The sequence below is a fragment of the Ureibacillus massiliensis 4400831 = CIP 108448 = CCUG 49529 genome, from assembly GCF_000772965.1.
In the GTDB taxonomy this organism is placed as follows: Bacteria; Bacillota; Bacilli; order Bacillales_A; family Planococcaceae; genus Ureibacillus; species Ureibacillus massiliensis.
On record NZ_JPVQ01000001.1, the window covers coordinates 1 to 115,343 of the forward strand.

At 34.8% G+C, this 115,343-nt stretch carries 124 protein-coding genes and 3 riboswitches (1 of these 127 running past the window's edge); of the genes, 75 read left to right on the forward strand and 49 right to left on the reverse strand.

The annotated features are described in order from the left end of the window. The first annotated feature begins 206 nt into the window (after positions 1-206). From CD30_RS00005 to CD30_RS00030, 6 genes are all read left to right on the forward strand, one after another. Positions 207-644, forward strand: a complete 438-nt coding sequence (locus tag CD30_RS00005) for a cell wall hydrolase (RefSeq protein ID WP_036170648.1) — start codon at positions 207-209, stop codon at positions 642-644. A 145-nt stretch (positions 645-789) separates the two neighbouring features. Next, positions 790-1,497 (forward strand): DNA alkylation repair protein, encoded by a 708-nt coding sequence (locus tag CD30_RS00010; RefSeq protein WP_036170651.1) that lies wholly within the window; start codon positions 790-792, stop codon positions 1,495-1,497. Positions 1,498-1,702: 205 nt separating this feature from the next. Next, positions 1,703-2,185: a DUF2975 domain-containing protein gene (locus CD30_RS00015; protein ID WP_036170654.1), complete on the forward strand. Its 483-nt coding sequence runs from the start codon at positions 1,703-1,705 to the stop codon at positions 2,183-2,185. A gap of 10 nt (positions 2,186-2,195) precedes the next feature. Further along, positions 2,196-2,414, forward strand: coding sequence for a helix-turn-helix domain-containing protein (locus tag CD30_RS00020; RefSeq protein ID WP_036170658.1), 219 nt, complete (start codon positions 2,196-2,198; stop codon positions 2,412-2,414). 60 nt (positions 2,415-2,474) lie between these two features. Beyond that, a complete protein-coding gene (locus tag CD30_RS00025; RefSeq protein ID WP_036170661.1) occupies positions 2,475-2,678 on the forward strand; it encodes a hypothetical protein in 204 nt (67 codons plus the stop codon). Between the two features lie 145 nt (positions 2,679-2,823). Then, the gene (locus CD30_RS00030; RefSeq protein WP_036170664.1) at positions 2,824-3,000 is read left to right on the forward strand and encodes a hypothetical protein; all 177 of its coding nucleotides are present in this window, start codon (positions 2,824-2,826) and stop codon (positions 2,998-3,000) included. A gap of 52 nt (positions 3,001-3,052) precedes the next feature. Here the strand turns inward: CD30_RS00030 and CD30_RS00035 are convergent, their stop codons facing one another. The 4 genes from CD30_RS00035 to CD30_RS00050 all read right to left on the reverse strand — a co-directional run bounded on the left by CD30_RS00035 (position 3,053) and on the right by CD30_RS00050 (position 8,320). Continuing rightward, the gene (locus CD30_RS00035) at positions 3,053-3,964 is read right to left on the reverse strand and encodes a glycine betaine ABC transporter substrate-binding protein (RefSeq protein ID WP_036170667.1); all 912 of its coding nucleotides are present in this window, start codon (positions 3,962-3,964) and stop codon (positions 3,053-3,055) included. A gap of 499 nt (positions 3,965-4,463) precedes the next feature. Continuing rightward, positions 4,464-5,618 (reverse strand): iron-containing alcohol dehydrogenase family protein, encoded by a 1,155-nt coding sequence (locus CD30_RS00040; protein WP_036170670.1) that lies wholly within the window; start codon positions 5,616-5,618, stop codon positions 4,464-4,466. A 14-nt stretch (positions 5,619-5,632) separates the two neighbouring features. Further along, positions 5,633-6,991 carry an aminotransferase class III-fold pyridoxal phosphate-dependent enzyme gene (locus tag CD30_RS00045; RefSeq protein WP_036170673.1) on the reverse strand — a complete coding sequence of 453 codons (1,359 nt, stop codon included), beginning with the start codon at positions 6,989-6,991 and terminating at the stop codon, positions 5,633-5,635. A 141-nt stretch (positions 6,992-7,132) separates the two neighbouring features. Further along, the gene (locus tag CD30_RS00050; RefSeq protein ID WP_036170676.1) at positions 7,133-8,320 is read right to left on the reverse strand and encodes a PucR family transcriptional regulator; all 1,188 of its coding nucleotides are present in this window, start codon (positions 8,318-8,320) and stop codon (positions 7,133-7,135) included. A 172-nt stretch (positions 8,321-8,492) separates the two neighbouring features. Here CD30_RS00050 and CD30_RS00055 point away from each other — a divergent pair, with 172 nt between their 5' ends. The 6 genes from CD30_RS00055 (at position 8,493) to CD30_RS00080 (ending at position 14,748) form a co-directional block, all read left to right on the forward strand. Continuing rightward, positions 8,493-9,731 carry a Zn-dependent hydrolase gene (locus tag CD30_RS00055; protein ID WP_036170679.1) on the forward strand — a complete coding sequence of 413 codons (1,239 nt, stop codon included), beginning with the start codon at positions 8,493-8,495 and terminating at the stop codon, positions 9,729-9,731. Positions 9,732-9,837: 106 nt separating this feature from the next. Then, complete coding sequence (gene hydA / locus CD30_RS00060; RefSeq protein WP_036170683.1) at positions 9,838-11,256, forward strand: dihydropyrimidinase; 1,419 nt, start codon at positions 9,838-9,840, stop codon at positions 11,254-11,256. Between the two features lie 26 nt (positions 11,257-11,282). Next, entirely contained in the window at positions 11,283-12,644 is a 1,362-nt protein-coding gene (locus CD30_RS00065) for an NAD(P)-dependent oxidoreductase (protein WP_036170685.1), read from the forward strand. A gap of 17 nt (positions 12,645-12,661) precedes the next feature. Beyond that, positions 12,662-13,942: an NAD-dependent dihydropyrimidine dehydrogenase subunit PreA gene (gene preA / locus CD30_RS00070; RefSeq protein WP_036170688.1), complete on the forward strand. Its 1,281-nt coding sequence runs from the start codon at positions 12,662-12,664 to the stop codon at positions 13,940-13,942. A 22-nt stretch (positions 13,943-13,964) separates the two neighbouring features. Beyond that, positions 13,965-14,174, forward strand: a complete 210-nt coding sequence (locus CD30_RS00075) for a hypothetical protein (protein ID WP_036170691.1) — start codon at positions 13,965-13,967, stop codon at positions 14,172-14,174. A 232-nt stretch (positions 14,175-14,406) separates the two neighbouring features. Next, complete coding sequence (locus tag CD30_RS00080) at positions 14,407-14,748, forward strand: hypothetical protein (protein WP_036170695.1); 342 nt, start codon at positions 14,407-14,409, stop codon at positions 14,746-14,748. Positions 14,749-14,789: 41 nt separating this feature from the next. Here the strand turns inward: CD30_RS00080 and CD30_RS00085 are convergent, their stop codons facing one another. Further along, a complete protein-coding gene (locus tag CD30_RS00085) occupies positions 14,790-16,781 on the reverse strand; it encodes a methyl-accepting chemotaxis protein (RefSeq protein WP_036170698.1) in 1,992 nt (663 codons plus the stop codon). A 666-nt stretch (positions 16,782-17,447) separates the two neighbouring features. Here CD30_RS00085 and CD30_RS00090 point away from each other — a divergent pair. Continuing rightward, on the forward strand, positions 17,448-18,557 hold the full coding sequence (locus tag CD30_RS00090) for an alcohol dehydrogenase catalytic domain-containing protein (RefSeq protein WP_036170701.1): 1,110 nt from the start codon (positions 17,448-17,450) through the stop codon (positions 18,555-18,557). Between the two features lie 122 nt (positions 18,558-18,679). Here CD30_RS00090 and CD30_RS00095 read toward each other — a convergent pair whose 3' ends face one another. Further along, entirely contained in the window at positions 18,680-19,279 is a 600-nt protein-coding gene (locus tag CD30_RS00095) for a YitT family protein (protein WP_052125983.1), read from the reverse strand. A gap of 281 nt (positions 19,280-19,560) precedes the next feature. Between CD30_RS00095 and CD30_RS00100 the strand changes: the two genes are divergently transcribed. Both CD30_RS00100 and CD30_RS00105 read left to right on the forward strand, forming a co-directional pair. Continuing rightward, on the forward strand, positions 19,561-19,992 hold the full coding sequence (locus CD30_RS00100; protein ID WP_036170704.1) for a MarR family winged helix-turn-helix transcriptional regulator: 432 nt from the start codon (positions 19,561-19,563) through the stop codon (positions 19,990-19,992). Next, on the forward strand, positions 19,985-21,172 hold the full coding sequence (locus CD30_RS00105; protein WP_036170708.1) for an MFS transporter: 1,188 nt from the start codon (positions 19,985-19,987) through the stop codon (positions 21,170-21,172). Before CD30_RS00100 ends, CD30_RS00105 begins: the two co-directional genes overlap by 8 nt. Before the next feature lie 67 nt (positions 21,173-21,239). On the opposite strand, the gene CD30_RS00110 is transcribed toward CD30_RS00105, so the two are convergent. Both CD30_RS00110 and CD30_RS00115 read right to left on the reverse strand, forming a co-directional pair. Then, positions 21,240-21,836, reverse strand: coding sequence for a hypothetical protein (locus tag CD30_RS00110; RefSeq protein ID WP_036170711.1), 597 nt, complete (start codon positions 21,834-21,836; stop codon positions 21,240-21,242). Further along, positions 21,836-22,801: a hypothetical protein gene (locus tag CD30_RS00115; protein ID WP_036170714.1), complete on the reverse strand. Its 966-nt coding sequence runs from the start codon at positions 22,799-22,801 to the stop codon at positions 21,836-21,838. Before CD30_RS00115 ends, CD30_RS00110 begins: the two co-directional genes overlap by 1 nt. Positions 22,802-23,389: 588 nt before the next feature. Here CD30_RS00115 and CD30_RS00120 point away from each other — a divergent pair. Continuing rightward, positions 23,390-24,583 (forward strand): MFS transporter, encoded by a 1,194-nt coding sequence (locus CD30_RS00120; protein WP_036170717.1) that lies wholly within the window; start codon positions 23,390-23,392, stop codon positions 24,581-24,583. A 66-nt stretch (positions 24,584-24,649) separates the two neighbouring features. Here the strand turns inward: CD30_RS00120 and CD30_RS00125 are convergent, their stop codons facing one another. Then, the gene (locus tag CD30_RS00125) at positions 24,650-25,564 is read right to left on the reverse strand and encodes a manganese catalase (protein ID WP_084077557.1); all 915 of its coding nucleotides are present in this window, start codon (positions 25,562-25,564) and stop codon (positions 24,650-24,652) included. 182 nt (positions 25,565-25,746) lie between these two features. Next, positions 25,747-27,168: an aminotransferase-like domain-containing protein gene (locus CD30_RS00130; protein ID WP_408056706.1), complete on the reverse strand. Its 1,422-nt coding sequence runs from the start codon at positions 27,166-27,168 to the stop codon at positions 25,747-25,749. 133 nt (positions 27,169-27,301) lie between these two features. On the opposite strand from CD30_RS00130, the gene CD30_RS00135 reads away from it, so the two are divergent. Next, on the forward strand, positions 27,302-27,916 hold the full coding sequence (locus CD30_RS00135; protein WP_036170720.1) for a LysE/ArgO family amino acid transporter: 615 nt from the start codon (positions 27,302-27,304) through the stop codon (positions 27,914-27,916). Positions 27,917-28,031: 115 nt separating this feature from the next. Here CD30_RS00135 and CD30_RS00140 read toward each other — a convergent pair whose 3' ends face one another. From CD30_RS00140 to CD30_RS00150, 3 genes are all read right to left on the reverse strand, one after another. After that, entirely contained in the window at positions 28,032-28,232 is a 201-nt protein-coding gene (locus CD30_RS00140) for a hypothetical protein (RefSeq protein ID WP_036170724.1), read from the reverse strand. 162 nt (positions 28,233-28,394) lie between these two features. Further along, positions 28,395-28,586, reverse strand: a complete 192-nt coding sequence (locus CD30_RS00145) for a hypothetical protein (RefSeq protein ID WP_036170727.1) — start codon at positions 28,584-28,586, stop codon at positions 28,395-28,397. A gap of 144 nt (positions 28,587-28,730) precedes the next feature. Beyond that, entirely contained in the window at positions 28,731-30,065 is a 1,335-nt protein-coding gene (locus CD30_RS00150) for a sodium-dependent transporter (RefSeq protein ID WP_036170730.1), read from the reverse strand. 438 nt (positions 30,066-30,503) lie between these two features. Here CD30_RS00150 and CD30_RS00155 point away from each other — a divergent pair, with 438 nt between their 5' ends. Both CD30_RS00155 and epsC read left to right on the forward strand, forming a co-directional pair. Then, positions 30,504-30,845, forward strand: a complete 342-nt coding sequence (locus tag CD30_RS00155; protein ID WP_036170733.1) for a rhodanese-like domain-containing protein — start codon at positions 30,504-30,506, stop codon at positions 30,843-30,845. A 499-nt stretch (positions 30,846-31,344) separates the two neighbouring features. Further along, positions 31,345-32,247 carry a serine O-acetyltransferase EpsC gene (epsC, locus tag CD30_RS00160; RefSeq protein ID WP_036170738.1) on the forward strand — a complete coding sequence of 301 codons (903 nt, stop codon included), beginning with the start codon at positions 31,345-31,347 and terminating at the stop codon, positions 32,245-32,247. Between the two features lie 71 nt (positions 32,248-32,318). Here epsC and CD30_RS00165 read toward each other — a convergent pair whose 3' ends face one another. Both CD30_RS00165 and CD30_RS00170 read right to left on the reverse strand, forming a co-directional pair. Beyond that, positions 32,319-33,008, reverse strand: a complete 690-nt coding sequence (locus tag CD30_RS00165) for a YetF domain-containing protein (RefSeq protein WP_036171368.1) — start codon at positions 33,006-33,008, stop codon at positions 32,319-32,321. 155 nt (positions 33,009-33,163) lie between these two features. Further along, positions 33,164-34,645, reverse strand: coding sequence for an L-lactate permease (locus CD30_RS00170; protein ID WP_036170741.1), 1,482 nt, complete (start codon positions 34,643-34,645; stop codon positions 33,164-33,166). A gap of 149 nt (positions 34,646-34,794) precedes the next feature. Between CD30_RS00170 and CD30_RS00175 the strand changes: the two genes are divergently transcribed. The 8 genes from CD30_RS00175 to CD30_RS00210 all read left to right on the forward strand — a co-directional run bounded on the left by CD30_RS00175 (position 34,795) and on the right by CD30_RS00210 (position 39,451). Continuing rightward, a complete protein-coding gene (locus CD30_RS00175; RefSeq protein ID WP_036170744.1) occupies positions 34,795-35,352 on the forward strand; it encodes a helix-turn-helix domain-containing protein in 558 nt (185 codons plus the stop codon). Positions 35,353-35,507: 155 nt separating this feature from the next. After that, entirely contained in the window at positions 35,508-36,050 is a 543-nt protein-coding gene (locus CD30_RS00180; protein WP_036170747.1) for a hypothetical protein, read from the forward strand. Between the two features lie 329 nt (positions 36,051-36,379). Further along, a complete protein-coding gene (locus tag CD30_RS00185; protein ID WP_036171371.1) occupies positions 36,380-36,763 on the forward strand; it encodes a PilZ domain-containing protein in 384 nt (127 codons plus the stop codon). 132 nt (positions 36,764-36,895) lie between these two features. Then, positions 36,896-37,099 (forward strand): helix-turn-helix transcriptional regulator, encoded by a 204-nt coding sequence (locus tag CD30_RS00190; RefSeq protein WP_036170751.1) that lies wholly within the window; start codon positions 36,896-36,898, stop codon positions 37,097-37,099. Then, the gene (locus tag CD30_RS00195) at positions 37,100-37,780 is read left to right on the forward strand and encodes a DUF3169 family protein (RefSeq protein ID WP_052125985.1); all 681 of its coding nucleotides are present in this window, start codon (positions 37,100-37,102) and stop codon (positions 37,778-37,780) included. A 143-nt stretch (positions 37,781-37,923) separates the two neighbouring features. Then, a complete protein-coding gene (locus CD30_RS00200; protein ID WP_036170754.1) occupies positions 37,924-38,469 on the forward strand; it encodes an NADPH-dependent FMN reductase in 546 nt (181 codons plus the stop codon). A 72-nt stretch (positions 38,470-38,541) separates the two neighbouring features. Next, the gene (locus CD30_RS19350; protein ID WP_052125986.1) at positions 38,542-39,000 is read left to right on the forward strand and encodes a DUF4362 domain-containing protein; all 459 of its coding nucleotides are present in this window, start codon (positions 38,542-38,544) and stop codon (positions 38,998-39,000) included. A 178-nt stretch (positions 39,001-39,178) separates the two neighbouring features. Next, positions 39,179-39,451: a hypothetical protein gene (locus tag CD30_RS00210; protein ID WP_036170757.1), complete on the forward strand. Its 273-nt coding sequence runs from the start codon at positions 39,179-39,181 to the stop codon at positions 39,449-39,451. A 30-nt stretch (positions 39,452-39,481) separates the two neighbouring features. Here the strand turns inward: CD30_RS00210 and CD30_RS00215 are convergent, their stop codons facing one another. Together CD30_RS00215 and CD30_RS00220 are read right to left on the reverse strand one after the other, a co-directional pair. After that, positions 39,482-40,495, reverse strand: a complete 1,014-nt coding sequence (locus tag CD30_RS00215; protein WP_036170760.1) for an LLM class flavin-dependent oxidoreductase — start codon at positions 40,493-40,495, stop codon at positions 39,482-39,484. A 12-nt stretch (positions 40,496-40,507) separates the two neighbouring features. Then, entirely contained in the window at positions 40,508-40,792 is a 285-nt protein-coding gene (locus CD30_RS00220; protein ID WP_036170763.1) for a DUF3219 family protein, read from the reverse strand. 289 nt (positions 40,793-41,081) lie between these two features. Between CD30_RS00220 and CD30_RS00225 the strand changes: the two genes are divergently transcribed. Further along, entirely contained in the window at positions 41,082-41,723 is a 642-nt protein-coding gene (locus CD30_RS00225) for an FMN-dependent NADH-azoreductase (RefSeq protein WP_036170765.1), read from the forward strand. A gap of 101 nt (positions 41,724-41,824) precedes the next feature. Here CD30_RS00225 and trhO read toward each other — a convergent pair whose 3' ends face one another. The 8 genes from trhO to CD30_RS00265 form a co-directional block, all read right to left on the reverse strand. Next, positions 41,825-42,781: an oxygen-dependent tRNA uridine(34) hydroxylase TrhO gene (trhO, locus tag CD30_RS00230; protein WP_036170767.1), complete on the reverse strand. Its 957-nt coding sequence runs from the start codon at positions 42,779-42,781 to the stop codon at positions 41,825-41,827. A gap of 467 nt (positions 42,782-43,248) precedes the next feature. Then, positions 43,249-43,803 (reverse strand): helix-turn-helix domain-containing protein, encoded by a 555-nt coding sequence (locus tag CD30_RS00235; RefSeq protein ID WP_052125987.1) that lies wholly within the window; start codon positions 43,801-43,803, stop codon positions 43,249-43,251. Next, positions 43,790-45,448 (reverse strand): M20/M25/M40 family metallo-hydrolase, encoded by a 1,659-nt coding sequence (locus CD30_RS00240; protein WP_036170769.1) that lies wholly within the window; start codon positions 45,446-45,448, stop codon positions 43,790-43,792. The genes CD30_RS00235 and CD30_RS00240 overlap by 14 nt, the downstream gene beginning before the upstream one ends. Before the next feature lie 18 nt (positions 45,449-45,466). Beyond that, entirely contained in the window at positions 45,467-46,336 is an 870-nt protein-coding gene (locus CD30_RS00245) for an arginase family protein (protein WP_036170770.1), read from the reverse strand. Positions 46,337-46,349: 13 nt separating this feature from the next. Then, a complete protein-coding gene (locus CD30_RS00250; RefSeq protein ID WP_036170772.1) occupies positions 46,350-47,126 on the reverse strand; it encodes an ABC transporter permease in 777 nt (258 codons plus the stop codon). Further along, positions 47,119-47,937, reverse strand: coding sequence for an ABC transporter permease (locus tag CD30_RS00255; protein WP_036170775.1), 819 nt, complete (start codon positions 47,935-47,937; stop codon positions 47,119-47,121). Before CD30_RS00255 ends, CD30_RS00250 begins: the two co-directional genes overlap by 8 nt. After that, positions 47,934-48,941: an ABC transporter ATP-binding protein gene (locus CD30_RS00260; protein ID WP_052125988.1), complete on the reverse strand. Its 1,008-nt coding sequence runs from the start codon at positions 48,939-48,941 to the stop codon at positions 47,934-47,936. The genes CD30_RS00255 and CD30_RS00260 overlap by 4 nt, the downstream gene beginning before the upstream one ends. A 56-nt stretch (positions 48,942-48,997) precedes the next feature. Further along, positions 48,998-50,047, reverse strand: a complete 1,050-nt coding sequence (locus CD30_RS00265) for an extracellular solute-binding protein (RefSeq protein ID WP_036170778.1) — start codon at positions 50,045-50,047, stop codon at positions 48,998-49,000. Between the two features lie 278 nt (positions 50,048-50,325). Between CD30_RS00265 and CD30_RS00270 the strand changes: the two genes are divergently transcribed. The 10 genes from CD30_RS00270 to CD30_RS00315 all read left to right on the forward strand — a co-directional run bounded on the left by CD30_RS00270 (position 50,326) and on the right by CD30_RS00315 (position 62,152). Next, positions 50,326-50,613 carry a MerR family transcriptional regulator gene (locus CD30_RS00270; RefSeq protein WP_052125989.1) on the forward strand — a complete coding sequence of 96 codons (288 nt, stop codon included), beginning with the start codon at positions 50,326-50,328 and terminating at the stop codon, positions 50,611-50,613. A 161-nt stretch (positions 50,614-50,774) separates the two neighbouring features. Further along, positions 50,775-51,410 carry a LysE family transporter gene (locus tag CD30_RS00275; RefSeq protein ID WP_036170781.1) on the forward strand — a complete coding sequence of 212 codons (636 nt, stop codon included), beginning with the start codon at positions 50,775-50,777 and terminating at the stop codon, positions 51,408-51,410. Between the two features lie 283 nt (positions 51,411-51,693). Further along, complete coding sequence (locus tag CD30_RS00280; protein WP_036170784.1) at positions 51,694-53,820, forward strand: sensor domain-containing protein; 2,127 nt, start codon at positions 51,694-51,696, stop codon at positions 53,818-53,820. 113 nt (positions 53,821-53,933) lie between these two features. After that, a riboswitch (cobalamin riboswitch) is annotated at positions 53,934-54,141 on the forward strand. Between the two features lie 175 nt (positions 54,142-54,316). After that, positions 54,317-55,312 carry an ABC transporter substrate-binding protein gene (locus CD30_RS00285; RefSeq protein WP_036170787.1) on the forward strand — a complete coding sequence of 332 codons (996 nt, stop codon included), beginning with the start codon at positions 54,317-54,319 and terminating at the stop codon, positions 55,310-55,312. Continuing rightward, on the forward strand, positions 55,275-56,345 hold the full coding sequence (locus tag CD30_RS00290) for a FecCD family ABC transporter permease (protein ID WP_036170790.1): 1,071 nt from the start codon (positions 55,275-55,277) through the stop codon (positions 56,343-56,345). Before CD30_RS00285 ends, CD30_RS00290 begins: the two co-directional genes overlap by 38 nt. Next, positions 56,342-57,739, forward strand: a complete 1,398-nt coding sequence (locus CD30_RS00295) for an ABC transporter ATP-binding protein (protein WP_036170794.1) — start codon at positions 56,342-56,344, stop codon at positions 57,737-57,739. The genes CD30_RS00290 and CD30_RS00295 overlap by 4 nt, the downstream gene beginning before the upstream one ends. A 27-nt stretch (positions 57,740-57,766) precedes the next feature. Then, a complete protein-coding gene (locus tag CD30_RS00300; RefSeq protein WP_036170797.1) occupies positions 57,767-59,158 on the forward strand; it encodes a cobyrinate a,c-diamide synthase in 1,392 nt (463 codons plus the stop codon). Continuing rightward, a complete protein-coding gene (locus CD30_RS00305; protein ID WP_268871074.1) occupies positions 59,151-59,735 on the forward strand; it encodes a cob(I)yrinic acid a,c-diamide adenosyltransferase in 585 nt (194 codons plus the stop codon). The genes CD30_RS00300 and CD30_RS00305 overlap by 8 nt, the downstream gene beginning before the upstream one ends. Positions 59,736-59,817: 82 nt before the next feature. Beyond that, positions 59,818-61,323 (forward strand): cobyric acid synthase, encoded by a 1,506-nt coding sequence (locus tag CD30_RS00310; RefSeq protein ID WP_036170801.1) that lies wholly within the window; start codon positions 59,818-59,820, stop codon positions 61,321-61,323. Positions 61,324-61,327: 4 nt separating this feature from the next. Continuing rightward, a complete protein-coding gene (locus CD30_RS00315) occupies positions 61,328-62,152 on the forward strand; it encodes a cobalamin-binding protein (protein WP_036170803.1) in 825 nt (274 codons plus the stop codon). Between the two features lie 136 nt (positions 62,153-62,288). Here CD30_RS00315 and CD30_RS00320 read toward each other — a convergent pair whose 3' ends face one another. Genes CD30_RS00320 through CD30_RS00340 form a run of 5 tightly spaced genes read right to left on the reverse strand, consistent with a single transcriptional unit; the run spans position 62,289 to position 65,874 of the window. After that, positions 62,289-63,059 (reverse strand): TatD family hydrolase, encoded by a 771-nt coding sequence (locus CD30_RS00320; protein ID WP_036170805.1) that lies wholly within the window; start codon positions 63,057-63,059, stop codon positions 62,289-62,291. Beyond that, entirely contained in the window at positions 63,056-63,796 is a 741-nt protein-coding gene (locus CD30_RS00325) for an ABC transporter ATP-binding protein (RefSeq protein ID WP_170933624.1), read from the reverse strand. Before CD30_RS00325 ends, CD30_RS00320 begins: the two co-directional genes overlap by 4 nt. 1 nt (position 63,797) lies before the next feature. Beyond that, positions 63,798-64,556 (reverse strand): ABC transporter permease, encoded by a 759-nt coding sequence (locus CD30_RS00330; protein ID WP_036170807.1) that lies wholly within the window; start codon positions 64,554-64,556, stop codon positions 63,798-63,800. Next, entirely contained in the window at positions 64,556-64,846 is a 291-nt protein-coding gene (locus tag CD30_RS00335) for a thiamine-binding protein (RefSeq protein ID WP_036170809.1), read from the reverse strand. The genes CD30_RS00330 and CD30_RS00335 overlap by 1 nt, the downstream gene beginning before the upstream one ends. A gap of 14 nt (positions 64,847-64,860) precedes the next feature. Further along, positions 64,861-65,874, reverse strand: a complete 1,014-nt coding sequence (locus CD30_RS00340; RefSeq protein WP_036170812.1) for an ABC transporter substrate-binding protein — start codon at positions 65,872-65,874, stop codon at positions 64,861-64,863. 141 nt (positions 65,875-66,015) lie between these two features. Continuing rightward, positions 66,016-66,126, reverse strand: a riboswitch (TPP riboswitch). 219 nt (positions 66,127-66,345) lie between these two features. Here CD30_RS00340 and CD30_RS00345 point away from each other — a divergent pair. Then, positions 66,346-66,819: a copper resistance CopC family protein gene (locus CD30_RS00345; RefSeq protein WP_052125990.1), complete on the forward strand. Its 474-nt coding sequence runs from the start codon at positions 66,346-66,348 to the stop codon at positions 66,817-66,819. A 52-nt stretch (positions 66,820-66,871) separates the two neighbouring features. On the opposite strand, the gene CD30_RS00350 is transcribed toward CD30_RS00345, so the two are convergent. The 4 genes from CD30_RS00350 to CD30_RS00365 are packed head-to-tail and all read right to left on the reverse strand — an operon-like array spanning position 66,872 to position 69,947. Beyond that, the gene (locus CD30_RS00350; protein WP_036170815.1) at positions 66,872-67,384 is read right to left on the reverse strand and encodes a thioredoxin domain-containing protein; all 513 of its coding nucleotides are present in this window, start codon (positions 67,382-67,384) and stop codon (positions 66,872-66,874) included. A gap of 15 nt (positions 67,385-67,399) precedes the next feature. After that, complete coding sequence (locus CD30_RS00355; protein WP_036170818.1) at positions 67,400-68,434, reverse strand: aliphatic sulfonate ABC transporter substrate-binding protein; 1,035 nt, start codon at positions 68,432-68,434, stop codon at positions 67,400-67,402. Position 68,435: 1 nt separating this feature from the next. Next, complete coding sequence (locus tag CD30_RS00360; RefSeq protein ID WP_036170821.1) at positions 68,436-69,134, reverse strand: ABC transporter ATP-binding protein; 699 nt, start codon at positions 69,132-69,134, stop codon at positions 68,436-68,438. Positions 69,135-69,158: 24 nt separating this feature from the next. Further along, positions 69,159-69,947 (reverse strand): ABC transporter permease subunit, encoded by a 789-nt coding sequence (locus CD30_RS00365; RefSeq protein ID WP_235801974.1) that lies wholly within the window; start codon positions 69,945-69,947, stop codon positions 69,159-69,161. Positions 69,948-70,535: 588 nt separating this feature from the next. Between CD30_RS00365 and CD30_RS00370 the strand changes: the two genes are divergently transcribed. After that, complete coding sequence (locus CD30_RS00370; RefSeq protein WP_036171398.1) at positions 70,536-70,742, forward strand: zinc ribbon domain-containing protein; 207 nt, start codon at positions 70,536-70,538, stop codon at positions 70,740-70,742. 143 nt (positions 70,743-70,885) lie between these two features. Then, complete coding sequence (locus CD30_RS00375; RefSeq protein ID WP_036170824.1) at positions 70,886-71,401, forward strand: ClbS/DfsB family four-helix bundle protein; 516 nt, start codon at positions 70,886-70,888, stop codon at positions 71,399-71,401. Between the two features lie 30 nt (positions 71,402-71,431). Here the strand turns inward: CD30_RS00375 and CD30_RS00380 are convergent, their stop codons facing one another. Continuing rightward, positions 71,432-71,932: a GNAT family N-acetyltransferase gene (locus tag CD30_RS00380; RefSeq protein WP_036170826.1), complete on the reverse strand. Its 501-nt coding sequence runs from the start codon at positions 71,930-71,932 to the stop codon at positions 71,432-71,434. A 100-nt stretch (positions 71,933-72,032) separates the two neighbouring features. Here CD30_RS00380 and CD30_RS00385 point away from each other — a divergent pair, with 100 nt between their 5' ends. The 3 genes from CD30_RS00385 (at position 72,033) to CD30_RS00395 (ending at position 74,479) form a co-directional block, all read left to right on the forward strand. After that, a complete protein-coding gene (locus CD30_RS00385) occupies positions 72,033-72,479 on the forward strand; it encodes a MarR family winged helix-turn-helix transcriptional regulator (RefSeq protein ID WP_036170828.1) in 447 nt (148 codons plus the stop codon). 73 nt (positions 72,480-72,552) lie between these two features. After that, positions 72,553-73,953, forward strand: coding sequence for an NAD(P)-binding domain-containing protein (locus CD30_RS00390; protein WP_084077565.1), 1,401 nt, complete (start codon positions 72,553-72,555; stop codon positions 73,951-73,953). A gap of 151 nt (positions 73,954-74,104) precedes the next feature. Further along, on the forward strand, positions 74,105-74,479 hold the full coding sequence (locus CD30_RS00395) for a DUF423 domain-containing protein (protein WP_036170830.1): 375 nt from the start codon (positions 74,105-74,107) through the stop codon (positions 74,477-74,479). 77 nt (positions 74,480-74,556) lie between these two features. Here CD30_RS00395 and CD30_RS00400 read toward each other — a convergent pair whose 3' ends face one another. Beyond that, entirely contained in the window at positions 74,557-74,742 is a 186-nt protein-coding gene (locus CD30_RS00400; RefSeq protein ID WP_036170832.1) for a small acid-soluble spore protein H, read from the reverse strand. Between the two features lie 176 nt (positions 74,743-74,918). On the opposite strand from CD30_RS00400, the gene CD30_RS00405 reads away from it, so the two are divergent. From CD30_RS00405 to CD30_RS00415, 3 genes are all read left to right on the forward strand, one after another. Next, positions 74,919-75,677 carry a YqjF family protein gene (locus tag CD30_RS00405; RefSeq protein ID WP_036170834.1) on the forward strand — a complete coding sequence of 253 codons (759 nt, stop codon included), beginning with the start codon at positions 74,919-74,921 and terminating at the stop codon, positions 75,675-75,677. Between the two features lie 108 nt (positions 75,678-75,785). Next, complete coding sequence (locus CD30_RS00410; RefSeq protein WP_036170836.1) at positions 75,786-76,283, forward strand: hypothetical protein; 498 nt, start codon at positions 75,786-75,788, stop codon at positions 76,281-76,283. 145 nt (positions 76,284-76,428) lie between these two features. Next, positions 76,429-76,674, forward strand: a complete 246-nt coding sequence (locus CD30_RS00415) for a hypothetical protein (protein WP_036170838.1) — start codon at positions 76,429-76,431, stop codon at positions 76,672-76,674. A 71-nt stretch (positions 76,675-76,745) separates the two neighbouring features. On the opposite strand, the gene CD30_RS19975 is transcribed toward CD30_RS00415, so the two are convergent. From CD30_RS19975 to CD30_RS19980, 4 genes are all read right to left on the reverse strand, one after another. After that, the gene (locus tag CD30_RS19975) at positions 76,746-76,904 is read right to left on the reverse strand and encodes a hypothetical protein (protein ID WP_156962290.1); all 159 of its coding nucleotides are present in this window, start codon (positions 76,902-76,904) and stop codon (positions 76,746-76,748) included. Positions 76,905-76,994: 90 nt separating this feature from the next. After that, positions 76,995-77,987: an NADPH:quinone oxidoreductase family protein gene (locus tag CD30_RS00420; protein ID WP_036170841.1), complete on the reverse strand. Its 993-nt coding sequence runs from the start codon at positions 77,985-77,987 to the stop codon at positions 76,995-76,997. A 161-nt stretch (positions 77,988-78,148) separates the two neighbouring features. Next, positions 78,149-78,490, reverse strand: a complete 342-nt coding sequence (locus CD30_RS00425) for a DUF4064 domain-containing protein (protein WP_036170844.1) — start codon at positions 78,488-78,490, stop codon at positions 78,149-78,151. Positions 78,491-78,687: 197 nt separating this feature from the next. Beyond that, entirely contained in the window at positions 78,688-78,828 is a 141-nt protein-coding gene (locus tag CD30_RS19980; RefSeq protein ID WP_156962291.1) for a hypothetical protein, read from the reverse strand. 147 nt (positions 78,829-78,975) lie between these two features. Between CD30_RS19980 and CD30_RS00430 the strand changes: the two genes are divergently transcribed. From CD30_RS00430 to CD30_RS20255, 5 genes are all read left to right on the forward strand, one after another. Continuing rightward, positions 78,976-80,232, forward strand: a complete 1,257-nt coding sequence (locus CD30_RS00430) for a serpin family protein (protein WP_052125991.1) — start codon at positions 78,976-78,978, stop codon at positions 80,230-80,232. A gap of 36 nt (positions 80,233-80,268) precedes the next feature. Further along, a complete protein-coding gene (locus CD30_RS00435; protein ID WP_036170847.1) occupies positions 80,269-81,516 on the forward strand; it encodes a serpin family protein in 1,248 nt (415 codons plus the stop codon). A gap of 218 nt (positions 81,517-81,734) precedes the next feature. Beyond that, positions 81,735-82,007: a DUF1292 domain-containing protein gene (locus CD30_RS00440; RefSeq protein WP_036170849.1), complete on the forward strand. Its 273-nt coding sequence runs from the start codon at positions 81,735-81,737 to the stop codon at positions 82,005-82,007. A gap of 142 nt (positions 82,008-82,149) precedes the next feature. Next, entirely contained in the window at positions 82,150-82,686 is a 537-nt protein-coding gene (locus CD30_RS00445) for a D-glycero-alpha-D-manno-heptose-1,7-bisphosphate 7-phosphatase (protein WP_036170853.1), read from the forward strand. A 215-nt stretch (positions 82,687-82,901) separates the two neighbouring features. Then, positions 82,902-83,075, forward strand: a complete 174-nt coding sequence (locus CD30_RS20255) for a hypothetical protein (RefSeq protein ID WP_088350678.1) — start codon at positions 82,902-82,904, stop codon at positions 83,073-83,075. A gap of 93 nt (positions 83,076-83,168) precedes the next feature. Here CD30_RS20255 and CD30_RS00450 read toward each other — a convergent pair whose 3' ends face one another. The 3 genes from CD30_RS00450 to CD30_RS00460 all read right to left on the reverse strand — a co-directional run bounded on the left by CD30_RS00450 (position 83,169) and on the right by CD30_RS00460 (position 85,276). Continuing rightward, the gene (locus tag CD30_RS00450) at positions 83,169-83,666 is read right to left on the reverse strand and encodes a hypothetical protein (protein ID WP_036170855.1); all 498 of its coding nucleotides are present in this window, start codon (positions 83,664-83,666) and stop codon (positions 83,169-83,171) included. Positions 83,667-83,862: 196 nt separating this feature from the next. Then, the gene (locus CD30_RS00455; protein ID WP_036170858.1) at positions 83,863-84,066 is read right to left on the reverse strand and encodes a 2-hydroxymuconate tautomerase family protein; all 204 of its coding nucleotides are present in this window, start codon (positions 84,064-84,066) and stop codon (positions 83,863-83,865) included. A 40-nt stretch (positions 84,067-84,106) separates the two neighbouring features. Continuing rightward, positions 84,107-85,276 carry a YbfB/YjiJ family MFS transporter gene (locus CD30_RS00460; protein ID WP_036170861.1) on the reverse strand — a complete coding sequence of 390 codons (1,170 nt, stop codon included), beginning with the start codon at positions 85,274-85,276 and terminating at the stop codon, positions 84,107-84,109. A gap of 128 nt (positions 85,277-85,404) precedes the next feature. Here CD30_RS00460 and CD30_RS00465 point away from each other — a divergent pair, with 128 nt between their 5' ends. The 11 genes from CD30_RS00465 (at position 85,405) to dut (ending at position 96,219) form a co-directional block, all read left to right on the forward strand. Beyond that, positions 85,405-86,283 (forward strand): LysR family transcriptional regulator, encoded by an 879-nt coding sequence (locus CD30_RS00465; protein WP_036170865.1) that lies wholly within the window; start codon positions 85,405-85,407, stop codon positions 86,281-86,283. Between the two features lie 189 nt (positions 86,284-86,472). Beyond that, entirely contained in the window at positions 86,473-87,930 is a 1,458-nt protein-coding gene (locus CD30_RS00470; RefSeq protein WP_036170868.1) for a protein adenylyltransferase SelO, read from the forward strand. Between the two features lie 620 nt (positions 87,931-88,550). After that, a complete protein-coding gene (locus CD30_RS00475) occupies positions 88,551-90,005 on the forward strand; it encodes an Msr family ABC-F type ribosomal protection protein (protein ID WP_036170871.1) in 1,455 nt (484 codons plus the stop codon). Between the two features lie 194 nt (positions 90,006-90,199). Continuing rightward, a riboswitch (cobalamin riboswitch) is annotated at positions 90,200-90,381 on the forward strand. A gap of 125 nt (positions 90,382-90,506) precedes the next feature. Continuing rightward, on the forward strand, positions 90,507-90,731 hold the full coding sequence (locus CD30_RS00480) for a glutaredoxin family protein (RefSeq protein WP_036170874.1): 225 nt from the start codon (positions 90,507-90,509) through the stop codon (positions 90,729-90,731). Then, positions 90,728-91,105, forward strand: a complete 378-nt coding sequence (gene nrdI, locus CD30_RS00485; protein WP_036170877.1) for a class Ib ribonucleoside-diphosphate reductase assembly flavoprotein NrdI — start codon at positions 90,728-90,730, stop codon at positions 91,103-91,105. Before CD30_RS00480 ends, nrdI begins: the two co-directional genes overlap by 4 nt. Beyond that, positions 91,083-92,795 (forward strand): class 1b ribonucleoside-diphosphate reductase subunit alpha, encoded by a 1,713-nt coding sequence (gene nrdE, locus CD30_RS00490; RefSeq protein ID WP_036170881.1) that lies wholly within the window; start codon positions 91,083-91,085, stop codon positions 92,793-92,795. Before nrdI ends, nrdE begins: the two co-directional genes overlap by 23 nt. Positions 92,796-93,073: 278 nt before the next feature. Continuing rightward, on the forward strand, positions 93,074-94,057 hold the full coding sequence (locus CD30_RS00495; protein WP_235801975.1) for an HNH endonuclease signature motif containing protein: 984 nt from the start codon (positions 93,074-93,076) through the stop codon (positions 94,055-94,057). Between the two features lie 5 nt (positions 94,058-94,062). Further along, positions 94,063-94,509: a hypothetical protein gene (locus CD30_RS00500; RefSeq protein WP_235801976.1), complete on the forward strand. Its 447-nt coding sequence runs from the start codon at positions 94,063-94,065 to the stop codon at positions 94,507-94,509. Then, positions 94,497-95,081 carry a ribonucleotide-diphosphate reductase subunit beta gene (locus tag CD30_RS00505; protein ID WP_036171412.1) on the forward strand — a complete coding sequence of 195 codons (585 nt, stop codon included), beginning with the start codon at positions 94,497-94,499 and terminating at the stop codon, positions 95,079-95,081. Before CD30_RS00500 ends, CD30_RS00505 begins: the two co-directional genes overlap by 13 nt. Before the next feature lie 301 nt (positions 95,082-95,382). Beyond that, positions 95,383-95,772: a ribonucleotide-diphosphate reductase subunit beta gene (locus CD30_RS00510; protein ID WP_235801977.1), complete on the forward strand. Its 390-nt coding sequence runs from the start codon at positions 95,383-95,385 to the stop codon at positions 95,770-95,772. A 9-nt stretch (positions 95,773-95,781) separates the two neighbouring features. Beyond that, positions 95,782-96,219, forward strand: coding sequence for a dUTP diphosphatase (dut, locus tag CD30_RS00515; RefSeq protein WP_036170888.1), 438 nt, complete (start codon positions 95,782-95,784; stop codon positions 96,217-96,219). Positions 96,220-96,279: 60 nt separating this feature from the next. On the opposite strand, the gene CD30_RS00520 is transcribed toward dut, so the two are convergent. After that, a complete protein-coding gene (locus tag CD30_RS00520) occupies positions 96,280-96,474 on the reverse strand; it encodes a hypothetical protein (RefSeq protein WP_036170891.1) in 195 nt (64 codons plus the stop codon). 114 nt (positions 96,475-96,588) lie between these two features. Between CD30_RS00520 and CD30_RS00525 the strand changes: the two genes are divergently transcribed. Beyond that, positions 96,589-97,326 carry an AAA family ATPase gene (locus tag CD30_RS00525; RefSeq protein WP_036170896.1) on the forward strand — a complete coding sequence of 246 codons (738 nt, stop codon included), beginning with the start codon at positions 96,589-96,591 and terminating at the stop codon, positions 97,324-97,326. 87 nt (positions 97,327-97,413) lie between these two features. Continuing rightward, a complete protein-coding gene (locus tag CD30_RS19355) occupies positions 97,414-98,217 on the forward strand; it encodes an alpha/beta hydrolase family protein (protein WP_052125992.1) in 804 nt (267 codons plus the stop codon). A 79-nt stretch (positions 98,218-98,296) separates the two neighbouring features. On the opposite strand, the gene CD30_RS00535 is transcribed toward CD30_RS19355, so the two are convergent. Beyond that, positions 98,297-98,506, reverse strand: a complete 210-nt coding sequence (locus CD30_RS00535; protein WP_036170899.1) for a hypothetical protein — start codon at positions 98,504-98,506, stop codon at positions 98,297-98,299. 226 nt (positions 98,507-98,732) lie between these two features. Between CD30_RS00535 and CD30_RS00540 the strand changes: the two genes are divergently transcribed. The 8 genes from CD30_RS00540 (at position 98,733) to cyoE (ending at position 109,238) form a co-directional block, all read left to right on the forward strand. Continuing rightward, positions 98,733-99,923, forward strand: a complete 1,191-nt coding sequence (locus CD30_RS00540) for an MFS transporter (RefSeq protein ID WP_036171417.1) — start codon at positions 98,733-98,735, stop codon at positions 99,921-99,923. Between the two features lie 157 nt (positions 99,924-100,080). Next, positions 100,081-100,236: a hypothetical protein gene (locus CD30_RS19985; RefSeq protein WP_156962292.1), complete on the forward strand. Its 156-nt coding sequence runs from the start codon at positions 100,081-100,083 to the stop codon at positions 100,234-100,236. A gap of 201 nt (positions 100,237-100,437) precedes the next feature. After that, positions 100,438-101,307 carry a 1-acyl-sn-glycerol-3-phosphate acyltransferase gene (locus CD30_RS00545; RefSeq protein WP_036170903.1) on the forward strand — a complete coding sequence of 290 codons (870 nt, stop codon included), beginning with the start codon at positions 100,438-100,440 and terminating at the stop codon, positions 101,305-101,307. A 15-nt stretch (positions 101,308-101,322) separates the two neighbouring features. Then, a complete protein-coding gene (locus CD30_RS00550; protein WP_036170907.1) occupies positions 101,323-103,593 on the forward strand; it encodes a PEP/pyruvate-binding domain-containing protein in 2,271 nt (756 codons plus the stop codon). Positions 103,594-103,668: 75 nt separating this feature from the next. Next, positions 103,669-104,745: an AbrB family transcriptional regulator gene (locus CD30_RS00555; protein WP_052125993.1), complete on the forward strand. Its 1,077-nt coding sequence runs from the start codon at positions 103,669-103,671 to the stop codon at positions 104,743-104,745. Positions 104,746-104,842: 97 nt separating this feature from the next. Next, a complete protein-coding gene (locus CD30_RS00560) occupies positions 104,843-106,267 on the forward strand; it encodes a M14 family metallopeptidase (protein WP_052125994.1) in 1,425 nt (474 codons plus the stop codon). A gap of 227 nt (positions 106,268-106,494) precedes the next feature. Further along, positions 106,495-108,117 carry a M14 family zinc carboxypeptidase gene (locus CD30_RS00565; protein ID WP_052125995.1) on the forward strand — a complete coding sequence of 541 codons (1,623 nt, stop codon included), beginning with the start codon at positions 106,495-106,497 and terminating at the stop codon, positions 108,115-108,117. A 236-nt stretch (positions 108,118-108,353) separates the two neighbouring features. Continuing rightward, the gene (gene cyoE, locus CD30_RS00570; protein ID WP_036170910.1) at positions 108,354-109,238 is read left to right on the forward strand and encodes a heme o synthase; all 885 of its coding nucleotides are present in this window, start codon (positions 108,354-108,356) and stop codon (positions 109,236-109,238) included. A 653-nt stretch (positions 109,239-109,891) separates the two neighbouring features. On the opposite strand, the gene CD30_RS00575 is transcribed toward cyoE, so the two are convergent. Further along, positions 109,892-111,334, reverse strand: coding sequence for a tetratricopeptide repeat-containing diguanylate cyclase (locus tag CD30_RS00575; protein WP_036170912.1), 1,443 nt, complete (start codon positions 111,332-111,334; stop codon positions 109,892-109,894). Positions 111,335-111,600: 266 nt separating this feature from the next. Beyond that, a complete protein-coding gene (locus tag CD30_RS00580; protein WP_036170915.1) occupies positions 111,601-112,983 on the reverse strand; it encodes a dipeptidase in 1,383 nt (460 codons plus the stop codon). 262 nt (positions 112,984-113,245) lie between these two features. On the opposite strand from CD30_RS00580, the gene CD30_RS00585 reads away from it, so the two are divergent. Continuing rightward, on the forward strand, positions 113,246-113,794 hold the full coding sequence (locus CD30_RS00585) for an RNA polymerase sigma factor (RefSeq protein WP_036170918.1): 549 nt from the start codon (positions 113,246-113,248) through the stop codon (positions 113,792-113,794). A gap of 178 nt (positions 113,795-113,972) precedes the next feature. On the opposite strand, the gene CD30_RS00590 is transcribed toward CD30_RS00585, so the two are convergent. Continuing rightward, complete coding sequence (locus CD30_RS00590) at positions 113,973-114,401, reverse strand: MarR family winged helix-turn-helix transcriptional regulator (protein WP_036170922.1); 429 nt, start codon at positions 114,399-114,401, stop codon at positions 113,973-113,975. A gap of 81 nt (positions 114,402-114,482) precedes the next feature. Further along, positions 114,483-114,887, reverse strand: a complete 405-nt coding sequence (gene spx / locus CD30_RS00595; protein ID WP_036170925.1) for a transcriptional regulator Spx — start codon at positions 114,885-114,887, stop codon at positions 114,483-114,485. Positions 114,888-115,221: 334 nt separating this feature from the next. Here spx and CD30_RS00600 point away from each other — a divergent pair, with 334 nt between their 5' ends. Next, positions 115,222-115,343, forward strand: partial view of a nuclease-related domain-containing protein gene (locus CD30_RS00600; protein ID WP_036170928.1) — the beginning only. Its footprint extends 847 nt past the window's final position; only the first 122 of its 969 coding nucleotides appear in the window; its start codon is at positions 115,222-115,224; its stop codon lies beyond the right edge, outside the window.

A 115,343-nucleotide genomic window follows, 5' to 3' on the forward strand; every position in this document is an offset into this window, starting at 1 on the left:
TTTGGTTCATTTCACCCAGAAAAATTGTTATTTATTCCGAGACTCTATTAATGTGTCATATAAGAATGGTAATTATTCAATTTACAAGGGAAACTGAGAAAGAAAAATTAAAAATTGTATCGAACATTAAATGGAACTCATCAACATTCGCTAAATTATGACATCAAAAAAGGATTTTTTTCATAACATAAAGTTGAGGTGAAAAAATGCCAAGAGTTAAGTACCGAGATAAGGATGTTGACCTAATTGCAAGAATGATGCGAGCGGAAGCAGAAGGTGAAGGAAACCAAGGAATGCTTTATGTTGGTAATGTCATTGTCAATCGTCTCGTAGCAAATTGTTTAGACTTTAGAGATTTAAGATCGATTGAAGATGTTATTTACCAGGTGCAAGGAGGAAATTATTCGTTCGAAGCAGTTCAAAAAGGAAATCTTTTTTATAGCCCTGCAAGAGCGAATGAACAAAGATTAGCAAGGCAAGTGTTGGATTATTGGAGAGACCACCCTGGGAAATATGCCCTTTGGTATTTCAATCCATATGCTCCATGCCCTCCAACATGGTACAATCAACCTTTTGCTGGCCAATTTAAAAATCATTGTTATTATGAACCAGCAGCAGGAACTTGCGAAAGTGTTTACCGTTAACATTGTGAAAATTCTTTAACTAAGAGCGTTGATCCAAAAGGGTTGACGCTTTTTTTAATTTCAATAAATAAGAATAAATCAATATATTTGGAATGAAATACTTGGTTATAATAAAATTAAGATGGATAAAAGGGAAGTGTGAGTAATGGATTTCGAAACGGTAATGGAGGAGCTTGAAGCCCTTGGCAAAGAACGAACGAAAAAAATGTATATGTCAAATGGTGCAAGAGAACCTCTATTTGGTGTAGCGACAGGCGCGATGAAGCCAATCGCAAAGAAAATCAAAATCAATCAACCTTTAGCCGAACAGCTTTATGCGACAGGGAACTACGATGCCATGTACTTTGCGGGAATTATTGCAGATCCAAAAGGCATGACAGGGAAAGATTATGATCGTTGGATGGACCAAGCCTATTTTTATATGATATCTGATTATGTGGTAGCAGTAACATTATCCGAATCAGATATTGCGCAAGAGGTGGCGGACAAATGGATTGCTAGTGGTGAAGAGCTTCCAATGTCAGGAGGGTGGAGTTGTTATTGTTGGCTTTTAGGAAGTCGTTCAGATGCTGAATTTTCCGAAAGCAAACTTTCCGATATGCTTGACCTTGTAGAAAAAACGATTCATGATGCACCGGAACGTACCAAAGCTTCGATGAATAATTTCATATATACAGTAGCGGTATCCTTTGTACCGCTTCATGAAAAAGCACTCGAAACGGCAAAAAATGTTGGGATTGTAGAAGTGAAACGGGAGAACAAAAAAAACAGTCTCCTAAATCCTTATGAAAGCATTATGAAAGAAGTAGACAAAGGGAGAATTGGTTTTAAACGTAATTATGTAAGATGTTAATAAGAGTCAGCTCCTAGGATTCCCACACAATAACATAGTAGGAAGTAAAAAAGTGTTTCTTTGTTTTAAGAAATGCTTTTTATTTTTGCTTAAAAAAGGAATTGTCAACAAAAAAAATATAATTTTATTCAATAATTATTTATTGAAAAACGATAAAAATCGGTTTATTATCAATAACATAATCAAAACGTGAGGTGTAATTTAAATGAAAAAAGGCTCAACATGGTTTTTAAAGTTAGCTGTTTTTATTATTGGAGCTCCAATTCTTGCAGCTTGTATCTTTCTGTTACCTTGGATTGCAAAAGATGTTGCACAAGATGGCTTAGAGTGGGCTTGGGTAATCTATAGTATCCTAATAATTATGTATGTGTCTGCGATTCCATTTTTCATCGCGCTTTATCAGGCATTTCAGCTTTTAATCTATATCGATAAAAACAAAGCGTTCTCGGAAATATCCGTGACTGCATTAAAAAAGATTAAATACTGTGCTACTACGATCGCAGGCTTGTATGTCGTTGCCTTACCATTTTTCTATATTTTTGCTGATATAGATGACGCCCCTGGAGTAGTTATCATTGGGATGATGCTTGTTTTTGCTCCGTTAGTAATCGCAGTCTTTGCTGCAGTCCTACAGAAGCTTTTAAATGAAGCGATTGATATTAAATCTGAAAATGATTTAACGGTCTGAGGTGAAAACAATGGCGATAATAGTAAACATTGATGTCATGCTGGCAAAAAGAAAAATGAGTGTAACAGAATTAACTGAGAAAGTTGGAATTACAATGGCGAACCTTTCAATATTAAAGAATGGCAAAGCAAAGGCAATTCGATTTTCCACTTTGGAGGCAATTTGTAAGGCGTTAGAATGTCAACCAGGAGATATTTTAGAATACCGAAATGATGATACACAAGAGTAATTGTGAATTTCTCTAGATTAAAAGTGAAAACAAAAAATAAAACGAATAGGAGAGGTTTGTGTGGGATTCTATTACTTATTATTACTACTGATAGGAATTGTACTTCTTGTAGTAGGAGGAGGAGCACTTTGGAAAGGTGTATCTTGGTCAGTTAAAACAATCCTCCTTTTGTTTATTGTAGGTATTCTTTGTATTGGATTGGCTATCTTTCTGTTAACGCCAGGTAGTTCTGATTTAATTGCTGAATTATTGAAATGGAATTAATTTGGCTTTTGTATAAGCGATTTCTAAAGATGATGAGGGAATCCACGCTTTTATGTGCGGCTTCCTGAAAATTATAAACTAAATCGAAAATTCACTAGTTCGTAATTAAATCAAATCAAGCACTTTCAAATTGGAGGTCATATAATTGAGTTTAATTATTCCTAAATGTATGAAATGTGGTAAGGAAATTAAAGATGATGAGGAAGTATTGGTTCAAATAAGATATCCAAAACGAAAAGGTTTTACCGAAATCAAAGCCTTTTTAAGTTTAGAGGGGAAATTTATCTGTAAAGAATGTTCGACTAAAATGAATCTTAACTAACACCAGAAAAAAGGAGAATTCGATCTGAATTCTCCTAATTTATTATCTCCAATTATTCTTTTGGTTGTAAGTCTTCAATTGAATCGATGTCCATATATGCAGGGACAACAAGTCCATTTTTCCCGCCAGTTAAATTAGGTCCTAAATCAACAATTTCTTCCTTGTACTCTTCATAGAAAGATCCGTGTGTTGTAGGTAACCATGGTGCAAGGGAAGCATCGCCTTTGCCAGTTGCAATAGCTTGGAACATAATAACTGGATCTACAGGTGTTAGTGTAACATTGTAGCCTTGTTGTACTAATACTTCATACATTACTTGCGCTGTAGCACGTTCTGTATCCCATGGAGTTAAAACTAATTCGATATCTTTTCCATCCACCTTTTCAGTACCTTCAATCCATTCATTTACTTTTTCTGGATTCGCTTCAACCCAATTTTTTGCGGCTTCTTCCATTGAGATTTCTTGAGCGGCTAACACAATAGATTCGATATCTTCCAATTCCCAATGAAAAGTATCAAGTATTTTATAAGCGTTCGGCATGTCTTCCTCTAATCCTTTTCTTGCAATGGTTTGAATGTTTTCCACTCCACCAAAAGCGCCTTTTGGGTCTTCAAGGAATTTCAAATCATATGCGGCGAATTTCCAGTGAGGGCTCCAACCAGATATAATAATAGGTTCCTCGTTCTTAATAGCGTCATCTAGTGCGGCAAGCATACCTACAGTAGAGCTTTCTTCAAGCTCCCAGCCTTCTAAATTATCATAGGCTTCTAATGTGTCTTTTGTAAGTTGGGTTAATCCTGCACCTGGTTCAACACCAGTAATCGTATAGTCCAAAGCTTCACTTAAACTAGGCTTTTCATCCTCTTGAACGTTTTGTTGAGCACTTTCGTCGTTACCGCAACCAGCTAGTAGTAAAGAAATGGACAGACCAAGTGTTATCCCTTTTAATTTTAAATTATTCAAGCTTTCATCCCCTTAAAATAAAGAGCAATCCACAAAACCCTTTACAAATTTATTACTCTATCGAACAACAGTAATATATTATTAAGGTTAACATCATACTTTAATGTATTTCAAATTAGGTATTTAGTCATGGGGATGAAAAGTTTTATAAATATGTGCTACAGAAAGGACCTTTAATTAATACTGTATTAATTTAGAAGAAATGGTTGACCGCGTACCAATGTAGGTGACATTAGAATACTATTAATGGGAGTGATAAATTTATATTAAATAAAAGATATTAAAAGTCAAAAAAACATTAAAAATAATACGATTTATAGATATAAATACATTGATTCGCAACTTTAAAATGAATCGATTTACATATACCTATCGAGTGGGATATAAAGCTTCTATGATGATTTATTTCCCCTTAATTTTTAAATGAATCGAAAAATCAACCAACAAAACAAGAAAACAGAGTCGCTTAATCAAGGATTAAAACAACTCTGGATACTCTTTATGAAACTGCTGAAGATTTTGAAAGGGATTGGTAAAATACTTTTAATGAAGAGGGGGTCATTTCAATCGGATTGTTTTGCATATTTGGTGCGAAACTATTTGCGACAAGATTATCAAGCAGCTCTTCTGAAGTAACACCTGCATCCTCTAATGTCATACATAAGTCCATTTCTTTCTTCATAAAATCGATGAAATCCGCTAAAACATTACCATCCTCGAATCCACAGCGTTTACTAAAATCCTGAAGACGAGTGCTAACGTACGGATCATCACTTTGGCTATTTAATCGCCAAAATGCAGCAAGTGTAAAGGCGCATGCTTCACCATGTGTGATGCCGAAATCTTGTGTTAGTGGGTAAGAACAGGCGTGAGCGGCTGCTGTCTGTGTTAGATTAAATGCAAATCCAGCAGTAACAGAGGCTAAACTCATATTCACTCGAGCTTCAATATTATTTGGATCCTTATAGGCTGTTAAAAGATTCTCAAAAACTAATTTTGCCGCTTTTTCTGCAGCCATATCTGTATATGGTTGATGCTTCTTGCCATAAAAGGCTTCCAATGAATGGGCTAATACATCAATTCCACTTGTAGCTGTTACATGAGGAGGACAGCTGTATGTCAATTCTGGATCAATTATTGCGTACTTTGCATACAAATATTTGCTACCTAGAGGAGCTTTAATTCCTTTATCTGTATCCGTTAAAACAGACACTGCTGTAATTTCACTGGCGGTACCAGAAGTTGTTGGGATGGCAATTAAAGGAATCCCTGAGTGATCGATAGTTTTTTTCTTGTAGAAATAGATGCTTGTTGAATCTTCCGTATTTGCTACAAAGCAAGCAACCTTTGCGCAATCTAAAATACTGCCGCCACCAATTGCTACTGCAAAATCATATTTATTGCTACGAAGAATATCAGCGCAATCATCTGTATTCTTTAACGTAGGATTTGGCTGAATATCAGAAAAAATCTCTTGCAGCTTCCCATTTGAAGCTGCTACTATTTGCGCTGCCACACCGTTTTTTACCATAGAAGGTGTGCTAATTAACAATCCTTTTTCAAAGCCAAATTGATCAATAATTTCAGGTAGCTTCTTTAATTTCCCTATACCAAAATCAATTGGTACCGGCTGTTCGTAATAAAATCCTTCCACTTAAAGTAACCTCCTTACACAGATAGCGTTTCTTCTGGGAATAATCCTTCTTTTTCAAATTGCTTTAACGTACTTTCAAAAATGTCCATAGCTTCATTAATTTGTTCCTCAGTAATGATGAGTGGGGGAGCGATGATCACCGTCGATTCATGAGAATAAGTATAAAAACCATTCGCACTTAACATCGATATAAATTTATTCATAAGTCCAACAGGGTCCTTCCCATAGTCAAGGCCATATTGAATAATTGGCTCCTTTGTTGCCTTATCCTTCACAAGCTCTACCCCTGCAAATAAACCAATTGAACGAATCTCGCCAATAGAAGGGAAGGTTAATAATTTCTCAAGACGTTGTTTTAAAAGAATGCCCATTTTTTCAGCGTTTTCAAAGATATTTTCTTCCTCATAAACTTCTAAATTGGCAACTCCGATTTGCGTACACATTGTATGACCGCTATAAGTAAGTCCAGTCATTAATACATTTTCATCAAAGAAACGTGAAATGTCTTCGCTAATAATAACACCGCCGAGTGGTGCGTAACCAGAAGTTACCCCTTTAGCAAAGGTCATAATATCTGGTTTAAAATCGTAATGATCCACAGCAAACCCTTTACCTGTACGACCAAATCCTGTCATAACTTCATCACAAATCATTAAAATGCCAAACTCATCGCAAAGGGCACGCACACCTTCAAGATAGCCTTTAGGAGGAATTAACACACCGTTACTTCCTGGAATAGGCTCGATAAAGATTGCTGCAATCGTATCAGAACCTTCATATAAAATTTGATTGCGTAGTTTTCCTAAGTAATAAGCTGTTGCCGCCTCTTCTGAATCAAAATCAATGACTTCACGATAAAGGTAAGGTACTTCAAATTTAACAAACCCTGGTAAACCAGGCTCAGCAGCAAAACGACGACTTTCTCCTGTTAAATTACCAGCCCCAAAGGTAGCTCCGTGATAGGAACGGTAGCGAGAAAAAATCTTGTAACGGCCTGAAACCATTCGCGCGATTTTAACTGCATGATCATTGGCTTCGGCACCGCCAGAAGTATAAAAGACCTTTGCCATGTTAGAAGGGGCTAGTTCGATAATCCTCTGAGATAAATCAGATTTAGGCTTCGTTGCAAATGAAGGTCCAGCAAGAGGGTATGTGCCGATTTCTTGAAAGGCTTTTAAAACTTTCGGATGCTGATGACCCACATTGACATAAACAAGCTGTGAGCTCATGTCAAAATAACGATTACCTGCATCATCCCAAAAACAAACACCTTCTGCCTTTGCTATAACCTTTGGATTGAAACTTCCTTGTTTCGCCCAAGAATGTAAAACATATTGCTTATCCTGTTCTTTTATCGATAAATAATCACTCATCACAAATCTCTCCTTTTTACTATCGACGATTGCATGAGGTCATCATATCAACAGCGTCCATAGAAAACAATGAATATTCGGACAAATTAAGTTGTGCAAATGCACAAGCACCATGTCAACATCAGATCTATAAGTCTTGTTCTATTTACCCTTTTTTTGATTCATAATATCTTCAATCATAAAGGCAACATTTAAATTTGTTCTCGCAAAAGTATTATTTAAATCTAAATCTAGTAAAGAAGCTATTTTGTTAATCTTATACGTAACAGTATTTCTATGAATAAAAAGGCGTTTACTAATTTTATTTGCACTGCCATTTTCCTCAAGAAAAATACGCAAAAATTCTACAAAGTCCGTATTGTGTAATTGATCATATAAATAAAGGGGACCAAGCATGTCCTGATGAAAAGTTTTAATAATAGATTGGTCTGGAACATTCATAATAATTTTGTAGGTTCCGATTTCTTTATACTTTTGAATAAAAGGATTTTTATGTTGTTTGACTAAATGAATAACCGTTAAAGATTCATCATAACTCTTCGAAACATTTTTTAATTCTGTGTAAAAATTCCCCATTCCAATAATCAGTTCTAATTCTCCGTTTCTTTCGATGGCCTTGTCGTAAATCTTTTCTACAGTCTTTGAAAAGGGAATATGATTTGTTTTCACTTGAGCGCGGTCAATTAAGAAGATTAGCTGATTATTATGCTTTAAAGATAAAAAATCATGATAACGGTTTTGAAATTCATAAAGAATAATCTCTGAATATTGAGAGATAGAGTGATTTAAATTTTTTGTTGTGCAAGTAATAATCCCTAGTTCGGCTCCTTTCGGAATGCCTCTTTGGAGCAAGTTTTCTTCTATTGAAATACGTGGATGGTCATAGCGAAATATTAAATTGTAAAGAAGCTTTTGTTCACTTTGTTGTTGGTGTAAGGATGCTTGAGTCATGGAGATTAATTCGATGGTGTTTTTTAATAAATCGGCAACCCGATACTTCCATTCCATCTGAAATAAGGGGAAATTTATTTCGTTAGCAAATTGAATAATGGAAGGTGGTACATCAGGTATATAAGGGCCAATGTTAATAATAAAACCTGCAACCTTCCTAGAATATGAATTCCGAATGAGCTGCTCAAGCTGATTTAAATCATTTTTCATTTGAACTCCAGTTGTGACAATCAATTCATTTGGTCTGCAAAATGGAATTAAATCGGTACTTTCGATTACATTAATGCCGGAAAGCTTGCGATTTAGGCCGTTTTCACCCGCAATTAACTGAAGATGCTGGAATTCAGGTGCATGAAGAAGTTCTCTAACTGTTGTCATGAAAAAACTCCCTTCAATAATAGATTGTTAAAATTTATGACATTATGAATGTGCAAATGCATAACAATTTTTATAACAATGTCCATATACTGTAAAAACATTATACATTAAAATAACCAAATAAATATTATTATGTTAATTTATTTAACATCAAAATTTGGAGGGGTGTTTTGTGTATAAATGTAATCAATCTCGATTAAAAGAATCACTTGAACAATTTAGTCGATTTGGTGCAACAGAAAATGGTGGAGTTACAAGACTTTCCTTATCAAAAGAAGATATTGAAGCAAGAAATTACTTTGCCGAATGCTGCAAGGAGCTAGGGATGGAGTTAGTAATAGACGATATGGCAAATATGTACGCTACTCTACCTGGAAAAAGAGACTTACCTCCAATTATGATGGGCTCCCACTTAGACTCAGTTGAAAAAGGTGGGCGTTTCGATGGTGTTTTAGGCGTATTAACAGCTCTAGAAGTAGTTAGAACGATTAAAGAAAATGATATAGAGTTAGAGCTTCCATTGACAATCGTTAATTTTACAAATGAAGAGGGCGCCCGCTTTGATCCAGCTATGATGAGCTCGGGTGTCATTACTAATAAATTTGATAAAGAAAAAATGCTTCAATCTACAGATAAAAATGGTATCACCTTTTTAGAGGCATTAAAGGAGAGCGGTTATGAAGGCAGTATCGATAACCGCCTAAAAGAGGCAACTGCTTTTCTTGAATTACACATTGAACAAGGTCCCATTTTAGAAGCAGAACAATTGGAAATTGGCGTTGTAGAGGGTGTACTTGGAATGTGCTGCTATGAGGTAAGTATAAGTGGCGAGTCAGATCATGCTGGAACAACACCAATGAAAATGCGTAAAGATCCACTATTTTTAGCTACAAAATGTATTTCTACATTAATTGAACAACTTGGTAGTGTAGATGAGGAGCTTGTTTATACAATCGGCCGAGTCAATGTTTCACCAAATATCCACACGGTTATTCCAAATAAGGTTGTTTTCACCATTGATGCGCGTCATAAAGATCCAAAGAAAATTAGCGAAGTTGAAGACATTATTCAAGCATTACCATCTGAAGAAGCAGGGTGCTTCGTTCGAAAAGAAAAACTATGGGGGCGAGATACCGTAGATTTTGATTCGGAAATTTGTGATCAAATTGAACAAGCTTGCAATGGATATGGGTACTCATCAAAGCGCTTATATAGTGGTGCGGGACATGATGCCCAATATATCGCATCCATTGTGCCAACTGCGATGATTTTTGTCCCAAGCATAAATGGGAAAAGCCATTGTGAGGAAGAAGAAACAACTTACGAAGATTGTGCAAAAGGCGCAGATGTCTTAATCGAAACAGTTTTAAACTTACAAACGAAATTCGCCATCAGTGAGGCTGCAATTTAAATTTGAAACGCTTATGTATGCAAAAAGAGGCTCAGACGCTGGCTGTATGAATTCCTCCCGAAAACGCTAATCATTCACAAAGCAAAATACGAAAGGAAGTATGTCCATGACAAAGAAAATCATTAAAGGCGGTACAATCGCAACTGCCACAGATATTTTTGAGGGCGATATTTTAATTGAAGGTGAAAAAATCGTTCAGATTGGAAAGGACCTTTTAGACACAGAAGCTGAAATTATTGATGCAACAGGTAAATACGTATTCCCCGGAGGCATTGATCCCCATACCCATTTAGATATGCCTTTTAATAACACAGTAACTGATGATGATTGGGAATCTGGTACCATTGCTGCTGCGTTTGGTGGAACGACTACTATTTTAGACTTTGCCTTAACAGCTGGTGAAACGAAATTATCAACGGCTGTTGAAAAATGGCATGAAAAAGCTACTGGTAAAGCAGTTATTGATTATGGATTCCACCTAATGGTAACAGACTTAAACGAAGAAACGGAAAAAGAGCTTCCTCTATTACTAGAAAAAGAGGGCATTACTTCCATTAAGGTGTTTATGGCCTATGCTAAAGAATTTCAAGCTTCAGATAATACATTGTTTAAGGCGTTCAAGGCAGGGAAAGAAACAGGAGCGGTTGTCATGGTGCACTGTGAAAATGGTTCCGTTATAGACGAGCTTGTTGAAGCTGCCAAAAGGGCAGGGAACACAGCGCCAATTTACCATGCATTAACACGACCGCCGGAATTAGAAGGCGAGGCAACAAAACGAGCAATTGAACTTGCACATGTAGCAGGCGCAAAACTGTATGTCGTTCATGTTACTTGTAAAGAAGCAGTAGATGAAATCGTAAAAGCACGTGAAAAAGGCTATGACGTTTATGGCGAAACTTGCCCTCCTTATCTTACTTTAGACCAATCACTACTCGCTCAACCAGGGTTTGAAGGTGCCAAATACGTTTGGTCACCACCACTTAGACCAAAATCTCATCAAGAACCCCTTTGGAATGCTTTAAAAGCAAAACAACTACAAACCATTGGCTCAGACCAATGTTCATTTAGCTTTAATGGTAAAAAACAATTGGGATTAAATGACTTCTCGAAAATACCAAATGGCGGTCCATTTATAGAGGATCGATTCACTGTTTTATATTCAGAAGGTGTAACTAAAGGAAGAATATCTATCAATGATTTCGTTGATGCAGTTTCAACGAGTGCCGCGAAAATTTTTGGGCTATTCCCGCAAAAAGGTACGATTGCAATCGGCTCTGATGCGGACATCGTTATTTTTGATCCGAATGTAAAACGTATCATTTCAGCGGAAACACATCATATGAATGTCGATTACAATGCCTTTGAAGGAATGGAAGTAACAGGCGAGCCAGTAAGTGTACTATTACGAGGAGAATTTATTGTGAAAGATAAAGAATTTGTAGGCACGATCGGTGGCGGTAAATATATTAAACGACCATTAAAGAAAAAAGCTGCTAGCACATTAGAAGCTGCTGTATCTAATTAACGTGTTGCCTAAAAGGAGGGGGATATATGAGCAGTATAACTGGTGGAATGATTTCTCCAAATCTAAAGGAGAATTTTGAAGAAATCTATAAAGGAATGACGAAAACAGAAGCCATCGTCGAAGCAAATCGATGTCTTTATTGCTACGATGCACCTTGTATAAAAGCATGTCCTACGGGAATTCAAATACCGAAATTTATTAAAAAAATAGCTTCAAATAACCTAAAAGGATCGGCCAAAACCATTTTAGAAGCAAATCCACTTGGTGCAAGTTGTGCGCGGGTATGTCCAACTGAAGAATTATGTGAAGGTGCTTGTGTATTGAACGATATATCGAAACCGATTGAAATCGGAAATCTACAACGGTATGCAACGGATTATGCAATGAAACAAAATAAACCATTATTTGAAGCAGGCATAAACAATGGGAAAACAGTTGCGATTATCGGAAGTGGACCTGCTGGATTATCTGCTGCAAGAGAGTTAAGTCGCCTAGGCTACAAAGTAACCATTTTTGAAGCTGAAAGTGAAGCAGGAGGACTAGGTCGTTATGGTATTGTGTCCTTCCGACTTCCTAGAACTGTAGTTGATTGGGAGGTCAAACAAATAGAGAAATTGGGCGTCGAAATTAAAACAAATTGTCGTGTTGGTGAAGACGTTTCTGTAGAAGAAATAGTCAACAATCATGATCGTATTGTACTTGCAATTGGTATGAGCAGTGTTCCGAATTTAGATATTGATGGTGAGCAACTAAAGGGTGTTTATGATGCAATTGAATTTGTAAAGGATACAAAAATAAACGAACCAACAGAAGATATTAGAGGTAAGAAGGTAGCTGTAATTGGTGCTGGAAATACTGCGATTGATGCTGCAACTTCTGCAGTAAGATTAGGTGCTTCTAATGTACAGATTATTTATCGAAGAACGAAAACGGAAATGACAGCCTACCAGTTTGAATATGAGTTTGCAAAGCAAGATGGGGTCGAATTTAGATGGCTAACCGCTCCTGTTGAAATTATAGGTGAAGATAGCCAAGTGAAAGGTTTAAAATGCACGGAAATGACATTAGGCGAAGTAGGTCCAGATGGTAGACAAAAACCAATACCAGTTGAAGGCTCTGAATTTACCCTTGAAGTGGATTTGGTCATTAAAGCTATCGGGCAATCCCGCTACGAAAATTTAATTAAAGCATTTGGATTGAAAAGTGTCCGAGGCGTTGTTCAAGTAGATGAAGCATTAAAAACCTCTCAAGAAAAAATCTACGCCTGTGGAGATGTTATTTTTGGCAATGGACAAGGAGAAGCGATGGTAGTTTCTGCTGTAGAGCAAGGAAAAACAGTGGCTGGCGCAATTCATCAATCATTTCGATTACAGACGGAAATTGCTTAGAAAAGGAGGGAAAGTGTATGGCAGATTTAAGTATTAATTTAGCGGGAATAAGATCGCCTAATCCTTTCTGGTTAGCCTCTGCACCACCGACAAACTCTGGCTATCAAGTTCAAAGAGCATTTGAAGCAGGATGGGGAGGTGTCGTTTGGAAAACACTTGGTGATCCAATTTTAAATACTTCCTCACGCTTTGCGGCCGTCAATTTTAATGGGCAGCGAGTGGCGGGCTTTAACAATATTGAACTGATTACAGATAGACCAATTGAAGTGAACTTGAAAGAAATCTATGAAACGAAGAAACTATTTCCGGACCGAGCTATTGTTGTTTCATTAATGGTGGAACCAATCCAAGATAAATGGCATGAAATAGTTAAACGTGTGCAGGATGTGGGCGTTGATGGCTTCGAGTTAAACTTTGGCTGTCCCCATGGTATGGCTGAGCGTGGTATGGGCGCTGCTTCAGGTCAAGTACCGGAGCTAGTTGAAAAGCAAACCTATTGGGCAAAAGAAGTAGCTGAGGTTCCAGTCATTGTTAAGCTAACACCGAACATTACGGATATAACGGTAACAGCGGAAGCGGCGGTACAAGGTGGTGCTGATGCTATTAGTATGATCAACACGATTAATAGTTTAGCAGGTGTTGATTTAGACAGTTGGAACACGATTCCCCATGTTGGAGGAAAAGGTGCACATGGTGGGTATTGTGGTCCTGCAGTTAAGCCAATTGCCTTAAATATGGTTGGTGAATGTGCACGAAGCCCCTATATTAATGTACCGATTTCAGGCATTGGTGGAGTCTCTAATTGGCAGGATGCGGCTGAATTTTTACTAATGGGTGCAACGGGTGTGCAAGTATGTACTGCTGCTATGCATCACGGCTTTAGCATTGTAGAAGATATGATTGATGGTTTAAATAATTACCTTGATGATAAAGGAATCACTTCAGTGATGGATATCGTCGGTAAAACAGTACCGAAGTATTCTGACTGGGGAGATTTAGATCTAAACTATAAAGTAGTTGCAAAAATAAACAATGATGTATGTATTAACTGCAATAAATGCCATATTGCTTGTGAAGATACATCTCATCAATGTATTGAAATGCTTACTGGTACAGATGGTAAGCCAATGCTAAAAGTTCGTGAAGAAGATTGTGTTGGCTGTAATTTATGCTCCATAGTTTGTCCAGTCGATGGCGCCATTGACATGATTGAGGTGAAAAATACGTTACCAAGTATGACGTGGAATCAAAGACAAGCTATGGTTGGTCGTTACACAATTGATAAGATTGCAAAATAATCGACAGTGGGAGGTATAAGCGATGTCTGAATATCTTGAATTTGTTGAGGAGAAAAACAAAATCGAGCGCTACTTTGAGGAAGGTTATGAAATTCACAGTATAACTGAAAACTTTAGCGGCACCCTGATTGAATTTACCTCTCCAAAATTAGAAGGTAAAGATTTTATTCAAATACTACTCGTCACACCTGAAGCCCGAAAGTATATTGCAACGAAATTAATGGTTTCGTAGAGTATGTAAGAGTTGCTTCATAGGTACATTTCCCAATTTCCCCTTAAAATAATGTGAACCCTAACGATTTTTTATATCGGTATGGGTTCATTTTTTATTTAAAATCGCCTATTTTTCCCTGTTTTAAAATAAACGAATCTCTAGGACAACCTAATTACAACTAGACCGAATAGAATGAGAAAAATAAACAATGCTATCAATGTAACATTCCAATTCAAAATGAGGTGTTCCATTGAAATTACTCGTAATTGGTTCTATTCTATTTGGCGCAATCGTGTTTGCTTTATTGCCCATACTATCAACGTACTTTTTTCAACCAAGTTTAAAGGATAGTATTAAATTTAATGTTTATTTTCTTCCACTCAATTTTTTAGGGAATGTAGTGTTAGCCTGGGGATTCATACAAGGTGCCAAACTATTTGGAAATACAGTAATGCTATCTGGAATACAATTAGGTACTAATGCAATTATTGTTACAGCATTATCCATTTTAGTTTTACATCAAAAGATTTCTATGTACTCCATCCTAGGCATTGTTTTAATTGTAATCGGAACAGTCCTATTAAATAAATAAAAAATGGTTGCGTAATAAATGCGCAACCATTTGTACTTCTATTATATTTTAAATTTACTTACAGCGACAGTTAGCTCAGTGCTTAAGTTATTCAATTGTTCAGAGGCTTCTGCAACAGATTGAATTGCTGTTAATTGCTCATCACTTGATGCGCTTACTTCCTCACATGCAGCCGCAGTCGATTGAGCGGTCATGGACATTTCTTTAATAGTATTAACAACCTGATCTTTATACTTCACTATTCCATTCATTTCAGTCGTTAAATTGTCGAATGTTTCTTCCATATTTTCAATAAATGTTGAAATGTTTTCAAATAGAGAACCAGTCTCCTTAACCACAACACCTTGATTTTGGAATGTATTTTGCATTTCGTTCATTTGTGTTGTGACCTGTAAAGAGTCATTTTGTAGCTGTTGAATCGTTATTTTTACTTTTTCAGTTGCACTCGCAGACTGCTCAGCTAATTTGCGAACTTCTTCTGCCACAACTGCAAAGCCTTTACCGTGCTCACCTGCACGAGCTGCTTCAATACTTGCGTTTAATGCGAGTAAATTTGTTTGTGCTGAAATCTCAGAAATTGTATCCATAACTGAACCAATATCAGATACCTTTAGCTTCAATGTGTCAACGGCTTTTGCCATTTGTTTTAATTCATCTTGAGAATGACCAAATGAACCGAAAAGCTCTGACATTTTATCTCGACCGACGTCGTTTAATTTATTTGCTTTCATAGTAATATCATGTAAAGCAGTAGTTTGGTTTGTCATTTCGTTTATTTTCTCACCAAGCATTGATGATGAATCAGTTACTGCATCGGCATTTTCGGATGATGTTGTTGCGCCAATAGCAATATCATTAACTGCCCTTGATACTTCCATACTTGATGCACTTGTTTCCTCAGCCAATGCACTTAAATGATGAGAGCGTTCTTCGACATGATTGGATGAATCCTTCACAACACTAATAATCTTTTTCATATTTTCAAGCATGTCATTAAAGTGCTGTGATAAGCGACCGATTTCATCGTTTGAATTGACGTCAATTTTAACAGTTAAATCACCTTCGGCAACTTGTCCCATTAAAGAACCTAAAGTATTAATCGGTTTTAAAGTTTTTGTAATAAAGAAATAAAGAATTACAAAGGTAATGACTAAAATTACTACTGCAAAGATAATAATCAACACTTGAATGCTGTTAGCAGTACCTTGTAATTGATCCGTTTGATAGATAGATCCAACAGTCCAACCTAATTCAGGCATTTTATGATACACAATCACTGATCCTTTTCCATCAATGGAAGTATGTAATGAGCTTGTTTCAGTAGTGTCTGAAAGGATATGAGTAACATATTCTTCACCACTTAAGTTCTCACCGAATTGTGAAGGGTGAACAATAGCTGTTCCTGTTTCGTCTAAAATAATAGGGTAGCCTTCGTAACCAAGATTTATAGAAGAAATCATGTCTGTTAAGCTAGATAATAAAATATCCACACCAATAACACCGACAACTTCATTTCCGTTCATCACAGCTTTCGAGCCAGCAATTGCATATTCTCCAGTAGAAGAATCCACATATGGAGCAGACCAAATGACTTCATTTGGGTTACTCATCGCATCGGTAAACCACGAACGTGAGTTTACATCTAAATCAAAAATTGCATCAAAGTGAGGTTCCGTAATGATTTTTTCACCAGTAGTGAAGTAAATCGAAGAAGCAGAATCATAAATTGATAAATAATTTGCCAATTCTTCACGATAAGCTCGGTCTGCTTCGTCATTGTATTCAGTAGAATTCTCAAAGTAATTTAGCACTTCTTTTGACGATGCCATTTTTAGTATGCTATTTTCATGCCCTTCTAAAAAGGTATTGATAGAATTAGATAATTCATCAACTAGTATTTTGCTTTGTTCTATTACACTTTCCTCAGTTTTAGAAGAAATAGTTAAGGAAGTAGCTGTAGCAAGCGATCCTAAACCGAGTAATATAACAATCAAAACTATGGCGATGATTCGCCATCGAATAGAATTTTTCAAAGCCTCCACCTCCAAATTATTACCATATAATTTTAACATAATAGAGCATGTCTCTGAATATGTCCGGAGTAGTGACGTGTTTAGTTTCTAAAATAAGAATTATCGAAAAATTGTAACTTTATACTCATGTAATTGGTAAATAATACATCCGAAATGATAATTGTCTGAATTTTTAGTAATATATTAATAGATTTTAATTTTGAAAGATGGATTTTAGTTTTCATTTTTGTACTAGGGGGTTCATCTGAATAGTATTTCGAAATAATTTGATTGAAAATTCAGAAAAATATTGACTTAACGTAATGTGGTATTTAATATATATTTAACAGCTCATGGGAAGTTACTGGAATTTATCATTATCGATATTCTCAATAAAATTAAATAAATCGCGGTTTTTTTGCGATAAAGGAACATGTCAGTTTCTTTATATAACCATTAAAACTTAGCATGATGAACCAATTAGCTTAATTGTAAAAAAGCTGATTAGTTTGTTGATGCTAAGTTTTTTTATTGGAGGTGAAAAGTAAAACGCTATCTGCAAGTGATGTAAGCGAGCAAAGAATAACACATCGACAAAGTTTTAAAAACGGTTACATATCCTTGTAGACTAGTACGTAAATTTCTCAAAAATCCAAAAGTAAAATAAAAAATAGGGGAGAGAATTTTATGAAAACAAAAGCAGCTGTGTTGGAGGCAGTTACATCTCAATTACCTTTTGAAAAATCGAAGCCTTTAAATATTTCAGAAGTGGAAATTGCAAAGCCTGGCTATGGTGAAGTGATGGTGAAGGTAATGGCAGCGGGTCTGTGTCAATCAGATGTATCGGTTATGAAGGGGAATCTTGTACGGCCACTGCCGATGGTTATAGGTCATGAAGCAGCAGGAATTGTTTATGAAGTAGGTGAGGGGGTTACGGGACTTCAGCCTGGTGATAAAGTCGTTACTACCTTTGTCCCATCATGTGGGAAATGTTTGCCTTGTTCTGAAGGACGTCCATCATTATGTGAGCCTGGAGTTAAGTCTAACAATAATGGAGAACTAATTACTGGTGGGAAACGCTTTAGCAAAGAGGGTAAGCCAGTAAGCACCCATGTTGGCGTATCTGCTTTTTCTCAATATACAACGGTAGCAGAAAATTCATTAGTCAAGGTGAATACGGATATTCCCTTTGAATATTTAGCCCTTTTTGGTTGCTCAGTCGTAACAGGAATCGGTGCGGTTGTTAATGCAGCTCAGCTTAAACTAGGAAATAGTGTGTGTATTTTAGGATTAGGTGGAGTTGGCTTTAGTGCGTTAATAGGAGCGAAGGCAGCTGGTGCCTCACGAATTGTTGCGATAGATATTAATCGGAAAAAACTAGATATGGCGTTGGAATTAGGAGAGGAAATCGAAGTCTATACACCAGAAGAGGCTCTTAAACAAAATATTCAAGTAGATTTAGCGATTGAGACTGCGGGAGTACCAGATGCATTAAAACTTGGGTTTTCACTTGTTCGACGTGGCGGCAGAGTTGTAACAACGGGTATACCTAGCCCTGATCGGAAAATTGATGTTCCAATTATGTCTGTTACATTTGAAGAAAAAGAAATAAGAGGCTCTTATTTAGGAAGCTGTGTACCAAAAAGAGATATTCCTAGATTTTTAGAGTTATACGAAAAAGGACTACTCAGAATTGATAAACTGCTATCTAAAACGATAACACTTGAAGAAATCAATAAAGGATTTGATGATTTATTATCGGGTGAGTATATTCGTATTGTTATTAAATTTGAGTAGGTACTTCTACAATAGATATAAGGTTATTTATTAGGTGTAAAACTTCTATAAAAGATTTAAAGACTTCGGCATATACCCCGAAGTCTTTAATGTTTAATGATATAGGGTAAATCAGGGAGGTTCTAACTCCTCACCATATCTACAATGGTCACCGCGATAAAATATGTAATAATCGAAACAACGGCACCTTTCCATCCAAATAATAATAACGCAAAAAGGAAGATGAAAATATTAATAATGAAAATGGATTGTCCGACAGTAAGGTGAGTTCTTCTAGCAATGAGTAATGCGAGTACATCACTTCCGTCTAAAACACCGCCATTACGAATGACAATGCCAATTCCAAGACCAAGGAGAATTCCTCCAATAATAAGCTCTAATAAAGAATTACCTTCCAAAAAGGGGGTCCTTCTTTCTAATATACTAGTAGAAAGTGTTAAAGAAATAATTCCAAAGGTTGCGGAAAATGCAAATCGTTTACCTAAATACTTTAACCCAAGTAAGATGAATGGAATGTTAAAAATGAAAAGCAAAAGACTTAAAGGGTAGTCACCAAACTCTGATAACATCATAGACACTCCAGTAATGCCACCATCTATTAGGCCATGAGGAATAAGAATAACTTCAAGGCTTATGGCAGTGATGGATGCCCCTATAAAAATCCATGGAATTTTAAAAGCAAGCTCTGCAAAATACATTTTATACGGACTAAGACTTTTCAAATTTGAACTCCTTTTCATAGGTTCGATATATAGATTTTACGTTTATATACAGAATTGTTTTCATATATATAACTATGAGTTTGTAAAAAAGATGATGAATCGTAAAGAAAATTAATATAAAACAATAAATGAATTATACATCTTCTAATCAGTTCGCCGAAGAAGCATAAATCAAAGCTGTTGACATCAAAAGAAATAACTATTATAGTTACCTTCAGCAATAGTTACTTATGGTAACTATTTTTAAAAACCTATTTAAAGGCAATTAGGGAGTGCGAATGATGGAAGGATTTTTTAGGCAATATATAAGACTGTATCGCCCATTAATTACAAAACTAAATGAATTAATGAGTCCATATGAGCTGTCATATTCTTTATGGCAAGTCATTTTTTATATTAAAAATCATGGTCCTTCGACACTTGTAGATGTTTCGAATTACTACGAGGTAGAAAAACCAACTATTACGAGAAGGGTGCACCGTTTAGAAGAACTCAAGCTGGTGGAACAGATACCAGGAAAAGACCGACGAGAAAAAGTAATTCAATTAACACTGTCGGGCGAGGACATTTACCAAACCCTTAGAGCCAAAATTACGGAATTAGAAAATGGAATAATGGAAGGCATTTCATTAGAAGAGCAAACAATATGCTTCCAAACACTTCCGAGGATTCAAGAAAATTTATTGAAAAAAGAAGGGAAACCAATTGAATAAACCTAAGCTATGGACAAAGGATTTTATCATCGTATCCTCTGTCAATTTTTTATTAACATTAGTTTTTTATTTATTAATCGTCATCATTGGGGTCTATGCGGTAGATCGTTTCCAAGCTACTACAAGTCAGGCCGGTCTTGTTACAGGAATTTTTATTATTGGTACATTAATAGGACGGTTAGTTATCGGGAGTAGTATTGATAAAATTGGAAGGAAAAAAACGCTATTTATCGGGTTAATTCTATATGTAATTACAACATCGATGTATTTCATCCAAGTGGATATTAACTTTTTACTTATTACCCGTTTACTTCACGGGATTACACTGGGTGTTGCTAGTACTGCAACGGGGACGATTGTGGCACAAATTATTCCTACAACACGAAAAGGAGAAGGAATTGGCTACTACAGTATGAGTGCGACCCTTGCGACAGCCATCGGACCGTTCATTGGACTATTGATGAGTCAGCATTCAAGCGCTGAAATGATTTTCATTTTATGTCTCATATTTGGTATTTTCAGTTTAGCAACAGCATTTTTCCTATATGTTCCGAAATTAGAAGATATGCCAATAAAAGAGCCTGTTACAAAGGGTATTAAATTAGCGAATTTCATTGAACCAAAAGCCATTCCAATCGCTTTTGTAACGCTAGTGGTAGCATTTGGTTATTCTAGTGTTTTATCGTATATTAATTTTTATGCGATAGAAATCGATCAAGTGAGTGCGGCGAGCTTCTTCTTCCTTGTATATTCCATTGCTGTACTATTTTCACGTCCGTTTACCGGTAGATTACTAGATTTAAAGGGTGCCAATTATGTAATGTACCCAGCCTTTATTTTATTTGCAGTTGGGTTGTTCCTATTAAGTATAGCTAATAATGGACTTCTTCTTTTATTAGCTGGAGTGTTAATTGGTCTTGGATTTGGGAACATGCAGTCATGTACGCAGGCAATTGCTGTGAAGCTAACACCAGCACATCGTATGGGGCTTGCTACATCAACGTTTTTCATTTTCCTTGATGCTGGTCTAGGGTTTGGACCGTATATTCTTGGATTCATCATTCCATTTATGACTTATGGAAAGCTGTACGGCATTTTAAGCGTCGTGATTTTACTTTCAACAGCACTATATTTCTTTTTACATGGCAAAAAAGCGAAGCAACATATGGTCAGTGAGTAAGGAGTAGTTTGAGATTTTAAAAGGAAAAGAGTCCATTTTGAGTTTGATAGTCAAAATGGATTCTTTTTTAGTATTTTAAACTTTCATCCATCTCAAGGTCATTTATTCTTAAAACATTCACCCTGCGAACATCCAATAACAGCATAAGGAAAAGAATATGCATGACAAAGCTGATTACTAATAGCCCCATCGTGATGGATAGAATAAAATTATTAGGTAGATTCATAGCAAAAGTTGTACTTAAATAAAATAAAAATACAGCGCAAAAGTATGCGATGAACAAATTTTTTGAACGTTTGATTAATCTTACACTACCATGTGTTCGAACTACTTCCAAAATGAGCTGGAAAGTATAAAAAATTAAAAGTAAATCGATTACTACAAAGGCAATTGAGTACCAAGACCAACCAAATAATTCATATGACTGAAGAAAAGAATTTCCTCCAGTTGATGCTGGACCCAAAACGTTGGGGATTGAAAGAATGACAAGCACTAAAGAGAGATTCGTTACTCTCTTGCCAATCGTAAACTTTGAAGCAATTCGTTTAACTCCAGCATAAATCAAAAAATAACCAACTGGATCTGGTAACAAATCTATCATTATATAAAAGTCTAACCAAACGAAAAAGTATCCCCAAAAAATAGTTTGAAATGCATTTTTCATTAGTTAAATCCTCCTTGCTTCTCAGCGATTATTTCATTAATTGTTCTTTGAGTGAAGTAGGGCATATCAATAATAGGCTTTTTATGAACAAAAGTTTCGCCATTGTCAGTAGTACCTTCAATCCTGATATCAAAATAATAATAACTTCTATGTTCGGGGTTTAATCGAATAAAAAGCTTTAGTAAGTCATTTTCATTTAAATGGATTGGAAATAGGCCATCATAAACTGTAATGGCATTTTTCTCATCATCCTTCATATTTAATTTATTTTCCTTATACCAATCTCGTGAAACGGAAGGACTGAAAGCTGAATCGTCCAGTGAATTCAATATATCCTTATCAAGTCCAAGCTTCAGAAGTAAATTCCCCCCAATCTCATCTTCAAAAGGAATGGAAATCTCTTCAATTGTTAAAGATTGTAAAATCTTCATATAGGAATCATGGTAATATTGGTTGCTACCTGATCCATATCTTTCTTCCATCATAGTGGGAGGGCTAAATTTTCCATAAACAATTACCTCTCCAATATCAGCCTCAACGGTTTGCCCGTTTTTAAAGGTAACTTGAATCTCCTCAAAGCTCCAAATATCATCAGTCCCTTGTTGTATTGGAAGGTCAAAAGGATGAATTTCTAATGTAACTGATTTGAGATAGTGATGTATATACTCCTGTTCATATTGTATATATGGATCGTTTTGTGACCACCTCCACATCCCTTCGTTTGACACAGGGTACGCAGTGATGCCATCGATTACAGCATAGTTCACTTCCGCATCGGATGGATTCATTTTGTTCCCTAAATAATAAAGTTTAAATTTAAGCGTATCTTCTTCTGGTATATAAGTTTCGTAGTAATGATCGAAAAAAATAGGTTGTGCAAGCTGCTTTGATTGAAAATATATAAAGTTCCCTAACCAACTACAAATAACAATAGCTAGACCAATCCAAAAATATCGTACTTTCAAGATATTACCCCCATTTTTACCTATTATTGGGTTTTTCTTTACTATAGGATATAAGATTTAATAAGTCGATGGAAGGATAAGTTTTGAATTTAATGCAAATGAACTAATTAGATTTCATGTGCTCAGGAATGATAATTCAAGTAAAGAGTTTGGAGAGGTTATCTGCTCAAATGAAGGCTCCATTCGCTCAAAACATGGGGCTAACCGCTCAAAAAAATGCTAAGTGCCCAAAAGGATACCATATCCGCTCAAAAGTGATAATTAAGTGCCCTAGTGAATAAACTATGTGACCCAAACAAAGCTCTAAATGCCCGAAAGGTATGTCGTAGAAATAATAATCGAAATATCCGCTCAAATGAAATGCTATCCGCCCAATTAGGCTTCTACGTGACCCAATCGAATCTCCAACTGTCCTAATCCAAGGATCCGTGTAAATCCCATCAATAAATCTGATAAAACCTTGTTAAAAAAACAATAAATCCGTATAATTCGGATAAAGTTGATTGTTGTCAGAATATTTTCACATGATGATGCTTTCACAAAATCATAAAATTTCTAATAAATGAGATTAGATTAAGGGGAAACGATATGGGTGAAAAATTAGAAGGGAAAATATGGACTGGACCGTTTATCGTAGCGGTTTTGAACAATTTTTTTCTATTTGTAGTGTACTATTGTTTATTAACATTGTTACCTGTTTACGTTCTAAATGAATTAAATGGAACAGAGGGTCAAGCAGGATTAGTTATCGCTATTTTTATGTTGTCTGCAATTCTAATTAGGCCTTTTTCAGGTAGAATTATTGAAGTATTAGGAAAAAGGAAGACGCTAATTATTTCACAGCTTTTCTTTTGTATTTCCTCTGCATTATACATATTTATCGATTCTATTGAACTACTTTATGCATTGAGATTTTTTCATGGAATTTGGTTTAGTTTTGTGACAACGGCGTTAATTACCATAGTGAATGATTTTATTCCAGATAGTCGAAAGGGCGCGGGACTTGGCTATTATGCAATGTCCTCAAATCTAGCCGTCGTTTTTGGACCGTTTATTGCACTGACAACGATCCAGTGGTTTTCTTTTCAAATATTATTTATTGGTTTAGCAACAGCGGTCTTTATTGGATATGTATTTGCCTTTACGCTGAAAGTAACTGAATATCAAAAGGATACTGAAGTTGAACGCCGATTCCTTTCGTGGGGGGATCTATTTGAAAAAAAGGCGATTCCTATTGCAATTGTAGCGTGTTTAACGTCCTTTGCGTATACAAGTATTATGTCTTTCATATCTGTATATGCAGAGTCTAAAAATGTATTTGAATATGTTAGTTTATTTTTTATTGTATTTGCGATAGCCATGATTGTTGCTCGACCTTTTACAGGGAAATTATATGACACAAAAGGGCCAAGCATAGTCGTCCTTCCGTCCTTCATACTGTTTGCGATGGGGTTATTCTTATTAAGTGTGATGGATTCGGTTACAATTTTATTAATTTCCGCTGTAGTAGTAGGTGTCGGCTATGGTTCCATTGTTCCATGCTTCCAAGCACTTGCTATACAATCTGCGGAAAAACATCGGAGTGCCCATGCAACGTCAACATTTTGGACATTCTTTGATGGTGGCATTGCAATTGGTGCTTCAACACTAGGTGTAGTTTCAGCATTATGGAGCTATTCAACGATGTATCTTCTTTGTGGTGGGGTAATTGCGGTATCAATATTTATATATTGGAATTTAGTCAGTGGAAAAATAAAGCAAAGAAATGAAGTGAATATGTAAATTTAATTCCTGTTGAAGCAAAAAAGAGGGCACCAAGAAGCCCTCAAGTATTAATTGAATTTTAATTTAATGAGAATTCAAATGATGGGAATCATGACCATCGTTATAATCCTTAAAAATCGGTTGTTTATAGTTTGCTAAGTCAATTCCTGGTGCATCTTCACCTGGGATTGGCGTATTGTGAATATAAGCTGGAGCTTGATCTAGCTTTGGAACTTGTCCCGTTGCTTCTGGGTTTGCAATGTATTCAAAGTTTCCTTGACCGTCAAATGTTGGACCACTAGCCCAGCGACCTTGAGCGCTTTCTTCACCTTTCGAGAAGTTCATGAAGGAATGGGAGACATGTTGCTTTTCTAGTTCTTGTGGGAAAGTACTTGGAACAATCGGTTTTTGTTTTTGTTCTAATTCCTCAATGGCAGCCATCCATTGATTTTGGTGCATTGTGTCACGGGCGATTAAGAAAGAAAGCATATCTCTCACGCCTGGATCGGTTGTTGATTCATATAAGCGAACTACCTGTAATCTTCCTTGTGATTCAGCATTTAAGTTTGAACGGAAGTCTGCTAGAAGATTACCACTTGAAACAATATAGCGAGAATTCCAAGGATAGCCCACACTATCTGTAGGTGTTGCTCCTAATCCAGAGACGATTACATGCTGTGGATTCATTCCGCCTAGTACTGCACCGATGACCGGATCTTTTGCAGCTTCCTCTTGATCCTGAACAGGTGCTTTATCTAATAATTGGGCAATCATTGTAGCAAGCATTTCTACATGACCAATTTCTTCTGTCCCAATATCAAGTAACATATCTCGGTACTTTTCTTCACCGCGACAATTCCAGCCTTGGAACAAATATTGCATCATGACACTAATTTCGCCAAATTGCCCCCCTAAAACCTCTTGCAGCTTTTTAGCAAAAATGGGATCTGGCTTTTCTGGTTTCGCAGTATATTGCAATTCTTTGATGTGATAGAACATGCCTAGTTTCCTCCTCTATAAGTTCTTACCTACCTATTTTCAACATTAAAACCCATTTAATACATACTATCTATTCAATTAAAAATTTCTTCCAAACAACTCCAATCATCGATTCTAAATAAAAATGACTCCGATAATGAAAATCCGAAGTCATCTAATCTTTTACCGATGATCAGGTGTTGTTAATCATCACTTTCATGAAATTTTTTAATTACTTGAATTGCCAGTTCATAAATAATTAGAAGCCCTTGCTCTAACTGATCGTCAGAAGCATAGGCATAGGAAAGTCGAATATGGTAAGCGTCCTTTGGCTCGTATATATAACCAGGATTAATCAATACTTTGTGTTTCAAGCTTTTCATAAAGAATTCTGTTGTTACAATTGGATCGTTAAATTTAAGCCAAATATAAAAGCCGCCTTTAGAAGATTTCCATGAGGCAATACCAGCAAAAAATCGCTCAAGCAAATTCTCCATTAAATATGCACGTCGTTTTAATTCGTCTCTTAACTGTTCAATATGTTTCTCGTATAATCCGGAGGTTAACCAATAGTGAACGATTTCCTGTGAAATAGCGCTAGAGCCGTAATCCAGCTGCATTTTAATATCAGCCAAGCGTTTGATAACAGGGGTAGGTGCGACTACCCAGCCGATACGAAGTCCAGGACTGAGAGTTTTTGATACGCTCCCAATATAAATAACTTGTCCAGTTGTATCAAACGATTTTAATGCAGGTGTTGGTGAATCAAAGGATAATTCAAAATATACATCGTCCTCAATAATCGGTAGCTGCAAGGATTGGCACATAGCATAAAAGGATTCCTTTTCTTCTATAGTCCAAATCCCACCAGTTGGATTGTGAAGAGTTGGGATGGCGTAATATATCCCTTGACGTTTTCTGAGAAGCGGTTGAATTACTTTTTTAACTCGTTCATCCTGATGAATACTTTGCATTTGCATACCAAAAGATTGAAAAGGATGAACTGAATTTAAATAAGAAAATTCGTCCTGAAATACAATGGAACCAGTTTCAAGTAATCCGAGGGCAATTAATTGTAATGCCTGCAATCCACCAGAAACGATGCAAATATTATCAGGTGTTGTTTTAATACCGCGTTTCAATAAATAATCACAAAGGGCAATCCGTAACTTAAGACTTCCTTGTGGAGAGGAATACCCCATTGCTTTACCTTCAAATTGCAATTGCTGCAAAGAAGCATGAATTTCTTCGGTAGGTAATAATGAAGGGGAGAGCTCGCCAGTACTCAGCCTAATAACAGTGTCATTCTGTTCGAATTCATTTATTAGCTGAATGGTTTGATAATTAGGCTTATGAATACTTGATTCAATGTATCTTTGCCAATTAGGTTGTTTTTGCTTTAAGAGTATATTCCAAGAATCATTTGATACATATGTACTTGAGCCAACCTTTGAAGATAAGATTCCATCTGCTTTTAATTCATCAATTGCTTCCTGTACCGTACTTCGATTTACTTCAAATGAAAGGGCAAGTTGTCGTTGTGCCGGTAGCTTTGTTCCGATTGGCCATTGACCTGTTACTATTTGTTCCGTCATCCAATCAACAATTTGCTTTGAAAGACTGATTGGAAGTGAACGATTTGGCTTTCAATTCATCAAGAAAACCCCCTCGGAAATTGGCTGGATTTATTCCCATCCAATTGGACCTTTTTCTTTAGTTATATCACAGTTATGATATGGAAGAAAGGAGGGAGAGTAGGTGGAACCAATTCTTCATGGCATCATATTAGCATTTGGACTTATTTTACCTTTAGGTGTACAAAATGTTTTTGTCTTTTCTCAAGGAGTCACACAACCACGATTCATAAAGGCACTCCCAGCAACTATAACCGCATCAATTTGTGATACGATACTAATCTTGTTAGCGGTGTTAGGAATATCAATGATTGTTTTGCAATTCGAATGGATCCGACTCATCTTACTAGTTGGAGGGATTCTATTTTTACTGTATATGGGAAAGGTTATATGGCAGTCAGGGGCAGCAAGCTTAGAGGGAAAAGATGCATTGCCAATCAAAAAGCAAATTCTATTTGCACTTTCCGTTTCCTTATTAAATCCGCATGCATTGCTTGATATAATCGGAGTTATTGGAACAAGTGCAATCAAATACAATGGACAAGATCAGCTATTATTTATGGTAGCTTGCATCGTGGTGTCATGGATGTGGTTTTTTGGGTTAACGATTAGCGGTGCGTTTTTAAAGAAAATGCAAATTCCAAATAGGGTATTTATTTTGTTTAATAAATTATCAGCACTTTTTATATGGGGGACAGCCGTTTATTTATTGGTAGGCTTATTTTATTTCGAACATTAAAGAAATTGTAGAAGTAAGTGATAAGAAAAAGGGAAAAAGAGAAAAAGAGTAATTAAAAACATCATAAAAAAGCGCATTACTAAACTCTTTTAGGCGCAGGTGTTTAAAAAGAGAACTAATAATTACAAAGCTTTTTCGCATCCTTTTTCTTTAAACCTCTTCTATGCATCTCTTGCTTAATAAGGGCTAAAAACTTTTTACATTCAAAATAATGATTTAAATCATATAATGACTGTCTTTGTTTTTGTTTGTATAGTTTCTTTTCTTTTTTATATTTCATATAAAGATTTGCTAGTTCTTTATTCGTAAGTTTCATTTGTCTCACCTATTTTATATATTAAACAACTAGTGATAAAAATCAATAAATTAATAGTTCTGTGGAGAAATTGTCGATTTTTAGTAAAGATTTTTTTGTAATGGTAAAAAAGATTGTTCAAATAATTTTGAGTAATATATCGTTTCTCATCTGAGAAGGGTTTCAATTTTCATTAAATAACTCTCGTTCATCATATTTGACTACATCATAATCTTCAAGAATTGTACTGTAGTCATATCCTTTATCATTCATGATCTCTTCTAAATAGGATTTACATTCGTTCAGCTGGCTTTGCATGTTGTTTAGCATTAAATACATATTATACAAAGTCTTTTCTTCATTCATCATCATCACCTCAAATTCCTTCTACATATACAGAATGCCCTTTTTGCCTATTTTTATGATGGTTTGTTTAATCATACTAATAAAGGGAAAGTTAAAAATCAAATCATATTAAAAAGCCCCTATCAATATTTGATAGGGGTGCTTTCAAATTCATTAAATAATGTTTATAACATCTAAAAATACGATGATTATCACGAGTGGGATAATATAGCGTAGTAAATAGTACCAAACTTCAAAAAGTAAACTAAACTTCGATTTGTTAATTAGTTCACTCTTCAAGACATCCTTTTTCATTTTATAAGATACAAAAATAGAAATAAGGAAAGCGCCAGTTGGTAATAAAATATTACTTACTAAATAATCTGCTGCATCAAAAATACTTTTCCCGAAAATCGAGATATCTGCCATTATTCCATAGGACAATGCGGATGGAATGCCGACTAAAAAGACGAGGATTCCAATAATCCAAGCATTTCGGTTTCTCGTATTTTTCCCTTTTGTCACAACTGCAACAACAATTTCTAATAATGAAAAAGCAGAAGTAAGGGTTGCAAATAAAAACAGAATTAAGAAAATCAATAAAAATAAATTCCCAAACACCATTTGCTCAAAAACAGATGGTAAAACGATAAATAATAGGCCAGGACCAGCTGTTGGTTCATAGCCTAAAGAAAATACAGCTGGGAATATGGCAAGACCTGCGAAAAGAGAAATAAATAAATTCATGCCAACGATGGATACAGCTGGCTGGATGATGCTTTCATTTCTTTTTAAATAGGAAGCGTAAGTCACCATAACAGAAACCCCCACACTTAATAAGAAGAACGATTGTCCCAAAGCAAACAAAATACTTTCGGAATTAAGTTTTGAAAAATCGGGATTTAGGAAGAAACTTACGCCCTCCATTGCATTATCAAGCGTTAGAGAACGGAATATTAAAATGATAAATAGAACAAATAGGGTAGGCATCATAAATTTACTTGCCTTTTCAATTCCTGACTGAACACCTTTTGCTACAACAAATATTGTGATCAAAAGGAAAATAGCTTGTCCACCAACAGCAAGTAAAGAATCAGATACTGAACTATTGAAAAGCGTTTCATAATTAACGTCGCCACGACCAATTTGGCCAGTCAAACCATAAAATACATATTGTATAACCCATCCACCAATAACGCTATAAAAAGATAATAAAATAAAACAGGTCACAACCCCTAAATATCCGATGTAGTGCCATTTAGTGTTTGGTGCAATTTTTTTGTAGGCAGAAATGGCATCCTTTTGTGTACTTCTACCAATAATAAACTCCGAAAGTAACAAAGGTAACCCAATTAAAAGGGAGAACAAAACAAATAATAAAATAAATGCGCCCCCACCACTTGTTCCAGTGACATAGGGCAATTTCCAAATAGCACCAAGCCCAATAGCAGAACCAGCAGATGCTAAAATAAAGCCGATCTTTGAAGACCACTGATCTTTATGTTCCAAAAGTTAATCCTCCTCATGTTGTTAAAATTAGATGCTTGTAACTGTTAATTACAAAGAAGTATGTATAGTGAAGATGGTTGTAAAAAACAAAAGTCACAGCTAGTAAGATGTGAACTAATTGAAGTACCACCATCTAAAAGCATGTGACTTTTTAAATAAATTTTGCAATTTAACTATCTCAGTTGAGAAAAATCAAAGTTGAAATTCGTCAAAATCATTGTAGTAGCTTCCACCAACTATTAATGTTATTTCAGTAATTTATAGTCCAAAACATTTTAAGACATACTTTTTTAATATAGAAAATATTAAGAGAATTTTAGGTGTAAGTCAATGTAATACCTAAAAAATATGAATAATATAAAATAATATCACAGTATTTGGGAAGAAGTGTGAGTTTATGCAATAATAATTAATACAATATACTTGGAGGAACTTTTGATGACGATTAAAAAAATTACACCTGAAGAGTTGTATGAGAAATTCGCTACAGATGAAAAGGTAGTAGTGTTAGATGTAAGAGATGAACAAAAGTACAATGACTACCATATTGAAGATAGGAATGTAGAAAGTTTAAATATACATAAAACAAAAATTTTTAAATTAGCTGAAAATGAAGAAATAGAAATGAATACCTTACCAAAAGAAAATGAAATTATCGTAACCTGTACAACAGGTAATTCTGCAACGAAATGTGCAACCATTCTTTCAGAGCATGAATATGATGTAGTTATTTTGGAAGGTGGTATTACAGCGTGGAAGGAGTACTTGAGAACGAGATAGATTAATGGCTTGTAGGAAATTTATATCAAATATTGGTTTTTAGTGCTATTCTACACTTATCAATGTGGATTCTATTTAACTTAAAGTGTTATAATCAAAAAGTACTTTATCACCTGAATTGCAGGAAGGCAGCTTATAAATATATAAGCTGCCTATTTTTTATGTATTATTTTAGTTTTGCAAAATAATAACGATATAAAGCTTCCTTCTTAATGAGAGACTCAAAATAAAAGAGCATAGGATCTCTATTTTTAATGTACGTTTACTATTGATAAGTGTAATTATATAATGTGATTTAAAACGATCAAATTTGTATAAACAAATAATTGGTATCTCACCTATTGTTGCGATTATACTTGTCTTAAGATTAGCAGAATCCAATTACTTGATTCTAAATAATGAGATAAAAAGTAATGACAGAATTTCATAAGTTTACATAAATAAAGGATATGCGTCATATATCAAGTTTGGTACAATTTTTGATGAGGGGGAAGGAACAATGAAATTAAATGATTGGTTAAATAATGAAATACTTAATGTTGCAAAATCACTTGAAGATGTGCATAAAACGTATTTTTCTATTGATAAGTCGATAGGGTTTGAAGGGCAAGAAACGATTTATAAAATATTACAAAATTTCCGTTCTGCACTTTTCCCATGCGTGTGTGATAAACACGTTGATCCTGAAACGAGAGTCAATGTAAATATAGGAAATAAATTAAGAACTTCTGCTTTAGATTTAAGAGACTTAATAGAAAAAGTTCTGATAAATAATAATAGTATACAAGAAAAAGAGGCTAGTTCTAGTGCTGACGAGATTGTCATTGATCTGATTAATCAATTCCCGAGAATCCGTAAAGTTTTACAAACTGATATAGAAGCAGCCTATAATGGGGATCCTGCAACAACTTCAACAGAAGAAATATTATTTAGTTATCCATCAATACTAGCAATTAGCATACATAGAATTGCAAATGTACTATACAATTCTAATGTGCCAATCATTCCAAGGATTATGTCCGAATACGCCCACCAGTTAACGGGTATTGATATACACCCTGGTGCATCAATAGGGGAATACTTCTTTATTGACCATGGCACAGGTGTCGTTATTGGTGAAACTTGTACTATTGGTAAGAATGTGAAGATTTATCAAGGTGTTACGCTAGGGGCTAAAAGTTTCCCGCTTGATGAAGATGGAAATCCCATTAAAGGGATTAAACGTCATCCTGACATAGAAGATAATGTAGTAATTTATGCAGGGGCAACGATTCTTGGTGGGGATACAAAAATTGGGCACGACTCAGTCATCGGGGGTAACATTTGGCTGACTCAATCAGTACCGCCTTTCTCAAGAGTTTATCAAAGCCAACCATCACCAAAAATTAAAAACGATCAATAAATATTTAAAAGCCGGGGTGAATTGTCACCTCGGCTTTATTTTATAAATAAACACTTCTCAAGGAAAATGCGTTATGTTTCTTCCATTTTTAAACAGAAAAATCCCTCATCTTCTGACCATTCTGCGTATAAAACATCTTCAGCTTTTGAGATTTTCTTTTTCTCCAGCTGATTGAAAAGCCAGTTTTCATCAAATCCGGCTTGTTTTAAATTATCTTGATCCACAATCCCGTCACTAATTATTGTAATAGGAAGGTAGACAGCTTTTTGTTTCAATTTTAAATCATCAATAGTAGGAGATGAGTACTTCGGTTTTCTAATCACGCTAATGAGTCCATTTGGTTCTAATATTAAATATTCCACTTCACGGATCGAAAAAATATCCTTTTGTTGTCGTAACATTTGCTGTAATTGGTTAATATCCAAGTGATTTGATTTCAGTTCATCTCGATCGATATGACCTTTTCGAATTATAATTGATGGGTTACCTTCAAAAGTACTTCGAACTCCTCTAAATTTTTGAGTTAATCTTTCCACTATAAAAATCAATAAAGTCCATATGGATAATGCTATTAATATATTCCATATATATATTTCATGATCGTAAACACTGTTTCCTAATAATTCACCGAGCACGATTGCCGAAATAAAATCAAATGGTGTAAGTTGTGAAATTTGCGTTTTCCCTAAAATTTTTGTTGCAATGAGTAATGCAATGAATCCGATAACAAGCTCTAAAACCGTTTGTCCAATATTTTCAATGACCATGATCTTTCCACCTCAATTGAAAGCATTCATTGTCATAGTATAGCCAACAATAGCAATAGAAAATCTCATTATGTAAGGATAATCATAGGACTAAACAACCGAATTGAAGTTACAGAAGTATTTTCCGCTTACTTTGGAAATCAATGCAATCAGCTAATAATGATCCAACCAAGCATCATAAAGGCAACAATTAAAAGGGCGCCAGCAACAATTAATAAAATTTTTCTTAAAAGTATGTGCTCTTTCGAAGGGATCCCGCATATTGAAACACCAAGAGCAACACGAGCCGGACTTGCCATTGTGGCGTGGGAGGCACCGACATTTTGTCCGTAAGAAATAATTTCTGGAGGAATGCCGACGCGAATTGCCGTTTCCGTTTGCAATTTTATAAACATCGCATTTGAACCAGTGCTACTACTCGTCAAGAAACCTCCAATTCCACCTATAAAAGGTGAGATAAAGAAAAAGGCTGTGCCAAAAGCAGCGCCTGTCACATTAGCTAGAATGGCTGTCATTCCCGCCTCGCTCATCATTTCAGAGATTCCAATAAATGCCGTTGTAGAAATCATAAAGGGTACCCATTGAACAACCGTTTTCTTCATCGATTCAATTACGATTTGTTTTGAAATCTTAAAGAGAACGATAGTGATAATACTCGTAATCAATAGCCAAAATCCTGGAGAATAGAAGAGGGCCATTGTAAAAGAAAGAGATGGAAAACGAATAACACCAAAGGACATGAAAAAATCCTTTATGGGCGTCCATAATCTAGTAATGAAAATGAAGGCAGTTAGGATGATATAAGGGCTAATGGCTTTTATTAAAGGTAAAGCATTGCCAATATTGCTCTTATCAGTAGGTTTCTTTAAAGTGCCTTTCATTAATACAAAGCCCAATCCTGTAGTAATAAATGAACTCAATACACCGGCTAATTCCACGCTCACAAAGGCATTAAAAAAAGTGATACAAATGGAGAAGGAGAAAGAAAATAGAAGTATTTCTTTCCATTTTGTTTTTATTGCTATTTTTCCTCCAGCAATAAAAACGGCAACAACGATAATGTATATAAAAACAGGTATGCTTAATAGGGCTGAGCCTATTCCGAATGCTTGTAGTGGAACACTAATTAGCTCTGCGCCAATTACAGTACCTGTTGCAAGCGCCCCCCAAGGAACAGCTAGTAAGCTGATAAGTCCTAATAAAACTGACTTCATAGGATCAAACCCTAAAGCCATAAAAATCGGAGTAACCATCATAAACGCAATACCAAATCCACTTGTTGACTCTAGTAGTGGAGACAAACCGACTACTAATGTAAGGACTTGAAGAATTCGATCATTCGTGGCATGTGAAATAGACGTTGCAATCGATTGGATTGCTCCGATATTGTTCATCAAATGGAATAAAAAAATGCCAAAAAACAGGATATAGGCTGCAATGAATGAAATAAGCACACCTTTTAAAGAAGAAAGCATAATTTGATCAGCTGTTAAGTGAAAATTGGGAACGAGCCAAGTAATTATCATTGTAAATAAAAAGGAAAAAACCCCTGCTCGTAAGGTGGTTTGCTTCAGAAAAAATAAAAATATAATAACTGCTAAGAGAGGCAGTAATGCTATGAAAAAGTACATCAATTTCTCCTCATTCCCCTTGTATAATTTGAGACTAATTGATAAACTATTTAAAAATTTACTATAATGGATTATTTTCCACTATAAGAGTAATGAATATTTAAGTCAAGGGAATTTTTTACTTAAGTAGAATTTGAGGTGCACAAGCGATGGAATTTGGTGAAAATATAAAAAAAGAAAGAAAGAGGCAGGGGCTTACATTAGAAGAATTGGCCGTGCGATCAAGTGTTAGTAAATCGATGCTATCAATGATTGAAAGAGGAGAAAAAAATCCTACAATTCAAGTTGCATCACAAATTGCAGAGGGTCTAGGAGTTACCATATCGTACCTTTTAGGTGAAAATCAGAAAAGAGAAGTTGTAGTAATTCGATCTGGTAAGCAGCTAGTTTATAAAGATGAAACGACAGGGATCGAACGTCATTTATTATCCCCATCCTTTCCTACAAAAGGAATTGAGTTTATTTTAAATGTAATACCACCTATGCAAGAAACGGGGGTTTTTCCAGCGCATAAAAGTGGTGTAAAAGAGTATATATATGTTTCCGATGGAAGGATTAAAATCGAATTAGGTCATGAGCCTGAAAGCTATGATTTAGAAGCGGGGGATTCCATTTATTTTGAAGCGGACGTCACTCACCGATTTATTAACCCATCTAATCAGGAATGTCGTTATTATTTAGTAATTGATTCAAGCCAGTTAACATGAAGTGATTGGTGGAAATGAGTCATTTAAAACAGTGTCAAAAAAATCGTTCCATTCGAAATTAAATCATTGATAATGGTAAGATAGACGATAAAGAATCGCTAATGTATCCAATGAATTGTATTGAAATTAAGCTATCTAGCAAAAGGAGGGCACTATTGAGAAACCATAATAAAATGATCTACATTTCAGTCTCCATCATTCTTGTCTTGATTATTGCTATTTATTATTTCAACAGGCCTAGACAATTGTATGGAAATGATGAAGAATCTATCATCCAAATTATCAATTCAATAGAAGGGTACGAAGATAAAGAGATTGAAATTATTGATAGTATAGATTTTGAAAATGATCGAATAGTTGGGTTCCTATCAGATAATAGCCCTGGCTATATTCAATTTATAAAAAATGAATCTGGCGATTACAGATGGCAGCATATCGAAGTAAATCAAGATGGACCTCTCGGTATTTTTCTTCCAAATTTAACAAGCTCCCAGCCTCATCAATTTATGTTTGTTGCAAATAGTTTCAACGATATTGCGAAAGTACAGATTACAGTAAATGGAGGAGTGGTAGAACAAACGCTTACCCCTTTTGTCGCTTCTGTTGTTTGGAAACCATTACCTGAAACGACAAACGGTGAATACAGATATGATGATTATCAGTATTTTGATGCAGATGGAAATATAATAAATAGATAATAATTCGAGCTAAATAAAAACAATAAAGCTTTTGGAGGGCTATGAAATACGTAAGCTGATTACCGTACCCCTACATAAATAAATAGTAATTTTGAATCGTATATCTATTAGGGTATACGATTTTTTTGAACATCCATTATAACGGGTTTCACAAAAGAGTATATAGGAAAACTATCCTAATCAAAATAGGAATTTTTTTATGAAAAATGAGAATGATTAGCTATAGCAAGTGAGTGAGTAAACGGGCATAATTACTGCTCAGAAGGTAATTAGTGAACCTATTAAAAATCTTCTTACTTATTTACACTCCATCGAAAGGGGCGTTTTTATTGATTTTTAAAAGAGACGAAGCATTCCGTTATACATTTGGTAGCCCACTATTAGCTAAATTTACTATTACAGAAATCAATGATAAGAAGGTAGAGTCATCGCCTGGGTTAGCGGAAATCATTGATATAAGTCCTGAAGGGTTATGTATTAGTTCGAATTTAATTATTCCTGACGAAGGTTCCAAAATAGTCTTATCCGTTCAATTTAAAATAAACGAAGCTGAAATTACATTAAATGGTGAAATTGTATGGACAAAGGAATTAGGGAGTAAAGCTGAATATGGCATCAACTTAATCGTAGATGATTTTGAGAAAGAACTTATTATTGAAGAACTAAAAACTTATGCAAAAAATAATGCGAATCAATCGAACTTGTCAAAATAGGGAAACCCCTGTTTTGGCAAGTTTTTTTTGAGGGGAATATTAGTCGTTTTGACAATTAAATATTTCAAAATGACAAATATAGTTGTCAAAATGAAATATATCGTTTACAATGTGTTTAAGAGGTGATGAAGTATGAAAAGTCGTCTGAAAGAACTTCGAGCGCGGGATGGATTAAATCAAACCCAATTGGCGAAGCTTGCAAAAGTTTCAAGACAAACAATTAGTTTAATCGAACGTGAAGAGTTTATTCCATCGTTATTAATTGCCGTTCGTATTTCACGAATATTCAATGAGCCGGTAGAGAAAGTGTTTATGTTTGAGGAGGAGGAATTATAGATGAAACGTTGGTTAATAACTTTAATAATTAGTGCAGTCATTGGTTTTGCAGTAGGTTACTTACTGAGTGTTGGATTTTCATTTGACTTCTTAAAATATTCTGATGGGATTGTCATTGGGATTTTAGTAATTGTCTTTGTATTGTTGGGAACTAGCTATGTACTAGCTAGACAAATAAAGAAACTGCATCAAACTGAATTTATAGGTGATGAAGAGGATGCAGCTGATGTGATTATTTATAAGAAATTTACCGACTATACACTCTTTGTACAAACAAGTCTAACACTATCTGTTTTAGCACTGTGTACCACGATGGTGACCACACAAAAATTAGCTTTAGCTATAGTATCTCTTGTTGGTTTAGGTTTTAGTTATATCCTTTTAGTGTTCATGAATAGTTTACTGCAGATGGTATATCCAGAACGTCCGCTACCAAAAGCAAATGATCCAAAATATGCAGAAAAATTATTAGACATGTCAGATGATGGTGAGAAGCACGTCATTCTTATTGGTCTTTACAAAACTTTTCAACTGATGGGCGTAGCGCTAGTTTTTGGCATCGTGCTTTCAACTATCTATTCAGTTTCTACAGGAAACTCTCAGCTGTTCTCGATTCTTGTAATGGGTATCATTCTAATTCTAATCAACGGAAAATACAGCCTGTCCATTCGTGAAAAATAAAATAAGAGAAGTAAGGGGTATCTCTATTTTTGAGATGCCCTTTTTAAATTTTAATTTCTATATTTAAGTCCTTAAACAATATGGAAAGACTTAAAATAAGTTAGGATTGAAGTGATTGGATATTTAAATAGGGGGGAATCGCCATGAAAATTGTTGGTATCTCAGGATCATTAGCCGGATACAAAACGTTTACATTAGTGAACAAAGTATTGCAGGCTGCAAAAGCTGTTGATTCTACGGTTGAAATTGAACTAATTGATTTAAAGGGTTATGATGTAGAGTTTGTAAAAGGAACACCATTAAGCTTTTATAATGATGATACGGTCAAAGTGGTAAATAAAATACTATCAGCGGATTGTCTCCTTATTGGAACACCTATATACCAAGCATCCATTACCGGCGCTTTAAAAAACCTATTAGATCATTTGCCTGTGGATGGATTAATGGATAAAACAGTCGGAATGATTGCCCATGGTGAGACAGATAAACACTTTCTTGTCCTAGAATATCATTTACGATCCATTCTTACGTTTTTAAAGGCTGTAGTCCCAGTTAGCAATTTATTTGTCCGTAACGATTATTTTGACGAAGAGAATGAAATACATGATATTAATTTGAATCACCGAATAAAAAAGCTAGCAGCAGAAACTATTACTATTCAAAAATTAATGAAACTAAAAGGTGAATAAGTGCTTCTTCTAGAAATCCAATGTAACACCAATTAGAACGAAACGTCTAATTTGAAAAAGGAGATTCACCTTATGAAAAAAATCTATTGTCTAGTCATGGTTATCACCTTTTTTATATTGGCAGGCTGTCAAAATGCAGAAAACACCGTAGAAAATGAAATAACATCTGACAATGAAGCTATTTTCGATTTTGTACCTTCTTCTGAAGATGTTATTAGTATGCATGATGATATTGAGAATATAGAAAGGTTTGAGACTTTTTTCAATAATGTTGAAAATGGCGAGAAGGATAAGATTAGGATTGTCAATTATACAACTGAAGGCGATCCGATATTGCAAGAAGTTGACTATGACGGAGAAAATATAAAAATAACGACTGATTCACGTAGAGACAGTTATGGACAAGGTGGTATCAGTCAAAATACCTGCCAAGAGATTGACGTAGTAGAAAAGCTAGAAAGAACCGATTACCTACTGGAAGGTTGTAAAAATCAGTTAGACAATATGCTATTAGTAATATGGAAGAATTAATCGAATCAAACAATATAAAACTAATTTTCCATATTTAATGATATGAAAAGTGAACAAAAACTAACGATTTTATCGATTCATTTAATTTCTTAGTGAATATAGGATATACTTTTAAAGTCCGAAAAATTGTCGATAAAGTAGGAACGAAACATGGCAGAAAGTTTTATTGGAGGTCTATATGAATTATAAAATTATTAACAGACAAGTATTTGAACAGGCTCAAGTTCGCTCAATAGCAGACGTGCCATTCACTGAAGAAGAATTACAAAATGGAATGAAGCTTGCTGTATCAAGAGCAGATGATACACTTGCATTATATTTAGTTGATGTAGATGGTCAGAAAAAATTTGAAGTACGTTGGGATGATTCGTCAGAGTTATTTAGCGGCTGGTTCTCTGCATGGGATAATTTCACATGGTGCTTAAATATTGTGGATGGAGAAAATAAATAATAAAACAAAAACTCTCTTAATCTAGATGGATTAGGAGAGTTTTTTATTATCGTTAAGTAATTCTTGTGCGATCAATTTATATGATTCAATTCGATCTATTGGTGAATGAGTAATAGTCAAAATCATAAATTCATCTACTTGATATTTCGCCTGTAAATTAAGAAGAGCTTGTCCGATTTCTTTTGGACTGCCGATAAGCATTTTGTCTTTCATTTCTTCTAACATTCTTCTGTCTTTTTCATTTAAGTTAACGGCTTGTGCTTCCTCATAAGAGGGGACTGTTTTTCCTTCGCCTTTTGCACTCAACAATTGCCAAATTAAAGTGCTATATGCTATTTCTTCTGCTCTTTCCGTCGTCTCAGCACAGATTGCCGGTATAGTAACTAACACCTCTGGAGAACCTTCCTTTTGCTTTGGTTGAAAAGTGTTTCGATAGGATTGAATAATTTCCGTTCCTTCGAGTTCGCTCATAAATTGCCCAAATGCATAGGCTAAACCAAATCGAGCCGCAAGCTCGGCGCTTTTTTGACTGGTTCCAAGCATCCACGGAGTTGGTGTTACTTGTGGCATCGGCGAGGCAGTCACCTTTGAAAAGGGATGATCTTTAGGGAAATCTTGATGAAAGAAATGAAGTAGCTCTTCAACTAACTCTGGCATCTTATAAACCTGCTGCAAAAAATTGTCCGATAAAGCATTTGTTGCTTCCGCAGAGCCACCAGGGGAGCGACCTATTCCAATGTCAATACGATTTGGGAATAGCGTTGCTAGCATATTATAAACTTCTGCCACTTTATATGGCTTATAATGTGGCAATAAAACAGCGCCACACCCTAAACGAATATGTTTTGTGTGAGCCCCAATATAACTAATCATCACCTCAGGAGCAGAACAGGCAAGACCTGGTAAATCGTGATGCTCGCTAATCCAAAACCTTGTATAACCTAGTTCATCTCCAATGCGAGCTAAATTCATCGATTCATCTAATGCTTCTTTAGCAGTTTGATTTGAAGAAATAGGGGATTGATCTAAAATGCTTAATTTCATCACAGACACCGCCTAATGTTTTACTTCCACTAAACTTAATTTATAATCTGCTACTTGACCTTTTTCGTATAAATTTGTAATTGAAGTGGAGTAATTTTGTATCGTTCCTCTGAAAGCTATATTACGTTCTTCCACTTTCACATTAAAGCTTCCTTCATAGAGCAAGACAGCAATATCATGATAATCTTCACTCGTTACTTTAAAGTGTATATCAATTTTGTACAATCCGTTCTCATGACTCTCTTCATAGCTCTCAATTGGAATCACACGGTCATTTAATAATATTTCTTTTACCAAAATATTACCTCCTCATTAGTCCTTCTAATGGGAATCATAGCACTGCCAAAAGAAAGGGTAAATGAAAAGGAACTACAGATGAAATACTGTATGAAGTTATCATCTTGATTAAGTTAATTGTCGAACAGAAGAATAAGTATAGCCATCCTGAGCAGAATATAATAATCCATTATGAGCAGAAAATTAGTATTACCATATAATTACCTTTATACTTATGATTTGTTGCTTTTTTATTTCTGTAAAAGAAATAATAAAGAGCATGAGAAAGTGTAATAAAGGAGTTAGAAAAATGACAAAAAATGTATTAGTAATTAAAGCAAATAATCGCCCAGACGGTGTTTCAACAAAAATGTATGAAACATTTGTTGCTGAGGCTAATCAAATCGAAGGTGTTCAAGTAACAACTTTTGATGTGTTTGAAGAGAATATGCCGTATTTTGGACAAACACTTTTCAATGCATTCGGTAAATTGCAACACAATGAAGAATTAAATGAAGCAGAAGCGGCAACAATTGCAGCTAGACAAAAATCTATGGATGCAATTAAAGCAGCAGATGTAGTAGTATGGGCATTCCCATTATGGAACTTAACAATCCCAGCTGCACTTCAAACTTTTATTGATTACACATATGCTTCAGGATTCTCCTTCAAATACAATGAAGAAGGACAATTAGTAAGTCTGTTAACTGATAAAAAGACGATTATTTTATCAGCGCGCGGTGGTTACTATTCAACACCTGAAACTGCTCCACTTGAAATGGCACATACATACATTAAAAATGTAGCATGTGGTGTTTACGGAATGGAATTACTTGACGAAGTAGTAATCGAGGGACATAATGCAGAACCTCAAAGAGCAGAAGAAATTATTGCTGAAGGATTAGAAAAAGTTAAGAAATCTGCACAATTATTAAAAGCAGTTACTGCTTAAAAATATTAAAGGTTATGCCTTAAATCCATTGATTTGAGCATAACCTTTTTTTATTTAAAGTATATGAACATAAAAAAGAATGGGAAATTCCCATTCTTTAACTATTTCACTAGTTCTTGTTCTAATTTTGCAACGACTTCTGCAACATATTCTTCTGATAAGTTATGTTTTGCTACATAGCGATTGCGTGGGTCTTTTGTACATGCAATTGTACAACCACCAAGGTGTTTTGCTTCGTTCTCCTCTGATGCAAGAATTTGCTTATTGCATTCAGGGCTTGCACAATTAACGTAACGTTCACATGGTGTGCCGTCATAATGGTCACGACCAACTACTACATGCTCCACTTGGTTAATCGGAACAGTTAAACGTTCGTCAAACACATACATTTGACCATCCCAAAGCTGACCTTTTGCAACTGGGTCTTTACTATAAGTAGCAATTCCACCGTGTAATTGACCAACCTCTTCACCAATTCCTTCACGCATTAACCAGCCTGAGAATTTCTCACAACGTATACCGCCTGTGCAATATGTTAAAACACGTTTACCTTCGAACAACTTTTTATTGTCAATAATCCATTGTGGAGTATCACGGAATGTTTCTACATCCGGACGAATCGCTCCACGGAAGTGACCAACATCATATTCATAAGTGTTACGAACGTCTAATACAACTGTATCTTCACGTTGCATTTCCTCAAAGAATTCTTGTGGGGAAAGGTAACGGCCAGTAATTTCATGCGGATTAATATCTTCTGGTAAGCTTAAGTTAACAAGCTCTGGACGTGGGCGACAGTGCATTTTCTTAAATGCATGACCTTCAGCTTCATCCACTTTGAAGACAATCCCTTTAAATAAAGGATGGTTTTTCATGTATTCCATATAAGTATTTGTATCTTCAATCGTACCAGAAACCGTTCCATTGATGCCTTCTTGTGCAACAAGGATACGACCTTTTAAGTTGATTGATTTACAAAAGTCTAAGTGCTCTGCAGCAAATTCTGCAGGATCTTCAATGTGATTGTAAAAATAATACAATAAAACACGATATTCCATATTTTCTCCACCTATCATTAATATTTGCAGGATATTCCTGATGGTGAACTTCTACATAATGAAGAAATTCATTGCGTTACAACTTTATCGTATGCTCAATCCGTTATGATTAGATACTCCAAAGTAGCAACCTTATAAACATAACATATATAAAGCAATTAGTTTATCAGTCATAGGTCCGAAGTTTTATCCAATATTAAGGAGGATAGAATATAAAAAACTCTCAACTCGAATGTTTTGTATATAGGTTTTAATGATAGTAATTGAAATTATTTAAAATTTGTGAGAAACCGTTTGAATTCCATCACGTTACCCTTCTTATTCTTACTTAAATGTGCCATAAAATAGGGGAGGGAAATTAATAATAATAGACATTATGTTTTTTCTCGAATTTTAAAAGAGGGGAGAGGGCTAATGGATAGAAAAAAGTGAGTTACCAATTCTTCTTGATAACTCACTTTCAATACTTAAGCTTTAGGGAACATTATCCATAGGCATTTTATCCACTGATTGCTCTTATTATAAAAACAATGTGGTAAAGTACTATCAAAATTAATACTATCCCCTTCATTTAATATATATTCTTGGCCATGAATAAATAATGTTAATGTCCCGGATATAACATATCCAAACTCATCTCCGTTATGAGAAAGCTCGGGGGGGATAAATTCACTATTAGGTTCAACCAATAACTCCATAACATCTATTTTCTTAAGAGGGTTTGGAATCAACATTTTGTACCGAACGTTTGGATGAAGAATTTTAATCTCCTCATTTTCCTCACTTCTTAAAACTTTTATTTTCTCATCAAAAGATTCTCGTAAAAATCTAAATATAGGAACTTCTAAAATAGTACTGATTTTCCAAAGTGTTTCTAGTGAAGGGGAGGCTTGTCCCCGTTCTATTTGAGATACCATACTTTGACTTACACCAATTTTGTTGGCGAGTTCTTCGACGGTTAAACTTGAATCCTTTCTAGCTTCTCGTATCAGATTCCCTACTAGCGCCTTAGGAAATTCCATCTTCTTCCTCCTTGCTATATACCTCCAATGCAAGTCTAAGAAGTTTAGGTGCGTCATTTTCGAAATAACTTCGATGTAGTCTTTCGGTGCTTTTGTGAGCATCTTTACCGTAAGGACCGATGTTAACAGTAGGCACATTTAGACTTTCGATTTCGAATAAAGGCAAATCATAATTTTTTTTCCATAGAGGCATGTTTTTTCCAAATATTCTATCATATTCTTCTGCATTTCTCATTGAAAAATAACTCACATCTGAAAGTCCTGTAAAATATTCTTTTAGTTTAATTGTTTCATTACTTACATGCTTAAATTCTTCAATAATGTTCAATAACTTATTATAAGCATGATTAAACGAGTCTCCTCCATTGCGTAGGTTAACGGCAGGGTAGAATGGAGGTGCGAGTGTAATTAAATAAAATGGAGCTAAATGATTAAAATAGGAACATAGTTTCTGGATATATAATATCGATAATTCTTGTAAACTGTTCTCTTTTTCAGCACTCTTCATAAATACCGTTAGATCTGTAAGGAAATCTTCGCCATACTTTTCTTGACCTTGTTTTACTAAATCTGAATAAGAATAAACTTTTGGCTTTTGAATGAGCTCTCCACTTATATTTTGTCCAGAGTTAAACACTTGGAAATAACGCTTCCATTTATTATGAATGTTATTTGAAGATTCATTTATTATTTTTTTAAAACTTTCGAGTATTTCTTCTGGATCTTTCTGAAATAGCAAGACGTTATATAGTGCGTATGCCATCTTAGGAGTTTGAACATCATAAAACAATTTAGAGTCTCCAATTTTTAAACAAGTAGGGGGAGGAGTTTTCTCACCATCTATTTCCTCCATTAAATCTGTTGAACACTCTAATCTAGTAATGACTTCGGATAACATCCAATTCGGATTGAGTCCTTCAAGAGATTCTCCTACATGTGTTTCCTTTCCAACACAAGTAATTAGAGGTAGTATTTTTCCTATCGATCCAGAATAAATATGTTTTTCTCTTTCGCCTGGAAAACTAGAGAAATTAGGTTCCGAACAAATACAAACCTCGTATTCTAATTGAAAAGTTTTTTTAAATTCATTTAGCCAAGAAATACTAGATAATACACCCTTTGAACTTGTTTCTTCATCAGGTGTTGATAAAAGTAATAGATTGCATTGTAAATTATCTTTAATCGATTCAAATAATGCGTTTAATTGGAGTGCCAGACCAGCTTTCATATCCATAACGCCACGACCAAAAAGGTATTCTTGACTATTAATATCTAATTGAATCTCAGATTGAAAATCAGCACTTTTTAAAGACTTTGTATAATTTTCGATATCAAATGCTAAATCTTTGGCAATTCCAAAGTCATCAATTCCAACAACATCATAATGGCTTAAAAGAATGATTGTTTTAGAAGTCTTATTAGGTGATGCATAATAAGCTGCTACAGAAAATCGATTTAAATTGTCATTTTCAATATTAATCTTATAGATATTGTTCGGATTATCTTGAAAGTAAGAATGCTCATTTAATATATTAATAATTTTATTGCCCATATCATTTTCAGAAGTTGTATTTGTAATACTGGGAACTGCTACAAGACGTTGTAGCAATTCAAATAATGAAGATTTCGCTTCGACATTAGACATGTTATCCCCTACCTTAAATTACTTTGCTTTTTCTGTTAGACAATCAAATATAATCCTTGTTGCAATACTAGCTGTAATACCTTGAGGGTCGTATAAAGGATTTACTTCAGCAATATCAAAAGCATCGATATATGGATAAAGAGCGTCTAACATTGTAAAGCATTGATGAGGAGTTAAACCACCTGATTCATTTGCACCAGATCCAGGGGCAAATGCTGGATCAAGTACATCGATATCAAATGTACAATATACTTTGTCTACGCGTTTACATACTTCAATAACTTGATTAATAATATCTGTAATTGGCATAGTATGTACTTCATTTGCTGTAAATTGAACAATTGGGTTTTCAGATAAATATTTTGAATACCAAGGGTAATTAAAGCTCCGGACGCCTATTTGAATAATATTTTCAGCTTTAACTCTATCCAGTTCTAATGCACGTCGCATTTGACTACTTTGAGAAAACTTCCCTTGAATTTTAGAATCGTCTACTAAATCTAAATGAGCATCAAATTGAATGATTGCTATTTCACCTTCACATGAATCATGAAGTGCTTTAATCGGTGAATAAGATATAGAATGATCTCCGCCTAAAACAAAGGGCATATATCCATCATCAATAGCTTGTTTCACTTTACTTTCTGCATTTTTAAATGTTTCTTCATAGCTATAAGCAACAATATCAATGTCTCCTAAATCAATAAGTTCTGAATTAGATAGATCAATAAGTTTTTTCTTATTTACATTGTATATTTGATTGTTTTCTATGCGGTTAAATAACCATCTGGAATCTTCTCTAATTGCTTTAGGAGCATAGCGTGAGCCGGGTCTTCCTAGCGAAGCTCCTCCATCCCAAGGGAATCCGATTAATGCAATTTTACTCATAAAAAAACCTCCATTATTCGATGTACTGATGTATTTTGAAGAACTTTTCTGAAATTAAAATAATAATAATTGAAACGATAACAATTGCTGTCGAAAGTGCTGTCACAATTGGATTAATGTCTAAGTTAATATATTGGAATATTTTAATAGGCAATGTAATCGTATCTGCATCAGCTAAAAATACCGTTACTGTGTATTCATCGATTGATACTAGAAATGCTAACAATCCACCAATTAAAGTTGCAGGCAATAATTGGGGCAAAACGACTGTTCGAAACATATAAAAAGTACTCGCTCCATGAACAATCGCAGCTTCTTCTATAAATGGATTCATCTGTTTTAAAGATGCAATACAGATTCTTATAATATATGGAGAAATAATGATGATATGGGCTAAAATAATTCCCGTTACTGTTCCTAGTAATTCAAGCTTTACGAAAAAAACCATCAGTCCTATTCCAGTAGTTACATAAGGTATAATAAGTGGTCCCAAAAATAAATTTTCTAAAACCTTTGAATATTTAATTTGCCCTTTAACAATTCCTAAGGATCCGAATATTCCAATTATTGAGGCTGCAAAAGTAGCGATAATCGCTATGATGAAAGTCAGCCATAATGAATTTAGTAAATTACTATCAGAAAATAAAGATTGATAGTTCTTAAGAGTTAATGACGAAAAATCTAATTGAAACATATTTTCTGTAAATGAAATGGGTGTAATGATTAAAATTGGTCCTAATATAAACAAATATATAATACTGACTAATAGAATTCTTATTGCTTTAGGCATTATCATACTTCCTTTCTAAAGCACCTAATATAATTAGAACAAATAAAACGATAATCAGTAATAATATTGATACTGAGGCACCCATTCCAATATTGCCTAGGTTAACAACAAGTGTATAAACGAGATTTGCTAACATACCATTAGAAGGACCGCCTAACAAAATTGGAACTAAAAAAGTGCTAGCAGCTAATGTGAATGATACTGAAGCTGATGCAAATACCCCAGGTAATGATAGGGGGAATATGATTTTCCAAAAGGTATTAAATGGCGTTTCACCTAACGTTATGGAAGCATCAATTAAAGATGGCTCCACTTTTTTTAGTGTTGTGTACATATTGAGTACAACAAACGGCAGTATATAGTGGACAATCCCTATTATTACTGAAACAGATGAGAATAAAATCGTTTCTTGGTTAAAGACCTTTTCATAAATGTTTGAAATAAAACCATCACTGTTTAATAAAATTATCCAACCATAAAGTCTAATTATCAGACTTATGAACATTGGTAAAATTGTTATTATTAGTAAATATCCTTGGAAGGGCTGTTTTACTTTTACAATAAAGTAAGCTAGGGTATAGCCAATAATTAATGTGATAATTGTGCTTATTATTGCTGTATATAGCGTTCTCCAAAGAGTTAATAAATACATTTTGTTTTCGAATAGAGCTGTATAGTTATCTAAAGTAAAATTTTGACCTTTATATAAGCTTTGGAAAAATATTAAACATAAAGGGTATAAAAAGAAGATGGCCATAAATATCAGTGCAACTAAGCCGACGATTCGATAAAAATTTATGACACCTTTCATATTTTTACATCACCCTTATCCTTAAAAAAATGTGCTCGATTTGGTTCAATATTGATTCCGACATAGCCGTTAGTAAATATTTCTTCGGAGACTAGGTAGGGAAGCATTGATATTAAAGTTTGTCCATTTGAACCATTAATTTCTATTGTGATTTCAGTATTACTTCCTAGGTAACGGTAGTCAGTAATTCTGTGTTTATTAGTTTCGGTTGGGTTAGAAATAAGAATATCTTGCGGCTTGATATTGATAATCCCATCTCCAAATGAAGCTGCAGTATCTTTTGGGATTACGTTTAATGTTCCGACATTAAGTATACCTTCATTATTTATATGTCCATTGAGCTTATTAGTATAGCCGAAAAAGTCTGCTACAAAAGAGGTTTTTGGTTTCTCAATAATTTCCCTTGGACTTCCAAATTGTTCAAGAATGCCTTTGTTTAAAACAGCGATTTGATCTGATAAATAAAGAGCTTCATTTTGATCATGCGTAACATAAACGGCTGTGAAACCTAATTCTTTGTGTAGTCGATGGATTTCTCTAAGCATTTGATCTTTTAACCTTGCATCTAAATTAGAGAGAGGTTCGTCAAAAAGTAAAATATCTGGTTCAATAATCATGGCTCTAGCCAAACTAACTCGTTGCTGTTGACCGCCTGAAAGTTCTTTTGGCTTTCGATTTGCCAATTTTCCTAATCCAACTAAATCTAAATATGTTTCTACTTTTTCTTTAATTATTTTTTTATCAACTTTACGTGCCTTTAATCCATATGCCACGTTTTCAAATACTGTGAGGTGGGGAAAGAGTGCGTAGTTTTGGAAAACCATTCCGAAATTTCTTTTGTTTGCTGGTATATTTGTAAGTTCATTGTTGTTAACTAAAATGTTTCCTGAAGAAACATCTAGTAATCCGGCAAGCATTCTTAATAAAGTAGTTTTTCCAGAGCCACTAGGACCGAGAAGACTTAAAAACTCGCCTTTATTTAATGACAAGCCAACATTATTCAATGCTAGCTCGCCTCCAAATAATTTACTCACGGATTTTAACTCTAGATAATAAGAGTCTATTGAGTAGTTACTTCTGTCCATTTCAATAACCATTCCTCTCGATAACCTAAAATCTCATTCCAATCTGGAGCAATCAGCTGACTAATATCCTCTTTTCCGTAAACCACTAAAGTATCAGAAGGAAGTTCAACTTGTTCGTTTGTTGGTCCATAATATAATTCTTCTGCAAATCCGATTTGTGCTTCCGTTTTTAATGTGTATTCAATAAATTCCATTGCTAATTCAGCATTTTTACTACTTTCAAGTACACCTAAGCCGCTTCTAATTAATATTCCGCCTTCTTTTGGAATTGTAAATTCAACCGATTGACCAGCATCTTTTAAAGCGTATGCTCGTCCATCAAACCAAGAGGCTAGTACAATCTCATTTGAACTGAATAAAGACTCTGGTGAAGAAAATGAAGAATAGTATTGTGAAATAGATGGTGTAAGTTCTTCATAGTAACTCCAAACTTTACTCATATCTGACTCAGAACTATTAACGGCTTCCTTAATCATCAAAATATCAGGGATCCATTGACTCATTAATGAAACTTTTCCAGAATAGTTTTGGTTAGATAAATCTAACCAAGATGTTGGTTGATCAACAACTTCCGGATTGTAAGCAAGTCCCCATGCGCCAAATACATTCACTATGCCATATAAATTTTCATCTTTTCCATATAACTTTGCTTGATCATATAAACTGTCCAAACTAGGTATATTTTCAGAATTAATTGTTTTTAAATATCCCTGGTTCGCAGCATCGATTAAATCAAAATCATCTAATTGAATCACATCAATATTACCAGCTCCACCTTGTGCAATTTTTGTTACACCAGTATAAGGTGCTAGTTCAACATTGACATTAGGATGATCGTTTTCAAAAGGTTCTACTACGTATTTTGTTAATACTTCATCATATGTACCTCCAAATGATGATACTGTAAGTGTTACACTTTCATTTGAGTCGGCTGCATTTGATGAAGAATTTTCATTACCATTTGAACATCCAACTAATGTTGTTGCTGTTAACAAAAATAAAGATAACCATTTAGCCTTTTTCAATATGTATCTCCTCCTTAAATAATTAATAGAATTAATATTCTATTAATTCGAATTATAAAAAGATTCTAAATATAAATCAAATTTTATGTTAGATTTTCTTACATAAGATTTTGAATAAATTGTATTTTTATTATTTTCAATATCATTTAATGGATTTTTATTATTTATATTTAATGATATTAAATATAAATAAATCTAAATTATAAATTTATTTTGAATTATTAAATAATATGTTAAATTTATTAAATAATTGTTAATAGAATAAAGGGGGTTCTTGTATGGATGATTTGCTCGAGTTGAAGATAATTACGATAGGAAATGTTAGTAATGTAACTGGCCTTTCGGAAAGGCAAATAAGGTACTATGAAGAAAAGCAACTAATATTCCCAAAGAAAAGCTCAAAGGGAACCCGAACTTATTCAATAAAAGATTTAGAAACGCTATTAGAAATTTCAAATGGTATAAGCGAAGGCTTGCAAACAAAGGAAATTCGAGAAAGGTTAAATGATACTAGTTCGAAAAAAAAATCAAACAATCGAAATGGTAATGAAAATAATAGAAAATGATTGATTTTAATTTTTAATAATCCATTAATTTTCCTTCAGCACTTACAAAAGTTGCTTTTATAATTTGAAATATATTATAGAGAAGATTAGAACTATTATGTTATAGTGGATAAAATAAAACGGACGTAAGAAGGAACCAAATTGTGAGAGAAGTGTAGTTTGTGACTTTATTCTTTACGTATCTGATCGTGGGTCTAACAATTGCAATGCCAGTTGGAGCCATAACGATTGAAATGACAAAGCAAGGCTTGAAGAAAGGCTTTATGCACGGCTGGGCTGTAGGGCTTGGCGGAATGACTGTGGACACAGTACTTATCCTTTTGTTATATATGGGATTTGCCTCTGTTCTTGCGATACCTATGATTCAAATACCGTTATGGTTAATCGGTGCATTATTTCTTATTTTTCTTGGATATGATTCTATTAAAAATTCCGATAAAGATATTGTTTTGTCTGGAGAACAGGTCAATCAATCATTTATTCGGACATATCTTAATGGATTGTTAGTAGCAGTTTCTCCAGGAAATGTTGTCTTTTGGATTTCAGTGTTTGGCGCTGTTTTATCGAATACTTATGATGAAACAGAAACGACAAGCTTTTTAATTGTTGGTGCTGGGATTTTATCAGGGATACTCCTACATGATATTGGTTTATTATCCATTGTGTCCATCACTAGAAAAGTAATGAGTCGTAGTATGATTAAATGGGTATCGGTAGTTGCTGGTATTATCTTAATCTGCTTTGCTGGGTACTTCTTATATGAGTTTGTGATCGCATTATCTGGATTAATTAGTTAAATTATATCGAAATGAAAAATCGTACTATCTCATTTGTAAACGGTGAGATGAGTACGATTTTTTTCGGGTTCTGATAGAAAGATGAAGGTTCTCAAGTCGTTACATCCACTCAATTGTGTGATTAAAAATAAAGTCAACAATCCGTACAATAATATGTGACAATATACAAAGTTTAGAACATAGTGATTTTCAAGTGAAAATAGAGACCATAATAAAAAATATTGAAAGTTGAATACTAAAACTAATATACAAAGTACTTACCTAATTAAAGGAGTATACATTCATGTTAAATAACAATCGTTTCTTCTATAATCTAGAAAATTATTCAAAGTTACCAGAAGAAATAAAGGAAGAGTTAAAAGTACTCCGTAAAATGGAGTATGTTATTAATCAATCCGTTATTATGGCGATTACAGACAGGAAAGGCTGCATTACATATGTAAATGATTTACTATGTGAAGTTTCTCAATATAAAAGAGGTGAGCTAATTGGGCAACGTCACGAAATTTTATATTCACAAAGCTATAAAAATCGGTTTATTGTAGCGATGCTCGAAACCGTAAAAAGAGGACAAGTTTGGAAGGGGGAGATATTAAGCAGAAAGAAAGATGGTTCACATTATTGGATTCATACAACCATCGTACCCTTTATCAATGATGAAAATGATGAATATCAATATTATTCCATCAGTAAAGAGATTACGAAAGAAAAAGAAATTGAAGAAGACCTGAAAAGAAGTCATGAAAACTATCGTTTAATAGCGGAAAACACCATTAATCTTGTAACCCTTCTCGAAACGGACGGTTCATTTCAATATATTTCACCCAGCTTTAATAGCATACTCGATTACGATGTGCCGACTTTAATGAATGAGAACTTCTTTAATATCGTTCACCCTGAGGATCTCAAGACAGTAAAGGAAGATGTACAAACTTATTGTAGGAAAAGGAAAGAACCATTGTTGATGGAATTTCAGATTCTTCATCCCGAAGGAGAATATATTGACGTGGAAGCTTCAATCCGTGCTATTAGCAATACAAGTTACTCAAATGAAGATTTAATTTTAGTGGTAATGCGAGATATTCGAGGTCGTAAAGAGATTGAACAAAAAATTTATCATTTAGCCTACCATGATCCATTAACAAATTTTCCAAACCGTCGTTCTTTTATGATAAAACTACGAGATGAAATTCTAAATCGAAGAAAAACAAAAGAAAAAATGGCCATTCTTTTTATTGATTTAGACAATTTTAAATCGATTAATGACCAGTGGGGCCATGACATGGGAGACTTAGTGTTGAAGGAAGCAGCAATCATGATCCAATCCTCTATTTGCCCATCTGATGTAGCTGCAAGACTAGGTGGAGACGAGTTTATGGTCATGCTAAAAAGTATCCGAGACGATCAAGATACAATAAATGTCGTACAAAGTATATTAAAGAAATTTCAATCACCTCTATTCGTAGATGGTCAAGAATTTATAATTACTTGTAGTATTGGTATAGCAAATTACCCTGAACATGGCAGATCATCTGAAGAGTTAATGAAAAATGCAGATGATGCCCTATATAGTGTGAAAGGACAGGGGAAAAATAATTTCATCATTTTTAACAAATCCATAGAAAATAAAACATTAGAAAGAAGGCTACTTGAAAATGCACTAAGAAAGGCTATTAAGAAACAGGAATTTTATTTGGAATATCAGCCCAAATTGAATATTTCTACGAATGAGATAATAGGTATGGAAGCGTTAGTAAGATGGAATCATCCAGACTTGGGAACTATACCACCAGTTAAATTTATATCTTTAGCTGAATCGACAGGTCTTATTATCCCATTAGGTGAATGGATATTAAGAGAAAGCTGCAGACAGACGAAAGAATGGCAAGAAAAGGGCTATCCACAATTACGTGTATCGGTTAATGTGTCTGTTCGTCAGTTTGAAGACCCATATTTTATCGAAAAGATTAAAAGAATACTACATGAAATAGGATTAGACCCACATTGGTTAGAAATTGAATTAACAGAGAGTGTTTTTGCAGATCTTAAGCATACAGTTCCAATATTAGAGGGAATTCGAAACTTAGGTATTCATATTTCTGTGGATGATTTTGGAACGGGATATAGTTCATTAAGCTATATTAAACATTTACCTATTGATACATTGAAAGTGGATCAATCCTTCATAAAAGATGTCCATTTAAATCATCAAAGTAAAGCGATTGTCTCAGCTGTTATTCATTTAGCAGAAACAATTGGATTAAATGTTATTGCAGAAGGTATTGAAACCCTTGAACATGTTGAAGCATTAAGTAAAGACGGATTGAAATTTGGACAAGGTTATTTCTACAGCAGACCATTACGATGTGAAGCATTTGAGGAGTTTGTCACAAATAATGCCAGTTTGTAAGTCGTTTGTTCATTGTATTTATCGCAGGTTGTAGATTGATTTAAAACTACAATTAAATAGAAAATATTCACAAAATAAGTACATTCAACTATAATTACCTATAGAACATAAAAATGAATATTAGACAAATAGGTTTCTTAAATGAACTTTTATAGCCAGTTCATTTAAGACGAAGAGGGAAGTTGGTGCAAGTCCAACACGGTCCCGCCACTGTAAGCGAGTAGGAAGGTTAACAAAAATCCACTATGTTTTTAAACATGGGAAGGAATAACCGACCAATGATTCGTAAGTCAGGAGACCTGCCTATTTGTGTTTTAAACTTCCTCGAGGAAAGGAACGTTTGAAGAGCAGGTAATCATAGATTAATCGTTACTTTAATCTTGATGATTGCATTTGACTGTGCTTCTCAAAAGAGATTAGCAATCATTAAGCCTTTATACGAACGCTTTCCCTCGAGGAAAGCGTTTTTTTGTGTGGAAAATTAGGAGGCGATTAAATGATAAAACAATATGTAAGAAAATGGGGATTATTAAGTTTTGTTCTTCTGCTGATTTTAAGCATAGCAACAGGCTGTGGTGCACAAGAACAACCGATTAATGGAGAAGAATCAAATTCTTTAAGTAATGATATTGAAAATAAAGATGACAATTCAATATTCCCAGTAACGATCATAGATGATGCCAATCGCGAAGTAGTTATTGAAAAGGAACCTGAATCAATCGTATCGATTCAAGCAAGTAATACAGAAATCGCATTTGCCCTTGGTCTAGGAGAGAAAATCATTGGTGTATCAGATTATTGTAATTATCCAGAAGAAGCATTAGATATTACAAAGGTAGGAGGACAAGACATTAAAGCAGAAGTAGTTTTTTCTCTTCTTCCTGATATGGCCTTTGTAACAGATTATCATTACAATACACATCCCGATCTTTTGAAGCAATTTGAGGAAGCAGGAATTGATGTTATTGTGGTTGGTAGCGCCACATCCTTTAAAGATGTTTATGGCAATATCGAAATGATTGCTAAAGCTACTGGAACTCAAGAAGTAGCCGAAGAAATTATTACGGATATGAAAGAGCGTCATCAAGCAATTAAAGATAAGGCAAAGGCTATCACAGATCAAAAAAAGGTATGGGTGGAGGTTGCACCTGCGCCAGACATTTTCACAACAGGTACGAATACATTCATGCATGAAATGCTAGAGTCCATTCATGCAATAAATGTAGCACAAGACCATGAAGGTTGGGTAAAGCTAAATGAAGAAGAAATAGTTCAATTAAATCCAGATGTAATCATTACAACCTATGGCTATTATATTGATAATCCTAAAGAACAAGTATTATCTCGAGAAGGATGGGCTGAAGTTCCGGCGGTTAAAAATGAGCTTGTGTTCGACGTCGATAGCGATACCGTTACAAGACCTGGTCCTCGTTTAATAGAAGGAGTTGAAACCCTTGCGGAATTTATCTATCCAGAGGTTTTTAGTCAATAAAATAGGGTGGCTATATATTGGTAGCATCCTACTTTTAATTAGTTCAATCCTTCTAGGTTTATTTGTTAGTAGCGTAACGATACCGGTACCAACTATTTTACATATCCTATCTGAAAAAATATTTCATATTGGATGGTTAAGTGAAATACCGATAAACGAAGAAATGATTATATGGAATATTCGATTTCCAAGAGTAGTTTTAGCACTTTGTGTAGGGGCATCTCTTTCGTTAGCGGGTGCTGCCTTTCAAGGGCTTTTACGAAACCCTTTAGCTGATCCGTATACGATTGGTGTGTCTTCAGGTGCTTCCCTTGGTGCGGTAATTGTACTATTCTTTCAGATTACGATAATTGGATTAGGGAGTTTTACACTACCGATAGTTGCGATTATAAGTGGGTTAATCACACTGCTGGTCGTTTTTGGGTTAGTTCGATTAAGTAGTAGAAGTTTAGCGATTGAAACGATTATCCTAGCAGGAATTATTGTAGGTGCCTTTATTGGAGCCCTTGTTTCACTCCTTATTTCATTAGGTGATCGAGATGCTATGACTCAAATTATATATTGGCTTTATGGCAGTGTGGGAATGAGAGGCTGGAATTACGTTCAATTAATAGTGCCGTTTATGCTCGTAGGTACAATCATATTAATCTATCACTATCGTGAATTAAATGCTCTAGCGCTAGGGGAAGAAGCAGCCGATCATATTGGGGTAAATGTTAAAAAAGGGAAAACCTTCGTATTAATCGGTGCCTCTTTATTAACAGGTGCAGCAGTAGCTGTTTCGGGATCTATCGGTTTTGTAGGATTGGTTATTCCCCATGTAGTACGTCTTGTGGTAGGTCCGAATCATCGCCATGTTTTACCACTTTCCTTCCTTATAGGCGGAGCGTTTTTAATATTGGCGGATTTATTAGCTAGATCAATTATAGCCCCTCAAGAGCTACCTATTGGAGTGATAACGGCCTTAATTGGAGCACCTGTATTTGCTGGATTATTAATCCGAGAAAGAATATCTAGGGGGAAAACGATATGATCAGCATTCAGAAGCTAGTTGGTGGATATGCTAATTCCTCTGTTATTAAAGGTATTGATATTGAAGTGGAAAAAGGAGAGTTTTTTGCACTACTAGGTCCGAATGGCAGCGGGAAAACAACATTGTTTAAGCTGATTACAGGGCAATTACCAATTACTAGTGGGAGGATTCTTTTATCTGATAAAACAATCTCCTCTTATTCAAAACTCGAGAAGGCAAAGAAGGTTGCTGTATTAACACAAGAAATACAAGTCTCCTTTGATTACACAGTAGAAGAAATCGTAAGTCTTGGGCGCTATCCTCATCAGAAAGGTTTCCTGAAGAAGCTATCAAAGGCAGATTGGAACGTTATTGAAGAGGTAATGGATATTACGAAAATAGGTGCCTTTCGAAAGAAACAGTTTCGTACAATTAGTGGCGGTGAAAAGCAGAGGGTGTTGTTGGCTAAAGCGTTGGCACAAGAGCCGGAACTTTTATTATTAGATGAGCCAACGAATCACTTAGATATTAAACATACATTTCAAATTTTAGATCTATTAAAGGAACGTCAACAAACGATGGGATTAACAATCTTTGCAATTCTTCATGATTTAAACGTAGCATCCTTATATGCTGATCGTTTTGGTTTACTAAATGACGGGAGACTTTTAGATACTGGCGATGTGGATGTATTAAGAAATGAAGAACAGTTAAGGGAAGTATATGAAGTACAAGTAAATACTCAATCTCACCCAACCATTCCGAAGCCACAATTATTAATGACGCCTAAATATGCAATTTCAAAGGATAATACTAGTTTTCATAACTTATATAAAATCAATCAAACAGCTGAACAAATGCATATCCAATTTGACCAACCATTAAGAACAATATCAAATTCAACATATGTGGACGGCATTCAGTGGATAAAAGATTTTTATATATTGAAAAATGAAAATGAAAGAAATTTGATAGATTTGATTCATTCAAATAAACAATCAGCTGTAACGACTGTCGACCATCCTCAAAATACAATCATTGTGAAGAAAGAGATTGAAAATATACAAATGGTGATCTTTACAGCTTTTGAGGTTCAAGATGTTACAAGCAATGAGCGGCTTGAAGGGAATAAGTCTATTGGGAAAATAATTACGAAGCTATTTATTGATAGTCATTTTACAGATGGAGCCATTGTTCAAGGACTTATGTTTGCATTATCAGGGAGAGACAGAGCGATGCAAAATGTAGATTCAAAGGTTAAGAATGTTGCGTCTTCCTTAACCGAACCTCTAGTCTTTGGTGTGACGCAAAGAGGGATGAAGGTAGCTACTGGGGAACTTGAAAATAAGCTTGGTAAAGCAATTGAAGAGGCTATTTATAGTACAACCAATGAAATGATAAAAAGATGTTTGTAAAAGCAAATTCATAAAGGGGGATAACGTTTGGGCAGACGAATTGTTATCGCGGGTACAGGAAGTGGTGTTGGAAAAACAACGCTGACAATCGGCATAATGGCAGCTTTAAGGAAGAAAGGTTTAGCGGTACAAGGCTTTAAATGTGGACCGGATTATATTGACCCAACTTATCATACAGCAGTGACAAAACGAGTATCTCGAAATTTAGATAGCTGGATGCTTACAAAAGAGCGAGTGATGGAAGTATTCATACATGGAAGTCAAGGAAGTGATATTTCTGTTATAGAAGGTGTTATGGGCTTTTATGATGGGAAGAATCCTGAATCCAATGAAGGCAGTACAGCGGAAATTAGTATGATTTTAAAAAGTCCCGTTATCCTCGTAGTAAATTGTGAAAGTATGGCTCGGAGTGCAGCGGCAATAGTGAAAGGTTTTCAAATGTTTTCAGATGGGCCAAAATTAGCTGCAGTGATTGCCAATAAAGTAGGTAGCGAAGGACATTATCAGCTTGTTAAAAAGGCAATAGAGCAAGAGTGCAAGGTACCGGTTATTGGATATGTAAAGCGAGACATGGATATCGAAATTCCAGAAAGACATCTTGGATTGATCCCATCAATTGAAAGAGGAGAGCTTGAACCATTTTTTGAGAAGTTGGGAGACCTCATTACAGAAACAATCGACTTAGATAAATTGCTAGAAATAGCTGAAGCTGAACCATTAAAGATAAGCGAAACAGGTTCTCTGTTTATAGGTTCAAAAGAAAAGATTGCAAAAATTGCCGTAGCAAGGGATGCTGCCTTTAACTTTTATTACCCTGAAAACTTAGAAATTATGGAAGCAAAGGGAGTAAAACTTGTGTACTTCTCACCACTTAAAGATGAGGAATTACCAAGTGATGTAGAAGGACTTTATATTGGCGGAGGATTTCCCGAAGAGTTTGCTTACAAGCTTGAGGGAAATGAAAAGGCTAAACATTCAATAAAGAGAGCCATTGAAAACGGACTTCCAACCCTTGCTGAATGTGGGGGATTCATGTATTTAACAGAATCTATCGAAACAACTGACAAGAAACAATACAAAATGGTAGGAGTCATTCCTGGGAAAGTAAAAATGCAACAAAGTTTAGCTGCATTAGGATATAGAGAAATTCGTGGATTAAATTCTAATTATCTTCTTTCGGACTTAACGGCACGGGGACATGAGTTTCATTACTCTACTTATCAAAACTTAGAGGGAAATAGATTACATGCATACGAAACAAGAGGAATGCGCGGTGTGAATAAAGAAGGCTACTTAACTCAAAATCTTGTAGCTGGCTATACGCATTTCCATTTTGCATCAAACCCAGCTGTAGTAGATAACTGGATAAGAAAATGTCTTCAATATAAGAAAAGTGTATCTTTTATATCCTTTGAGTAATTCACTAAAAAAGAAAAGGGAGATGGGGAATATGGAACAAACAAGCAAAAAGGGATTAACTCTTGTGTTTACTGGTGATGGAAAAGGAAAGACAACATCAGCTATCGGTTTGGCGGTACGAGCGGTAGGAAGAGGCTTGAAAGTGAAAATTTTTCAGTTTATTAAATCACCGCAGCGTTCATATGGGGAACAAATAGCACTTGAAAAAATAGGTGTAGAAATGGTTCAGCTAGGGACAGGTTTTACTTGGACCAAAACACCTGAGGAGCATAGAGAAGCATTAAAGAAGGCTTGGCCTATTGCAAAGGAAGCGGTTATGAGTGGGGAGTTTGATATTGTTGTTTTAGATGAGCTGAATAATGCTCTTGCAATCGATAAATTTCCAATTGACGATGTTTTACCTTTAAACGAGGTAATTGAATTAATAAAAAATAAACCAGAACATGTTCATCTCGTCATAACGGGAAGAGGTGCTAAACAGGAAGTGAAAGATATCGCTGATCTTGTTTCTGTTATTGATGCGGAGAAACATTATTATGATGAAGGTATTCCTGCAGTGAAAGGAATAGAGTTTTAGATTGCTATGAACGATCATATAGAAAATTTTGTTCAATAAGAAGAAATGAATCTCACCAAGGGTAAAGGCTAGGAGTGAAATCATGGGAAAAGGAATTCCGTTAATGATTCAAGGAACCCATTCGGATGCTGGAAAAAGCTCTATTGTAGCAGCCTTATGTAGAATTTTTCATCAAGACGGTTATAAAACGGCGCCATTTAAGTCTCAAAATATGGCTTTAAATTCATACATTACCGTTGACGGGAAAGAAATTGGACGGGCACAGGGTGTACAAGCAGAAGCTGCGGGTATTGTAGCAACGACGGATATGAATCCGATATTAATTAAACCAAGTGGCGTTACCCAATCCCAAATCGTTGTACATGGAAAGGCTTATAAAAATATGAAGGCAGGAGAATATCGACAGGATTTCTATGAACAGGGGCTGTCAATTATTCAAGAATCATATAATCGTTTGGCGAGTGAATATGAAAGAATTGTCATTGAAGGAGCCGGGAGTCCAGCAGAAGTTAATTTGAACGATCGGGAGCTTGTGAATATGCGTGTTGCAAAAATTGCGAACGCCCCTGTCATTTTAGTCGGGGATATTGAAAAAGGTGGTGTTTTTGCAAGCTTAGTAGGTACATTGCAGCTTTTAGAACCAGAAGATAAAAAACGGGTTATCGGTGTCATTATTAATAAGTTTAGAGGCGATGTTTCCTTACTACAGCCAGGCCTTTCCTGGTTTGAAGATTATACAGGTGTTCCGATTCTCGGTGTTGTCCCATATATAGATCATCTATTCATTGAAGCGGAAGATTCCGTCATTTTAGACCAATATACATCTATTCAAAATACAGAAAAAGATATTGATATAGCAGTAATACGTTTCCCGTTTATATCTAATTTTACAGATGTTGATCCTTTCTTTGCAGAACAGGATTGTTCCGTTCGTTATGTAAAAACGGTAGAAGAAATCGGACAACCGGATCTTCTTATATTGCCAGGCAGCAAAAATACGGTTGAAGATATGATGTTTCTTCACCAATCAGGGTTAGCAAATAGGATTCATCATTTAATGATTAACAACGGGACAATGATATTTGGCATTTGCGGTGGCTATCAAATGTTAGGCAATCAAATATCTGATCCAGCTGAAGTGGAATCATCCTATCAAATGATCGAAGGATTGGGACTAATTCCAATGCAAACAATCATGGCTAAAGATAAAACGACAGTTCGTTCAGAAGGAATTGCGATGATTGGAAAAGAACGTATTCATGTGGAAGGTTACGAGATTCATATGGGGCAATCAACGTTTCAGAAGGATTATATTCCTCTTATTGAATTATCCAATCGTTATGATGGAGCGATGACGTCAGACAAGAAAATTTTTGGCACCTATTTGCATGGTATCTTTCATAACGATGCATTCCGAGAAACAATCCTTAATGAAATAAGAATGAAAAAGGGGTTGGCTCCAATACGAAATCGAGCTTCTTTTAATCATAAAAGGGAAGAAGCCTTTGATATATTAGCCCAAGTTGTTCGTGAAAATATCCAATTGACACGTATTTATGAACTGATGGAGGAATTCCAAAAGGAGTGATGAGATGCGATTAATATCAATATGCCCGAGTAATACAGAATTGCTAGGGTACTTAGGTTTATCTTCATCTTTAGTAGGAGTAGATAAATATTCCGATTGGCCAGAGGAAGTGAAAACATTGCCACAGCTTGGCTCTGATTTAAGTATTGATATGGATAAGGTTGAAGAGTTAAAACCGGACTTAGTACTCGCTTCTCTTTCTGTTCCTGGAATGGAACGAAATATTGAACAATTAGAAAAACGAAAAATTCCATATGTTATTGTACCGAATCCAAAATCACTAACTGAAGTTGGGGATAGTATATTGTTTGTCGGTGACGTGACAAACACCGCTGATAAGGCAAGGAAATTGTATAATGAGTACAATCAAATACTTCAAAATTATCGCACTTTAAGTAAGCAAGTTGAAAAAAAGATACCGTTGTATTGGGAATGGTGGGCAAAACCAATTTTCACGCCTGGTGCGACCAATTGGCTAACGGAAATTAGTGAGCTTGCTGGAGGAAGAAATGTATTTGATGATATGCCCAAAGCGAGTGTAAAAACAGACTGGGAAGATGTTAAAAGCAGAAACCCAGAAGTAATATGCGTAGTTTGGGTTGGGGTAAAGAAAGAAAAAGTAAACCCAAAGGTAATTTTAAAAAGAGAAGGGGTAGAGCAGTTGGCGGCCATTCAAAATAATCAGCTGTACATACTAGACGAACCGTTATTTTGTCGACCTTCACCAAAACTATTAATGGGTTTAAGTAAAATCGCTAGTATCCTTCACCCACAAATATATCCATCATTTAATGAAAGTAAAGATCCGTTGTTAGAAACTTTAATATGATCAGCTTATCTTTCAGTCTAGTGAGTTAGTTCGAAACTACAGGAATACATTTACTAAAGAAAAAGAAGCTATTTTAAAATTCAAAATGGCTTCTTTATGTATTGAATAAATATTTTTCAAGAGTAGAAGAAATCTATCAAATACGATAAAATCCTTTTGTATTTTCGTAGAGAATTCTTTCAGTCTTTTCAAAAGTTAAGTCTTTTAACTGTGCAATTTTTTTAATAGAATGCTTCATCATTTTTGGAGCTGTCATTTGTCCTTCAAAAGGTCCTTCGAACGGCCAAGGACCATCCGTCTCTATCATTATTTGTGTAATAGGGTATAAACGAACGAGCTGCTGAATTTCCTTTTCATATAATACGTCGGGTGTGATTGAAATAAAATACCCTTTTTCCATCATCCGTCGAGTAACCGAATCATCTCCCTTAAACCAATGAAAATGAGCATTTTTTATGTCGTGCTTTTCAAGTAAATCACATGCAATTAAAGCATCTTCATAGACTGCATGAAGGACAATCGGTTTGTTCCATTTTGCTGCAAATGCCATAAATTGATCTAGTAACTGTACATAAGGCCCATAATCAAAAGGGGAGTCACTTTCCAAGCGTTTATAATAAGGTAATCCAACTTCACCAACAGCAACCATTTCATCTACATGACCTTCCATCCAGTCAAGTAGCTTAGTTACTTCATCATCGGAAGGGATATCTTGTTCTGGATGAAAGCCATAGGCGGGCTTTATACGTGAATCCTCTAATGAGTATCTGTGATTTTTTAAACAGGATTCCAAATTAAAAGAAACGGAAATTAAAGCATCCACCTGATGTTTTGAAAGGTCATCTAAGATCGCCTTTTGCTGTAGTGGATGATAATGATCAAGATGAATATGTGCATCAATCATCATACTTCAATTTCCTCCTTAATCGTTTGGAATATCTTTTGCTTCATTGTGAAAAACTCATTTGATTCTAACAAGCTTTCGTTTCTTGGTCTTGCAAAAGGAACTTTTATTTCAGCCTTCACCCTAGCTGGGCGCTTTGATAATATATAAATTCGATCCGCTAAAAATAAAGCCTCTTCAATACTGTGGGTTATAAACAATACAGATTTACGATTTTCTTCCCAAACTGATAGAAGCCATTTTTGCATTTTCAGTCTTGTAAATTCATCTAGTGCCGAAAAGGGCTCATCTAAACAGAGAATGCTTTGTTTACTTAATAATGCTCGTATAAAGGAAACCCGTTGCTTCATCCCACCAGATAACTCAATCGGATAGGAGTTCTCAAACTCATCTAATCCAACCTTTTCAAGCCACCTTTTTGCTTCCTTATAATTTGGCTTCCCATTTATCTCAGCAGCCAGTACAACATTTTCTAAAACAGTACGCCATGGAAAGAGGGAAGGCTGTTGTGGCATATAGCTAATAAAGCCTTTCTTTCCATTGATAACTTCTCCATTTAAAGAAATGGTTCCATGATCAGCTAGGAGATTTCCTCCGATTAACTGAAATAGTGTACTTTTTCCGCTTCCAGAAGGTCCAAGAATAGCAACAAATTCCCCTTCATCTACTTGCAAATTAATATCCTTCAATACCTGAAGATTCCCAAAGGTTTTATTTAATTCATGAATAGTTAACAACATGTTACACAGCCTCCTTTCTGCCTTTGACGACCATTTTTTCGATGAATCGGATGAGTCCAAATAATAGTAAGCTTAACAACATAATAAAGAAAATCGCGACAAATACACGATCGATTCGGAAAGAGGATTGTGCAAGGGTCATATATACCCCGATACCTGATTTTGCACCAAGCCATTCCGATATAACAGTCCCCATCACGCTGTATGTTGCGGCGATTTTCAGTCCTGAAAATAGAGAGGGGAGGGCATGAGGAAACTCAAGCTTCCAAAAAATTTGATTGCGTCTTGCGCCAACCATTTGCATGTAATGCTTTAGTTCTGGAGCGGTTTGTCTAAATCCGTCCATACTTGCTATTACAATAGGGAAAAAACATACTAAGCTAATAATAATTAACTTTGGTAAAATCCCAAAACCAAACCAAATGATTAGAAGGGGAGCAAGAACGATAGTTGGTATATTTTGAGATAAAATTAATAACGGATACAACACTTCATTTACTTTCGGTAAACGATAAAGAATGATGGAAATAATAAGACCAATACTACAGCCGATGAAAAGACCTAACATTGCTAAATAAATGGTTGAAAGTAAATGACCATAAAAATTATCAAAACCAATCATTGCTTCTTTGAATACATCACTAGGAGCAGGTAATAGCCACATTGGTGTTTGTGTAATCCGAACAAGTACTTCCCAAAGGATGAATAAAAAGAGGAGGAAAAGAAAAGACCTTCCTCCTCGTTTCCATGAGCCTTTCATTAACGATATTTCTCCGTCAATTTATCCATTGAAACACCATCAGGGTTAAAGGATATTTTCACTTGGGAAAGTACACCTGGACAACCTAATTCAATCATCTTTTCGTTCATTTTTTCGATAATCGAAAGTAACTCTGGAAGATTACCCTCCATCGTTGTTTCTAATGGATTAACTTGATATTTTACGCCTGAAGTGTCGATTACCGCAATCGCTTCGTCAACGTATGGAATGACACTTTCGCCATTATTTGTTTTAGGGATGATTTGTATACTAACTAATGCATTTGCCATTTGTTATCCGCTCCTTATTGAGGTAAAAATTCATTTGTGAATGCTTTTTCTGGATCAAATTCGCCTTCTAAAAAGCCATTGTCTTCCATCCAGTTCGCGTAGTTTCGCCACACTTCAAGCTTTTGTTCACCCCATCGAGGTGCATCATCTTGATATTTTGAGCTGAGCCATTTTTGACTCTCTACAACAAGCTCTGCATCAAGCTCAGGTACTGCTGAAGATAAAATACTTGCTGCTTCCTCAGGGTTGTCTATCGCAAATTGGTATCCTTTAGACGCAGCAGTAACAAATGCTTTAACGATTTCGGGATTTTCTGAAATCATTTTTTCATTTGTTGCTAGAACTGGTGTATAGTAATCAAGTTTTTCAGAGTAATCCGTTAAATAAACCATGTTAATCTCTTCTCCACGAAGTTCTGCCTCAATTCCAGTCCAACCATAGAAAACCCAAGCAAAATCAATACCTTGGTTTGCCATCGTAAAGAAGTCTGCATCTCCCGCATTGATGATTTCTAATTTATTAATGTCAGCATTTTCAACGCTCATTAATGTATCGATAATTGCTTGTTCAATTGGGGAGCCCCAACCGCCATAGGTTTTACCTTCAAAATCTTTCGGTGAAGTAATATTTAACTCAGCTGGTGAAGCGAATCCAGAAGTATTATGCTGAATAATTGCAGCGATAGAAACAATAGGTACCCCTTGAGTACGAGCCTGAGTGATTGATTCTTGAACACTCACACCAAAATCTGCATTTCCAGAAGCAATTAACTGATCAGCCCCAGCATCACCTGGCATGATAATTTCAACATCTAATCCTTGTTCTTCAAAGTAGCCATTCTCTTTGGCAACATAAAGACCAGTGTGATTCGTATTTGGTGTCCAATCTAACACAACGGATACTTTCTTCAGTTCTTTTTGAGTACTTGTTTCAGAAACGTTCTCGTTAGAATTGTTTCCTTCCGATTGTGATTGACAGCCGAAAAGTGCTAGAACTGTCATCAAAAGCAAGATCAATAATTTTTTCATGTTGTAATCCTCCAATAATATGAACTAAATCCATACTCGAAGAGAGGTGAGATGCCTGTTGCCCGTTAAAGCGGGAATAAAAAAACGTCTAGGATAGGGTATCCCAGACGTACACATAAACATTCAATTCAAATAGTAATAAATTTGAAAGTCGATGTTCCCTACGCTGGTATTAACCAAATCAGGTTCAAAGGGTTAGTATCTATCGGATACAATCTCAGCTGGCAAATACCAGCTCCCCCACATTCTTCTCGATATGAACTTGCAATCTCATTTTAACAATAAATGGGGGAGATTTACAATATGTTTACAATAAAACTTTTAAAATAGTAAAGCAAAATCCCTAGCAATTTAACAAATTGAATGTGATTTTTCAAGGAAATGATGGACAAATATGTCAAGAAACTAGTCTAATTGGAAGTTAATTTTTATATAATACATCGAACCAAATTTCTCTTTAGGAGGACAGAAGTGAAAAAGATTTTAGTTGGAATATTTATTATTTTATTCATGTTCCAAACGTCAACCTTTGCTCATTCAACTTTAACGAAATCATCACCAGCTGATGGTCAAATCGCAGGTAACAATTTAAACGAACTAATATTGGAATTTGATACACCAATTGAAAACACAAGTACAATAACGTTAATAAGTGAAACTGGCGAACAGATTCCAGTTGAAGTTTCGGTGGACAACAATACTATAGTTGGGAAAATCAATGCCCAGTTGAAGGAAGGAACATATCAAGTAAGCTGGGATATCGTAGGTGAGGATGGACATCCAATCAATGGTACATATTTATTTATGGTCGACGCATCCGAAACAACTCAATCTCCATCAGATCAGCTAGAGTCAGATAGTAGGGGATCATTTAACTGGATGGGTGTTGTTCTTGGTGTAATAGTCGTATTAATCATACTGACACTTTTTACAAAGAAAAGATAAAAAGAAAAAGAGGTAAGGAATTCTAAACCCGTACCTCTTTTAAAATGCTAACTTATAATAATTGGTCAACCTCGTCCTTAAGCTGTTTCGCGTCTAATTCAACTGGAAATTGGAATTCCTTTTCATTAATAAAAACAGCCGGTACCATTTTCACATTTCTCTTTACAGCCTCAGCGACGATTTGTAATCCAATATCAATCGTTTCAGGTTCTTCTTTTAAGCCATACTCTTCAACTAGCATTTTCTTTATTGTGTCGCTATCTTTTTCATGCCATTCACTCTGCTTAGCAAAAAAATCTTTCATTAATTCATAGATTTTCTCTGGGTCTTTATAGTCAAAGAAGCAATTTGCTAATGTACCATACAATAGCATTTCACGTGGTTTGTCAAAGTGTTTAATGATATATTGCACTTTACCATCTTGAATGTAGGATTTTAATGTTTGATCAGCATTTTCAAAAAAAGTTGCACAATAAGGACAAGCAAGATTTAGAAAAACTTCGACTTTTACGGGAGCATCAGATGAGCCATAGCTCAAATGTGTATTTTCAACTGTTACCGTCATTTTAAAACCTCCTATTTATTCAATGTTACTCGGGATAATAGCATCATCAACATTTACAGCATCTTTAACGCTAATTTCATTTTCTAATAAACCTGCTTTAAAGAATGTATCTGCTAACTGTTGTTGGCTTGTGATAATAGCATCATCAATTTTTTGTACACCAAATGTACGGCGATTGTTAGCTTGTTGAAGTGGAGCGACATCTAAACCTAATTCCTTAGCTAAGATTTCAGCAACTTCATCTTTATTTTCATTTGCCCATTGGTCAGCATTTTGTAATTCATCAAGGATGATTTTTGCTACATCAGGTTTTTCAGTTAATAATTTTTCGGTTGCAAAATAGAATGTACGGTTTTCTGTTAAATCAGAACCACTTACGATTGTCCGTGTTTCGATTGTGTTTTCAACGATTGCTAAATATGGATCCCATGAACCATAAACATCAAATTCACCTTTAGTGAAAGCAGCTAAGCCTTCAGCAGCATCTTTGTAGAATACGATTTCAACCTCGTCTTGTGAAATGCCAGCTTGTTCTAATGCAACAAGTAATAAGTAATGTTGGTTACCGCCTCTAGTTACACCGATTTTTTTACCTTTTAAATCCTCAACTGTTTCAATATCGGATTCGGCTTTTGCTACTAAAGCAACACCCTCTGGATATGGTGCTTCAGAAGCTACATAGTTTAATGGGTGACCACCAGCTTGCATAAATACCGCGTTACCATCAGAAGCGTGACCAAAATCTATATTGTCTGTTAGCAATGCTTCAAGTAAAACTGTACCAGTAGGGAATACTTTCCATTCTACTGTATAACCAGCTTCTTTAAGCGCTGTATCAAGATTACCATGTTCTTTTAAAATGTTAAGTGTATTCCCTTTTTGATAACCAATTCTAATAACACCTTTGTCTGCAGGTGCAGAACTTTCACCATTAGTAGAGTTGTTTGATGTGGTATCAGTAGATTCATTGTTTGCTGACTCACTGCTTCCACAAGCTGCCAAAATTAATACGAAAATCGCAGTAATTAATAATAATAATGTTTTTTTCATTCTAATTTCCCCTTAAAATTTGATTCAGTATTTTTTGCTCGTAATAAGTGAATTTTTCATCACGTTCACGAGGTCTTGGTAAATCAATAATCTCATCTAATTGGATAGACCCTTTGTCGATGACGATAACACGATCTGCAAGTCGAACTGCTTCTGTTACATCATGGGTAACAAGAAGGGAAGTGAACTTTTGTTGTTGCCATAGGTCTTCGATTAAATTTTGCATTTCAATGCGAGTTAAAGCATCTAGAGCACCAAGAGGTTCATCAAAAAGCAATATATCTGGATTGCTCGCTAATGCTCGGGCAAGGGCGATACGTTGTTTTTGACCGCCAGACAATTCATCAGGCCAGTCACCCTGTTTATCAATCAATCCTACTTTTTTAAGGGAGGTCTGTGCAACATCATTGCTAACGGCCCCAAGTTCTATATTTTTAATAATACTTTTCCAAGGAATTAAGCGATCATCTTGGAACATAATGCGAATTTTTGGATTGTTATTTCCGATGCCAGAAAAGGAAAGGGTACCATTTGTAATTGCTTCAAGCTTAGCAATCACTCTAAGTAATGTACTTTTCCCACATCCACTACGACCAACAATTGCTGTAAAACTTCCAGGATTAATTGATAGATTAATATTATGTAGGACTTCATTATCCCCATAACTTTTACTTACATTCTTTAATTCAAGGCTAAACATCCGTGACACCTCAATTTCTTCACTTTATTTCTTACGAAAAGCTGGATGCCATTTTAATAAGCGATGTTCAAATAGCTTGGCAATTAAATCAGATAGTTTCCCCAAAATGGCATATAGAACGATTGTTAATACGATAATGTCCATTTGCATGAATTCGCGAGCGCTCGTTGCCATGAAGCCAATTCCAGCGTCAGTACCAATCGTTTCAGCAACAATTAAAGATACCCACATTACTCCTAATGCATATCGAATCCCTACTAATATAGAAGGAAGAGCACCAGGTAATATAATATTTGTAAATAATTTCCCTCGGGATAGTCCGTAAACATTTCCCATTTCAATTAGTTTTCTGTCTACATTTTTTATTCCATTAAATGTATTGATATAGATTGGGAACATCACGCCAAGGGCAACTAAGAAAATCTTTGCATCCTCGCCAATCCCAAACCATAAAATAACAAGTGGAATTAATGCTAGATGGGGGATTGTTCGAATCATTTGAACGGTTGTATCAATAGTTCTTTCAAAGAAAAGAACTGTCCCATTGATTAATCCTAGAATAAATCCAATCACTCCACCGATGATAAAGCCAATCAAAGCTCTTTGCGTACTAATCAACACATGTGTTTGCAAATCACCTGATTCAGAAAGTCGAATTGCAGCATCCACTACCTCAAGTGGTGAAGGTAATAATGTGGTTGTAATAATTTTATATTGTACGAGTAATTGCCACAAAATCACTATGAAAATAGGTAAAACCCACGGTACGAGACGATTATCATACCATTTTATATCTTTTTTACCTTTATTCAATAAATCACCCACTTATCATCATAAATAGAAATATTATGTAACAAAATTATTTTAGCAATCCCTAGTAAAATTGTAAATATTTAATTTCGGTAATATAGATAGGTTTAGTAGGTTTTTATGTAGAAGGAATGTATTTGAATCATAAATCCGTAGTTATAAAAGGGGAGAAGTATGAAAAATGCACTCATTAACCCCAACAATGATTATCCTCATTAGTATTAGTGTTACTTCGACTTTGACAGGATCGAAAATATGCGAATAAAGACAATACAACTGATAATGTAATTTTATCTATTACTACTTCTCTAACAACTAAATTGGATAACAATTGTTTAGGGTTGTGTTATTCAACCATATCATTTTACAAGAAAATTATGGTAACATAACACAATAAATCATAACAATGCTTATAAGAATTGTAAACAATATAATCCTATTAAATATATTGTATTAATATGAATTAAACCTTTAATAAAATTCATTAATGTTATTAATCTGCAAATACTGATTTTTATTTGTTTGATGTGGAACTTTTTTACAGGCCATTCGTATTAAGAATAAACAATGATTTCAATGGGGGAATAAATGTTGAGTAATCAAGGATGTATAAAATGTGGAAGTAAAAACGCAGATACAAAAGAAGTAGCTATGACGGGAACTGGGCTTTCTAAAATGTTCGATATACAGCACAATCAATTTGTTGTAGTGTATTGTAATAATTGTGGGTATTCAGAGTTCTATAATAAAAATTCATCAAGAGGTTCTAATATTCTCGATTTATTCTTTGGTGGTTGATTTAATTTTCTAGTTGTAATAACCATTCACACCATCAGGCGCTTAACCATACATGGGTAAGTGCTTCTTTTCTAGTTTAGGATACTTTAAGGTTCATACTGTCGCACTATCTTGAAGAAACGTACCAGAAGGGATGATTTCGATTGCAAGAATATGCTAATAAACAAGTCTTAATTGATGAAATTACTAAAAGAGCAAAGTTATTTATCAATGAATTTCGAACTGTTAATAATCTTGATAAAGATATTTTAGTAGATGGAGTGGACAAAACACCATTTCAGATGATCGCTTATCAATTAGGATGGATTAATTTAATATTATCTTGGGAACAGGATAATAAAGAGGGAAAAGAAGTCATAACTCCGACGCCAGATTATAAATGGAATAACCTGGGCGGACTTTATCAGAGTTTTTATGATCGATATGCAGATGATTCGATTGAAATGTTAATTAATATGTTTGAGCAAAATGTTAATAATATCATTCAATTAGTAGAGAGCTATAATGATGCAGAATTATTTGAGCAAGGAGGTAGACAATGGGCAACTACTACTCCTTCTAATTGGCCCATTTGGAAATGGATACATATTAATACAGTTGCACCATTCAAATCCTTTAGAGCGAAAATAAGAAAATGGAAAAGGATGAGAGGAATATAACAGTCGCTCAGTGTCATACATGACCATTTATCAGTCTTTGCCGACGATTGTACTTCTTCTCTCTAAAAACACAACATCTTTCCAAACACCATCAAGTTTAGCTATTTTTTCTCGAATCCCAACAATTTTAAATCCGTTCTTTCTATGTAGCTGAATGCTTGCCGTATTTTCCTCGAAAATTTTGGCTTCAAGAGTCCAAAATCCTTGTTCTTCGGATTGGAGGATTAAATTTTGTAAAAGGTATGTGCCGATTCCTCTGCCCTTAGAATCTGGATGGATATAGATGCTGTCTTCACCTACACCTGCGTAAACTTCTCTAGTAGATACTGGTGTTAGTTTACACCAGCCCAAAATCTTTGAATTCTCTTCTGCGACAAGTGTGCATGCTATATTTGCATTTCCAAACCATTGTTCAAAAGAAGAGGGGACATTCGTTTCAAAAGTAGCCATTTTTGTTGCAATACCAGCCTCATAAATGGATCTTATTTGTTCCCAATCCTTCTCCATCACTTTTCTAATTTGAAGCGACATTACACATTACCTCCAATTCATAAAAATGTAATTTAATTCTAATCGTTTTACTTGTAAAATGCAAATAAATACAGTATAAATTACTTAAGAGGTGGAAGTTATGGAAATAAGTCGCGATATTTTTCATGTATTAACAAGAAGATTTGGTTTACTTAATAAAAATTGTTGTACAGTGGGTAATTTTGAAATTTCATTAGTTCAAAGTCATATCCTTTATGAAATTGATAAACAAAAAGAGCCGTCTATGCAACAGATTGCAGATACATTAGCAATGGATATCACCACATTTAGCAGACAAATACAAACTTTAGTAAAGATGGAATTAGTGAAAAAAACCCCTTCACCGTTAGATAAGCGAGTGTCTATATTAAGCCTTACGGTACAAGGGAAATTTGTCGCAACAAGCATTGATCATTCTATGAATGCATATTTAGAAGAAGTTTTTTCTCATATGAATGAATTTGAAAAGGAAACGGTACTACGATCATTGCAATTATTGAACGATTGCATGGCAAAGACCTCGGTTTGTTGTACGCCATTATATTAATGGTAATGTTGTTTTAATTTTCGGGTCTAATACTTGTAATTTACAAATAATAAGAGTGGTTGGAGGTTTTAGGATGAATAAATTAGAGTTCGATATTATCGACTCAAGTAAATGTTGTGGTCCAACAGAAAAACAGGAAGCCATGAGTAATTGTTGTAATACATCAACTCAATACAACCGAGTCAAACCTTCGCAAGAACTTTTTACACATTTACCAATTGTAGTTATTGGTGCAGGACCAATCGGTTTAGCTGCTGCTGCTCATTTAGTAGAGCAAGGTCAAAACTTTATTCTGTTAGAATCAGGTTCTCGTGTTGGAAGTCACATTTTGCAGTGGGGGCATGTTCGATTATTTTCCCCTTGGCAATATAATATTGATAAAGTGGCGAAGAAGTTGTTAGAGAAAAGTGGTTGGATTGCTCCACCTGAAGAAAAGCTTCCTATTGGTAAAGAAATCGTTGAACAGTATTTAGAACCGTTAGCAAACTTACCTGAAATAAAAGACCGTATTTTATTTAACTCAAAAGTCATTGCTGTTAGTAAAAAAGGCTTTGATAAAATGAAGAATACTGGAAGAGAAGATGTACCTTTTGTTTTATATGTGGAGCAACAAGGTGATACAGAAAGAATTGAAGCAAGAGCAGTAATAGATGCAACAGGTACATGGTCTAATCCAAACCCGGTCAATGCAGATGGCATATGGACGGCAGAAGAAATCCTACTAAATAAATCGATTCATTACGGTATTCCGAATATTCAAGGGAAGGATCGAGATAGATATTTAAATAAACGAGTTGCTGTAATTGGAGGGGGCCATTCTGCAATTAACACCATTCTAGAACTAGTAGAATTAGGTGAGCAAGTAGAAATTTATTGGGTGATGAGAAAAGCAAAAGTGGAAGATGCATACGGTGGAGAAGAAAAAGATGCGTTGGAAGCAAGAGGGGAATTAGGAAAGAGAATTCATCAGCTTGTGGACGAAGGACGCGTGAAAGTTTTCACTCCTTTTAAAATTTATCAATTAAAACATACAGAAATGGGTATTGATTTAATCGGTGAATACAAAGGTAAAGCGTTTATTCTTTCAGGAATGGAAGAGATTATTACGAACACAGGTAGTCGCCCGGATTTTTCATTTTTACGTGAACTTCGATTAAGTGTGGATGCTGTAACGGAAAGTGTAGAAGCGTTATCGCCATTAATTGACCCTAATCTTCATAGCTGTGGAACAGTTAGACCACATGGGGAAGAAATTTTAAGACAACCTGAAAGAAACTTCTACATTGTTGGAATGAAAAGCTATGGTCGCGCTCCTACTTTCTTAATGGCAACAGGGTATGAACAAGTGCGATCGATCGTTGCTTATTTAGTAGGAGATATTGAGGCATCCAAAAAAGTTGAACTTGAATTACCAGAGACAGGTGTGTGTAGTTCGACATTAGTCACAACTAATAATAATTCTAGTTTTTGTTAATGTAAAATCAATTGTAAAAATAAATGGCATAGCTCTATTTTAGGGTTATGCCAATTTTATATTGGTATGCTTAAGATGTTTGCTCTAATTAATTGAATCCTTAATTTAGAAGATATATAGTAAAATTAATCATACATATTGGAGGTTCGTGATGAACATAAGTTTATTATTAGGTGCAGTTTTAGCCTTTCTAGGAGTAACACTTGGTGCATTTGGTGCCCATGCCTTAAAAGATAAGTTTCCAGAACCCCGCCATGAACAATACTGGAACACAGCGGTGCAATATCATATGTACCATGCTTTAGGAATGATAGCAATTGGAATTTTATCGATGGATGCCTTATTAGGGACGTCAGCCTTACTTTCTTGGGCGAGCTATTTAATGTTTGCAGGAGTTATATTCTTTAGTGGAAGTCTTTATGTACTCGCTGTAACTGGAGTTAAAAAACTAGGTGCCATTACGCCAATTGGTGGGGTATTATTTTTAGTTTCATGGTTACTAGTTGCAATTGAAATTTTATCATAAATAAATGCATAAAAAAGTGAGAACGACCGACTTCCATTCGTTCTCACTTTTTATTTATCTTAGGGGAAATTCACAAATTAATTCAAACTCTCTTTCAAACTAGATAACGATACTTCACGTTCATTTGCTGGATCATCTAAAGGATAAATTCTTGCAGTTTCTTTCTTTTCATCTACATGCTGAATAAAGACTCGCTCACCGTTGTAAAATACGTTTGCAATTACTGGTGATTCTGAGATTTCCTGAGCTCTTTGTACATTCATCCAATCATCCTCCTTGTTAGTTGTGCAAATGACCTCTCAACACAATTATTTACTTACTGGATTATAAAATATTCTTCAAAATTTATTTTTACAAATGTGTAATAGTGGTAATTTTTGAGAAAAATGATAAGGGAAATTCTGAATGAGAGAAATAATCTTGATAATGAGGAGATGCGATGAATGAACATGGAAATATTGAAATACACAAGCCTTACGACAATCAAAAATTAAGAAGAGCTCCTCATTTACCGTGGGTGATGAAGCAAACGTGGAGCGATATTTTATTTGTTCACTATCCTGTAAAAAGGGAGTTATTAGAAAGACTTATACCAAAAGCTTTAACGTTAGATACCTTTGATGGTTATGGATGGGTGACCATTGTGCCATATCTGACAAGTACCATGCGTATGAAAGGGTTACCTGCAATTCCTGGTATGCAGAGTTTTCCTGGGTATAATATCCGAACTTATGTAACATTTAATGGAAAACCAGGTGTTTACTTTTTCGGTCTTACTGCGGCAAATTGGATTAGTGCAAACATGGCAAAAATCTTTTTTAACTTACCCTATTACTATGTAGCTATGAATTTTCGTCGTCAGGGAAATAGAATTGAATTTGGTGGTGAGACAATAGGGGAGGATGCGCTTATTTGTCAGTACAAACCAATAACCGAAAAGTTTCTTGCGAGAAAAGGGTCTTTAGATGAATGGTTGGTAGAGCGCTATTGTTTATATACGACTAATCAGAAAGGAGAACCGCTTCGATGTGATATATTGCATCAGCCTTGGCTATTACAAAAAGCGGAAGCAAGTTTTTTTCATAACGAATTACTATCAAAATATAAAATTTTGCCCGAATCCACTGACCCTATTTTACATTTTTCTAATAAAGTGGTTGTTCGGATTTGGCCCCTCGTTTCTGCAAATAAATATTGATGAAGCATAAAAGGTCATTCTAGTAATAATACTTTCATAAAAAAGCAAACCTTTCTTATTTTAAAACGTATAGTAAAATGAAACTAACTTATTGAATGGGGTGTTATTTTGAAAAAATCTTTCATACTGCTATTATTTGCATTTAGTGTGATTCTAGCAGGTTGTCAAAGTGAAGAAGAAAATTTAGTCGATGAACTTTTTAAAAATGCTGAAGAAATGTTAAATAGTGACGAACTAATTCAAGGTGCTGAGGAATTTATCAATAGTGATGAACTTAAAAATGGTACAGAACAATTTATCAATAGTTTTAATGAAGTAGCAAACCAACTTGGTGAACAGCTAGAGAATGGTCAAAACTTTTTAAATCTATCTGAGACAGAGATTTTTGGGTATGTTGCTACTTACTTGGACGTGCCGTTAGATTATTTAATCATTGATGCCTACCCAAATGGCGATAAAATTAGCATTGAAGTTCGACAAAATAACGAGGCAATGGGTGTAGGTGATCCTAATGTTACACCTCTACTAGGTATGTTTGAAGTCCGAACAGATGGAAAACTTTACGTAATGGATCAGTCATCAGGAGATTACGTACCAGTTAACTAATAGTAGGAAAATGAGCATTCCGTTAAGGAGTGTTCATTTTTTTTCGGAGTTATTAAAATCCTTGTTGCATTTTCGATAGTCAATTGAGTAAATATTCATCTTTTGTCCAAAAATGATAATAAATGAATGCAAAGGAATGAGAAAGATGGCAATGTGTCCTTTATGTAATTCCATTAAAGAATTAGAAGCCTACTGTCCAAAATGTCAAAAAAGATTGGAGGATTCGGGAAAGGTATCCGATTATCTTGATCCCTATGGTCACTACAATGATGAAGAAACGGTGAAAATGGGGGATGGCTACCCATTTACAGCAAAAGATCAAATTTGCCCACATTTAATGGTTTGCACAGATTGTGGGCATGATGAAGTGCGATTTATACAGGAAGAATAGAAGCGAAAAAAATGAGCAACTTTGCAAAAGGTCCCAAACCCATTGCAAAGCTGCCCTGAAATATCACTTAGTTATACCATTTTTGTTTCATTTCTTTTGTTTGTATCAGTTTTTTCTGTTTTCGGCTTTACATGCTGTTTTGCAATTTCGGAATTCATTTGTATTGTAGCTGAACCCAAATTATTATTCATTGCAGCTTCTGCATTAAATTTACCTTCTTCTTTCTTCATACAAATCTCCTCCAATTTTACGTATGATACAACTTATTTTGCTCAAGGAGCTGAATTAAATGTACAAAGAAAAAATTATATGTCTTTTTGCTACAGCTTTACTATAATTCGACCTCTTGCTTTTCCTTCTAATAAAGTAGGAAGTGCATCAGGTAGCTCTTGAAGTGTCACTTCTTGTTGGATAAAATCATCTAAGTTTGTAGGTTTGAAGTCTGTTGAAAGGCGTTCCCATGTTTTTGCACGAGTTTCCATCGGGCAATAGACAGAATCTACACCAAGTAAATCCACACCTCTTAAAATAAATGGAAACACAGTCGTTGGTAGCTTTGTGCCAGCTGTTAATCCACAAGCTGCAACCGCCCCACCATATTGAATTTGACTAATGACAGAAGCAAGTATTTCACCACCAGTTGAATCAACTGCAGCTGCCCATTTTTGTTTACATAATGCTTTTATTTTTCCATCGTAAACGTCTTCGCGTGAAAGGATTTCATTTGCCCCAAGGTTCTTTAAATACTCTGATTCTGAAGCTTTCCCAGTACTTGCTTCAATTTGATAACCACGAGCTGCAAGAATGGAGATGGCAAAGCTACCTACACCACCAGTTGCACCTGTAACTAAAACAGGTCCTTTATCAGGTGTTAATCCATTCTCTTCTAGTCGTTGAACACATAATGCTGCAGTAAAACCAGCAGTACCAATTGTCATTGCTTCTTTTAACGTTAGCCCTTTAGGAAGAGGAACAATCCAATCAGCTTTTACTCTGGCGTATTCACTATAACCTCCAAAATGAGAAACCCCAATTTCATAGCTTGTAGCGATGACCTCATCACCTTCTTTAAAACGAGGATCTTCAGAAGATACGACAACACCAGCTAAATCAATGCCAGGAACAAACGGATAAGACCTTACAATATTTCCATTTGGTATACTAGCTAAACTATCTTTGTAATTAATACCCGAATAGGAAACTTGAATTAACACTTCACCCTCAGGCAAGTCTTGAACTGTTAATGATTGCACCTTTACTGTGAAATTTTCTTCTTCTTTATTTACTACAAGCGCGTTAAAAGTTTGTGACATATTCCATCCCCCCAAAAAATATCTATTCACCTATTTTAATATTACTATATTTGCTCATTTTATAAATATTAATAAGACCTAATCCTTGAAGGGAAAGGGTTTAATAAAAAGGAACAAAAAAGGAAACTCTCTAATGTTCCCGAGTTTCCTTAATTTAAACTTTATGCAAATATGTTTTTCGGTTTTCTTACTAGCGCCATTACACCAGCGATAACGAGTAAAATTGCTGGTATTAGATAAAATAATGAAATACATATAATGCCCCCAACTGCGGCAACAAGCATTAAAATACCGCCAATTTTATCCTTTGTTCGAACTAAAATACAGCCAACAATAGCGATGATAGAGAATAACACAGCGCCCCATCCTAAGCCAGTTACTTCACTTTCACCAGTTGAAGAAAATGCTGCATCAATACCGCCAATAAATAATGCCATAATAGCACCGATAAAGCCGAAGATTCCACCGAGTAATCCGAGTATAAATTCTGGTGTTCGTTTCATATTTTGACTCCTTATGACTAAAGATTTATTTCAGAAAAATGATTTCAAAGGTAGTACTACAATAAATATTTTTCCTCAAAAAGAGAAAAAAATTACTATTTAGTTTTGGTTTCATTGTTAATATTAAGCAATAAAATAAAGCTTCTAAAGTAGGGGAAGCTACTTTAAAAGCCTTTGTCGTTACATATATTTGATAATTATTTTTTATTTTTCTTTTTGTTTTGTTTTGCTAATTCACGAACTTCATTTACATCAAGTTCTTGAGCAATTTCTTGATTTTTAAGGTTGTTGTTGTTGTTGTTGTTTTGGTTATTTTTTAATTTATTTTTCTTTGCCACGAAAGTTTCACCTCCGATTTTTATTGTGTACGGGTTCGGTTTAGATTATCCATGTTTTTTACTCGAGCTAACCTCGGTAAAATTGCTCAACAAAACGTAACTTTTCAACAAATACCAAGTCCAATGTTATAGAGGAGGCTGATTGAATTGAAAAGGTTATTAACGATATTCCTGTTAATTAATTTGTTCATCTTAACAAGCTGTGGTACGGGAAGTTCAAATGAAAGTTTAAAAATCGCGAACGATGTAGAATATGGTAATGAAGACTACCAAACAATCGTGTCTTCGAATAATCAGTTAGGGTTTGAACTAATGGAAGAAGCTGAAAGAGATGATAACGGTAATATATTTATCTCACCAACAAGCTTAGTAATGGCATTATCAATGGTCTATAACGGAGCAGATGGTGTGACAAAAGAGGAAATGGCTAATGTATTACATATTGAAGGGATTGACGCAGAAGAGTTAAACAAAGCAAATGCGTCTCTAATGTCGATATTGTTTCAAAATACAAAGGATGTTCAATTAAATGTAGCTAATTCCATTTGGCTCAATGAACACTACCATTTCCAAGAAGCTTTTGCAGAAAAGAACAAAGATTATTTTAATGCAGAGATTAGGGAAATCAACATATCCGATCCCGAGGCGCCTAACACAATGAATGATTGGGTAAAAAATGCAACAAACGGAAAAATCAATCAAATAGTTGAACCACCTATAAACCCTGATTTAGTTACGATTTTAATCAATGCAATTTATTTTAAAGGGAACTGGACACATCCATTTAATAAAGAGCAAACAGAAAAAAGCATTTTTACTTTAGAAAGCGGCAATACAAAAGAAGTATCCCTCATGAGATTAAATGAAAAATTAGCTTATATGGAAAACGAAATGTTCCAAGCGGTTTCACTCCCATATGGAGACGACCAAAACTTGAGCATGAAAGTTTTTTTACCGAGAGAAAATGTGCCTATTTCACAATTTGAAAAACTTCTCAATAATACGAACTGGGAGAAATGGAAATCGGAATTTAATGAAAAAGAGGGCACTATCCTTCTTCCACGTTTTCAGTTGGAATATGAAGCTTTATTAAATGATACATTGAAAACACTTGGTATGCCGAGCGCTTTTGATAATGCGAATTTCTCGAAAATGATTGAAGAAAAAGTCCCTCTTTGGATAAGTAAAGTAACACAGAAGACATTTATTGATGTAAATGAAGAAGGGACTGAAGCCGCAGCGGCAACCTCTGTTGAAATCGTAACTGAGAGTGCATCGGCTGAAATGCCATTTTATATGGAAGTGAATCGACCTTTCTTCATAGCAATCACAGATGATAAAACAGGAGTTGTTCTATTTATGGGCTCAATTTCGAATCCAATGGAAAAAACGATTACCCAGTGAATTAATGTTAAGGAAATTAGATAGGTGGTGAGTGAATTGAAAAAACTATTAATCATTATGATGATGCTTTCTTTACTCCTTGTTAGTTGTGGAACTACTAGTACTTCAAGCGACAGTCTGAAAATTTCAAGCGATGTGGAATTTGGGAAAGAGGATTACCTTAATATCGTGTCTTCTAATAACGAATTAGGTTTTCAACTTCTAGCAGAAGCTCCTAGGGATAAAGAAGGGAATATCTTTATTTCACCGACAAGTTTATTTATGGCTCTCGCTATGGTCTATAACGGCGCGGACGGAGAAACAAAAGAAGAAATTTCAAATGTTTTAAATGCAAATGGACTTAATGCGGAGGATATAAATAAGGCTAATGCATCATTAATGACCATCTTGAGTGAAAACGCAGAGCAAATTCAACTAAGTATTGCGAATTCCATTTGGTTAAATGAAAGCTATCATTTCCAAGAAGAGTTTGCCTCAACTAGTCGAGATTATTTTAATGCGGAAATCAAAGAAATTATTATAGAGGATGCTCAGTCACCAAAAGTAATCAATGATTGGGTTAATAAAGCAACAAATGGAAAAATAGGAGAGATTGTCGGAGAAGAATTAAATCCTGAATTTGTGACAATGCTCATCAACGCTATTTATTTTTACGGTGGTTGGACATATCCCTTTGAGGCCTCATTGACTAAAGCGCATGAGTTCACTTTGGAAGGTGGCTCTACAAAAGATGTGCCATTAATGGAATTGCATGAACACCTATTTTATATGGAAAATAACCTATTCCAAGCAGTGTCGCTTCCTTATGGACAAAATGAAAATATAAGAATGGAAGTTTTTTTACCAAATGAGAGCATAAGTTTAGGTGAGTTTGAAAAAATGCTCACATATGAAAATTGGCAGGAGTGGCGTGGGAGTTTTGCTGAAACGGAAGGCACCATTTTACTACCGAAATTCAAACTAGAATATGAAGTGGAGCTAAAGGAAACATTAGAATCGTTAGGTATGTCATCAGCATTTAACAAAAATGCGAATTTCTCAAATATGATTCAGGAAGCACAAGAAATAGCGATTAGCAGTGTAAAACAAAAAACATTTATTGATGTAAATGAAGAAGGTACAGAGGCTGCAGCAGTCACTTCTGTAGAAATGGAAACAGCAGCTATGCAACCAATGTACGATCCATTTCATATGGAAGTGAACCGTCCATTTTATATCTTCATTGTAGATGAAAAAACGGATGTAATTTTATTTATGGGGTCCATTACAAACCCGCAAGAGTAAACTTTTATTGCGGTAGATCTTGTAAACAGCCATAATGGAATCTAGACAGATTTTTCAGGAATGTCTTTTTATCTTCGTTGAATGAATCGTAGGATTTATTTTCATACTGAATTCATCGACCAATTAAGGGAAATAAAATAATGTTGGAAAAACTGCATGAACTGTCTATGGATTGGTAAAACAATAATATGTAACTTTTTTAAAGTGAGGTAATAGCAATGGAAGAAATTAAAGTCGGAGAAATATTTACAATTGGCGATGAGGAAAATGAAGAGCATGAAGTTGAAGTGCTAGCGTCTATCAATATTGAAGGTACTCAGTATGTAGCGGTAGGCTTTGTAGAGGACTTGCGAGAAGAAACAGAAGAAGACATCGACGTATTCTTCTTAAAAGTCGATGAAGAAGGCGATTTTGAAGCAATTGAAAGTGACGAAGAATTCGATAAAGTCTCAGCAGCATTTGATGAGGTTTTGGATGACGAGTCCAACTGAGAATTGAAAAAATTAGCTTAGAGCTGTCCCTTAATGAAGGGCGGCTCTTTTTTAAATAAATCGATTATGTTGTACATAGGACCTATTTAAAAGAGAAAAAGTATATGTAATGAAAAGTTGAACTTAAGAAAGGTGAGATACATTGAAAACAGCTGTATTCTTAGATAGAGATGGTGTTATTAATGAGGTGTTAACAAAGCGAGTGAAATTTGTTAATAAACCTCGTGATTTATACTTTTTACCTAAGGTTCCTGAAGCGATTAAGAATTTAAATGAGTACTTTGATTATATATTTGTCGTGACTAACCAAGGTGGAGTCAGTTTAGGCTTTATGCGGGAGAAGCAGCTTCAAAAAATTCATGAGCATATGATGGCAGAGCTAAGAAGGGTGGGTGCTGTAGTTCACGATGTAGCTTATTGCCCTCATAAGCCGAAAGAGGGTTGTTTGTGTAGAAAGCCAAACTCGAAGTTAATCGAGGACTTAGCAAAAAAATATGATGTTGAACTAGAAAAATCCTATATGGTGGGTGATACGGATACAGACATACTAGCTGGGAAAAAGGCAGGGACTAAAACAGTATTTATTGGCGACGATGATGGACTAGCGGATGCTGTTTATCCTGATTTGTACAGTGCGAGTGAATGGATTATTAGGGAAATGAAGAAGGGTGAGCACTAATAAATTGCGGTGAAGTTTTGAAAGACTTCTTTTAATAGGTTTTATTTGAAAGCATGTCGGTATTAAGTTAAAGGGCCAGAGTTAGGGATGGTCGTTAAAAAAGTAATAACAGTTTTGTTCCTACTGCTAAATTACCCTCCAAACCCACTTTGATTTCTTTATTTATGTTAAAATAACTAACAAGTCTTAATAGTAGTATTTCGGAGGTGATTAATTTGTTTATCGGGATTTTGGCCCTTTTAACTATAGTGGTATGGTATATACAAATTAATGAATTAATTAAACCCGAAGAAAAGAAAGACAATAGAAAAGTAATATTATTAACTGCCTTTGGGTGCTTGTTAACAGCATTTTTAACCATTAAACTTTTTCAAATGTTTATCGCTTAAATATTAATCGCGACTACCATTTAAGAAGGAACCTCTTTTGGCTTTAATTTGCTCATATTACGAACAACGTAGTTAATGTACATGAGTGCCTTACTAATTTTTCAAAAGCGAATTAATCTGTTCAATCAACTCACTTTCTGTACTTTCATGTAAATTTTTATACCAATCTATCTCATTATCGGTTAGGTTATCGTTAATGTGCGTCACATACTCATTTACAAACTTTATATCTTTCAAAATGGATGCTACTAAATCTGGCTGCATATCAACCTGTCTGAGTCCGTTTCCAATAGCCTGTAACGTATCACTTAATAATGCTAATCGACTATTAATTCTAGAAATTTCTAAACTTGCATCAAGGTATTTTCCAGAGTATTCATATAACAGCTCGCTTGAAGGATCGCTATTAGATAAAAAAGAATATTTAGTACTGTAATCTGAACTAAGACTCAGAACAGTCCGGAATTCCGTTTTATAAAAATAGCCTAATCTTGATTGTAGTTTCGTTATTTCTGTATGTTGCAGGTAAGATAGGAATACCAAAATAACTAATAATAATGGAAAAATATATTTCTTACAAATTTTTAACATAATTACTCACCAACTACTAATTATGTTTATTTCTTTTTACCAACAATTATATGTTAACACATTTCTAAATAATGTAAAATAAGTGATAATTAGGTTTACTAAAGTTCTAGGCTATTAAAGGCAAAAAAGAGACGGTTGAAAACATTCCGCTCTTTTTACTCGTTAGTATTTCAATTTATGTTAAAACCAACTTGATTTATTGTCCCTTTTTTCTACGAACTGTGATTGATTCTCCAGCAATTCCCCAATTATCCGTATGAACCTCATCAATAACTACTACAGTTGTATTGGGATTTTTATCTAATACATCAACAAGTAGTTGTGTAGCACCTTTAATAAGTGCAGCTTTTTTTTCAGGTGTAACGTTTTCGTTTGTAATTTTAATGTTTACGTATGGCATAATCATTTCCTCATTTCCTTTTTATTGTATAGGTGAAGTTTCAAGATTGGTCTTTTTTGTCAAATCGAATTCCACTAATAAGGAACAGTGCTCCAACAAATACTACACTGGCTGCTCCTATTAAAGCGGCGTTATAACTTTGAGTGAAAGACGTTAAAATTCCAGCGACTGTTGGCCCAATCATTTGGCCAGTTGCATAAATAGCTGTAAGATAACCAATGATTCGACTGCTATTTGTTGGACTCATTTGGCGCACTAATGTTGTAGCAAGTGTGGTAATCCCCATGAATGTTGCTCCAAACAATAATGCACTGATGAATAGGCTCGTTTGAGTAGACCAAAATACAGGTAGGGCAATACCAATGGCTTGTAGAATCATTGATAAAACTAATGATTTTACAAACCCATACTTTTTGGCAAGGGATGACCAAACAAAACAGGAAGGAATTGCCCCAAAGCCAACAACTATCCAAACTAAAGATGAATCAATATGAAAAGTAGATGTGTTTTGGGCAATCGATACGATAAATGTACCTGTTACAATGTAACCTAAACCTTCTAATCCATAGGCAATCATTAACCAAGGAAGCCATTTAACGGGTGGCACTGGTAGTTCATTTACAGGATTTTTCTTATTTACTTCAGTACTTATAGAATCATTTAGCCATCTCCATACAAATACTGATAAAAGTGTGCTAACAATAGCTAGTCCTATCCATACACCTTCCCAGCCGAATGAACTGTTTAAACTCGGTATGAAAAATGTTGAAAAAAAGATGCCAAGTCCGACCCCTGAATAAAAGAAGCCTGACCAATTTGTTTTACCAGCCCTAGCTAGTCTATCCAGTACAATACTAGAAGCTAAAACAAAAATGAATGCACTTACTACTCCTGAAACTAATCGAAGTATAAGCATTAAAATGTACGAGTGAGAAAGCCCCATTGCGAACGTAGTAATCACACTAACAATGAGACTAACTCTTAAATAATGGGTTTTATGTTTATTTAACGGAAGAGCCCCTGCTAATATTGCTCCAGCTAAATATCCAGCATAATTGCTTGAAGCAAGAAAACCTGCTAATGCGTCAGTAAAGGAAAGCGCATTTTGCATAAGTGGCAGAATAGGTGTATAAGCGAATCTTCCAATCCCCATTGCAATCATTAGTGAAAAAATGCCACCGACCAATAATAAAACAGGCTGTTTATTCAATAGTTCACCCCCTTTAAAAACTATAATTTTTATTTCTATAATTATCTTATCTGTTTTTTGATATATGGTATAATACGTAAAATTGATATAAGGGTATCGCTTATTTATATATCAAGAGGGGGATGACGATGGATTTACAATCATTAAGATTTTTTCAAGCTGTTGCAAAGTTAGGTAGTATCTCAAAAGCAGCCAAAGAGTTAAACTATGCACAATCTAATCTCACATCAAAAATACAACAATTGGAAACAAGTCTTCAGACAACGTTATTCTATCGACATAATAAAGGGGTAACTCTTACTGATAAAGGTGAAATATTACTATCTTATACGGAGGAAATATTTCAACTTCTTAACAAGGTAAGAGAAGTAATAAATGATGATCAAGCACCAAAAGGTCCTTTAGTAATAGGATCAATGGAAACTACTGCTGCGGTTCGTTTACCGGCATTGCTTTCAAAATTCCATCGTGAATATCCTGCAGTAGACCTTACATTAAGAACGGGCCCAACTGAACAAAATGTTCAAGGTGTTTTACAATATGAATTAGATGGAGCTTTTGTTGCAGGTCCTATCGAGCATCCTGAGCTTGCTTATAAGACAGTAATTGAAGAGGAGCTAGTACTTATAACAGATATGCACCATCAATCGTTAAATTCTTTAAAGGAAATTCAAAATCGAACGATATTAGTATTCCGTAGTGGGTGCTCATATCGGGCTAGATTTGAAGCATGGTTGAAAGAAGAAGGGGTAATACCAGAAAAAATAATGGAGTTTGGAACACTTGATGGAATTATCGGCTGCGTTTCAGCGGGATTGGGTATAAGTTTACTTCCACGTAGTGTAGTAGTCAAACAGATAGAAGAAGGGGCGCTTATATGGCATTCTATTCCTGAGCGTTTTGGAAAAGTTCAAACAATCTTTATCCATCGTAAAGATAGATATATGTCTACTACGCTTGAGAAGTTTACTGAAATGTTGAACAAAGAAGCTACAATCTTAGTCTAGGGTGATGAAAAATTTTCCTTAAGTTAACAGGGAATTTCGCATAACATAAAGAATAGACCTTATAAGCTGGTAAATTAAACAATTCATCATTTTTCAATGAAGTAAAAGTATAATCAACATTATGAAGTAGAAAATAAGCTTATTAAGTACATGTTGATTACGTCATATATCAAAGAAAAGAGGTTTCGTATGACAAAAAAATTTAATTGGAATTTTGATAATAGCTATGCACGTCTACCGGAATCTTTTTATACAAGGATAAACCCTACACCTGTTTCGTCTCCTACATTAGTTGTCTTAAATGAGAAATTAGCTGAATCACTGGGATTAAGTGCAGAAGCGCTAAATCGTGATGAGAGTGCAGCGATATTGTCAGGAAACAGTATTCCAGATGGTGCTGAACCAATTGCACAAAGCTATGCGGGACATCAATTCGGTCATTTTACAATGCTGGGAGATGGTCGTGCAGTTTTACTTGGAGAGCAAGTCACACCAGAGGGAGAACGATTTGATATTCAATTAAAAGGTGCTGGAAGAACTCCTTATTCAAGAGGGGGAGATGGGCGGGCGGCACTTGGGCCCATGCTGAGAGAATATATTATTAGTGAAGCTATGGATGCATTAGGTATTCCCACTACTCGAAGTTTAGCTGTCGTCTCAACAGGTGAACAAATTATGCGTGAAACGGATTTGCCAGGTGCCATTCTTACACGAGTGGCAGCAAGTCATATTCGAGTCGGTACTTTCCAATATGCTGCAAAGTGGGGGACTTTTGAGGAGCTTCAAACACTTGCAGAATATACGATTGTAAGACATTATCCAGATATTGAATATGATGATACGAGATATGGAAATTTCCTTCATGCAGTAGTAGAACGTCAGGCAGAGTTAATTGCAAAATGGATGCTAGTAGGCTTTATTCACGGTGTGATGAATACAGACAATATGACGATTAGCGGCGAAACGATTGATTATGGTCCGTGTGCATTTATGGATACCTATGACCGAAAAACAGTGTTTAGTTCTATAGATACCCATGGTCGATACGCTTATGGTAATCAACCACAGATTGGGGTTTGGAATTTAGCGCGCTTTGCGGAATGTTTAATCCCACTCATTGATAAAGATGAAGAAAAATCTGTTGAACTAGCTCAAAGTATCCTTGGAGAGTTTTCAAAAATTTATAATGAAAAATGGCTATCAGGAATGCGAGCAAAACTCGGGCTATTTAGTGAAGAAGAACAAGATGAAGCGCTTATTTACGAATTACTAGATTTAATGGAAAAGTATCGCGCAGATTACACAAATACATTTCGTGCATTGACGATAAACAAACTAGAAAACATGGCGTTATTCGAATCAAATGAATTCCAAGAATGGGATGGAAAATGGCAAGCTAGGCTAAATCACCAAAAACAATCAAAAACTGAAGTGTTGGAATTAATGAAGGTAAGCAATCCATCAGTTATTCCGCGCAACCATCGTGTTGAAGAAGCACTAGAAGCTGCTGAAAAAGGGGACCTTAGTGTTATGGAGAAGCTGTTAAAGGTTCTAGCAGATCCTTATGCTTACGTACCAGAACAAGAAGACTATTGTTCCTTACCAGAACCAACAGATAGACCATATAGAACGTTTTGTGGAACATAATAAAGAAATGAGCGAAGGGGCTTAGCCATCGCCAGTTAAGAAAGTAGATAAACTCTAATAGTAGTCAGAGTTTATCTACTTTCTTTTTAATAACATATTGGTACAAGTCGAATATTTGACTTTTTTTATTTAATATGATAGATTAACCTCGTAATTTATTTCATATCTTAGGAGGATTATTAAAAAATGACTGCTTCAATGAGACTTCGTTTCCCAGCTTTAAACTAATAACTGAATATAGTTTAAAGACTCTGTATATGTTACAGAGTAAATGGGAGTAGTCTGTCCTTTTTTAATCATCTTCATTGTTCATAAAGCAAATAGTCAATGTAGAGAAAGGTGGATATAATCTGCCTTTCTTTCATTTTGACTTAAATAAGGCAAACGTCAGAAAAAAGTAGTACAGCTTAATAAAAGCTAATTAAATGAAAATATAAGGACTCACCTCAATTCCCTTTACTCGAAATCACAGTTATACAGACTGTGATTTTTTATTTTTATAAAGTTAGGAGGAAAAGCTATGTATTTACCATTGTTCTTCTAATACGAGCTTGGTTATATAACAAGCTCGTATCGATCCTAGCTATCGATACGAAATGATTATTTCGGAGGTAGCAAAAATGGAACAAACATGTTTTGAATTAGAAAATATTGAAGTGAATTATTTAGATAAGGAAATATTGAAAATTGATAGACTTGCTGTTCACCAATTTGACCGTATTGGGATTGTGGGGAAAAATGGTGCTGGAAAAAGTACATTGTTAAAACTATTAGCTGGTAAAATGGAGCCAACCAGTGGCATTGTGAAAAGACATGTTGCAAGTGGCTATTTTGAACAACTTGAAGCACCTACGTCCTTTGAAGCAGATGCGGCATTCATAGGGAAGCTGGCCATCCCAAAGGATTCGGAAATTTTAAGTGGTGGCGAACAGACAAGACTTAAGCTAGCACAAACTTTTTCTCATTATTACGAAGCATACTTATTCGACGAACCCACGACACATCTTGATCAAGACGGGATTTCTTTTTTAATAGAAGAGTTAAGATATTATTATGGCGCTCTCGTCATCATTAGTCATGATCGTGATGTGCTTGATGAACTAGTGACAACTATCTGGGAAGTTCGTGATGGTCAAGTACATGTTTATTCGGGGAATTATAGTGACTATCTTACACAAAAACAATTAGAACGAGAACAACAAAGTTTAGCACACGAACAATATTTAAAAGAAAAAAGTAGACTTGAAAAAGCTGCACAGGAAAAAATGAAAAAGGCTGAAAAAATAGCCCAAGCAAACAACATGTCGAAAAAAGAATCGAAAGCAAAAGCAAATCGCATGTTTGAAACAAAATCAAAAGCTTCGAGTCAAAAAGCTGTGCATAAAGCTGCAAAAGCAATCGAGCAACGAGTGGAAAAACTTGAAGTCGTAGAGGCAGTACAAGAGGAAAGGCAAATCGTATTTCGTCAATCAAAAGCTGTAGAATTACACAACAAGTTTCCTATTATGGCGAACCGTCTCACACTCAGAATTGCTAATAAAATTTTATTAGAAGAGGTCAGCTTTCAACTTCCATTAGGTAAAAAAATCGCCATTTCAGGACCAAATGGAAGTGGGAAAAGTACACTGCTTCAATATATAGTTAATCAGGGAGAAGGATTAACGATCTCTCCTAAAGTGAAAATTGGGTATTTTCATCAAATGAGCTACCAATTTACATCAGATGAAACGGTCTTACAATTTATAAAAAATCGTTCTGACTATGATGAAGGTTTTTTAAGAAGTATTCTTCATTTAATGCAATTTGATGGAACAGACCTAATAAAAACTGTAAAATCCCTTAGTGGAGGAGAAGCTATTCGACTGCATTTATGCCAATTGTTTCTCGGGGAATATAATATTTTGATACTGGATGAACCGACAAATTTCTTAGATATTCATGCTATTGAAGCTTTAGAAAAATTTATTAAAGGTTATGAAGGGACAGTTATTTTTGTCTCACATGACAAAACATTTGTTAAAAATGTAGCAGATTTGAAATTTCATATAAAAGAGAATAAATTAATACAGATTTAGTGTTAATCCTAGTACCTAACACATAATTGTTTATTATTTGTGTGTTGGGTATTTTTATAGGTTTATATCATTAAAATATCAAAACTTAACCAAACTAGATTCTTATCTACTAGATTAATTTGAATAAAAAGTAACACGTTAATAGATTTACTCTAATGTGAGATTATGGTACACTTAGTAACGAAAACAATATATTGTATTAGTTTTATGAAGGTACTACTATATGTAGTTTAAAAGGGAAGTTTGGTGAGATCCCAACGCTGTCCCCGCAACTGTAAAGCTGACGAAGATTCAAATCCACTGTGTGACTTTCACATGGGAAGGGAATCGGAGGTTGAAGCAAAGCCAGGAGACCTGCCTTATAAAGCCGATCAATCATTTCTTCGGGGATTGAGGAATGGAGATGTTCCGTTTATCAATTTCTGAACGTTTCCAAGCTATCTCTTTTTTCGAAGAGATAGCTTTTTTTATTTGAATTTAATTGGAAAGAGGGAGTTAGTAATGAAACTATACACAAAAACAATTTGCCCCAAATGTATGTATGTAAAATCTGAATTTCAACGTGCGGGCATACATGTTGAAATTATTAATATTGATCACGATGAAAAAGCGAAACAGAAAATCGTACAAGCAGGATTTTTAACTGTTCCTGTTCTTGACTATAACGGCCAATTGATAGGAGATGTAAAGGAGATTGTCTCAACAATTGAGCTGGTTCCGCAATGATTGTATATGCAAGCAGGACTGGGAATGTTCGATATATCGTTTCAAAATTAAATGTAAATTCAATTGAGCTTACAGAGGATCTAAAAGTGGATACCCCATATCTTTTAATCACATATACAGATAGATTAGGAGAAGTTCCAGCAAAGGTATCGCGCTTTTTAGAAAGAAATGGACATTTATGCAAAGGTGTCGTAGTAAGTGGAAATACGAATTTTGGTCATCAATATTTTGGAGCTGCTGGAGATAAGATTGCGCTGGCCTATCAGGTTCCATTAGTAAGAAAAATTGAATTGCGTGGCTTTCAATCAGACTATGAAGCAATTCAACAGTTTTATGAAATGAGGGTGGAAAATGAAAACCTACTTAACGCTTAACAATGAAGTATTGAATCGTTATAGCTCAACAGGTCGACTAGAGTTAGAAAAGGATCGTGAAGCAACAAGACATTATTTTTTAGAATTTGTGAATGGTAAATTACGTAATTTTAATGATATTGAAGAGAAAATTCGTTACTTAGTTGATGAAGGATATTATGAAAATGAATTTATCGAATTGTACGATATGGAATTTATTAAAAAAATGTATGAAAAGGCATATGCATATAACTTCCGTTTCCCATCCTTCATGAGTGCAAGTAAGTTTTATGATAGCTATGCAATGAAAAGTAGAGATGGGGAAGAAATTCTAGAAAAATATGAAGACCGTATCGTGATTATTGCATTGTACTTAGCCCAAGGTAATGAGCAACTGGCAGAAAGAGCCGTTGAAGCAATGATGGAAGCATACCAACCAGCAACGCCAACCGCTTTAAATAGTGGGAAAAAGGCACGAGGGGAACTAGTGAGCTGCTTTAAGCTTACAATGGATGATTCCATGAATAGCATTGCTGAGAATATTGGATATTGTTTAGAACTATCTCGTCTTGGTGGAGGTGTAGGGGTTAATTTAACGGATTTACGTCCATTAGGTGATCCCATCAAAGGTATTTTAAATCGTGCAAGTGGGGTGCTTCCAGTTGCGAAGCTATTAGAGAATTCTTTTTCTTATTCAAATCAGCTTGGGCAACGCAATGGATCAGGCGTTGCTTATTTAAATATTTTCCATGCGGATATTGAAAATTTTATTTCTTCGAAAAAGCCAAATGCAGATGATAAAATCCGTCTGGCTACATTGTCTACAGGAATCATTATCCCAAGTATTTTCTTCGAATTAATGAGAAGAGATGAAGATATCGTATTATTTAGCCCTTATGATATTTATAACGAGTACGGGAAACGTATGTCTGAAATATCGATTACAGAAATGTATGATGAGCTATTAAACAATCCGAATATCCGAAAAGTTAAGCGTCTCAATGCGCGGAGTCTTTATACAGAGGTGAAAAAGGCTCAATTTGAATCAGGTTATCCATTTGAAATCTTTGATGATAATGTTAATGATGTACATCCATTGAAAAATATTGGGCGAGTGAAAATGTCAAACTTATGCACAGAGATTTTACAAATGCAGATGACGAGTGTGATTACAGATCAAGATCAACCGAATGAATATGGTTTAGATGTATCCTGTAATTTAGGTTCAATTGATATTCATGCAGCGAGTAAGAGTAAAGATTTTGATAAATTAATCGATACTTCGATGCGACTTCTTACAAACGTATCGTCTATGACAAACATCAAAAATGTTCCTTCCGTTGCAAAGGCCAATCAAATGATGCATTCCGTTGGTCTAGGAGCGATGAATCTTCATGGACACCTTGTATCACAAGGCATTCTTTATGGTTCAAAGGAATCTATTGATTTTACAGATTGCTTTATGGAAGCGATGAACTATTATTCTCTTAAGTCTTCAATGGAAATTGCAAAAGAGCGCGGCGAAACATTCTATCGATTTGAAGATAGTGATTATGCATCAGGGGTTTATTTTGACTCTTATGTAAATAAAGAAGAGAAAGAATTATCGCCAATTGTGTTAAAAGCACTTGGTAATATTCCAATTATCACAACTGCTATGTGGAAAGATTTAAAAAAAGAAGTAATGCAATACGGTTTATTTAACGCGTAAACTTACTGCGCCTTTACATGGTGAACATGTATCGAAAATGGATTTAAATGCTGGAACCCCCTAAAGCCTTCTTGCCAAAGCGAAACTGGAAACGGTATGCGTAATGGAGCGAGAGCAGAAAAAAGTAGAAGGATTTAATTAGAGCAGAAATGGACTAATTAAATACAATGGGAAATCAGCAGGGAACTATCTTTAATAAATAGAATATTATTTAATGATAGACCCTCAACGACTACCATATCCACACCCTATTGAAAATAGACAAAGGAGCGATCTAATTGGATATTTTCAAAGTAAGAGACTATTCTAAAAAAAGTAATGTAGGAAGAATGATTGAAAGAGATTGCATTATTTGTAATAAAACTTTTAGTGTTCCATTTGGTAGAAGAGATGTAGTGACTACATGCTGTAAATATTGTCAAAGCCTTGCTTTGGCATGGAAAAAGAATCAAGGAAGATATTTATTATGTAAAATGTGTGATAAACCCATATGGACAATGCCTTCTAGACAACATAAATATTGTTCTAAAAAGTGTCATAACTTAGCGATGTCGGTTTTTCCAGATGAGATGAACTTAGATGTTATTCAAACCGGTAGAAAAAAATATTATGGATCTAATTGGCTATCTCAAAGACGTAAAGCAAGAGAACGAGATAATTTTACTTGTCAAAAGTGTGGTATTACAGAAAAAGAATATGGACAAGAATTATCTGTTCATCATAAAACTCCATTTGTGTATTTTGAGACATATTTAAAAGCAAATAGACTTGAAAATTTAATATCTGTTTGTGAACCTTGCCATAGGAAAATCCATAGTGGAGAAAATCATACGATAAATTACAAAAAAGAAAAGATAATCTTTAACAAAGACTTGAATACAGTACAAACAAAACAAAGAGAAAGCGCATTAAAAGTCCTTGATTTACTTTTGAATACTGACAAAACTCTAAAAGAAATATCTCAATTAACAGGAGTCTCCTACAGTAAGGTGCAAAAATTGTATAGAGGGAAAAGTTGGACGGAATTATATGAAATTCCACCAAGAGATGTTAGACCTAGAGCGAAAGGTTTAAAAAAAGCGAAAGAGGTTTACTCATTGCTAATCAGTACGAATTTGACTCTAACCGAAATATCAAAAAGAACTAATTCCTCCTTAATGATGGTACAAGATTTGTATAAAGGTAGAACATATAACGAATTATATGAGATTCCCCCATATAAAATTGCGCCTAGAAAAAAGGCTAGTGAAATACAACAATAGGGTGATTGTATAGTCTACTCCCACTTCCGATAGAAGTGTTAAAGTATCTCGAAAGAGAGGGTAAAAAGGATAGAAATGCTGTGGCGCCAACGGGTTCAATTTCTTATATTCGTAGCTGCACAGCCTCCATAGCACCGTGTACTGAAAGGGTAGAAATCCGTGACTACGCTGATAGCCGTACGATCTACCCAATGCCACATTTGACAAATGAAAATTCACATTTATATGTGGAAGCATATGATTTGAACCCTTATGACATGATTGATTTATATGCAGCAGCACAAAAACATGTGGATCAAGGAATATCGATGACCCTTTATGTTACCAATGCTTGGACGACTGAGCAGCTAGCAAAAATTTATATTTACGCTTGGACAAAGGGAATCAAGTCCGTCTATTATGTTCGTCAACGATTACAAACAATCGAGGAGTGTGTAGCATGTCAAATCTAATCTATGAAGCGGTCAACTGGAATAAACCAACAAGTGAACTAGCCCAAGTGTTTTGGGATCAACAATGGAAACAAATTTGGTTTCCCGAAGAAATAGCAGTAAGTAAAGATGTTAAACAGTGGAAAAGTTTCGAGCATCAAGAAACCTATAAAAGAGTCTTTGCTGGCCTTACATTACTTGATACAGTACAAACCAATATTGGTATGAACAAAATTGCAGCACACGCAAAGGATTTGCAGGAAAAGGCGGTATTAACGGTGTTTGCTTCATTTGAGGCAATTCATGCAAAGTCTTACTCCTATATCTTTACAACTCTTTGCACAAACAAGGAAATTGATGAGCTGTTTGAATGGGTGAAGGAGAACGAATTTCTTCAATACAAAGCAAATAAAATTAGCGAAATTTATAACAGCATCGAAGAGGGCAATGACGAAAGTCTATGGAAAGCGATGTATGCTTCCGTTATGCTTGAATCGTTCCTGTTTTATTCGGGATTTTTCTATCCGCTCTATCTAGGTGGACAAGGCATTCTGCGTAACAGTGCCGAAGTAATTTCACTAATATTGCGTTAAATAGTGGCGCAAGTAAAACTCTTTGAATTCAAGGGACCCCCTAACGCATAGATTGCATCCTATGAGCAATTTATGGCGAGGGCAATCTTGAGCCAAGATTGAAAATCCTGTTTGGATCTTCAATAAGGTGCAACGACCATCGAAAGCACGTGCAAAGCATGGAAGCAAGTAGAGTAGAACGTAAGTCGAAAATGACGTTCGAAGCGGAGAGGCATAGAAATATGTATGAAATGGTCTGAACTTATAAGAAATTATAAGCAGCTAACATGCGGCATAAGTCTGACGAACTTATGTGAACATATTGGACGAATCAATTCATGGAGTAGCAGTAGGTTTCTTTGCTCAAAATCTTTATAAACAATTTTCTATTGAAAAACAAAATGAGTTAAAAGCTTGGGGCTATGAATTATTGCTTGATTTATATATAAATGAATTAAGCTATACAAAAGATGTATATGGTGAGACGGACTTAGCAACAGAAGTGGAAGCATATATACGATATAATGGAAATAAAGCATTAATGAATGTCGGCTTTGAGGCAATGTTCCCAGAAGAAGAAGTCAACCCAATTGTACTAAACGGTATTCGCAATGAAGGATCTACATACGACTTTTTCTCACAAAAAGGATCAACTTATGCGAAAGCAAAAGTTGCACCTATCACAGATGATACATTTGAATTTAATCGATAAGGAGCCCCTATGAACTACAAAGTAAACATCAAAAGAATTCATGATAAAGCAAAAATGCCGCTTCAAGCAAATCCCGGAGATGCGGGAATGGATCTGTATTCGATAGAAACTGTAGAAATTCCAGCAGGAGAAGCGAGATTAATTAAAACAGGTATAAAAATCGAATTACCTAAAGGTACAGAAGCACAAATTCGCCCTAGAAGTGGACTAGCATTAAAACATAGTATTACCGTATTAAACAGTCCTGGAACAATTGACGAAGGATACCGGGGAGAAATAGGCGTAATATTGATTAATCATGGTAAAGAATCTTTTATCGTAGAACAATCAATGCGAATTGCGCAAATGGTCATTCAAACAGTACCCAAAGTTCAGTTAATAGAAGTTGATGAACTTTCCGAGACTGAACGTGGAACAGCCGGCTTTGGCTCTAGCGGAACAAAATAATTGAAAAATGGCGAAGTATCGAATGTTAATTGTTGATAAAGATACTTCGCCATTTATTTTTTAGTTTTCCAGTTCCTTCGTCATTCGATCGACCCAATCACCGAAGGGTTCCTTTTGATTTGATTGGTTTTTTTCTGAATTGTGTTCCATTCCGAATTCTTCTTTATTCGGACGCACTGCTTTTGTATCTTTCTTTCTCATAGGAATTTTGTCATCGTAATTTGAATACATATCGAAATCATTTTTGTCAGTCATGAGTTCATCTCCTTTCATTTGTTAATATGAGAATATGTGCTTATGTTTATGTACAAAGGAAAATATTAAATTACAGTCGAATACATAATTAGAAAAAAGATTGTAGGTGATAAAATGTTTTTAAGAAAGATTGAATTACTTCGCGATGAAATACCATCCTATAGAAAATATCCTTTTTCCATTCCAACAATACGAAATTTCACACAGCTAGAATTAAAAAGCAATGTCACTTTTTTTGTAGGTGAAAATGGTTCAGGAAAATCCACATTGCTTGAAGCAGTAGCAGATCAATGTGGATTTAATACAGCTGGTGGAGGACGTAACAATTTATATGAAGTACACGCATCTCAATCAGCACTTACAAACTACATAAGACTTTCATGGTTACCGAAAGTATCAAATGGTTTTTTTCTAAGGGCAGAATCCTTCTACAATTTTGCTTCTCATATTGATGAACTTGCAGCTGAATTTCCAAGTATTTATGATGCATATGGTGGGAATTCCTTGCACGAGCAATCTCATGGTGAGTCATTTTTATCCCTTTTTTTGAACCGATTCAAAGGAAAGGCAATTTATCTATTGGACGAACCTGAGGCAGCTCTTTCACCACAACGACAGCTGACGTTTCTAAAAATCCTCCATGATTTATCAACTGCTGGAGATACACAATTTATTATTGCTACTCATTCCCCTATATTATTAGGCTATCCTGAGGCAACCATTTTTAGCTTTGATGAGGAAAGTATTGAAGAAGTGGACTATGAATCAACAGATCACTATCAAATCACGAAATATTTTTTAGATAACAGAGAGCGATTTTTACGGGAGCTTCTTAGTGATGAAGAAAGATAATAATACGTCTAAAGTGTTGCCTTAACGGTATGCTTATTTATATAATGGAATAAATAAAAGTAAACAGGTAGGAAATGAGGGGATTAGGTGAGTGCGCTAAAAACAAATAAGAGTCGCGTATCATTATTAAAGATTCCAAGTGGTGAAGATATGATTGTTGGTCGAATGTTTATCGCTGAAGGAGAAAATTTAAAAGCAACAGTCTTATTATTACACGGATTTCCAGGTACTATGATGAATTTAGATATTGCAACAGAGCTACAAATGTTAGGTTGGAACGTACTTGTAATTAATTATCGTGGTTCATGGGGAAGTGAGGGGAATTATTCCTTTGCTAATGCTCTTGAGGACGTTCAAACTACTTTAAATTATATTCAGGATGAAGCCATTTCAATAGCAAACAGAATTGATGTGAATCGAATCGCCCTTGTAGGTCATAGCTTTGGTGGTTTCTTGGCTTTAAAAACGGCTTCACTCAATCCTTCTATAAAAATAGCTGCATATTTATCTGGCGCAAACTTCCCATTGTTTTTGAAAATAATGGAGGAAGACCCTGCATCAGAAAAACGAATTTTAAACATGCTGGATGAATCCTCTTATTTCTTAAAAGGGGCAACTGGTGAATCGTTAATGAATGAAATTAAAGAACATGAAAAAGAGTGGAATACATTTTTATTTGCACCGACATTAACAAATAAAAAGCTGCTCATCACTGCGGTAACAGAAGATGAAGAGCTTCCTAAAGAACAGTTCCATGATCCATTCATTCCTATTCTTGACCAAGCGCAAATTAGCTATGAGACGGTTGTGTTTGATACAGACCATAATTATACAAATAAACGTAAAGAGCTTACGGCGACACTTCAGGAATGGCTATTGAGAAATCTTTAAATATAACAAAACCAATAAAACCTTGTCCTAACTGAATAATTGTACATAAAGGCGAGTACGCAATGTCTCGCCTTTTAAATTATTTATTTTTGTTCGACTTTTGTGTTTTATCATGATTTGTCGCATTATTTTTATTTTTAACTTTCGAGTCAAATTCCTCTGCAATTTCAGCTGTATTATCTTCAGGATTATCTTGGTGACTTGTTGTATTTTGATGTAAATGCTTATAGGTTTCAAATGGATTGTGAGTTCTTTCATTTAAAGTTTTCGCATTGTTTTTATTTCCCATGTTGATCACCTCCTAGATTCTTAATGTGCGTAGGTTAGAAGGATTTATTCAGCAGAAAGCATGCAAGGCCATTTTAACCTCATATTTAACCTTTTCACTGTGCAGTCTGAAGGTTCTTTATTTTAAGCTGCATCTTGTAATAAATTTGAAGTGAATTTAATAAACGTATATATTAAACTAAATACAAATTTTGGGTAAATGGGGATTATTTAAAATGGGGGAATCTATGGAATCACGTTCATGGAGGGCGCTAACTTGGATTTCAATAGCGGAACTTTTTGCTCTAAGCCTATGGTTTAGTGCATCTGTTATTGCACCGCAATTAATTGAACTTTGGAATATAGATGAAAGCTATGAGGGGTGGCTTTCTTCCGCTGTTCCACTTGGGTTTGTCATGGGCACATTATTTAGTTCTGCACTAGGGATTGCAGATCGTTATAATCCAAGAAAAATCTTTGCAATTTCGGCTTTATTTGGTGCTGTTTTGAATGGATTATTAATGTTTGTTCATTTTGCATTTTTAGGAATATTGTTACGAATATTAACTGGTGTGACGCTAGCGGGAGTGTATCCTATTGCTGTGAAAATGTTATCTCAATGGTTTCCGAAGAAAAGGGGACTTGCCATTGGAATATTAATTGCAGCGTTAACAATAGGGTCAGCATTGCCTCATTTCGTAAAAGTGTTTTTTGCCAACGTCAACTGGCAAAGCATCATTATGTCTACATCATTACTTGCCATATTGGCAGCAATCATCGTCTATTTAATATTAGAGGATGCACCAATAGAATTAAAGAATACACCATTTTCAATAAAATTAATTGGTAAAGTAGTACGAAATAAAGCTGCTATGCTTGCGAATTACGGATATTTTGGACACTGTTGGGAGTTATACGGCATGTGGACATGGTTACCTGCCTTTTTAACTGCAAGCTTTACTGCTGCTTCTACAAATGTGTCTAATTGGTTTATTGCCTTAAGCTCTTTTATCGTAATCGGTGTTGCTGGAGGAATTGGATGTGTTGTCGGTGGCTTTGTATCAGATAAAATAGGTCGTTCGAATTTAACGATAATATCAATGATTGTAAGTGCGATATGTTGTATTCTCATAGGTTTTACCTTTACTCATTCGATATGGCTGACGTTTATCGTTGCAATTATTTGGGGAGCAAGCATTATCTCGGATTCTGCTCAATTTTCTGCTGCCGTCTCCGAAGTAGCAGAAGAGGAGTATGTTGGAACAGCGCTTACTTTCCAAATGTGTATTGGTTTTTTAATTACCATCTTTTCGATTAACTTAATTCCAATAATCCAAAAAGTAATTGGATGGGAATGGGTTTTTATCATTTTAGCAATTGGTCCGATACTCGGCACCATCGCCATGTTTAAATACAAAAAATTTGAACTAAATTCGTGATTGTTGTAGTTAATTTCGAAAAAAAGACGAAGAAGTTTGACAATATGTTTACGGTTTTACTGAACCTATGAAAAATCTAAATGATAGGTGTAAAATAAACATGTAAACAAAATGCATCTTTTAATATTAGAAAGATGAAAAACGGGAGGCTATTTAAATGATGGAACAAAATGAAAAAGCTATGCGCCTACAAGTAATGTTAGATGAAGCATTTAAACCTGTCTTAGCCAAAATAGAAGCATTAGAAAAAGAAGTACAGTCACTTCAAGAAAATCAAGTGAAGTTACTAACGATGCTTGCGGAAAGAGAATAATTTAAACTATTTATTACAAACTAAAATTGAGCTCACAACAAAGTACCTCAAAAGTCGATTCCTAAACCAGAAGGGAGTCGACTTTTTTTTATGCACACAACATACATCTAAATATGTTCAGGATTTATTAGAATAGTGAAACAATTGAAAACAAGCCACCGTCACATAGTTATTAAGCTAATTATTGCAAGGGGGAATCAAATGGGAATATTGAAGTTATTAGCAAAAGTATATTTCAATAAAATTGAAGTAAAAGGAGCTTTTCCAACCAAAGCATCTTTCTATATAAGTAATCATAGAAACGGGGCAGTGGACGGTTTTGTTATCCTTTCAGTTTTTAAACAAAAATTAATATCGATTATAGGGAAAAATTTAACGAACAACGCTTTTATGAAATGGTTTTTTGGGGGGCAGATTGAAATTTATAGGAAACCCCAAAACATGGAGGAAATGCGACACAATAGAAAAGAATTAAATCGCATTAATACAGAAATTGAAAATGGAACGAGTGTGCTAATGTTTCCAGAAGGAACGAGCCATTTAAATAAAGGGCTTCTTCCAATCAAAAAAGGAGTTGTACATGTATATTCATCATTAAAAAATCAAGAAATGATTCCAATTGGTCTTCATTATGAAAAGGGTTGGAGCTTTAGAAGTAATGTATTTATCCAAATAGGTGAGCCTGTCAAACTTTCTGGGGAAGAAATAGAAGAAAGAATGGAAGAAATTAAAACCACTTTAGAAAGTGTTTACGATGATGAATATAAGTTTACAAAGCCTAAAAAAAGCATTTTCAGGTCCTTCATTTATTCTCCAATCATTCTAGTATTCTTTATTTTTAATTTACCAGTGATGTGCATACCTTATTTTGTTGGGAAAAAATTCGCTGATGATAAAAATGTGATTGCCCTTTGGAGGATTTTATCTGGCGTTCCAGTTTTCATAGTACAGTCATTAATCTACATTTGCTTAGGATTTACTTACCCCATCATTCTTGGGGTGTATGCTATCGTGACAATCATGGGACTTTTATTATATCGACCGTGGAAAGATGCTATCGGGATTGAGTAATTAAGGGGGAAAGAAATGAAACGATATATTTCTACTTTCAAAGATAAAGGAAGTATTGAGCAAGATGGGGGGAAGGGTCATAATTTAAAAATTTTAACGCAAAGTGGATTTAATGTTCCGGAGGGAATCGTACTACATGCAGATTTTTACAAAGAGTATTACGGGAAACCGATGGAATTTCATTATGCAGATACAGAAGTGCTAAAGAAACAATGCGAAGAAATGAGAAATATAGTAAAAGAAAAAGAACTACCATCGGAATTGATGGACGAAATATCTTATCATATTAACTCTGACTTTTTATATGCAGTTCGCTCTTCTTCCACATTCGAAGACTTAGAAGGATCAGCCTTTGCTGGACAGCATGAAACCTATTTAAATGTATCTGTTTATGACCTAGAAGAAAAAGTGAAAGAATGTTTTGCGTCACTTTGGAATATGCATGCAGTTATTTATCGAAAGGAAAGAGGCTTTTCACAGGATGAAGCAAGTATGGCTGTCGTCATTCAAAAAATGGTACCTAGTGAAAGTGCAGGGGTAGCATTTTCAGTCGATCCAATACACGGAGTCTTTCATCGAGTATTAATCGAATCCAGCTTTGGACTTGGTGAAAATGTGGTTGCAGGTGAAGGATTAACAGATACATGGGTTGTGGATACGAAAAATAACACAATTCAAGAAAATTTAGCAGGTGTAAAAGGTAGTCTTACGAAAGAACAGGTTTTGGAAATAAGTAAATTAGCGAAAAAAATTGAGAAGCATTATTCATCACCGCAAGATATTGAGTGGGCCATTTTTGAAGGGGAAGTTTATTTATTGCAATCAAGACCACAAACTTCAATTCCAGCTTATTTCACGAGAGATGAATCAGCAGAACGTTTCCCAGATCCTATAACTCCACTAACATGGGATTTTGTTGAGGAAGCATTTAATATTTCGCTTGAATATTCATTAAGCTTAATGAATATCGATCTTCCAACGAGACCTTGGTTTTCTAAAAAAGATGGCTATATTTATGGAAATCAGACTGCAGTTGAAATGTTAGCGATGAAAAGACCACTTAAATTGCAAAAAATTGAAGACATTACTCACTTCAACGAAAAATATTTTTGGGCACATGACTTAGCTCAACAATGGAAAAACGATCTATCCCTTTATTTAGTAAGAATGGGGGAGTTGAATTATATTCCAAGTGAAATAGACTCACTCGAAACATTTAAGCACTATTTTGAAAGATTATTTACTACAGCAAATGAATATTTCAAACCAAATATTGCAATCTCCATGACCCAAAGCTTCTTAGTTGGGACACTATTTGAAGCGCTGCTTTGTAAATGTGGAAATCAACTAATGGCAAAAAGTAATTTGGAGAAGATTTTATCATTAGCAAAAATCCGTACAGCAAATATTAATAAGGAACTAGGAAATATAAAGAAGCGTGAACTGAATAATCCTGAGTTTCAGTTGTTTTTGGAGAAATATGGCCATAGAGAGCTTACATTTGATTATTACTATCCAACATGGGCAGAAAAACCAGAAGTGTTAATGGATTTAGTCATACCAAATCAATCATTACAGCAGCATGAAACAAATGGGGTTAAGGTTTTAATGGACTTAACTTCAGACGAATCAGAGGATGTCTCGGAGTCTCTATATCGTTTAGTACAGCTTGTAATTTTGTACACAGAGCTTGATGATGAAGAGCATTTTCAAACAACTAGAGTTAATTTGCTTGCCAGAAAATCAATTGGTATTTTAGGTAGGAAATTGAAATTAACGGACCCGTACGATTTATTTTTCTTAAATAAACATGAGCTGTACGAGATTTTGAATGGAAATGCTGTAAATGAACAGGACCTAATTCAAAGGAGAAAAGAGTTTCAACAACTGTATAACACTGCACCTGTTTGGAACTATTCAGAAAAGGAAGAAGAAGTGATCGAGTTAAAAGATGGCGTTTTAAAGGGGGTGCCGGGAAGTGCAGGTATTGTGGAAGGCGAAGTTTGTATTGTAAAAAATGTGGATGATTTTAAGAACGTAAAAGAAGGTAGCATCTTAGTTACAAGAACAACGAATCCTGCATGGACAACACTATTTTATTCTGCCAAAGGTCTCATTACAGAATCAGGCGGCCCTTTATCTCATGGAGCAGTTACTGCAAGGGAAGTGGGCATTCCAGCCGTAATGAGTGTTCGGAACTGCTTAACAATCATAAAAGACGGAGATATTGTTGTCGTTGATGGAACGAAAGGAATTGTTAAGCTTAAAGAATCATCAATTTTGTAATTGTTTTCTCCCTCTATTATTCTTTGTTCTATAATAAATATAGAAATGTAAAAAGATAGAAGAGGAGTCCTTTATTTGAAAGTACTATCAATCATTTTGGTAACGTTCATAAGCTTAATAGGTGTCGTCATCTTCGAATTATTCAGTTTTCCAGTTCCTTGGATGCTAGGGCCATTGTTTGCAGTACTACTAAGTCAATTTTTTATTAAAAAAGTTTCATTAGAATGGCCATCTTATTTTCGAAATATCGGACTTGTAATAGTTGGAGCAGCGATAGGGCACTCTTTTCAATTTGATTTGTTTGCTGGAATGGGCTGGCTTATATTATTTATGCTTATTTTAAATTTAACGTTAGTGCTTTTAACAACGATTATGGCATTAGGGGTTGAAAAGTTTAGCCATATCCCATTGAAAACAGCCATTACTTGTACAGTTCCAGGGGGAATATCTCAAATTGTAACCTTTGCCGAGGAAGAAAAGGATATCAACCTTGCCATTGTTACATATTTTCATGTAATAAGGGTAATAAGTATTGTCATGCTTATCCCATTTTTTGTGTCAGGTCATGTTGTTAAAGGAGATGATCATTTAGGCTTCAGTATTTCAACACTCCTTCCACTTGGATTACTCATTCTTGCTTGTTGGGTTTTCGCCTTAATAGGTAAAAAATTAAAATTACCAGTACCTTTCTTTTTAACACCTGTTTTTCTTGTATTAATACTTCAGCTAACATCATTTAATATACCTGAAGTACCTGTTTGGTTATTACATATTGCTCAATTATTTATTGGGGCATATATTGGCTTTTTATTGAAGCCAAGTATGCTGAAGCTTGGAGCAAGAGTAATAACGATTGGAATTGTAAGTGCACTTGTTTTACTTGGCATCACTTTAGCACAAGGATGGATGGTCAGTTACTTTTTTAATTACTCATTACCAACAGGTTTTTTAAGTACAGCTGCAGGTGGATTAGATCAGATGAGTTTACTTGCAACCGCAATTGGTGCAGATATTTCAGCTGTTACCGTTTTTCAGATGTTTCGATTATTATTTATTTTCATCATTGTTTTTCCAATGTTAAAAGTTGTCTGTAATTGGATAGATAGGAGAAATGGACAAATACAAGATGCGAAAGTAGATGTTAGTAATTAAAAATATAAAGAATAACTCTTTTTCAATATGAAATAATAAATGAGAATTGTTAGTAAAACAGTTCTCTTTTCTTTTTATATTGAATGGAGAGAAGGAAATGGTAATAAGAAAATTAAATGTATGGGTTATTGCTTTATTATTTTTTGTATTAAATGTGGATGTTATTTCTGCAAATGACTTAATTTTAAATTCCCCAGAAGAACTCACCCCTTTATATTATGATGGAAATGGAAAAGTAAGCAAGAAAACGCCGTTTTACATTGGGAATTCAACAGGTTTAGTAGAAGTTGGTACATTAGAGCCAGGCACTGTATTTTCCCCTGCAAGGGTGACAGAAAATTACTTTATTGTGAAAGGTATTGAGTATACTTTTTATATACCAAAATCGGCTATGATATCGACTGATGAAAAACCGACATCCCATCAGCTTACTAAAAAATCAGTTGGCGCAAAGCTTGTTGCTTCTACGAATGCTGCGTTTATAGACGAGGATGGTAAGAGGTTAGGGGAAATCGTGAAGGGACAAGAAATCAAATTAGCTTCGATTAAGCATGCCTATGGTGTTATTAATTTACTTGGCAGGCAAGTTTATATTGATTTGAGCGATTTTCAGCATGTAAATCTAGTAAATCCAAAAAAGAATATTAGTTATAAAGAGATGTCTTTTATGTTACAAATTCTTTCTAGACTTTATCCAGAGTTTCTACAGTTAAAAGAGATAGGGAAGTCGGTGGAAGGTAGGACATTGTATGCAGTAAAGCTCGGAAAAGGCGATAAAGAAATATTGTTGGATGGTTCTATTCATGCAAGAGAGCATATGACGACGAATTTATTACTTGAAATGATTGATCAATATTCAAAAGCGTATGATACAGGGTCTAATTTTGAAGGATTTAATGTAAATGAATTATTAAATCAAGTTAGCATATGGTTTGTTCCAATGGTGAATCCAGATGGTGTTACACTTGTCCAAACTAGAGAAAATGTTTCTCCTGAAGTTTTAATGATTAATAATGGCAGGATGAATTTTAATCATTGGAAAGCGAATATTCGAGGGGTAGACTTGAATCGGAATTTTGATGGAGGCTGGATGACTTCACAATCGACAAAATATCCTGCTTATAAAGACTTTAAAGGTACAAGAGCATTTTCAGAGCCAGAGTCAAAGCATTTGAGAGATTTTATTGCACAGCTAAACATAAAAACATATATTTCATATCATAGCTCCGGCTCTATATTATATTACTACCACCATCAAAAGGGTGAAAATTTAGAACGGGACCTTCGACTTGCTAGGAAATTAAGTAACGTGACAGGTTATAAAGTAATGCCTCCAACAGGGGATGTTGGATCAGGCGCGTCAGCAGATTGGTTTATTATGACGTATAAGTTACCTGGTATTACAATCGAAATTGCACCTCCCATTCATGAATCAGTAGTGCCTTTAAAATATTGGGACAGTATTTGGGAAAAGAATAAAACTGTAGGATTAGTTGGTGCTGAAGAAGCTTCAAAGAGATAATGGGAAATAAGGGATTTTAATGATTCAAATTTCATATAACGAAAATAAAAGTATAGTGCTTGAGGATTAATTTCCTCAAGTTTTTTTTATGGTAAGAGATTATTACGATAATGAAATGAAATTTTAATGAGAATTTAACAAAAAAGTACCACATTGATAATATTTTTGAAGTATAGTTTATTTATTAATAGAATACCATTTTATATGAAACGGGGAATTTTGCATCTATGAATTTTCATAAGAGGAGTTTATCAATACTACTAGCAACATCTTTAATTTCATCTCAAGTATCAATTGTTTCAGCTAGTGAAACGAATGACGTATATAAGGGAGAAATAAATAATTCCTTCTCTACAATAACGTCTGAAATATATCAGTCGAGTGTAGGAGAATATAAAGCACCAACAGAAAGTCAAACAACAATTGATGGCGTATTAAAGGATCAAGATGTGGATGTAAATAGAGATACTGAATCTCAAAATCCTATAAAAAATGAAGAAGAAACGCAAGATAAAACTGAAAATGAGGAAAGTATTTCACCATACATAGATGGAAATGGAAAGGTTGTACAATCAACACCGTATTATTTTTCAACACCGAATGGATTTGTGAAGGTAGGTACAATTGAAGAAGGCGTTATCTTAAAACCGACTAGAGTATCTACAAACTACTTTATTATTAATGCTGGAAACAAAGTTTACTATATTCCTAGAACAGCTTTTACTTCTACAAAAGAAAAAGCAAACATAGAGAGCCATTTGCAAGGTAGTTTTCCTAGAACAATAGTGGCTGAAAATGATGCGCAGTTTAAAGATAAAAGTGGTAACGTTCTAGGGTCCATTGCAAAAGGCCAACAAGTTAAACTGCATATGGTGAATGGTGGCCGTGGAGTCATAGAATTGTTTGGAAAGCGTGTTTATGTAGATTTAAGTAATTTCAAACATATCGATCAAGTGTTACCTAAAAAGAATATAAGTTATAAAGAGATGGAATATCATATAAAAGTATTTTCATATATGTATCCAGAGTTTACGAAGCTTGAAAAAATCGGAGCCTCCGTTGAAGGCAGACCATTATATGCATTGAAAATAGGGAATGGCAAAAAGGAAATCATTATGGATGCTTCCATGCATGCCCGTGAACATATGACAACAAATGTATTGCTAGAAATGATCGATGAGTATACATATGCTTATATCAATGGGAAAAAATATGGTACTTACAATGTAAAAGCTTTGCTAGACAAGGTGAGTATTTGGTATGTCCCAATGATGAATCCGGACGGAGTAACACTTGTTCAAACGAAAGCAAATGCTACAGCAGCAACAAAACTTTTGAATAATGGCAGTGTCAATTATAATCGTTGGAAGGCCAATATTCGCGGAGTTGATTTAAACCGTAATTTTGATGGAGGCTGGATTACAAAAGCGTCAACAAAATATGCCTCCTACAAAAACTATAAGGGGACAAAGGCATTTTCAGAGCCTGAATCACGTGCATTAAGAGATTTTGTAGCAAAGCACCAATTTAAATCTTATATTTCATACCATAGTTCAGGTTCTGTTTTATATTATTTCCATCATCAAACGTCAACACAATTGAAACGGGATTTAGCTTTAGCTAATTCCATTAAAAAGGTAACAGGCTATAGCATCATGCCACCAACTGGTGAAACTGGATCTGGGGCTTCAGCGGATTGGTTTATCATGAATTATAAAATGCCTGGTATTACTGTTGAAATTGCACCTTTCCAAGGGGAAACAGTCGTTTCTTTAAAATATTGGGATAGCATTTGGAAGAAAAATAAAACAATAGGATTACTAGCAGCAACAGAAGCAAGTTTAAGATAGTTTAAAAGATAGAGTCCGTTCGTGTAATAGGGAACAGATTCTATTTTTTGTTAATAAAGGAATTCGAATTAGTAGAAATAGGCTTAAAATGATTTATTTACTCATAAATTCACTTAAATTTCATAATTTGCTAAGTAAGTGTCGATTGTTGTAAATCCATGTTCGGTGGTATGATAATAATAGTGCGCTCAATTTATGAAAATGAGTGTCTATAAATGAGGGGAACATGACACAATATGCGAAACTACTTAGACTTATGGGCTAAGACAGTTAAAACAGGAATTATTAAATCAAATTTAATTCCCATGATTGCTGCACTTATGCTCGCTTTATATACGTACGAATTAGACTTCGTAGAAAATATTCCAAATATTATTTTTGCCTTTTTGGGAAGTGCTTTAATTATTGGGGCTGCTGGGGCTTTTAACAATTTATACGATCGTGACATTGATATTAAAATGCATCGTACTAAAAACCGTCCAACTGTAACAGGCGATATAAATATAAAACTAGTACTTACTGTTGCAATTGTAATGCTAATAGTAGGTTTAGCTCTATTAGCATTAACAACATGGTTAGCTGCATTTTTAGGTTTCCTAGGCGTATTCTTTTATGTAGTTCCTTATACAATGTGGACAAAGCGTAGAACAATTTGGAACACAGAAGTAGGGAGTATTTCAGGAGCTATGCCGCCATTAATTGGATGGGCAGCAGTATCGCCTGACATTTGGCATCCAGCAGCATGGGCGTTATTTATCATCATGGTAATTTGGCAAATGCCTCATTTTTATGCGATTGCAATCCGTAAAAAAGATGATTATGCTGCAGCTGAAATTCCAATGCTACCAGTTGTTAAAGGAATCCGTAGAACCTATATACAAACGAATGTTTACTTAATTATTCTTACATTAACAAGCTTTTTATTTGCTCCAATAAGCTGGGGCTTAACACTTGTATCATTCATTTTAGGTGTTATCTGGCTATGGTTAAGCTTTGTTGGCTATCACAAAATGGAAGGGAAAACTTGGGCGAATAAAATGTTCGTCTACTCCTTATTCTTTATGACATTCGAATTTGCCACTGTTATTATCTACTCAACAGTTGCGATATTTATTAGTTAGATAATTTTTAGCATAGGACATTAAAAGGTCTTATGCTTTTTTCTGTGAGATAAAATTTCATCTTGGATTGGGAGTGAAAACTCATTAATGTTTTTATAGAAATAGGAAAGGGGGATTATCTAAATAGAGGTAATGAATTTATAAATCAAAAAAATACAACGTTTTAATTTGTGAGGAATGGTGTTTGGGAATATGAGTACAGATACTAATACAGATTATGACCTGTAAATCTATTGTTTATTAGTTTTCCAAAAGATAATCTATTTTTCATAGTATGTTATACAACAATTATCTCGAAATTGTGAACGAAAATGTGATAAAAATGTTACATTTCCTTTCTGTTTGTGTTATTGGTGAAAAATGATGATAAACTAAAGTCAACATAAAAAGTAACAAGTATTTTTTATGTAAATCGCTCTTTAGTAGAAGTGACTAGTTAAGCTCAATGAACCTTTTGAAAGCTTGTTCGACAAGATATATAACCTCCCCTATAATTATATAAATAAAAGCTTTTAAAAAGGTCAGTTAAAAAGGTGGACTCTGGTAACAGAGTCCACCTTTTTTGTGAAATACGTATGTAGCGAGCCCAGCTATCCATCTTCTGGAACATACAAATGAAGTAAAAAGGGGAATGAGTGAGCCATTAAAATCAATTATTTCATCCCACAATTTTCTTTTGATAAAAAGACAATCTGATTTTTGCCTTGATTTTTAGCCATATACAAGGCTTGGTCAGCTATTTTAAACAGCTGTGTAAATTTCTTAACAGTTGGAATACCATCACTACAAACAATACCCATACTAACTGTAATTTGAATAGTATTGAAACCATACTGCACCTTTAAGTCCGAAAGCGCTTGGAATAATTGCTGTGCTTTAGCCATGATTTGATTAGAAGGGTAGTCCTTTAAAAGAACGATAAATTCATCTCCACCATATCGACCGACAATTGTGTTTTCTTCCTCCATTACCTGTTTGCACGTATTACCTACAGTCTTTATAACCTCATCGCCAATTAAATGTCCATAGGTGTCATTGATGTTTTTAAAATGATCGACGTCTAGAACGATACAGCAAATGCTTGACCTAGTGATTTTTCTTTCTTTAAGCCATGAATTGCAATTCATCTCAATATAATAGCGGTTATATACACCGGTTAAACAATCCAAATTGGCTCTTTTTTCAATTTCAGCAATACTATGTTTTATGTCGATTTCTTTTATTTTTGAATTGAGCCTGACTGTAAACAGTTGCTCACAAATGATAGTGTATTGCTTTAATATTTCGTATGCATTTTCGTAATCATGTACAATTTCATAGATTTCAGATAAATTCTTGGTAATACTTTTTAGCATCATCTTATTATTGAGATCAGAAAAGATGCAATAGGCTTCTTTTAATGTATAAAGTGACTTTTCATATTCTCCTCTAGCTGTATAGAGTAAGGAGAGGGTGAAATAGTAATGTCCTTTTTCGTGTAAGCTATTTTTTAAATAGGCGTTAAAACGGAGTGGTTCAAGAATTTCCTTTGCTTCTTCAAGCCTGTCCAAACCAATATAGGCTTTTGCAAGATTAAAATAGATTTGACAATGTAACAGTATATCTCCTGGACAATGCTTCTTAGCTAAAATCATGGAAGCGTTTGCATTCTTGGCTGCTTCGCTATAGTTCTTTTCTAAAATATAGTAGTAGCTATATTTATTTAGGCATGCACTTGCAGCCTGATACATTTCTAGTTCTAATGCAATATTTATGCATTCATTCATCGCATCTTTTGCTTTTACGTAGTTTTCATCAAATTCATAGATAAGGGAACTTAAATTAAATAAATAAAACTTATCTTGGTCATCACCATGTTCATCACAAAGAAGCTTGTATTGAAGTACATTTTCAAAAGCGAGATCGATTTGACCTAAATAATAATAACTACCTGCTAAATTTAAATATGCCTTCATCATAGCTTTTTGGTCTTCAGCATGTTCACTTTGATCAAGTAATTCGTTAGCAAGTGAAATCGCCTCATTATAATGTCCCTCAGAAAATGCGGTATCTAGCTTTGCTTCCAGCTTTGTGAATCTGTTTATTTTAACGTTCATAAACGTCTCCTCTTTCTCACAATGGTGAGGAATAATTCCTTAATATTATATGAATCGATAGGTATTATTTATTAATATAATTATACAATTCATTAGATAAATAGTTTTAGGGGGATTTTAACAATTGTCAAAACAATTTTAGATTATTGACAAGTAATATGTAAAGAGTAGCATTTCCTAATTTTTCTAGTGTAAATAAAAAGGAATCAAACAAGTTGATTCCTTTTTAATGATAAATATTTTATATTTTTATTAAAAAATCAATTTTAAAAAGTGGTTTTTGCTATTTCATGTAAATAATCTCCTAAAACGCGTAACCCTTTGTCAAAGTTTTCTAAGTGAAAATGCTCATTTGGGGCATGAAAGTTTTCACTATTTAGACCAAATCCCATTAAAACAACTGGTAATCCTAAAATTTGATCAAATGACGCAACGATTGGTATGGAACCTCCACCCCGGATAAATGCAGTAGGGACCTGATAGATTTTTTCATATGAACGGCCTGCTGCCTGAATGACCGGATGATCAAAAGGTGTTAAGAATGGAGCTCCTTTGTCAAACTCAGCTATTGTAATATCTACTCCAGCAGGCTTATGTTTTTCGATATGTTGACGAAGTAAGCTAACAATCTCATCAGGGTCTTGATTTGGAACTAAACGGCAAGTAATTTTTGCCCCTGCTTCAGCTGGCAGAACGGTTTTTATACCTTCACCAGAAAATCCTCCGAATACACCGTTTACTTCTAAAGTAGGACGTGCCCACGTTTGTTCTAAGTAGGAGAACCCACTTTCTCCGAATAATTCATCGACACCAATTTCTTCTTTTAATGCTTCCTCATCAAAATTCAACTCTTGGTATGCTTGGCGTTCTTCTTCTGTAAGAGGGAGAACGTTGTCGTAAAATCCTTCCACTAGAATTTTCCCATGTTTATCACGGAAAGAAGCAAGGATTTCTGCTAATGCATGAATGGCATTTTGGACACCACCACCATATAAACCAGAATGGAGATCGCTTTTTGCACCGCGGACATTAATTTGAACACCTGTTAATCCACGAAGTCCATAGCATACTGCCGGTTTACCTGGTGCATAAAGGCCAGTATCTGAAATTAATATGATGTCTGCTGCAAGTTTTTCCTTATTAGCTTCCACATAGGCTGGAAGGTTAGGGCTTCCGATTTCCTCTTCGCCTTCATATATAAATTTAACGTTCACTGGCAGTGTACCTTCTGTTGCAAAGAGTGCTTCTATCATTTTTAAATGCATGAATACTTGGCCCTTATCGTCAGATGCCCCTCGTGCATAAAGCTTATTATCGCGGATTTCTGGTTGGAAAGGTTCGGAGTCCCATAAGTTTAATGGGTCAACAGGTTGGACATCATAATGGCCATAGAAAAGAATAGTTGGTTTGCCTTCAGCATGCAGCCACTCACCATAAACAACTGGATGTCCTTTTGTTTCATCGATAGAGACATTCTCAATGTTAAGTTTTTTTAGTGCATTCGCTAACCAATTAGCAGCATGTACCATATCAGACTTATGCTCAGAAAGTGAACTGATACTTGGGATACTTAAAAATTCAAAAAGCTCCTCTAAATGCTGTGATCGATGTTGTGAAAAATACGTATCAAGTAATTGTAAGTGACTCATAGGATCCCTCATTTCAAAATTTCAATTAGTAAAAACAGTATACCAAAACGGCATTTATTACACAGTTTAAAAGACCTTAAATATTTAAATTAAAGGGTTTTCCTGCAGTTTGTAACACCGAGATTACAACTTATACAATGCAACCTTACACCAATGTAATGAAATTGAAAGTAAATCCGATAGAGTGTAATACAAAATTTTGGGAAAATGAAAACTGTAGAACGGTATATAAACAATGCCAAAGTTTACGGAGGATTAAAAAATGACTAATAAATTAGCTGAAATATATGAAGAATATAATAGATATATATATCATTTATGTTTAAAACTAACTCGAAGCCCACAAGAAGCAGAAGATTTAATGCAAGAGGTGTGGGTAAAGGTTGTTCGAAATGAAGAACAGGTTTCACAAGTTGAGCATGTTAAAGCATGGCTTACAACAATCACGATGAATACTTTCCGTGACCGTTATCGTAAAAATGTTCGTCGCAGTAAGTATGTATTACATCAACCTGAAACATTAGACGTTCCAATATTAGATTTGGTTCCTAATAATGAAATTTCTACAGAAGAACAAATAGAAAAAGTAGCAGTAACAAAAATTGTTCAAGAAAAAATGAAGCAGCTTGATGCGATTTATCAAAAGACTCTATGGTATTTCTATGTGGATCAATATTCATTAGCTGAAATATCTGCACTAATGAAAGTATCTATTGGTACAGTAAAATCACGTTTATTCCGTGCAAAAGCAAGGCTAAAAGAAATTTTATTGTCTGATGATGCAGTGGTCGACGTTGTATTAACTGCTTAAAAAATTGGTAATGGTAGCCCTCTTTAACATTTATATAGATGACGAAAGGATAACTCTAATCTAGGGTTTATTCTTTCGTTTTTTTATTTGCCTGAATAGGGGGAGTGGTTTGGAAATGTTCTCTTAATAGAGAGGTGAGGGTAGTAAAAAAGCAAGATGTCCTATTTAACATCTTGCTTTATCTACCGTTAAGTAAACGTTCAAATATCGTATGTAATGTTTTGATTTCATCATTTGAAAGCATGCCAAACATGGAGTCGATCATTTTTGTTACTTGGTCTCGAGATTCGTTTAGAATTCTCTCACCTTCAGGGGTAATGGCAATTTGGGAAGCACGTCGATCTGCATTGCTTTGCGTTTTTTCGATAAACCCTGCATTAATCAGTTTATTTGTTAACACTGTTACGCCACCGGTTGTCACTTTTAGGCGTTCAGCAATTGCAGAAGGACGTTTTGGCCCTTCCTTAGCCAATAAATCTAATAATAATATATGAGATTTTGAAAATCCTAATTGATTTTTTTGATTCCATTCATTTGCCCATTTTCGCTCTAATGAAGAGACAACTTCAAACAGTGATGAAAGGTGTTGGTTTCTTTGGTTATCCATAATGCGAAAGCCTCCATCTATGATTAGCTTTGTGAAAAAGGTACCCAAAGGAAGTCTCATTCACTAGACTAAACACATTAATTATATCTGACTAGCAAGCCTTTGCATCGCATTTAATTCATACGCACGAACCTTACGTGGAATAAAACGGCGAATATCCATTTCATTATAGCCCACTTGAATTCTTTTTTCATCTAGTAAGATTGGACTGCGTAGCATACGTGGATGTTTTTGGATTAAATTATATAGTTCTTGAATTGATAACTGTTCGATATCCACATTAAGATTTTTAAAGTCATTTGAGTTTGTTGCAATAATTTCATCTGTTCCATCCTCAGTCATACGTAGAATGTTTTTAAATTCCATTAGTGATAGAGGCTGAGAAGTGATTCGTTTCTCAACAAAATCGATATGATTTTCTTTTAACCATTTGATTGCTTTTCGTGATGAGGAACAGCTAGATTGTGTGTAAATAGTAACTGTCATAATAACTCCTCGCTTTCATAATTTATAAAAGCTTACTAGTAAGATAAATTCGTTATATAGATATCTTACTAGTAAGATAAATATAAGTCAATAATTTTCACAATTTATACATAATAAGCTTTCTATTATTTTATATAGACATTTCTTTACTAATATATACGTGCATTATGTGAAAAAGTTTCAAAATTTATCAATAAGTTTTAGTTAATTATGGCTATTAATAAAAAATGAATTTTAGAGTCTATTTTCACTAGAAATATAAATTTTCGGAGTTTGGAAGATTTCGATGTATCAATTTAAAATAGTTCTAGTTTTGAAAGAGGAGGTAAGATATTTGATACTACTAGAACGTTTAAAACCTGAAAAAATTGCGTTACTTGAAGCTGCTATTAGAAGACTGTCCAGTAAGGATCCATTGTTTTTACAATTTCAGAAACAGTTAGCATGGGCAAAATC

Bases quoted from the DNA above. Each gene is read 5' to 3' on its own strand.
- CD30_RS00385 (WP_036170828.1), top strand. From the start codon at position 72,033: ATGGAAATAAGTCGCGATATTTTTCATGTATTAACAAGAAGATTTGGT.
- CD30_RS00520 (WP_036170891.1), bottom strand. From the start codon at position 96,474: ATGACTGACAAAAATGATTTCGATATGTATTCAAATTACGATGACAAA.
- CD30_RS00280 (WP_036170784.1), top strand. From the start codon at position 51,694: ATGTTAAATAACAATCGTTTCTTCTATAATCTAGAAAATTATTCAAAG.
- CD30_RS00535 (WP_036170899.1), bottom strand. From the start codon at position 98,506: ATGGGAAATAAAAACAATGCGAAAACTTTAAATGAAAGAACTCACAAT.
- CD30_RS00450 (WP_036170855.1), bottom strand. From the start codon at position 83,666: ATGTTAAAAATTTGTAAGAAATATATTTTTCCATTATTATTAGTTATT.
- CD30_RS00235 (WP_052125987.1), bottom strand. From the start codon at position 43,803: ATGGAATTTCCTAAGGCGCTAGTAGGGAATCTGATACGAGAAGCTAGA.
- epsC (WP_036170738.1), top strand. From the start codon at position 31,345: ATGAAATTAAATGATTGGTTAAATAATGAAATACTTAATGTTGCAAAA.
- CD30_RS00545 (WP_036170903.1), top strand. From the start codon at position 100,438: ATGGGAATATTGAAGTTATTAGCAAAAGTATATTTCAATAAAATTGAA.
- CD30_RS00550 (WP_036170907.1), top strand. From the start codon at position 101,323: ATGAAACGATATATTTCTACTTTCAAAGATAAAGGAAGTATTGAGCAA.
- CD30_RS00225 (WP_036170765.1), top strand. From the start codon at position 41,082: ATGACAAAAAATGTATTAGTAATTAAAGCAAATAATCGCCCAGACGGT.
- CD30_RS00580 (WP_036170915.1), bottom strand. From the start codon at position 112,983: ATGAGTCACTTACAATTACTTGATACGTATTTTTCACAACATCGATCA.
- CD30_RS00395 (WP_036170830.1), top strand. From the start codon at position 74,105: ATGAACATAAGTTTATTATTAGGTGCAGTTTTAGCCTTTCTAGGAGTA.
- CD30_RS00005 (WP_036170648.1), top strand. From the start codon at position 207: ATGCCAAGAGTTAAGTACCGAGATAAGGATGTTGACCTAATTGCAAGA.
- CD30_RS00015 (WP_036170654.1), top strand. From the start codon at position 1,703: ATGAAAAAAGGCTCAACATGGTTTTTAAAGTTAGCTGTTTTTATTATT.
- CD30_RS00565 (WP_052125995.1), top strand. From the start codon at position 106,495: ATGAATTTTCATAAGAGGAGTTTATCAATACTACTAGCAACATCTTTA.
- CD30_RS00335 (WP_036170809.1), bottom strand. From the start codon at position 64,846: ATGGCAAATGCATTAGTTAGTATACAAATCATCCCTAAAACAAATAAT.
- CD30_RS00390 (WP_084077565.1), top strand. From the start codon at position 72,553: ATGAATAAATTAGAGTTCGATATTATCGACTCAAGTAAATGTTGTGGT.
- CD30_RS00310 (WP_036170801.1), top strand. From the start codon at position 59,818: ATGGGAAAAGGAATTCCGTTAATGATTCAAGGAACCCATTCGGATGCT.
- CD30_RS00540 (WP_036171417.1), top strand. From the start codon at position 98,733: ATGGAATCACGTTCATGGAGGGCGCTAACTTGGATTTCAATAGCGGAA.
- trhO (WP_036170767.1), bottom strand. From the start codon at position 42,781: ATGGAATATCGTGTTTTATTGTATTATTTTTACAATCACATTGAAGAT.
- CD30_RS00295 (WP_036170794.1), top strand. From the start codon at position 56,342: ATGATCAGCATTCAGAAGCTAGTTGGTGGATATGCTAATTCCTCTGTT.
- CD30_RS00065 (WP_036170685.1), top strand. From the start codon at position 11,283: ATGAGCAGTATAACTGGTGGAATGATTTCTCCAAATCTAAAGGAGAAT.
- CD30_RS00140 (WP_036170724.1), bottom strand. From the start codon at position 28,232: ATGAAACTTACGAATAAAGAACTAGCAAATCTTTATATGAAATATAAA.
- nrdI (WP_036170877.1), top strand. From the start codon at position 90,728: ATGATTGTATATGCAAGCAGGACTGGGAATGTTCGATATATCGTTTCA.
- CD30_RS00075 (WP_036170691.1), top strand. From the start codon at position 13,965: ATGTCTGAATATCTTGAATTTGTTGAGGAGAAAAACAAAATCGAGCGC.
- CD30_RS00020 (WP_036170658.1), top strand. From the start codon at position 2,196: ATGGCGATAATAGTAAACATTGATGTCATGCTGGCAAAAAGAAAAATG.
- CD30_RS00245 (WP_036170770.1), bottom strand. From the start codon at position 46,336: ATGAGTAAAATTGCATTAATCGGATTCCCTTGGGATGGAGGAGCTTCG.
- CD30_RS00110 (WP_036170711.1), bottom strand. From the start codon at position 21,836: ATGAAAAATGCATTTCAAACTATTTTTTGGGGATACTTTTTCGTTTGG.
- hydA (WP_036170683.1), top strand. From the start codon at position 9,838: ATGACAAAGAAAATCATTAAAGGCGGTACAATCGCAACTGCCACAGAT.
- CD30_RS00240 (WP_036170769.1), bottom strand. From the start codon at position 45,448: ATGTCTAATGTCGAAGCGAAATCTTCATTATTTGAATTGCTACAACGT.
- CD30_RS00420 (WP_036170841.1), bottom strand. From the start codon at position 77,987: ATGTCACAAACTTTTAACGCGCTTGTAGTAAATAAAGAAGAAGAAAAT.
- CD30_RS00585 (WP_036170918.1), top strand. From the start codon at position 113,246: ATGACTAATAAATTAGCTGAAATATATGAAGAATATAATAGATATATA.
- CD30_RS00340 (WP_036170812.1), bottom strand. From the start codon at position 65,874: ATGAAAAAATTATTGATCTTGCTTTTGATGACAGTTCTAGCACTTTTC.
- CD30_RS00405 (WP_036170834.1), top strand. From the start codon at position 74,919: ATGAATGAACATGGAAATATTGAAATACACAAGCCTTACGACAATCAA.
- CD30_RS00330 (WP_036170807.1), bottom strand. From the start codon at position 64,556: ATGAAAGGCTCATGGAAACGAGGAGGAAGGTCTTTTCTTTTCCTCCTC.
- CD30_RS00100 (WP_036170704.1), top strand. From the start codon at position 19,561: ATGGAAGGATTTTTTAGGCAATATATAAGACTGTATCGCCCATTAATT.
- preA (WP_036170688.1), top strand. From the start codon at position 12,662: ATGGCAGATTTAAGTATTAATTTAGCGGGAATAAGATCGCCTAATCCT.
- CD30_RS00440 (WP_036170849.1), top strand. From the start codon at position 81,735: ATGGAAGAAATTAAAGTCGGAGAAATATTTACAATTGGCGATGAGGAA.
- CD30_RS00120 (WP_036170717.1), top strand. From the start codon at position 23,390: ATGGGTGAAAAATTAGAAGGGAAAATATGGACTGGACCGTTTATCGTA.
- CD30_RS19975 (WP_156962290.1), bottom strand. From the start codon at position 76,904: ATGAAGAAAGAAGAAGGTAAATTTAATGCAGAAGCTGCAATGAATAAT.
- CD30_RS00050 (WP_036170676.1), bottom strand. From the start codon at position 8,320: ATGACAACAGTTAGAGAACTTCTTCATGCACCTGAATTCCAGCATCTT.
- CD30_RS00455 (WP_036170858.1), bottom strand. From the start codon at position 84,066: ATGCCATACGTAAACATTAAAATTACAAACGAAAACGTTACACCTGAA.
- CD30_RS00425 (WP_036170844.1), bottom strand. From the start codon at position 78,490: ATGAAACGAACACCAGAATTTATACTCGGATTACTCGGTGGAATCTTC.
- CD30_RS19350 (WP_052125986.1), top strand. From the start codon at position 38,542: ATGAAAAAAATCTATTGTCTAGTCATGGTTATCACCTTTTTTATATTG.
- CD30_RS00125 (WP_084077557.1), bottom strand. From the start codon at position 25,564: ATGTTCTATCACATCAAAGAATTGCAATATACTGCGAAACCAGAAAAG.
- CD30_RS00285 (WP_036170787.1), top strand. From the start codon at position 54,317: ATGATAAAACAATATGTAAGAAAATGGGGATTATTAAGTTTTGTTCTT.
- CD30_RS00320 (WP_036170805.1), bottom strand. From the start codon at position 63,059: ATGATGATTGATGCACATATTCATCTTGATCATTATCATCCACTACAG.
- CD30_RS00175 (WP_036170744.1), top strand. From the start codon at position 34,795: ATGGAATTTGGTGAAAATATAAAAAAAGAAAGAAAGAGGCAGGGGCTT.
- CD30_RS19985 (WP_156962292.1), top strand. From the start codon at position 100,081: ATGATGGAACAAAATGAAAAAGCTATGCGCCTACAAGTAATGTTAGAT.
- CD30_RS00315 (WP_036170803.1), top strand. From the start codon at position 61,328: ATGCGATTAATATCAATATGCCCGAGTAATACAGAATTGCTAGGGTAC.
- CD30_RS00575 (WP_036170912.1), bottom strand. From the start codon at position 111,334: ATGAACGTTAAAATAAACAGATTCACAAAGCTGGAAGCAAAGCTAGAT.
- CD30_RS00010 (WP_036170651.1), top strand. From the start codon at position 790: ATGGATTTCGAAACGGTAATGGAGGAGCTTGAAGCCCTTGGCAAAGAA.
- CD30_RS00525 (WP_036170896.1), top strand. From the start codon at position 96,589: ATGTTTTTAAGAAAGATTGAATTACTTCGCGATGAAATACCATCCTAT.
- CD30_RS00270 (WP_052125989.1), top strand. From the start codon at position 50,326: ATGGATGATTTGCTCGAGTTGAAGATAATTACGATAGGAAATGTTAGT.
- CD30_RS00560 (WP_052125994.1), top strand. From the start codon at position 104,843: ATGGTAATAAGAAAATTAAATGTATGGGTTATTGCTTTATTATTTTTT.
- CD30_RS00195 (WP_052125985.1), top strand. From the start codon at position 37,100: ATGAAACGTTGGTTAATAACTTTAATAATTAGTGCAGTCATTGGTTTT.
- CD30_RS00415 (WP_036170838.1), top strand. From the start codon at position 76,429: ATGGCAATGTGTCCTTTATGTAATTCCATTAAAGAATTAGAAGCCTAC.
- CD30_RS00465 (WP_036170865.1), top strand. From the start codon at position 85,405: ATGGATTTACAATCATTAAGATTTTTTCAAGCTGTTGCAAAGTTAGGT.
- CD30_RS00350 (WP_036170815.1), bottom strand. From the start codon at position 67,384: ATGACGGTAACAGTTGAAAATACACATTTGAGCTATGGCTCATCTGAT.
- CD30_RS00470 (WP_036170868.1), top strand. From the start codon at position 86,473: ATGACAAAAAAATTTAATTGGAATTTTGATAATAGCTATGCACGTCTA.
- CD30_RS00380 (WP_036170826.1), bottom strand. From the start codon at position 71,932: ATGTCGCTTCAAATTAGAAAAGTGATGGAGAAGGATTGGGAACAAATA.
- cyoE (WP_036170910.1), top strand. From the start codon at position 108,354: ATGCGAAACTACTTAGACTTATGGGCTAAGACAGTTAAAACAGGAATT.
- CD30_RS00200 (WP_036170754.1), top strand. From the start codon at position 37,924: ATGAAAATTGTTGGTATCTCAGGATCATTAGCCGGATACAAAACGTTT.
- CD30_RS00090 (WP_036170701.1), top strand. From the start codon at position 17,448: ATGAAAACAAAAGCAGCTGTGTTGGAGGCAGTTACATCTCAATTACCT.
- CD30_RS00325 (WP_170933624.1), bottom strand. From the start codon at position 63,796: ATGTTGTTAACTATTCATGAATTAAATAAAACCTTTGGGAATCTTCAG.
- spx (WP_036170925.1), bottom strand. From the start codon at position 114,887: ATGACAGTTACTATTTACACACAATCTAGCTGTTCCTCATCACGAAAA.
- CD30_RS00170 (WP_036170741.1), bottom strand. From the start codon at position 34,645: ATGTACTTTTTCATAGCATTACTGCCTCTCTTAGCAGTTATTATATTT.
- CD30_RS00475 (WP_036170871.1), top strand. From the start codon at position 88,551: ATGGAACAAACATGTTTTGAATTAGAAAATATTGAAGTGAATTATTTA.
- CD30_RS00400 (WP_036170832.1), bottom strand. From the start codon at position 74,742: ATGAATGTACAAAGAGCTCAGGAAATCTCAGAATCACCAGTAATTGCA.
- CD30_RS00355 (WP_036170818.1), bottom strand. From the start codon at position 68,434: ATGAAAAAAACATTATTATTATTAATTACTGCGATTTTCGTATTAATT.
- CD30_RS00190 (WP_036170751.1), top strand. From the start codon at position 36,896: ATGAAAAGTCGTCTGAAAGAACTTCGAGCGCGGGATGGATTAAATCAA.
- CD30_RS00590 (WP_036170922.1), bottom strand. From the start codon at position 114,401: ATGGATAACCAAAGAAACCAACACCTTTCATCACTGTTTGAAGTTGTC.
- CD30_RS00215 (WP_036170760.1), bottom strand. From the start codon at position 40,495: ATGAAATTAAGCATTTTAGATCAATCCCCTATTTCTTCAAATCAAACT.
- dut (WP_036170888.1), top strand. From the start codon at position 95,782: ATGAACTACAAAGTAAACATCAAAAGAATTCATGATAAAGCAAAAATG.
- CD30_RS00480 (WP_036170874.1), top strand. From the start codon at position 90,507: ATGAAACTATACACAAAAACAATTTGCCCCAAATGTATGTATGTAAAA.
- CD30_RS00255 (WP_036170775.1), bottom strand. From the start codon at position 47,937: ATGAAAGGTGTCATAAATTTTTATCGAATCGTCGGCTTAGTTGCACTG.
- CD30_RS00360 (WP_036170821.1), bottom strand. From the start codon at position 69,134: ATGTTTAGCCTTGAATTAAAGAATGTAAGTAAAAGTTATGGGGATAAT.
- nrdE (WP_036170881.1), top strand. From the start codon at position 91,083: ATGAAAACCTACTTAACGCTTAACAATGAAGTATTGAATCGTTATAGC.
- CD30_RS00250 (WP_036170772.1), bottom strand. From the start codon at position 47,126: ATGCCTAAAGCAATAAGAATTCTATTAGTCAGTATTATATATTTGTTT.
- CD30_RS00505 (WP_036171412.1), top strand. From the start codon at position 94,497: ATGTCAAATCTAATCTATGAAGCGGTCAACTGGAATAAACCAACAAGT.
- CD30_RS00155 (WP_036170733.1), top strand. From the start codon at position 30,504: ATGACGATTAAAAAAATTACACCTGAAGAGTTGTATGAGAAATTCGCT.
- CD30_RS00210 (WP_036170757.1), top strand. From the start codon at position 39,179: ATGAATTATAAAATTATTAACAGACAAGTATTTGAACAGGCTCAAGTT.
- CD30_RS00045 (WP_036170673.1), bottom strand. From the start codon at position 6,991: ATGAGTGATTATTTATCGATAAAAGAACAGGATAAGCAATATGTTTTA.